The sequence below is a fragment of the Streptomyces sp. NPDC050085 genome, from assembly GCF_044460595.1.
Classification (GTDB): domain Bacteria; phylum Actinomycetota; class Actinomycetes; order Streptomycetales; family Streptomycetaceae; genus Streptomyces.
In genome coordinates this window covers 1-113,721 of the sequence record NZ_JBITJZ010000015.1, presented here as the reverse complement: position 1 = coordinate 113,721, position 113,721 = coordinate 1, and the positions used below count along the sequence as shown (strand labels likewise).

The 113,721-nt window shown below is 70.8% G+C and carries 105 protein-coding genes and 2 pseudogenes (1 of these 107 only partly in view); 36 read left to right on the top strand and 71 right to left on the bottom strand.

Features of this window, described 5'->3' with window-relative positions; all coding sequences use genetic code 11:
• Both ACIBUY_RS36015 and ACIBUY_RS36010 read right to left on the bottom strand, forming a co-directional pair.
• Positions 1-797, bottom strand: partial view of an MFS transporter gene (locus ACIBUY_RS36015; protein WP_365573654.1) — the 5' portion only. The gene continues 733 nt to the left of window position 1, outside the view; only the first 797 of its 1,530 coding nucleotides appear in the window; the start codon lies at positions 795-797; the stop codon falls past the left edge of the window.
• The gene (locus tag ACIBUY_RS36010) at positions 794-1,345 is read right to left on the bottom strand and encodes a TetR/AcrR family transcriptional regulator (protein WP_399154891.1); all 552 of its coding nucleotides are present in this window, start codon (positions 1,343-1,345) and stop codon (positions 794-796) included. The genes ACIBUY_RS36015 and ACIBUY_RS36010 overlap by 4 nt, the downstream gene beginning before the upstream one ends.
• 154 nt (positions 1,346-1,499) lie before the next feature.
• Here ACIBUY_RS36010 and ACIBUY_RS36005 point away from each other — a divergent pair, with 154 nt between their 5' ends.
• The gene (locus tag ACIBUY_RS36005; protein ID WP_365573660.1) at positions 1,500-1,769 is read left to right on the top strand and encodes a hypothetical protein; all 270 of its coding nucleotides are present in this window, start codon (positions 1,500-1,502) and stop codon (positions 1,767-1,769) included.
• Positions 1,770-1,857: 88 nt separating this feature from the next.
• Here the strand turns inward: ACIBUY_RS36005 and argH are convergent, their stop codons facing one another.
• Positions 1,858-3,285, bottom strand: a complete 1,428-nt coding sequence (gene argH, locus ACIBUY_RS36000; RefSeq protein WP_399154890.1) for an argininosuccinate lyase — start codon at positions 3,283-3,285, stop codon at positions 1,858-1,860.
• 217 nt (positions 3,286-3,502) lie between these two features.
• On the opposite strand from argH, the gene ACIBUY_RS35995 reads away from it, so the two are divergent.
• The 5 genes from ACIBUY_RS35995 to ACIBUY_RS35975 all read left to right on the top strand — a co-directional run bounded on the left by ACIBUY_RS35995 (position 3,503) and on the right by ACIBUY_RS35975 (position 8,716).
• Positions 3,503-3,772, top strand: coding sequence for a hypothetical protein (locus ACIBUY_RS35995; RefSeq protein WP_399154889.1), 270 nt, complete (start codon positions 3,503-3,505; stop codon positions 3,770-3,772).
• Positions 3,769-6,153, top strand: a complete 2,385-nt coding sequence (locus ACIBUY_RS35990) for a hypothetical protein (RefSeq protein ID WP_399154888.1) — start codon at positions 3,769-3,771, stop codon at positions 6,151-6,153. The genes ACIBUY_RS35995 and ACIBUY_RS35990 overlap by 4 nt, the downstream gene beginning before the upstream one ends.
• A gap of 59 nt (positions 6,154-6,212) precedes the next feature.
• A complete protein-coding gene (locus ACIBUY_RS35985) occupies positions 6,213-6,800 on the top strand; it encodes a pyridoxamine 5'-phosphate oxidase family protein (protein WP_365573672.1) in 588 nt (195 codons plus the stop codon).
• Between the two features lie 3 nt (positions 6,801-6,803).
• Entirely contained in the window at positions 6,804-7,577 is a 774-nt protein-coding gene (locus tag ACIBUY_RS35980) for a L,D-transpeptidase (RefSeq protein WP_399154887.1), read from the top strand.
• A 68-nt stretch (positions 7,578-7,645) separates the two neighbouring features.
• Entirely contained in the window at positions 7,646-8,716 is a 1,071-nt protein-coding gene (locus ACIBUY_RS35975) for a bile acid:sodium symporter family protein (protein ID WP_365573678.1), read from the top strand.
• 226 nt (positions 8,717-8,942) lie between these two features.
• On the opposite strand, the gene ACIBUY_RS35970 is transcribed toward ACIBUY_RS35975, so the two are convergent.
• The 5 genes from ACIBUY_RS35970 to argC are packed head-to-tail and all read right to left on the bottom strand — an operon-like array spanning position 8,943 to position 13,891.
• Positions 8,943-9,524, bottom strand: coding sequence for an arginine repressor (locus ACIBUY_RS35970; RefSeq protein WP_365573681.1), 582 nt, complete (start codon positions 9,522-9,524; stop codon positions 8,943-8,945).
• 26 nt (positions 9,525-9,550) lie between these two features.
• Positions 9,551-10,780: an acetylornithine transaminase gene (locus ACIBUY_RS35965; protein ID WP_365573684.1), complete on the bottom strand. Its 1,230-nt coding sequence runs from the start codon at positions 10,778-10,780 to the stop codon at positions 9,551-9,553.
• Positions 10,777-11,709, bottom strand: a complete 933-nt coding sequence (gene argB / locus ACIBUY_RS35960) for an acetylglutamate kinase (RefSeq protein WP_365573687.1) — start codon at positions 11,707-11,709, stop codon at positions 10,777-10,779. The genes ACIBUY_RS35965 and argB overlap by 4 nt, the downstream gene beginning before the upstream one ends.
• Positions 11,706-12,857 (bottom strand): bifunctional glutamate N-acetyltransferase/amino-acid acetyltransferase ArgJ, encoded by a 1,152-nt coding sequence (argJ, locus tag ACIBUY_RS35955; protein WP_399154886.1) that lies wholly within the window; start codon positions 12,855-12,857, stop codon positions 11,706-11,708. Before argJ ends, argB begins: the two co-directional genes overlap by 4 nt.
• Entirely contained in the window at positions 12,854-13,891 is a 1,038-nt protein-coding gene (gene argC / locus ACIBUY_RS35950; RefSeq protein WP_399154885.1) for an N-acetyl-gamma-glutamyl-phosphate reductase, read from the bottom strand. The genes argJ and argC overlap by 4 nt, the downstream gene beginning before the upstream one ends.
• A gap of 164 nt (positions 13,892-14,055) precedes the next feature.
• Between argC and ACIBUY_RS35945 the strand changes: the two genes are divergently transcribed.
• The 3 genes from ACIBUY_RS35945 (at position 14,056) to ACIBUY_RS35935 (ending at position 16,561) form a co-directional block, all read left to right on the top strand.
• The gene (locus tag ACIBUY_RS35945; protein WP_399154884.1) at positions 14,056-14,799 is read left to right on the top strand and encodes a VOC family protein; all 744 of its coding nucleotides are present in this window, start codon (positions 14,056-14,058) and stop codon (positions 14,797-14,799) included.
• 133 nt (positions 14,800-14,932) lie between these two features.
• Positions 14,933-15,526 (top strand): XRE family transcriptional regulator, encoded by a 594-nt coding sequence (locus tag ACIBUY_RS35940; protein ID WP_365573696.1) that lies wholly within the window; start codon positions 14,933-14,935, stop codon positions 15,524-15,526.
• Positions 15,527-15,637: 111 nt separating this feature from the next.
• Positions 15,638-16,561, top strand: coding sequence for a class I SAM-dependent methyltransferase (locus ACIBUY_RS35935; protein WP_399154883.1), 924 nt, complete (start codon positions 15,638-15,640; stop codon positions 16,559-16,561).
• A gap of 83 nt (positions 16,562-16,644) precedes the next feature.
• Here ACIBUY_RS35935 and ACIBUY_RS35930 read toward each other — a convergent pair whose 3' ends face one another.
• Positions 16,645-19,131, bottom strand: coding sequence for an alpha-L-arabinofuranosidase C-terminal domain-containing protein (locus tag ACIBUY_RS35930; RefSeq protein WP_399154882.1), 2,487 nt, complete (start codon positions 19,129-19,131; stop codon positions 16,645-16,647).
• A 121-nt stretch (positions 19,132-19,252) separates the two neighbouring features.
• On the opposite strand from ACIBUY_RS35930, the gene ACIBUY_RS35925 reads away from it, so the two are divergent.
• Entirely contained in the window at positions 19,253-19,696 is a 444-nt protein-coding gene (locus tag ACIBUY_RS35925; protein WP_399154881.1) for a DUF6314 family protein, read from the top strand.
• On the opposite strand, the gene ACIBUY_RS35920 is transcribed toward ACIBUY_RS35925, so the two are convergent.
• The 3 genes from ACIBUY_RS35920 to ACIBUY_RS35910 all read right to left on the bottom strand — a co-directional run bounded on the left by ACIBUY_RS35920 (position 19,671) and on the right by ACIBUY_RS35910 (position 22,265).
• Positions 19,671-20,249 carry a histidine phosphatase family protein gene (locus ACIBUY_RS35920; protein ID WP_399154880.1) on the bottom strand — a complete coding sequence of 193 codons (579 nt, stop codon included), beginning with the start codon at positions 20,247-20,249 and terminating at the stop codon, positions 19,671-19,673. The two genes, ACIBUY_RS35925 and ACIBUY_RS35920, sit on opposite strands and share 26 nt — an antisense overlap.
• Before the next feature lie 83 nt (positions 20,250-20,332).
• Positions 20,333-20,800, bottom strand: coding sequence for a GNAT family N-acetyltransferase (locus ACIBUY_RS35915; RefSeq protein ID WP_399154879.1), 468 nt, complete (start codon positions 20,798-20,800; stop codon positions 20,333-20,335).
• A gap of 10 nt (positions 20,801-20,810) precedes the next feature.
• Positions 20,811-22,265 (bottom strand): PLP-dependent aminotransferase family protein, encoded by a 1,455-nt coding sequence (locus ACIBUY_RS35910; protein ID WP_399154878.1) that lies wholly within the window; start codon positions 22,263-22,265, stop codon positions 20,811-20,813.
• Between ACIBUY_RS35910 and ACIBUY_RS35905 the strand changes: the two genes are divergently transcribed.
• Positions 22,264-23,220, top strand: a complete 957-nt coding sequence (locus ACIBUY_RS35905) for a DMT family transporter (protein WP_399154877.1) — start codon at positions 22,264-22,266, stop codon at positions 23,218-23,220. The two genes, ACIBUY_RS35910 and ACIBUY_RS35905, sit on opposite strands and share 2 nt — an antisense overlap.
• A gap of 76 nt (positions 23,221-23,296) precedes the next feature.
• The gene (locus ACIBUY_RS35900) at positions 23,297-23,494 is read left to right on the top strand and encodes a DUF1918 domain-containing protein (RefSeq protein ID WP_365573719.1); all 198 of its coding nucleotides are present in this window, start codon (positions 23,297-23,299) and stop codon (positions 23,492-23,494) included.
• A gap of 22 nt (positions 23,495-23,516) precedes the next feature.
• On the opposite strand, the gene ACIBUY_RS35895 is transcribed toward ACIBUY_RS35900, so the two are convergent.
• Positions 23,517-24,746 (bottom strand): glycoside hydrolase family 10 protein, encoded by a 1,230-nt coding sequence (locus tag ACIBUY_RS35895; RefSeq protein WP_399154876.1) that lies wholly within the window; start codon positions 24,744-24,746, stop codon positions 23,517-23,519.
• A 186-nt stretch (positions 24,747-24,932) separates the two neighbouring features.
• Here ACIBUY_RS35895 and ACIBUY_RS35890 point away from each other — a divergent pair, with 186 nt between their 5' ends.
• Both ACIBUY_RS35890 and ACIBUY_RS35885 read left to right on the top strand, forming a co-directional pair.
• Positions 24,933-25,793, top strand: coding sequence for a 3-hydroxybutyryl-CoA dehydrogenase (locus tag ACIBUY_RS35890; RefSeq protein WP_365573725.1), 861 nt, complete (start codon positions 24,933-24,935; stop codon positions 25,791-25,793).
• 222 nt (positions 25,794-26,015) lie between these two features.
• Entirely contained in the window at positions 26,016-26,273 is a 258-nt protein-coding gene (locus ACIBUY_RS35885) for a hypothetical protein (RefSeq protein ID WP_365573728.1), read from the top strand.
• Between the two features lie 17 nt (positions 26,274-26,290).
• Here the strand turns inward: ACIBUY_RS35885 and ACIBUY_RS35880 are convergent, their stop codons facing one another.
• The 10 genes from ACIBUY_RS35880 to infC form a co-directional block, all read right to left on the bottom strand.
• Positions 26,291-26,821 (bottom strand): NUDIX hydrolase, encoded by a 531-nt coding sequence (locus ACIBUY_RS35880; RefSeq protein WP_365573730.1) that lies wholly within the window; start codon positions 26,819-26,821, stop codon positions 26,291-26,293.
• 80 nt (positions 26,822-26,901) lie between these two features.
• Positions 26,902-28,251 carry a transcriptional regulator gene (locus tag ACIBUY_RS35875; RefSeq protein ID WP_365573733.1) on the bottom strand — a complete coding sequence of 450 codons (1,350 nt, stop codon included), beginning with the start codon at positions 28,249-28,251 and terminating at the stop codon, positions 26,902-26,904.
• 264 nt (positions 28,252-28,515) lie between these two features.
• A complete protein-coding gene (locus ACIBUY_RS35870; RefSeq protein ID WP_365573762.1) occupies positions 28,516-29,538 on the bottom strand; it encodes a PP2C family protein-serine/threonine phosphatase in 1,023 nt (340 codons plus the stop codon).
• A 326-nt stretch (positions 29,539-29,864) separates the two neighbouring features.
• Positions 29,865-32,387 carry a phenylalanine--tRNA ligase subunit beta gene (pheT, locus tag ACIBUY_RS35865; protein ID WP_399154875.1) on the bottom strand — a complete coding sequence of 841 codons (2,523 nt, stop codon included), beginning with the start codon at positions 32,385-32,387 and terminating at the stop codon, positions 29,865-29,867.
• Positions 32,387-33,523, bottom strand: a complete 1,137-nt coding sequence (gene pheS / locus ACIBUY_RS35860; protein ID WP_399154874.1) for a phenylalanine--tRNA ligase subunit alpha — start codon at positions 33,521-33,523, stop codon at positions 32,387-32,389. Before pheS ends, pheT begins: the two co-directional genes overlap by 1 nt.
• 142 nt (positions 33,524-33,665) lie before the next feature.
• A complete protein-coding gene (locus tag ACIBUY_RS35855; protein ID WP_365573742.1) occupies positions 33,666-34,802 on the bottom strand; it encodes an ATP-binding protein in 1,137 nt (378 codons plus the stop codon).
• A 48-nt stretch (positions 34,803-34,850) separates the two neighbouring features.
• Positions 34,851-35,693 (bottom strand): RNA methyltransferase, encoded by an 843-nt coding sequence (locus tag ACIBUY_RS35850; RefSeq protein ID WP_365573745.1) that lies wholly within the window; start codon positions 35,691-35,693, stop codon positions 34,851-34,853.
• Positions 35,694-35,842: 149 nt separating this feature from the next.
• Entirely contained in the window at positions 35,843-36,229 is a 387-nt protein-coding gene (rplT, locus tag ACIBUY_RS35845) for a 50S ribosomal protein L20 (RefSeq protein ID WP_006350245.1), read from the bottom strand.
• A gap of 98 nt (positions 36,230-36,327) precedes the next feature.
• Entirely contained in the window at positions 36,328-36,522 is a 195-nt protein-coding gene (gene rpmI / locus ACIBUY_RS35840) for a 50S ribosomal protein L35 (protein WP_003947156.1), read from the bottom strand.
• Between the two features lie 124 nt (positions 36,523-36,646).
• Positions 36,647-37,354 carry a translation initiation factor IF-3 gene (gene infC, locus ACIBUY_RS35835; RefSeq protein WP_365573765.1) on the bottom strand — a complete coding sequence of 236 codons (708 nt, stop codon included), beginning with the start codon at positions 37,352-37,354 and terminating at the stop codon, positions 36,647-36,649.
• 346 nt (positions 37,355-37,700) lie between these two features.
• Here infC and ACIBUY_RS35830 point away from each other — a divergent pair, with 346 nt between their 5' ends.
• Entirely contained in the window at positions 37,701-38,063 is a 363-nt protein-coding gene (locus ACIBUY_RS35830; RefSeq protein ID WP_365573750.1) for a DUF1844 domain-containing protein, read from the top strand.
• A gap of 46 nt (positions 38,064-38,109) precedes the next feature.
• Here ACIBUY_RS35830 and ACIBUY_RS35825 read toward each other — a convergent pair whose 3' ends face one another.
• A complete protein-coding gene (locus ACIBUY_RS35825) occupies positions 38,110-38,841 on the bottom strand; it encodes an SseB family protein (RefSeq protein WP_365573753.1) in 732 nt (243 codons plus the stop codon).
• Positions 38,842-38,936: 95 nt separating this feature from the next.
• Between ACIBUY_RS35825 and ACIBUY_RS35820 the strand changes: the two genes are divergently transcribed.
• Entirely contained in the window at positions 38,937-39,881 is a 945-nt protein-coding gene (locus tag ACIBUY_RS35820) for a serine hydrolase (protein ID WP_399154873.1), read from the top strand.
• On the opposite strand, the gene mycP is transcribed toward ACIBUY_RS35820, so the two are convergent.
• Positions 39,865-41,034 (bottom strand): type VII secretion-associated serine protease mycosin, encoded by a 1,170-nt coding sequence (mycP, locus tag ACIBUY_RS35815; protein WP_399154872.1) that lies wholly within the window; start codon positions 41,032-41,034, stop codon positions 39,865-39,867. The two genes, ACIBUY_RS35820 and mycP, sit on opposite strands and share 17 nt — an antisense overlap.
• Positions 41,031-41,852 (bottom strand): hypothetical protein, encoded by an 822-nt coding sequence (locus ACIBUY_RS35810; RefSeq protein ID WP_365577135.1) that lies wholly within the window; start codon positions 41,850-41,852, stop codon positions 41,031-41,033. The genes mycP and ACIBUY_RS35810 overlap by 4 nt, the downstream gene beginning before the upstream one ends.
• Positions 41,853-42,390: 538 nt before the next feature.
• Between ACIBUY_RS35810 and ACIBUY_RS35805 the strand changes: the two genes are divergently transcribed.
• A complete protein-coding gene (locus ACIBUY_RS35805) occupies positions 42,391-43,593 on the top strand; it encodes an amino acid deaminase/aldolase (protein WP_365577133.1) in 1,203 nt (400 codons plus the stop codon).
• Positions 43,594-43,651: 58 nt separating this feature from the next.
• On the opposite strand, the gene ACIBUY_RS35800 is transcribed toward ACIBUY_RS35805, so the two are convergent.
• From ACIBUY_RS35800 to ACIBUY_RS35780, 5 genes are read right to left on the bottom strand one after another with little or no spacing between them, the layout of a single operon-like run.
• On the bottom strand, positions 43,652-44,605 hold the full coding sequence (locus ACIBUY_RS35800; RefSeq protein ID WP_399154871.1) for a DUF2510 domain-containing protein: 954 nt from the start codon (positions 44,603-44,605) through the stop codon (positions 43,652-43,654).
• Positions 44,606-44,633: 28 nt separating this feature from the next.
• On the bottom strand, positions 44,634-45,914 hold the full coding sequence (locus tag ACIBUY_RS35795; RefSeq protein WP_399154870.1) for a haloacid dehalogenase-like hydrolase: 1,281 nt from the start codon (positions 45,912-45,914) through the stop codon (positions 44,634-44,636).
• A gap of 33 nt (positions 45,915-45,947) precedes the next feature.
• A complete protein-coding gene (locus ACIBUY_RS35790) occupies positions 45,948-46,736 on the bottom strand; it encodes a 3-oxoacyl-ACP reductase (protein ID WP_399154869.1) in 789 nt (262 codons plus the stop codon).
• On the bottom strand, positions 46,733-48,109 hold the full coding sequence (locus ACIBUY_RS35785; RefSeq protein ID WP_399154868.1) for an aldehyde dehydrogenase family protein: 1,377 nt from the start codon (positions 48,107-48,109) through the stop codon (positions 46,733-46,735). The genes ACIBUY_RS35790 and ACIBUY_RS35785 overlap by 4 nt, the downstream gene beginning before the upstream one ends.
• A 10-nt stretch (positions 48,110-48,119) precedes the next feature.
• The gene (locus ACIBUY_RS35780) at positions 48,120-49,478 is read right to left on the bottom strand and encodes a glutamine synthetase family protein (RefSeq protein WP_399154867.1); all 1,359 of its coding nucleotides are present in this window, start codon (positions 49,476-49,478) and stop codon (positions 48,120-48,122) included.
• Positions 49,479-49,564: 86 nt separating this feature from the next.
• Between ACIBUY_RS35780 and ACIBUY_RS35775 the strand changes: the two genes are divergently transcribed.
• Both ACIBUY_RS35775 and ACIBUY_RS35770 read left to right on the top strand, forming a co-directional pair.
• Complete coding sequence (locus ACIBUY_RS35775; protein WP_365577121.1) at positions 49,565-50,302, top strand: FCD domain-containing protein; 738 nt, start codon at positions 49,565-49,567, stop codon at positions 50,300-50,302.
• 187 nt (positions 50,303-50,489) lie between these two features.
• Positions 50,490-51,185, top strand: coding sequence for a gamma-glutamyl-gamma-aminobutyrate hydrolase family protein (locus tag ACIBUY_RS35770; protein WP_365577151.1), 696 nt, complete (start codon positions 50,490-50,492; stop codon positions 51,183-51,185).
• On the opposite strand, the gene ACIBUY_RS35765 is transcribed toward ACIBUY_RS35770, so the two are convergent.
• Both ACIBUY_RS35765 and ACIBUY_RS35760 read right to left on the bottom strand, forming a co-directional pair.
• Entirely contained in the window at positions 51,139-52,128 is a 990-nt protein-coding gene (locus tag ACIBUY_RS35765) for a phosphotransferase family protein (RefSeq protein WP_399154918.1), read from the bottom strand. The genes ACIBUY_RS35770 and ACIBUY_RS35765 overlap by 47 nt on opposite strands.
• A gap of 110 nt (positions 52,129-52,238) precedes the next feature.
• Positions 52,239-53,195, bottom strand: a complete 957-nt coding sequence (locus tag ACIBUY_RS35760) for a LysR family transcriptional regulator (RefSeq protein ID WP_399154866.1) — start codon at positions 53,193-53,195, stop codon at positions 52,239-52,241.
• 70 nt (positions 53,196-53,265) lie between these two features.
• Here ACIBUY_RS35760 and ACIBUY_RS35755 point away from each other — a divergent pair, with 70 nt between their 5' ends.
• On the top strand, positions 53,266-54,378 hold the full coding sequence (locus ACIBUY_RS35755; protein ID WP_399154865.1) for a TDT family transporter: 1,113 nt from the start codon (positions 53,266-53,268) through the stop codon (positions 54,376-54,378).
• Positions 54,379-54,411: 33 nt separating this feature from the next.
• Here the strand turns inward: ACIBUY_RS35755 and ACIBUY_RS35750 are convergent, their stop codons facing one another.
• The 5 genes from ACIBUY_RS35750 to ACIBUY_RS35730 all read right to left on the bottom strand — a co-directional run bounded on the left by ACIBUY_RS35750 (position 54,412) and on the right by ACIBUY_RS35730 (position 60,667).
• Positions 54,412-55,119, bottom strand: coding sequence for a helical backbone metal receptor (locus tag ACIBUY_RS35750; RefSeq protein WP_399154864.1), 708 nt, complete (start codon positions 55,117-55,119; stop codon positions 54,412-54,414).
• 10 nt (positions 55,120-55,129) lie between these two features.
• The gene (locus ACIBUY_RS35745; RefSeq protein WP_365577114.1) at positions 55,130-55,717 is read right to left on the bottom strand and encodes an XRE family transcriptional regulator; all 588 of its coding nucleotides are present in this window, start codon (positions 55,715-55,717) and stop codon (positions 55,130-55,132) included.
• A gap of 111 nt (positions 55,718-55,828) precedes the next feature.
• Entirely contained in the window at positions 55,829-56,812 is a 984-nt protein-coding gene (locus ACIBUY_RS35740; protein WP_399154863.1) for a hypothetical protein, read from the bottom strand.
• Between the two features lie 110 nt (positions 56,813-56,922).
• Complete coding sequence (locus tag ACIBUY_RS35735) at positions 56,923-59,535, bottom strand: ABC transporter permease/substrate binding protein (protein ID WP_399154862.1); 2,613 nt, start codon at positions 59,533-59,535, stop codon at positions 56,923-56,925.
• Positions 59,528-60,667, bottom strand: a complete 1,140-nt coding sequence (locus ACIBUY_RS35730) for a glycine betaine/L-proline ABC transporter ATP-binding protein (protein ID WP_365577108.1) — start codon at positions 60,665-60,667, stop codon at positions 59,528-59,530. Before ACIBUY_RS35730 ends, ACIBUY_RS35735 begins: the two co-directional genes overlap by 8 nt.
• 243 nt (positions 60,668-60,910) lie before the next feature.
• Here ACIBUY_RS35730 and ACIBUY_RS35725 point away from each other — a divergent pair, with 243 nt between their 5' ends.
• From ACIBUY_RS35725 to ACIBUY_RS35710, 4 genes and pseudogenes are all read left to right on the top strand, one after another.
• Positions 60,911-61,870 carry a 5'-3' exonuclease H3TH domain-containing protein gene (locus ACIBUY_RS35725; protein WP_399154917.1) on the top strand — a complete coding sequence of 320 codons (960 nt, stop codon included), beginning with the start codon at positions 60,911-60,913 and terminating at the stop codon, positions 61,868-61,870.
• Between the two features lie 54 nt (positions 61,871-61,924).
• Positions 61,925-62,764, top strand: a complete 840-nt coding sequence (locus ACIBUY_RS35720; protein WP_399154861.1) for a siderophore-interacting protein — start codon at positions 61,925-61,927, stop codon at positions 62,762-62,764.
• A gap of 47 nt (positions 62,765-62,811) precedes the next feature.
• Positions 62,812-63,048 carry a transposase gene (locus ACIBUY_RS35715; protein WP_399154916.1) on the top strand — a complete coding sequence of 79 codons (237 nt, stop codon included), beginning with the start codon at positions 62,812-62,814 and terminating at the stop codon, positions 63,046-63,048.
• An 11-nt stretch (positions 63,049-63,059) separates the two neighbouring features.
• Positions 63,060-63,233: pseudogene (locus ACIBUY_RS35710) on the top strand (transposase); the annotation flags it as partial.
• Positions 63,234-63,260: 27 nt separating this feature from the next.
• Here the strand turns inward: ACIBUY_RS35710 and ACIBUY_RS35705 are convergent.
• The 3 genes and pseudogenes from ACIBUY_RS35705 to ACIBUY_RS35695 form a co-directional block, all read right to left on the bottom strand.
• Positions 63,261-63,581 (bottom strand): DUF6191 domain-containing protein, encoded by a 321-nt coding sequence (locus ACIBUY_RS35705; RefSeq protein ID WP_365577104.1) that lies wholly within the window; start codon positions 63,579-63,581, stop codon positions 63,261-63,263.
• A gap of 173 nt (positions 63,582-63,754) precedes the next feature.
• Positions 63,755-64,005, bottom strand: a pseudogene (locus ACIBUY_RS35700) (ABC transporter permease); the annotation flags it as partial.
• A complete protein-coding gene (locus ACIBUY_RS35695; RefSeq protein WP_399154860.1) occupies positions 63,981-65,996 on the bottom strand; it encodes a recombinase family protein in 2,016 nt (671 codons plus the stop codon). The gene ACIBUY_RS35695 and the pseudogene ACIBUY_RS35700, both read right to left, overlap by 25 nt.
• Before the next feature lie 474 nt (positions 65,997-66,470).
• Between ACIBUY_RS35695 and ACIBUY_RS35690 the strand changes: the two genes are divergently transcribed.
• The 3 genes from ACIBUY_RS35690 to ACIBUY_RS35680 are packed head-to-tail and all read left to right on the top strand — an operon-like array spanning position 66,471 to position 69,215.
• Positions 66,471-68,036 carry an amino acid permease gene (locus ACIBUY_RS35690; RefSeq protein ID WP_399154859.1) on the top strand — a complete coding sequence of 522 codons (1,566 nt, stop codon included), beginning with the start codon at positions 66,471-66,473 and terminating at the stop codon, positions 68,034-68,036.
• 47 nt (positions 68,037-68,083) lie between these two features.
• The gene (locus ACIBUY_RS35685) at positions 68,084-68,230 is read left to right on the top strand and encodes a hypothetical protein (protein ID WP_365577097.1); all 147 of its coding nucleotides are present in this window, start codon (positions 68,084-68,086) and stop codon (positions 68,228-68,230) included.
• Positions 68,231-68,270: 40 nt separating this feature from the next.
• Positions 68,271-69,215 (top strand): RluA family pseudouridine synthase, encoded by a 945-nt coding sequence (locus tag ACIBUY_RS35680; RefSeq protein WP_399154858.1) that lies wholly within the window; start codon positions 68,271-68,273, stop codon positions 69,213-69,215.
• Positions 69,216-69,239: 24 nt separating this feature from the next.
• Here the strand turns inward: ACIBUY_RS35680 and ACIBUY_RS35675 are convergent, their stop codons facing one another.
• The 6 genes from ACIBUY_RS35675 to ACIBUY_RS35650 all read right to left on the bottom strand — a co-directional run bounded on the left by ACIBUY_RS35675 (position 69,240) and on the right by ACIBUY_RS35650 (position 74,794).
• Positions 69,240-70,748: a cytochrome P450 gene (locus ACIBUY_RS35675; protein ID WP_399154857.1), complete on the bottom strand. Its 1,509-nt coding sequence runs from the start codon at positions 70,746-70,748 to the stop codon at positions 69,240-69,242.
• A 54-nt stretch (positions 70,749-70,802) separates the two neighbouring features.
• Positions 70,803-71,453: a GTP-binding protein gene (locus ACIBUY_RS35670; protein WP_399154856.1), complete on the bottom strand. Its 651-nt coding sequence runs from the start codon at positions 71,451-71,453 to the stop codon at positions 70,803-70,805.
• Positions 71,434-71,835 (bottom strand): DUF742 domain-containing protein, encoded by a 402-nt coding sequence (locus ACIBUY_RS35665; RefSeq protein WP_399154855.1) that lies wholly within the window; start codon positions 71,833-71,835, stop codon positions 71,434-71,436. Before ACIBUY_RS35665 ends, ACIBUY_RS35670 begins: the two co-directional genes overlap by 20 nt.
• Complete coding sequence (locus tag ACIBUY_RS35660) at positions 71,832-72,239, bottom strand: roadblock/LC7 domain-containing protein (protein ID WP_365577091.1); 408 nt, start codon at positions 72,237-72,239, stop codon at positions 71,832-71,834. The genes ACIBUY_RS35665 and ACIBUY_RS35660 overlap by 4 nt, the downstream gene beginning before the upstream one ends.
• Positions 72,236-73,873: an ATP-binding protein gene (locus tag ACIBUY_RS35655; protein WP_365577089.1), complete on the bottom strand. Its 1,638-nt coding sequence runs from the start codon at positions 73,871-73,873 to the stop codon at positions 72,236-72,238. The genes ACIBUY_RS35660 and ACIBUY_RS35655 overlap by 4 nt, the downstream gene beginning before the upstream one ends.
• Positions 73,874-74,167: 294 nt before the next feature.
• On the bottom strand, positions 74,168-74,794 hold the full coding sequence (locus ACIBUY_RS35650) for a helix-turn-helix domain-containing protein (RefSeq protein ID WP_365577087.1): 627 nt from the start codon (positions 74,792-74,794) through the stop codon (positions 74,168-74,170).
• A 185-nt stretch (positions 74,795-74,979) separates the two neighbouring features.
• Between ACIBUY_RS35650 and ACIBUY_RS35645 the strand changes: the two genes are divergently transcribed.
• From ACIBUY_RS35645 to ACIBUY_RS35625, 5 genes are all read left to right on the top strand, one after another.
• Entirely contained in the window at positions 74,980-75,807 is an 828-nt protein-coding gene (locus ACIBUY_RS35645; protein WP_399154854.1) for an urea amidolyase associated protein UAAP1, read from the top strand.
• The gene (locus ACIBUY_RS35640; RefSeq protein ID WP_365577083.1) at positions 75,804-76,442 is read left to right on the top strand and encodes an urea amidolyase associated protein UAAP2; all 639 of its coding nucleotides are present in this window, start codon (positions 75,804-75,806) and stop codon (positions 76,440-76,442) included. Before ACIBUY_RS35645 ends, ACIBUY_RS35640 begins: the two co-directional genes overlap by 4 nt.
• On the top strand, positions 76,439-79,948 hold the full coding sequence (locus ACIBUY_RS35635; protein ID WP_399154853.1) for a 5-oxoprolinase/urea amidolyase family protein: 3,510 nt from the start codon (positions 76,439-76,441) through the stop codon (positions 79,946-79,948). The genes ACIBUY_RS35640 and ACIBUY_RS35635 overlap by 4 nt, the downstream gene beginning before the upstream one ends.
• A gap of 27 nt (positions 79,949-79,975) precedes the next feature.
• Positions 79,976-81,646, top strand: coding sequence for an allophanate hydrolase (locus ACIBUY_RS35630; RefSeq protein ID WP_399154852.1), 1,671 nt, complete (start codon positions 79,976-79,978; stop codon positions 81,644-81,646).
• A 171-nt stretch (positions 81,647-81,817) separates the two neighbouring features.
• Positions 81,818-82,918 (top strand): LLM class flavin-dependent oxidoreductase, encoded by a 1,101-nt coding sequence (locus ACIBUY_RS35625; RefSeq protein WP_365577077.1) that lies wholly within the window; start codon positions 81,818-81,820, stop codon positions 82,916-82,918.
• Between the two features lie 93 nt (positions 82,919-83,011).
• Here ACIBUY_RS35625 and ACIBUY_RS35620 read toward each other — a convergent pair whose 3' ends face one another.
• The 12 genes from ACIBUY_RS35620 to ACIBUY_RS35565 all read right to left on the bottom strand — a co-directional run bounded on the left by ACIBUY_RS35620 (position 83,012) and on the right by ACIBUY_RS35565 (position 95,264).
• Positions 83,012-85,816 carry a DEAD/DEAH box helicase gene (locus ACIBUY_RS35620; protein ID WP_399154851.1) on the bottom strand — a complete coding sequence of 935 codons (2,805 nt, stop codon included), beginning with the start codon at positions 85,814-85,816 and terminating at the stop codon, positions 83,012-83,014.
• A 43-nt stretch (positions 85,817-85,859) separates the two neighbouring features.
• Positions 85,860-86,765, bottom strand: coding sequence for a diacylglycerol kinase (locus tag ACIBUY_RS35615; RefSeq protein ID WP_399154850.1), 906 nt, complete (start codon positions 86,763-86,765; stop codon positions 85,860-85,862).
• A 43-nt stretch (positions 86,766-86,808) separates the two neighbouring features.
• A complete protein-coding gene (gene tatC / locus ACIBUY_RS35610) occupies positions 86,809-87,711 on the bottom strand; it encodes a twin-arginine translocase subunit TatC (RefSeq protein WP_399154915.1) in 903 nt (300 codons plus the stop codon).
• 109 nt (positions 87,712-87,820) lie between these two features.
• The gene (gene tatA, locus ACIBUY_RS35605) at positions 87,821-88,108 is read right to left on the bottom strand and encodes a Sec-independent protein translocase subunit TatA (RefSeq protein ID WP_365577071.1); all 288 of its coding nucleotides are present in this window, start codon (positions 88,106-88,108) and stop codon (positions 87,821-87,823) included.
• A gap of 259 nt (positions 88,109-88,367) precedes the next feature.
• Positions 88,368-88,565 (bottom strand): hypothetical protein, encoded by a 198-nt coding sequence (locus tag ACIBUY_RS35600; RefSeq protein ID WP_365577069.1) that lies wholly within the window; start codon positions 88,563-88,565, stop codon positions 88,368-88,370.
• A gap of 9 nt (positions 88,566-88,574) precedes the next feature.
• On the bottom strand, positions 88,575-88,856 hold the full coding sequence (locus ACIBUY_RS35595; RefSeq protein WP_365577067.1) for a hypothetical protein: 282 nt from the start codon (positions 88,854-88,856) through the stop codon (positions 88,575-88,577).
• Between the two features lie 73 nt (positions 88,857-88,929).
• Entirely contained in the window at positions 88,930-89,886 is a 957-nt protein-coding gene (locus ACIBUY_RS35590) for a WYL domain-containing protein (RefSeq protein ID WP_365577065.1), read from the bottom strand.
• A gap of 16 nt (positions 89,887-89,902) precedes the next feature.
• Complete coding sequence (locus ACIBUY_RS35585) at positions 89,903-90,856, bottom strand: WYL domain-containing protein (protein WP_365577063.1); 954 nt, start codon at positions 90,854-90,856, stop codon at positions 89,903-89,905.
• Between the two features lie 141 nt (positions 90,857-90,997).
• Positions 90,998-91,372 carry an FKBP-type peptidyl-prolyl cis-trans isomerase gene (locus ACIBUY_RS35580; protein WP_365577061.1) on the bottom strand — a complete coding sequence of 125 codons (375 nt, stop codon included), beginning with the start codon at positions 91,370-91,372 and terminating at the stop codon, positions 90,998-91,000.
• Between the two features lie 88 nt (positions 91,373-91,460).
• On the bottom strand, positions 91,461-92,486 hold the full coding sequence (locus tag ACIBUY_RS35575) for an FKBP-type peptidyl-prolyl cis-trans isomerase (RefSeq protein ID WP_399154849.1): 1,026 nt from the start codon (positions 92,484-92,486) through the stop codon (positions 91,461-91,463).
• Between the two features lie 138 nt (positions 92,487-92,624).
• Positions 92,625-93,986, bottom strand: a complete 1,362-nt coding sequence (gene pafA, locus ACIBUY_RS35570; RefSeq protein ID WP_365577057.1) for a Pup--protein ligase — start codon at positions 93,984-93,986, stop codon at positions 92,625-92,627.
• Between the two features lie 9 nt (positions 93,987-93,995).
• Positions 93,996-95,264: an MFS transporter gene (locus ACIBUY_RS35565; protein ID WP_365577055.1), complete on the bottom strand. Its 1,269-nt coding sequence runs from the start codon at positions 95,262-95,264 to the stop codon at positions 93,996-93,998.
• A 129-nt stretch (positions 95,265-95,393) separates the two neighbouring features.
• On the opposite strand from ACIBUY_RS35565, the gene ACIBUY_RS35560 reads away from it, so the two are divergent.
• Positions 95,394-96,434 (top strand): LacI family DNA-binding transcriptional regulator, encoded by a 1,041-nt coding sequence (locus ACIBUY_RS35560; RefSeq protein ID WP_365577053.1) that lies wholly within the window; start codon positions 95,394-95,396, stop codon positions 96,432-96,434.
• Between the two features lie 76 nt (positions 96,435-96,510).
• On the opposite strand, the gene prcA is transcribed toward ACIBUY_RS35560, so the two are convergent.
• The 5 genes from prcA to arc all read right to left on the bottom strand — a co-directional run bounded on the left by prcA (position 96,511) and on the right by arc (position 102,323).
• Positions 96,511-97,278 (bottom strand): proteasome subunit alpha, encoded by a 768-nt coding sequence (gene prcA / locus ACIBUY_RS35555; protein WP_365577051.1) that lies wholly within the window; start codon positions 97,276-97,278, stop codon positions 96,511-96,513.
• A 65-nt stretch (positions 97,279-97,343) separates the two neighbouring features.
• Positions 97,344-98,189, bottom strand: coding sequence for a proteasome subunit beta (gene prcB / locus ACIBUY_RS35550; RefSeq protein ID WP_365577049.1), 846 nt, complete (start codon positions 98,187-98,189; stop codon positions 97,344-97,346).
• A 215-nt stretch (positions 98,190-98,404) separates the two neighbouring features.
• The gene (locus ACIBUY_RS35545; RefSeq protein ID WP_365577047.1) at positions 98,405-98,623 is read right to left on the bottom strand and encodes a ubiquitin-like protein Pup; all 219 of its coding nucleotides are present in this window, start codon (positions 98,621-98,623) and stop codon (positions 98,405-98,407) included.
• 152 nt (positions 98,624-98,775) lie between these two features.
• A complete protein-coding gene (gene dop / locus ACIBUY_RS35540; RefSeq protein WP_365577046.1) occupies positions 98,776-100,287 on the bottom strand; it encodes a depupylase/deamidase Dop in 1,512 nt (503 codons plus the stop codon).
• Between the two features lie 269 nt (positions 100,288-100,556).
• Positions 100,557-102,323 carry a proteasome ATPase gene (arc, locus tag ACIBUY_RS35535; RefSeq protein WP_365577044.1) on the bottom strand — a complete coding sequence of 589 codons (1,767 nt, stop codon included), beginning with the start codon at positions 102,321-102,323 and terminating at the stop codon, positions 100,557-100,559.
• 265 nt (positions 102,324-102,588) lie between these two features.
• Between arc and ACIBUY_RS35530 the strand changes: the two genes are divergently transcribed.
• The gene (locus ACIBUY_RS35530; RefSeq protein ID WP_365577042.1) at positions 102,589-102,903 is read left to right on the top strand and encodes a ferredoxin; all 315 of its coding nucleotides are present in this window, start codon (positions 102,589-102,591) and stop codon (positions 102,901-102,903) included.
• An 80-nt stretch (positions 102,904-102,983) separates the two neighbouring features.
• Here ACIBUY_RS35530 and ACIBUY_RS35525 read toward each other — a convergent pair whose 3' ends face one another.
• From ACIBUY_RS35525 to ACIBUY_RS35515, 3 genes are all read right to left on the bottom strand, one after another.
• Positions 102,984-103,568: a hypothetical protein gene (locus tag ACIBUY_RS35525; protein ID WP_365577040.1), complete on the bottom strand. Its 585-nt coding sequence runs from the start codon at positions 103,566-103,568 to the stop codon at positions 102,984-102,986.
• Positions 103,569-103,840: 272 nt separating this feature from the next.
• The gene (locus tag ACIBUY_RS35520) at positions 103,841-104,746 is read right to left on the bottom strand and encodes a tRNA (adenine-N1)-methyltransferase (protein ID WP_018535043.1); all 906 of its coding nucleotides are present in this window, start codon (positions 104,744-104,746) and stop codon (positions 103,841-103,843) included.
• Positions 104,747-105,135: 389 nt separating this feature from the next.
• Positions 105,136-106,644 carry a site-2 protease family protein gene (locus ACIBUY_RS35515; RefSeq protein WP_399154848.1) on the bottom strand — a complete coding sequence of 503 codons (1,509 nt, stop codon included), beginning with the start codon at positions 106,642-106,644 and terminating at the stop codon, positions 105,136-105,138.
• Positions 106,645-106,823: 179 nt separating this feature from the next.
• On the opposite strand from ACIBUY_RS35515, the gene ACIBUY_RS35510 reads away from it, so the two are divergent.
• Together ACIBUY_RS35510 and ACIBUY_RS35505 are read left to right on the top strand one after the other, a co-directional pair.
• Positions 106,824-107,720 (top strand): RecB family exonuclease, encoded by an 897-nt coding sequence (locus tag ACIBUY_RS35510; RefSeq protein ID WP_365577036.1) that lies wholly within the window; start codon positions 106,824-106,826, stop codon positions 107,718-107,720.
• Positions 107,721-107,758: 38 nt separating this feature from the next.
• The gene (locus tag ACIBUY_RS35505) at positions 107,759-108,430 is read left to right on the top strand and encodes a response regulator transcription factor (RefSeq protein WP_365577034.1); all 672 of its coding nucleotides are present in this window, start codon (positions 107,759-107,761) and stop codon (positions 108,428-108,430) included.
• Between the two features lie 83 nt (positions 108,431-108,513).
• On the opposite strand, the gene ACIBUY_RS35500 is transcribed toward ACIBUY_RS35505, so the two are convergent.
• From ACIBUY_RS35500 to ACIBUY_RS35485, 4 genes are all read right to left on the bottom strand, one after another.
• Complete coding sequence (locus ACIBUY_RS35500) at positions 108,514-110,091, bottom strand: ABC transporter substrate-binding protein (protein WP_399154847.1); 1,578 nt, start codon at positions 110,089-110,091, stop codon at positions 108,514-108,516.
• Positions 110,092-110,149: 58 nt separating this feature from the next.
• Entirely contained in the window at positions 110,150-111,757 is a 1,608-nt protein-coding gene (locus ACIBUY_RS35495) for an ABC transporter substrate-binding protein (protein ID WP_399154846.1), read from the bottom strand.
• Positions 111,758-112,114: 357 nt separating this feature from the next.
• Positions 112,115-112,810 carry an HAD family phosphatase gene (locus ACIBUY_RS35490; protein ID WP_365577028.1) on the bottom strand — a complete coding sequence of 232 codons (696 nt, stop codon included), beginning with the start codon at positions 112,808-112,810 and terminating at the stop codon, positions 112,115-112,117.
• 99 nt (positions 112,811-112,909) lie between these two features.
• The coding region (locus ACIBUY_RS35485; RefSeq protein ID WP_365577026.1) for a vitamin B12 dependent-methionine synthase activation domain-containing protein at positions 112,910-113,721 on the bottom strand (812 nt) is incomplete at its 5' end.

Below are 113,721 nucleotides of genomic sequence, written 5' to 3'. Positions count from 1 at the left end.
TCCAACAGCGGGGACTTCAGGGTGAGTTGTCGGCGTACGAACCAGGTCAGGGCCGCGATGCCGATCACCGCCGAGGCCGCCACGTCCCAGCGGAAGCCGTGCGCCGCCGCCTCCTTGACCGCGTAGACCACGGCGATCATGCCGACGAGGGACAGCACGACACTGATCATGTCCCAGGGTCCGGGGACCGGGTTCTTCGACTCGGGGATGAGCTTGATGCCGACGACGACGAGGATCGCCATCACGGGCAGGTTGATCAGGAAGACCGAGCCCCACCAGAAGTGTTCGAGCAGGAATCCACCGACGACCGGACCGACCGCGGCGCCCGCCGACGCCATGGCGCCCCAGATGCCGACGGCCAGCGAACGCTCGCGCGGGTCGTGGAAGAGGTTCCGGATCAGCGCCAGCGTGGAGGGCATCAGCGTGGCACCCGCGACACCCAGCAGGGCGCGCGCCAGGATCATCAACTCCGGTGTCGTGGCATAGGAGTTGAGGACCGACACGGCACCGAAGGCGGTCGCGCCGATCAGCAGCAGCTTCTTGCGGCCGATGCGGTCGCCGAGGCTGCCCATCGAGACGAGGAGTCCGGCGATCACGAAGGAGTAGACGTCGCCGATCCACAGGAGCTGGGTGCCCGAGGGCTTCAGGTCCTCACTGATGTACGGGGTCGCGAGACCCAGGACCGTCGCGTCCACGGCGACGAGCAGCACCGCGAGCACGAGGACGGAGAGGGCGAGCCACCGTCCGGGGCGCGACACCACCTCCGCCGCGGGAGTGCGCTGTTGTGTGCTGGTCATGGTTCCACGCTCCGTCTGGCGCCGCCGAGCAGCAGCTCGGCGATCATGAATTGGAAGTCCTTCGCCGCCACGCGGCCGTCCTGTACGGCCCAGGCGCCGCTGCCGATGAGGCCGTACAGCGCCTCGGTCAGCCACGCGGGAGTCAGATCGATCCGGAACTCACCGGTCTCCTGGCCGCGCCGGAACAGCGCGACCATGCGGGCGTCGAGCCGCGCCCAGCCCTCGTTCTGCCCGTCTCCCTCGAAGAGCTGGTTCTCCGTGGTGAGGAAGGCGAGCAGGGGGGCCGACGGCTCTATCTCGCCGATGAGCCGGCGCAGCGCGTCCTCGGACCGGCCCTCGCCGAGACGGGCCCGGTCGAGCGCCGCCTCGCACTCCTGCAGCCCCAGGTCCTCCAGGGCGCGGACGAGTGCGTCACGGCCCGCGAAGTGCCGGTGCAGGGTGGCGCGGCTGATGCCCGCGGCCCGCGCGACCTCGTCCATCGTGGCCGTGGACTTGCGGGTGAGCAGGGCGGCGGCGCTGCGCAGCACCTGTTCGCGATCGACTGACATGAGACAAGAGTAACCCAGATGAGACATCTGTGTCTCATCGAAGGGTCGCCGATGCCCCGCCGAGCGACTCGTGGCCACTCCGGTGGTCCGGGCGCTCACCCAGTGTTACGACTGTGTCGGTACGTTCGGTTCAGGCTTCCGGGAGGTACGGGGCATGGGGTGCTGCATCTTCGCGGCGATGGCGGCGATCGGGCCGCGGGTCGCGCTCGTGATCACCTGGCTGTTCACGAATCTGGTGAACCGCGCCTTCGACGGGGTGCTGCTCCCGCTGCTCGGCCTGATCCTGCTGCCGTGGACGACCTTGGGGTACGTCCTCGCGTACGCGCCCGTCGTGGGAGTGCGCGGGATCGGCTGGATCGTGGTGCTGTTCGGGCTGCTGCTCGATCTGTCCAGCTACGGGAGCGGGGCGCGGGCGCGCCGCTGAACCCGGGGACTTCACACAACGCAGGGCCCGGCCCGTCCACGGATGGACGAACCGGGCCCTGCACCTTGCCTGTTGGAGCTGCCGCTCGCTACTTCTTCGCGTCGGCCCAGGCCCGCTGGACCGAGAGGTCCTGCTTGACCTCGGCGAGCTGGACGGCGACCGCGCTCGGCGCCGTGCCACCGCGGCCGGAGCGGGAGGCCAGCGCGCCCGGCACGTTGAGCACGGTGCGGACCTCGGGCTTGAGGTGCTCCGAGATCTTCGCGAACTGCTCGTCGGTGAGCTCGTCGAGCTCGATGCCGTGCGCCTCGCACTCCTTGACGCAGGCGCCGGCCACCTCGTGCGCGACCCGGAACGGCACGCCCTGCTTCACCAGCCACTCGGCGATGTCGGTGGCGAGCGAGAACCCGGCCGGGGCCAGCTCCTCCATGCGCTCCTTGTTGACCGTGAGCGTGGCCATCATCCCGGTGAACGCGGGGAGCAGGACCTCGAGCTGGTCGCAGGCGTCGAAGATCGGCTCCTTGTCCTCCTGCAGGTCACGGTTGTACGCGAGGGGCATCGCCTTGAGCGTCGCGAGCAGGCCCGTGAGGTTGCCGATGAGGCGTCCCGACTTGCCGCGCGCCAGCTCGGCGATGTCCGGGTTCTTCTTCTGCGGCATGATCGACGAGCCGGTGGAGAACGCGTCGTGGAGCGTGACGAAGGAGAACTCCTTCGTGTTCCAGATGATGATCTCCTCGGCGATCCGCGAGATGTTCACCCCGATCATCGCCGTGATGAACAGGAACTCCGCGACGTAGTCACGCGAGGCCGTGCCGTCGATCGAGTTCGGCGCGGAGCCGCGCTCGAAGCCGAGGTCCTGCGCCACCGCCTCCGGGTCGAGGCCGAGGGAGGAACCGCCGAGCGCGCCCGAGCCGTACGGCGAGACGGCCGTCCGCTCGTCCCACTGCCGCAGCCGCTCCGCGTCCCGGGACAGGGACTGGACGTGGGCCAGGACGTGGTGCGCGAAGAGGACCGGCTGGGCGTGCTGCAGATGCGTACGGCCGGGCATCGCGACGTCCGGGTGCGCCTCGGCGAGGCCGACCAGGGCCTCCTGGAGGTCCGTGATCAGGCCGCCGATGATGCGGGCGTGGTCGCGGATGTACATCCGGAAGAGCGTCGTCACCTGGTCGTTGCGCGAGCGGCCCGCGCGGAGCTTGCCGCCGAGGTCGGGGCCGATGCGCTCGAGGAGACCGCGCTCCAGGGCGGAGTGCACGTCCTCGTCCTCGATCATGCCGACGAACGAGCCGTCCGCGACGTCGGCCTCGAGCCGGTCGAGCCCCGCGATCATGCGGGTCAGCTCGTCCTCGGTGAGCAGGCCCGCCTTGTTCAGCACGCGTGCGTGGGCTCGCGAGCCCGCGATGTCGTACGGCGCCAGGCACCAGTCGAACTGGACGGAGGCGGAGAGTTTCACCAGGGCCTCGGCGGGGCCGTCGGCGAACCGGGCGCCCCAGAGGCGGACATCGCCGGTGCTGCTGCTCACGTGCTCTGCTCCTCAAGCCGGTGGACCGGCCGATCGATGTGCGGCCGTCTTCCTGTGCATGAGTATGCAGGACTCTGCATGATTCGTCAATCGTTGCCGGTGCGTCAGGCCCAGCGACCCGGCCCGAGGGCCGACCGGCCCCGCTCGCCCGCGCCCCATACGCGGTACGAAAGACACCCCTGGCTCCGGTCCCATCGTGCCCCTTTGGGAGGCCGCCGTGAACGAGCTGTTCCCCTTCGCCTGCGGGCTCGGACTCGGCGTGCTGCTCGGGGTCCTCGCGCCGCGCATGCGCTGGTTCTTCGCCGCCGCGGCCTCCCTCGTGCTGGGCGCCGCGGCCACCGTGGTCAGCGGCGAGTGGGCGATCAGCCCCGCGTTCCTGCTGATCGACGTGCCGCTGGTGGCGTGCTCCGCCTTCCTGTCGTACGCGGTGGCCCGCCGACTGCGCACCCGCGCCGTGGGGCGCCGGGGCACGGCGGCCCGGCCGTGACCGCGATCCAGAACGTCAGCCTGGTGCGCGAGGAATCCACCGCCGACGTCCATCTCGTGGTCGGCGACGTGAAGTTCAAGGTCGCGGACGACGCGGACTTCACCGCCCTCGGGCTGCGCCGCTCCCAATGCCGCACGGTGACGCCCGGTTCGCTGCAGCGGTTCCAGGAGCGTCCACTGCGCCCGGGGCCCGCGACGCTCCCCTCCGACGTGTACACCTACGAGTCCGGCTGCCGCGCCACGTACGACGCGGCCGACGGCCGCTACTACAGCAACTGCGTCAGCCTCGCGTTCACCGCACGCCGCCACGTCCTGGTCGCGGGCTGGCTCCGCGAGGGCCATCCGTACGCCAACCGGTTGCCGCACGGCCTGGAGGACGTGCACTACGACATCGATCTCGACCCGGTCTTCCTGGAGCGCATGTACGGCTACGACGGGGTGAGCGAGGCGCTCGTGGACGCGTACTGGCCGGGGCACCTGCTGGAGAACGACAAGGACCGCCCCGCCCCGGTCCCCCTGCGGATCGCCACGCTGCGGCCGCCCACGGGCAGCGCGCAGCAGCGGCGCGTGCCCTTCTCGTCGTGGATCATGCCGGGCGTGAACGTGCCGTGGATCCATCCGGAGCTGGAGGCCTGGCACGTAAACGATCAACCACCCTTCGAATTCGGCCAGTTGAGGGCCCACTCGCAGGGGCGCGGCCCCGCTCCCGCGGGTTGGCGGCCCCTCGCGAACGACGACAACTCCTGGTTCCCCTTCCCGCCGGTCAACCCGGAGGGTGCTGCCCGGTCGTTGCAGGCCGGTGACTACGTGGTGCTGCGCGGCTCGCTCTGGCAGGACCACCACCACGGCATGCCGGGGCCGTGGGCCCGCGGCAACACCCTGGGCCACAGCGACTGGACCCTGGAGATGCATCCGCCGGACTGGATCTGCCGCACCCGGTCGCCGGGGTCCGACGCCCGGGTCAGCGTGGGCACCCTGGACATCTGCACGCCGGAGACGACGGGCCCCGAGATGGCCGCCACGGTCACGGTGACACCGGAGTTCGCCCCGTCCTCGTCGCAGCGCACCCTGCGGCTGCGGCGCGGCTGGGCCGAGATCGACGTGAACTGTACGGATGGCTCGACCATCCTCAGGTACGGCCTGACGACCTCTCCGGAGGGCGTGGTCGGGCGCTTCTCGGTGGAGCCGACCGCGGGCCGGCAGGGCCGGATGAAGGGTGCCGTCTTCGCGGCGTGGGCGGAGACGGACGTTCGGGACGAGGTGTGGATCGAGGACGCGCTGCCGGCCGGGGCGACTGCGGCGGCCGACGGCGGGGACACGTGGGAGTGGACGGACGCCGCTCCGTTCCCGTTCACCGGCGCCCTGGCGCACCGGTCGGCGTTCGCCTCGGGCGAGCACCAGCACTACTTCTCCAACGCCGCCCCGGCGATGGCCGTGGCCGCGGGAGACCAGTTGTTCACGATGGTCCAGCTGGATCCGGAACGACCGCCGGACGAGGTGATGGTGCAGTTCTACGCGGACGGCTGGGAGCACCGCGCCTTCTGGGGCGACGACCTCATCCCCTGGGGCACCCCCGACACCCCGGGCCGCGCCAGGATCGGAGACCTGCCGACGAGCGGCGAGTGGGTGCGCCTCGAGGCGGACGCGGGGGCGCTCGGCCTCGTCGGCGCCGCCGTGACCGGGGCGGCCTTCACTCTGTACGGCGGCTCCGCCCTGTGGGACCGCACCGGCGTGCGGCGGGGCGTGCCGTGGCAGGACATGGGCCCGGCCCCGCAGCTCCGGGGGCTCGCCCACCTGGGCGGCAGGCTGTACGGCGTCACCGCGCAGGACGAGTTGGCGACCAAGGACCTGACGGGCGTCGGCACCCCGGCCGGGTGGTGGACGGTCGGCCCGGGCGGCGGCTGCACCACGCTGGCCGCCACCACGCTCGGCCCCGCGCACCGCCGCGTCCTGTTCGGCACCCGCCCCGACCAGTCCCTCTGGTTCCGCAAGACCGCCCCCTGGCCCGACGACGACGAGCAGCCGGAGTGGACGAGGGCCGGGCACGCCAACGACGTGACCGCGCTCGCCGCCCGCGGCGACCGCCTCTACTGCACCGACCGCGGCAACCGGCTGTGGTGGCGCACCGCGTCCCTCACCGACCGGGAGTGGACGCCGGTCGGCCACGCCGACGCGGTGGTCGCGCTCACGGTCACCGCCACGCACCTGTACGGCGTGACGGGCGACGGGCGGCTGTGGCGGCGCCTCCAGACGGACGCGGACCGGACCTGGGACCTGGTGGGCTCGTCGCCACCGGGCGGCACCGCTATCGGGCTCGCCGCCGACGGGACGTGGCTGTGGGCGACGAACGCCACCAACCGCCTGTACCGGCTGCCCCTATGACTTCCCCTCGCGTATCGGCGACGCATCGGCACGGACGGCGCTCCCTCATAATCACCGGCATGGGAAAGACGTACGAACGCATAGACGGCCGGCTGCGCACCTTCATCGAGGCGCAGCCGATGTTCTTCACGGCGACGGCTCCGCTCGCGGGCGACGGCACGGTCAATCTGTCGCCCAAGGGGCTCAAGGGATCCTTCGTGGTCATCGACGAAGTGACCGTCGCCTACCTGGACTTCGCGGGGTCCAACGCGGAGACCGTCGCGCACCTGCGGGAGAACGGCCGGATCACGCTCATGTGGTGTGCCTTCCAGGGGCCACCGAGCATCGTGCGGGTGCACGGCCGCGGCGAGCCCGTCTTCCGCGACGACCCGCGCTTCGCCGAGCTGCTCGCACACTTCGACGACATCGATCCGAGCCGCAACGGGCTGCGCGCCATCATCGTCGTGCACGCCGAACTCGTCCGTGACACCTGCGGATACGCGGTGCCCTTCATGACGTACGACGAGGACCGCACCCTGCACGGGGACTTCTTCGCCCGCAAGGACGACGACGCGCTCGACGCGTACTTCCAGAAGAAGGAGCACATCGGGCAGAGCCTGGACGGGCTACCGGGGCTGCCTCTGCCGCTGCCGCCCGCTACGTTTTGACCCATGCGTCCTTTACGAGCAGGCCGAGCAAGTCGAGCAGGTCGAGCAGGTCGAGCAGGTCGAGCCGGTATCGCCAGTGCTGTTGCCGTGTGTGCCGTGCTCGGCGCCGCGGCGCCCGGTTCGGCCGGGTCAGCCGGTTCGACCGCCGTCCCGCTGCCCGCGCGGATGGCGGACACGGGTGGCGGGAGCCAGTTGATCACCGCGGAGGCGCCCAGGGCGTCCTCGACGAGCGGCACCGTGACCTGGTGGGACCGGCGGGCCGACGGCCGCTGGGTGAAGGCCGGTTCGGCTCCGGCCAGGTTCGGGGCGAAGGGCCTGGTCGAGGGGGCGAAGCGGAAGCAGAGCACGAACACCACGCCCGCCGGCCTGTACGACCTGCCGTTCGCGTTCGGCAACGCGGCGGCGCCGCGCGGCACTTCGGTGCCGTACCGCACCGTGCACCGCACGTCCTGGTGGTGCCAGGACAACGACTCCCGCGCCTACAACCGCTGGACCGAGCCGCGCCCGCGCGACTGCCGCGCCTCCGAGTCCGAGCACCTCGCCGACTACGCCACGCAGTACGCGCACGCGCTCGTGGTCGGCTTCAACTACCACCGGCCCGTGCACGGCCGCGGCGCCGGGATCTTCCTGCACGTGAACGGGCGGGCGGCGACGGCCGGTTGCGTGTCCGTGCCGAAGGACGCGATGCGGCGGATCGTGCAGTGGGTCCGGCCGCAGCGGGCGCCGCACATCGCGATCGGGACGTCGGGCGGGGCCACGGCCATCACCCGGTACTGACATCCATGTAGCGACCACATACCGAGACGGGGTTGCATGCCCCTTCCACGGCGGCGTTGCATCGCCCGGTGCGAAGCGAAACCGAACAGACGACCAAGCCCACCCCCGATGCGGGCGCGACGAGCGGGACGAGCGGAACGAGCGGGACGAGCGCCACGGACAAGGACACCGACCGGGCGGCCCGGCTCGCGGTCACCGTGTTTCCCGTACTCGTGCTCGCCGCGGGCGCGTTGGGGCTGCTGCTGCCGGACACGTTCTCGGACTTCAAGACCGATGTGCCCTACCTCTTGGGCATCGTCATGTTCTGCATGGGTCTCACCATGACTGTGCAGGACTTCAAGGGCGTCGCCCAGCGACCGTGGGCCGTCGGGCTCGGGCTCGTCGCGCACTACGTGATCATGCCGGGGCTCGGCTGGCTGATCGCCAACGCCCTTGATCTGTCGCCCCAGTTGGCGGCCGGTGTGATCCTCGTCGGGTGCGCGCCCAGCGGCACGGCGTCGAACGTCGTCACCTTCCTCGCGCGCGGCGACGTGGCCCTGTCCGTCTCCGTCGCGACCGTGTCCACGGTGCTCGCGCCGCTCGTGACCCCGCCGCTGACGCTGCTGCTCGCCGGGGAGTACCTGCCCGTCGACGCGGCCTCGATGATGACCGACATCCTGAAGACCGTGCTCCTTCCTGTGATCGGCGGGCTCGTGGTCCGGCTGTTCTTCGGGCGCTACGTGGACCGGGTGCTCAGCGTCCTGCCGTGGCTGTCGGCGCTGACCGTCGCCGTCATCGTGGCCGTCGTGGTGGCGGGCAGCGCCGCCGCGATCAAGTCGGCGGCCGCTCTGGTGCTGCTCGCCGTCGTCCTGCACAACGGGCTCGGGCTCGCCCTCGGCTACGGCGCCGGAAAGGTCGCCCGGCTCGGCCCGCCCGCCTCCCGCGCCATGGCGTTCGAGGTCGGCATGCAGAACTCCGGACTCGCCGCCTCCCTCGCCACCGCCCATTTCAGCCCGCTGGCCGCCCTGCCCGCCGCCGTCTTCTCGGTGTGGCACAACGTGTCGGGCGCGATCGTCGCCGCATGGATGTCGTACCGGGCCCGGGCCACGGCCTCTGCCTCCGCCGTCACCTCCGCCTCCGCCACGGCCGCCCAGGACTGACGCACCTCGGCGTGAACGGTCCCGGCCGGCTCGTCGCGATCGTCGTGGGCGGTGGGCTCTACGCCCGCCGATGGCCATGGACAGGACCGCCGACTCCCGAGTCCTGCTTGCCGGGAACGTCATCGCCGCCCCGTACCGGAACGTGCGGGTCTGCTTCGATCCGGCACCCCTGGTCGCGGACATTCCTGGAGGGGCGGAACTTCTCGCGGACCGGCGGAACAAGCACTCAGTGCTCGTTCTGCGCCAGCCTCAGCAGATGTTCCGCCAGCGCCTGGCCCCCCGCCGGGTCCCTGCTGATCAGCATCAGGGTGTCGTCGCCGGCGATCGTGCCGAGGATGACGTGCAGTTCGGCCTGGTCGATGGCCGAGGCGAGGAACTGGGCCGCGCCCGGGGGCGTACGGAGCACGACGAGGTTCGCCGAGGCCTCGGCGGAGATGAGCAGTTCACCGGCGAGGCGGCGCATGCGCTCCTCCTTCGCCGATTCGCCGAGCGGGGCCTGCGGGGTGCGGAAACCGCCCTCGCTGGGCACGGCGTAGATCAGCTCGCCGCCGGTGTTGCGGATCTTGACCGCGCCCAGCTCGTCCAGGTCACGGGAGAGCGTGGCCTGGGTGACGGTGAGGCCGTCGTCGGAGAGCAGCTTCGCCAACTGGCTCTGCGAGCGCACCGGTTGCCGGTTGAGGATGTCCACGATCCGGCGGTGGCGGGCGGTGCGCGTCTGCGGCACGGCGGGGCCGTGCGGGTGGTGGGCGAGTGCCGCGTTCCTCGCGGCCCGCTCGTCTCTCTCCGCCTTCTCCGCGTTGCTGCTCATCGTCGTCGTCCCATTTCCTCAGGTCCTTAAGGTCGTGCTTCCCCGTCGGCCGCGGCCGCGTCCAGTACGGCGGGCAGCGCCGCGAGGAACGCGTCCGCCTCTTCGTCGGTCAGGTTCAGCGGGGGCATGAGCCGGACGACGTCGGGTGCGGGCGCGTTCACCAGGAAGCCCGCGTCCTGGGCCGCCTGCTGCACCTGGGGTGCGCGCGGCCCGGTGAGCACGATACCCAGCAGAAGGCCCGCGCCCCGGACATGGCCGATCAGCGGGTGGCTGCCAATCCCTTCGGGGTCTTCGATTCCGGCCGTGAGCTTCTCGCCGATGCGCTTGGTGTTCTCCAGGAGGCCCTCGCCGGCGATGGTGTCGAGGACGGCGAGTCCGGCGGCGCAGACGACCGGGTTGCCGCCGAACGTCGTACCGTGCTGGCCGGGCCGCAGCAGCTTCGCCGCCTCGCCGAACGCGACGGTCGCGCCGAGCGGCAGGCCGCCGCCGAGGCCCTTGGCGAGCGTGACGACGTCGGGCTCGATGCCGTCGTCCGCCTGGTACGCGAACCAGTGTCCGGTCCGGCCGATGCCGGTCTGCACCTCGTCCAGGACCAGCAGGGTGCCGGTGGCGCGGGTGATCTCCCGGGCGGCCTTGAGGTAGCCGGGGTAGCCGGAGGGCGGCACCACCACACCGTTCTCGCCCTGGATGGGCTCGATGATGACGAACGCCGTGTCCTCGGTGACGGCCGCCCGCAGCGCGTCCACGTCTCCGTACGGGACGTGCGTGACGTCGCCGGGCAGCGGCGTGAAGCCGTCCTGCTTGCCGGGCTGGCCGGTCAGGGCGAGGGCGCCCATGGTCCGGCCGTGGAAGCCGCCGGTCGTGGCGACCATGTGGCGCCGCCCGGTGAGCCGGCCGATCTTGAAGGCGCCTTCGTTGGCCTCGGCGCCCGAGTTGCAGAAGTAGACGGAGCCGTCCCGGCCGAAGAGCTGGAGCAGCCGCTCGGCGAGGGCGACGGGCGGCTCGGCGATGAACAGGTTCGAGACGTGACCGAGGGCGCCGATCTGCGCGGAGACGGCCTCGACGATTGCCGGGTGGGCATGGCCGAGCGCGTTGACCGCGATGCCGCCGACGAAGTCCAGGTACTCCTTGCCGTCGGCGTCCCACAGCTTGGCGCCGGCGCCCTTGGCGAGGGCCAGTCGCGGGGTGCCGTAGTTGTTCATGAGGGCGCCCTGCCAGCGCGTCGTCAACTCTGCGTTCGTGGCGTGCTCGCTCATGAGTTGGTGTCCCCCTCCGCGTCGGGCACGACCATCGTGCCGATGCCTTCGTCCGTGAAGATCTCCAGCAGGATCGAGTGCTGGACCCGCCCGTCGATGACGCGGGCGGTGTGCACTCCGTTGCGCACAGCGTGCAGGCAGCCCTCCATCTTCGGGACCATGCCGCTCGCCAGCTCGGGGAGCAGCTTTTCGAGTTCGGTGGCGGTGAGCCGGCTGATGACCTCGTCCGAGTTCGGCCAGTCCTCGTAGAGGCCTTCGACGTCGGTCAGCACCATCAGCGTCTCGGCGTCCAGCGCAGCAGCGAGTGCCGCAGCCGCCGTATCAGCATTGACGTTGTAGACATGCGCATCGTCCTGGGAACGGGCGATCGAGGAGACGACCGGGATCCGGCCGTCGGCGAGCAGGGCCTCGATGGCGCCGGTGTCGATCGCGGTGATCTCGCCGACGCGGCCGATGTCGACCAACTCGCCCTCGATGCGGGGCTGGTGCTTGGTGGCGGTGATGGTGTGCGCGTCCTCACCGGTGAGGCCGACGGCGAGCGGGCCGTGCTGGTTGAGCAGGCCGACGAGCTCGCGCTGCACCTGTCCGGCGAGCACCATCCGTACGACGTCCATGGCGTCCTCGGTGGTGACCCTGAGGCCCGCCTTGAACTCGCTGACGATGCCGTGCCGGTCGAGGGCCTTGCTGATCTGCGGGCCGCCGCCGTGCACGACGACCGGCTTGAGTCCGGCGTGGTGCAGGAAGACGACGTCCTGCGCGAACGCGGCCTTCAACTCCTCGTCGATCATGGCGTTTCCGCCGAACTTGATGACGACGGTCTTGCCGTGGTGCCGGGTCAGCCAGGGCAGCGCCTCGATGAGGATCTGGGCCTTGGGGAGCGCGGTGTGCTTGCGCGCGGTGGGCTGCTGGGACTCTGCCGTCTCGCTCATGAGGAGTACGCGCTGTTCTCGTGGACGTAGTCGGCGGTCAGGTCGTTGGTCCAGATCGTCGCGGTCTCGGCGCCCGCGGCGAGGTCGGCGACGATGTGGACCTCCCGGTAGCGCATGTCGACCTTGTCGCGGTCCTCGCCCACTCCCCCGTTCTTACAGACCCATACGCCGTTGATCGCGACGTTCAGCCGGTCCGGCTCGAAGGCGGCGGACGTCGTGCCGATGGCGGAGAGCACCCGGCCCCAGTTGGGGTCCTCGCCGTGCAGGGCGCACTTGAGGAGGTTGTTCCGGGCGATGGAGCGGCCGACCTCGACGGCGTCGGCCTCGGTCTCCGCGTTGACGACCTCGACCTTGATGTCCTTGCTGGCGCCCTCGGCGTCACCGATGAGCTGCCGGCCGAGGTCGTCGCACACGACCCGTACGGCGTTCGCGAACTCGGCGTATTCGGGCGTCACTTGGGAGGCGCCCGACGCGAGGAGGAGCACCGTGTCGTTCGTCGACATGCAGCCGTCGGAGTCGACCCGGTCGAAGGTGACGCGGGTGGCGTCGCGCAGGGCCTTGTCCAGGACGTCGCTGTCGAGGTCGGCGTCGGTGGTGAGGACGACGAGCATGGTGGCGAGGCCGGGCGCGAGCATGCCGGCCCCCTTGGCCATGCCGCCGACCGTCCATCCGTCGCCCTCGTACACCGCGGTCTTGTGCACGGTGTCGGTGGTCTTGATGGCGATGGCGGCCTTCTCGCCCCCGTGGTCGGACAGCTGGGCGGCGGCGGTCTCGACGCCGGGCAGCAGCTTGTCCATCGGAAGCAGGACGCCGATGAGGCCGGTGGACGCGACGGCGACCTCGCCGGCGCTCAGGTCGAGGACCTCGGCGACCTTCTCGGCGGTGGCGTGCGCGTCCTGGAAGCCCTTGGGTCCCGTGCAGGCGTTGGCCCCACCGGAGTTGAGGACGACCGCGGAGACGAGCCCGCCCTTGAGGACCTGCTCGGACCACAGGACCGGGGCGGCCTTGACGCGGTTCGAGGTGAAGACGCCCGCGGCTGCCTGACGGGGGCCGCGGTTGACCACGAGGGCCAGGTCCGCGTTCCCGCTCTCCTTGATTCCGGCGGCGATGCCCGCGGCCTGGAATCCCTTGGCTGCCGTCACACTCACGGCGCGACTCCGATCGTCGAGAGCCCGGTGGTCTCGTCGAGACCCAGGGCGATGTTCATGGACTGCAGGGCGCCGCCGGCGGTGCCCTTGGTGAGGTTGTCGATGGCGCTGATGACGATGACGCGGCCCGTGTCGGACGCGGACTCGTCGTACGCGACCTGGATCTGCACCGCGTTCGACCCGTACACGGAGGCGGTGGCGGGCCACTGGCCCTCGGGCAGGAGGTGCACGAACGGCTCGTCGGCGAACGCCTTCTCGTACGCGGCCCGCACGGACTCGGCCGTGGTGCCGGGCTTCGCCTTGGCGCTGCACGTGGCGAGGATGCCGCGCGGCATGGGGGCGAGGGTCGGCGTGAAGGAGACGGAGACCCGCTCGCCTGCCGCCGCGCTGAGGTTCTGGATCATCTCGGGGGTGTGCCGGTGGCCGCCGCCCACGCCGTACGGCGACATGTTCCCCATCACCTCGCTGCCGAGGAGGTGGGGCTTGGCGGCCTTGCCCGCGCCGGAGGTGCCGGACGCGGCGACGATCACGGCTTCGCTGTCCACGAGCCCGGCCACGTACGCCGGGAAGAGGGCGAGCGAGACCGCCGTCGGGTAGCAACCGGGCACCGCGATGCGCTTGGACCCCTCCAACGCGGCGCGACCACCCGGCAGTTCGGGCAGGCCGTACGGCCAGGTGCCCGCGTGCGCGCTCCCGTAGAACGCCTCCCAGTCGGCGGCGTCCTTCAGCCGGAAGTCCGCCCCCATGTCGACCACGAGCACGTCGGGACCGAGCTGCTCGGCGACCGCGGCGGACTGGCCGTGGGGCAGGGCGAGAAAGACGACGTCGTGCCCCGCGAGCACGTCCGCGGTGGTCTCCTGCAGGACGCGGTCGGCGAGCGGAAGCAGATGCGGCTGCAGCGCACCGAGCGGCTGTCCCGCGTTCGCATGGCCCGTCAGGGCACCGATCTCCACCTCGGGGTGGGCGAGCAACAGGCGCAGCAGCTCGCCGCCCGCATACCCACTCGCTCCCGCCACTGCTGCGCGTACCGCCATGGAACCCTCCTCCTGGATGGCATGACTATACGTCGTGCTGCACGTTTATGCAATCGGTTGGATCAGGCGGCCGGGTCGTGGCCGGTGGCCACGGTCCGGCCCTGCCAGGCTATGCAGCGGAACTCGACGCCCAGCAGTGCCGCCCCCGACATAGGGTCGCGGGCATGGCACTGCGACCTGTCAGCGTGAACATCAAGGCCCTGGACGACGCGCTGGTCGGTGGGTTCTGGGCGGCGGCGCTCGGGTGGGGCGCGTCCAGCGAGCGCCCCGGAGTGACCAACGTCGAACCCGGTGTCGGATTCGTCAGGCCCGACGCGGCCGCCGTCGTCATCGACGTCGTCAGCGTCCCGGAGCCGAAGACCGCGGCGAAGAACCGTGTGCACCTCGATCTCGCGACCACCTCCGAGACCCACCAGGCGGAGTTGGCCGAGCGGCTGCGGGCGCTCGGTGCGACGCCCGTCGACATCGGTCAGGGCGGGGTGCCGTGGACGGTGCTCGCCGACCCGGAGGGCAACGAGTTCTGCGTGCTGGAGCCGCGGGACAGGTACCGGGACACCGGGCCGGTCGCCGCGATCGTGGTCGACTGCCTCGACCCGCGGGACATGGCCCGCTTCTGGGGCGGAGCCACGGACTGGATCGTCCACGAAGTGGACGACGACTACGCGGTGTTGCGCTCCTCCAAGAAAATCGGCCCCTATCTCGAGTTCCTCCGGCGGTCCGAGGGCAGAACCGTGCCGGACCGGGTGCACGTCGACCTGATGCCGTACGCCGGTGACGACCGGGCGGCCGAGGTGGACCGGCTGCGGGCCCTCGGCGCCACCTGTCTCGACCTCGGCCAGGGCGATACCGCGTGGACGTGCCTGTCCGACCCGGAGGGCCACGAGTTCTGCGTCCTCGCCCCGCGCTGACCGTCACACAGACTCAGGCGGCCTTCTCGGCCAACTGGTTCGTGGACAGATTCGTGGACAGATTCGTGGACAGATTCATGGACATGGGGACGACCGCAGGCACGCCTTGCGGCTCGGGCATACAATGTTGCGTATGACGCAAGACAATGGCGACCTCGACAGCCTCGTGCGTAAACGCGTCCGCGCCCTGCGGGTGGCCCAGGGCTGGTCACTGGAGGAGCTGGCCTCCCGCGCGCAGGTCAGCCAGTCCACGCTCAGCCGGATCGAGAACGGGCAGCGGCGCCTGGCCCTGGACCAGCTCGTCACGCTGGCCCGCGCACTCGACACGTCCCTCGACCAGCTCGTGGAGACGGACACGGACGACGTCATCTCGAACCCGATCATCGACAGCGCCCACGGTCTGATGCGCTGGCCGCTCAAGGCGGATCCGGGCATGACCGTCGTACGGCAGCGCATGACCAACCCGCCGCCCGACAACCCCTCGCGGATGCGCGCCCACCCGGGCCGCGAATGGCTCGTCGTGCTGTCCGGCACGGCGGTCCTGCTCCTCGGGAACCGGCGGCTGCGGATCGAGACCAACCAGGCGGCGGAGTTCCCCACGATGCTCCCGCACGCGATCGGCGCCGAGGGCGGGCCGTGCGAGATCCTCGGCATCTTCGACCGGGACGCACGCCGCGGGCACCAGCGCGCCGAGGCCGCCGAGAAGGCAGCCCGCGGCAACGCCTGAGCCCGCCGCCACCTGGTGTTCCTTGCGCGCGGCGCCACCCGGGCGGCCATCGTCTTGCGCTTCCCGGAAGACACCGGGACCGGCGCCCCCGGCCCGCCTAGCTTGGAACGCATGAACCACCCTCACGCACCCCAAGAGCAGCACGAGCACCACCGGCACAACCACGGCCACAGCAACAACCACAACCCCAGCCACAGCCACAGCCACAGCCACGATCACGACCAGGCCGACATCCTCGACCTCGACGCCGACGTCCTCGCCGGGCACCTCGCCTCGCTCACCGCACGGCTCCCCGTCGAGGCCGACCCCCGCCGGATCGTGGACCTGGGCTGCGGAACCGGCGCCGGCACGCTCGCCCTGCTCGAGCGCTTCCCCGGGGCGCAGGTCACGGCCGTCGACTCCTCCCCCGCCCATCTGGAGCGGCTGCGGGAGAAGGCCGCCGCGGCCGGGGTCGCCGACCGGGTGCGGCTCGTGGAGGCCGACCTCGACGCCGCGCAGTGGCCCGCGCTCGGCACCCCGGAGCTCGTCTGGGCCTCGGCCTCCCTGCACCACATGGCCGACCCGGAGCGCACGCTGCGCCAGGTCCACGAACTCCTCGCCCCGGGCGGCCTGTTCACCGTCGTCGAGCTGGCCGGGTTCCCGCGGTTCCTGCCCGTGGACGCCCCCGAGTCGGCCCCCGGTCTCGAGGAGCGCTGCCATGCCGCCCTCGACGGGAGCAACGCCGGGCGGCTCCCCCACCGCGGCGCCGACTGGGGTCCCCTGCTGACCCGGGCGGGCTTCACCGTCGAGGCCGAGCGCACCCTCCCCGTCGACATCGCCGCGGACCACGACAACGCGGTGGGCCGCTACGCGCTGAGCAGCCTGCGGCGGATCCGTGCGGGTGTCTCGGACGTCCTGTCGGCCACCGATCTGGCGGCCCTGGACGCACTGCTCGACACCGAGGGGCCGCAGAGCGTCCTGCGCCGCGGCGATGTGGGCGTACGGACCGAACGCACGGTGTGGACCGCCCGGCGCGACCGGCCGGATTCCGTCTGAGCGGGGCATCAGCCCGGTCAGCCGCGCCGATTCCCGCCGCGAGCGACGCGCCCCGTACCTGCGGACTCACTTCCCGGGCTCGTTCACCTCTTCTTGATCCTGAGGAACGTCACCGAGTTCGGCGGGAACGTGTACGTGAAGGTGTCAGCGACCCCGGTGAACGTCGAGGTCACCGGCTTCACGGGCGTCGCGTCCGCGGTGTTCTCGGCGCCGGGCGCCGCCGTGAGCGTGGTCACGGCCGCGGTCTTCGCGACCTTGGCGCCGCCGAGGTTCACGGTCGTACGGGCCTGCGCGTCCTGGGCGTTGACGACCTTGAGGATCGTGTCGCCGGTCTTCTTGTCGCGGGTGACGACCTGGCGGAACGGCTCGGCGGGCTTGTCGTCCGTGAAAGAACCCCATTCCTGGCCGTCGAGCAGGAGCGTTACCTGGCGGCCGCGCACCTTGATGTCGATGTCGTAGGCGCGGCCGGTCTCGATCGTCCCGGGCTTGGTGACGAGCGTCGACTTGCCGCCGTTCACGGCCTGTTCGACGGCGGACTGCGTGTTGTTCCAGCCGCCCAGGTTCCACCAGTAGTAGTTCCCGGTGTCCTTGACGCCGAAGGCGACGAGGAAGCCCTCCTTGCCGGACTTCTTGGTGGCCTTCACGTGCAGGTCGTAGTCGTGCCAGCTCGGGTCGCCCGCGGTGACCAGGGTGTTCTCGGCGGCCGCGTCGGACTGGACGTAACTCCCGTCCTGGACGGCCCAGTTGCCGCTGCCCGTGCCGGTCCACTGCGCGGCGTCACCGCTGAAGTCGTCGCTCAGCAGGGCGGTGCCGTCGGCGCCGGTCACCCTGACGTCGTCGTACGCGGCACTCGTCGCCCACGTCGACAGGCCCACGGCGCCGGTGATCGGCTGCAGCGTGGACGGGGTGGCGCCGGCGGTCGACGGGACGACCTGGTCGCCGACGTTGCGCATGAACAGTTTCTGCACCTCGTAGTCGGCGGAGCCCCACGACTTCTGATCGTCGAACCAGATCATGTCGGGGCGCCACTGCACGGTGTCGGTGCGGGCGAACAGGGGCGCGTAGGAGGCGAGTTTCACGACGTCCGCATTGCGTTCGAGTCCTGTCATGTAGGAGGCCTCGGACAGGGCGTTGGCCCAGGTGTTGCCGCCGGATGCGTACTCGCCGAGGAACACCTTCGGGCCGCTGCGGTCGTAGGAGTCGTAGCGGTCGTTGTTCTGCAGGAACCACTGCGGGCTGTTGTAGTAGTGCTCGTCGACCATGTCGACGTTCGCGTCCTTGTTGAGCTTCCAGGCCTCGTCGAAGGTCGAACCGCTGTCGTCGGGACCGGAGTTGGAGATGACGGTGACGTCCGGGTACTTGGCGGCGATGGCGGTGCGGAACTGCGTGAAGCGGGCGAAGAAGTCCGCGGGCAGGTTCTCCTCGTTGCCGACTTCGAGGTGCGTGAGGTGGAACGGCTTCGGGTGGCCCATCCGTGCGCGGACCTTGCCCCACGTGCTGGTCACGGGCCCGTTCGCGAACTCGATGAGGTCGAGCGTGTCCTGGATGTGCCGCTTCAGGAGCGCGTCGTCGTCGGTGGCCCTGTTCTGGCCGCAGCCGGTGACGAGCGCCGGGACGACGGGCAGCGGCATCGCTCCGATGTCCTCGGCGAACTGGAAGTACTCGTAGTAGCCGAGGCCGTAACTCTGGTTGTAGCCCCAGAAGTTGGCGTTCGTGGCGCGCTGCTCGACCGGGCCGACCGTGTCCTTCCACTGGTAGGAGCGCTTGCGCTGGTAGCCGGACGCCTCGTCGTAGCCCTCCATGGAGCCGGTGTTGACGAGGCAGCCGCCGGGGAAGCGCACGAAGCCGGGGTGCAGGTCGGCGACCTTCTGGGCGAGGTCCTTGCGCAGGCCGTTCGGACGCCCCTTATAGGTGTCACGGGGGAACAGGGACACCATGTCGAGCGCGGCGTCCCGGGTGGTGGCGACGGAGAGGCGGCCCGTGGCGCTGGCACGGGTCGCGGTGAAAGTCGCGGAGTACTTGGCCCAACCCCCCTTGACCGCCACCTTCTTGGGGGCGGCGAGCGCACCGTCCGCGTCGGCCAGCGTGACGGTGAGGTCGGTGTCGGCGCGCGCCCACACCGAGAAGTCGTACCGCTCGCCCTTCTCGATGTTGATGCCGGTGCCGTACGACGAGTTGCTGACCGATGAACCGGCGCCCAGGGAAAGGTAGTTGCGGTTGCGCGCGTTCAGCCGGCCGGCGTCGTCGACGACCTGGGCCGTGCCGGTCGTCGTCCACGCCGTGAGCGGCGTGTACGCCTTGTTGTCCGCGGTCGAGTACTCGAAGGAGCGGTTCTGGACGAGCTCGGCGTACAGCCCTCCGTCGGCGGCCCGGTTGATGTCCTCGAAGAAGACGCCGTACATCGAGTCGTCGATGGTCGCACCCGTGCGGCTCGGGTCGACGGTGACGGTGTAGTCGGTGACGTCGGCCGCCTCCGCGGCCGACGACGGGAGGACCGCGGTCCCGGCGAGCAAGGACCCCACCGCGGCCCCGAGCCCGATTCTCCAGCGCCTGCGTCGTCCACGCGTCATACGCTTGCCTCCACCTTGCCTGTTCGGTATTTCGTACGTCGTCCTAAACTGCGAACGGCAAGATAGGAAGCAGCGGTACGCGCGTCAACGGTTCGCGCAGAGGTGTACGGGAGTGATGTGCGTGACGGGTGAACTCTGGCCGGTTTCCGACGTGTTGGCGTTCCTGACCGGGAGCTGGCGGGTGGACCGGACCGTGCGCGATCTCGCCGCCGACGCGACCGGCACGTTCACGGGCACGACGGCGTTCACGCCGCGCGAGGACGGCGGGCTGCTGCACGTCGAGTCGGGGACGTTCACCTGGCACAAAGTGACCCGCCCCGCCGAGCGCACCCTGCACTACCTGCCGGGCGAGGAGCCGGGCACGGCCGAGGTCCGCTTCGCCGACGGCCGCTTCTTCCACGGCCTCGACCTGCGCACCGGGCGGCACATCGCCGACCACCCCTGCTCGGCTGACCTCTACCGGGGCGAGTTCGAGGTGGCCGACGCCGGGCGCTGGCGGACGGTGTGGCGGGTGAAGGGGCCCGCGAAGGACCTGGTCCTCACGACGGAGTACCGCCGAGCCTGAGGTTCCAGCGGCCGGGATGCCCGGTGACGGTGGCCGTCGACAGCGGGCGCACGTCGAGGTTCCAGTACGTCGACGGCGGCGCCTTCAGGGCGTAGACGACGGCGGCCCGCACCACGGACGGCTCGGCGATCGCGACCATCCGCGTGCCGTCGTCGGCGGGCCGGGTGTCCAGCCAGGCGCCGATCCGCGAGATGAAGGCGAGCAGCGACTCACCGCCGTGCGGCGCCGAGCGCGGGTCGCCCAGCCAGTGGTCGACGGCGCGCGGTTCGACGGCCGTGACCTCGGCGAGCGTACGTCCGCGCCAGCGGCCCATGTCGCAGTCGCGCAGGGCGGGCTGGGCCAGCGGGGCGAGCCCGAGGGCATCGCCGGTGGCGCGGCTGCGCGGGGTCGGTGAGCAGTAACGCAGCTCGGCGGCGGCCAGCGGGCCGAGGCCCGGCGCCGCGCGCTGCACCTCGTACCAGCCCGCGTCGTCGAGCGGCCGGTCGTCGTCGAAGCGCTCGGCGAGCAGGGAGGAGCTGCGCGCGGCGGCGAGGAGCGTGACGCTGAGCTGCATGGCGGTGATCGTGTAACTCACCGGTAGCCCAGGTCAAGGGTTTGCCCTCAGTGAGAATCCCCGTGAGAATCCCGGCAGGAACCTCAGCGGGAATCCGCGGGGACTCCGGGCCGCAGGGACTGGTCGAAGTACAGGACCATCCACTGGTCGGGGCCGGGCAGCGGCTCGAAGCCGACCTGCGCGTACACGCCGTGCGCGTCCCGGGTCGCCAGCAGGATCCGGCGGATGCCGAGCGGCTCCAGGTGGTCGCGGACCGCGGCGACGAGGCGGGTGCCGAGCCCCTTGCCGCGCACGGCCGGATCCACATAGACGTCGCACAGCCAGGCGAACGTCGCGTGGTCCGTCACCACGCGCGCGTACGCCACCTGCTCGCCCGAAGTCCCGTCGTACACACCGAAGTTGAGCGATCCGTCGATCGCCACGTCCTGCTTTTCGCGGGGTCGCCCGCGGGCCCAGTAGGCGTCGTCCGAGAGCCAGCGGTGGACGCGTGCGGCGTCGATCCGGGCGCGGTCGTGGGAGATCTCGTAGCCGTCGTCAAGGGTGTCGGTCATCCCGTGATCGTTACAGGCCGGGGGCGGCGGCGTCGAACCCATATCCGCGCGACGCCGTCGCGAGGCGGCGCACCCCTTCGGCGATCTCCGACGTCCCCGCGACCGCGACGAAGCTCAGCCGGACGTACGGGGCGGGCGGCTCGGCCGCGAAGTACGGGCGGCCCGGTGCCACGGCCACGCCCTCGCGCAGGGCGCCCGCGACGAGGCCGCGCTCGTCCGTGCCGTCGGGCAGCCGGGCCCACAGGTGGTAGCCGCCGACCGGGACGTACGGCACGGAGAGCGCGGGCAGGTGCAGGGCCAGGGCGGCGGCCAGGGCGTCCCTGCGGTTCCGCAACTCGCCCGCCACCGTGCGCAGATGGCGCGGCCAGGCCGGGGAACCGACGAGTTCGAGCGTGGCCTCCTGCAAGGGGCGGGGCACGAAGAGCTGGTCGACGACCTGGATGGCGCGCAGCCGCTCCAGGACGGGGCCGCGGGCGGCGAGGCAGCCGATGCGCAGGCTCGGCGAGGTCGCCTTGGTCAGCGAACAGACGTGGACGACCACGCCGTCCGCGTCGTCGGTGGCCAGGGGCCTGGGCAGCGGGCCCGCGTCGTCGTGCACGAGGCGCCGCACGAAGTCGTCCTCGATGACGAAGGCGCCGGCCTCGCGGGCGATGCGCAGCACCTCGGGGCGCCGCTCGGCGCTGAGCACGGCGCCGGTCGGGTTCTGGAACAGCGGCTGGCACACGAAGAGGCGGGCGCCGGTCGCGCGGAAGGCCTGCGCGAGGAGTTCAGGGCGCACGCCGTCCCGGTCGACGGGCACCGGCACGGGACGCAGGCCCGCGGCGCGCGCGATCGCCAACATGCCCGGATAGGTGGGCGATTCGACGAGGACGGGCGCGCCGGGCGGGGCGAGCGCGCGCAGCGCCGTGGCGAGCGCCGACTGGCCGCCGGAGGTGATCAGCACCTCGGCGTCGGTGACGGCGCCGCCGATGCCGCGGGCGAACCAGGCGCGCAGCTCGGGCAGTCCCTCGACGGGCGGCCGGTCCCAGGCGCCGGGGCGGCGGCCCGCGCGGGCGAGGGCGGCGGCCAACGCGGCGGTGGGCTGCAGGACTTGGTGCAGATAGCCGCCGTTGAACTCGATCACCCCGGGCGGCGACGCGGCGAGCGTCACGAGGACCCCGGAGGCGTCGACGGCGCGGGGCACGAGATCGGTGGCGGCGTCGGCGCTGAGCGCGACCTCCTGCCAGGAGGTGTCGCCGACGGGCGCGGCCGTACGCGGTGCGGCCTTGAAGGCGCCCGCGCCCGGCCGGGTCACGACGAGGCCCTCCGAAGCGAGCTGCGCAAGCGCCCGCGACACGGTGACCGGGCTGACCCGGAACCGGTCGACGAGCGCCCGGCTCGACGGCAGCTTCTCACCTTCCGAGTAGCGGTCCAGCTCACTCTTCAACTGTTTCGCCAAGTCACCTACGCTGCTACGCTCTTGCATGAGAACAGAGAATAGCGCTACCGACCAGACCGCGATAGCGGTTGCCGGGCCCACCGCGGACCCGAGGCACCCGGCGGACCTCGCGACCCGTCCGCCGGGCACCGCGTCCGGGACCCTGCTCGCCGCGCTCGGCGTCACCGCCTTCTCGCTCACCTTCCCCTCCACCGCCTGGGGTCTCGAAGGCTTCGGCCCGTGGTCCCTGGTGAGCGTGCGCAGCGTGCTCGCGGCCGTGATCGCGGGTGCCTGTCTACTGACCCTGCGCGTGCCCGTCCCGCAGCGCCGCCACTGGGCGGGCCTCGCGGTCGTCGCGGCCGGTGTGGTGCTCGGCTTCCCGATGCTCACCACGCTCGCGCTGCAGACGGCGACGACCGCGCACTCGGCGGTGGTCGTGGGCCTGCTGCCGCTGACCACGGCCGTGTTCGCGTCGCTGCGCACCGGGGCCCGCCCCTCGCGCACCTTCTGGATCGCGGCGTGCGCGGGCGCCGCGGCCGTCATCGGCTTCACGGTGCAGCAGAGCGGCGGCGCCCTCACCCGCGCCGACCTCTACCTCTTCGGCGCGCTGCTGATCTGCGCCGCCGGTTACACCGAGGGCGGCCGGCTCGCCAAGGTCATGCCGGGCTGGCAGGTCATCGCCTGGGCGCTGGTGCTGTGTCTGCCGATCGCCGTCGTGGGGGCGGGTGTCGCGCTCTCGTACGAGCCCGTGCACCTCACCGGGCACGCGGTGACGGGCCTGCTGTGGGTGTCGGTGGTGTCGCAGTTCCTCGGCCTGGTCGTCTGGTACAAGGGCATGGGCCTGATCGGCGTACCGAAGGCCAGCCAACTCCAGCTCGCCCAGCCGCTGTTGACCCTGGTCTGGTCCGTGTTCCTGCTGGGCGAGACGCTGCCGGTCGCGGCGCCGCTCACCGCCGTGGCGGTCCTGGTGTGCATCGCGGTCACCCAGCGCGCCCGCAGCTAGGGTCAACTCCCGTGGTGAGCCGTAGACTTGGCGCAATTCACGGGCACGTAGAGGTACGACTGGGGGGTCACACCCGATGCGCGCAACCGTAGGCGACCAGCTCCTGGTGCACGGCCGGATCGTCGGGCAGCACGACCGGGTCGCGCAGATCATCGAAGTGCTCGGTGCGGACGGCGGTCCGCCGTACCGGGTCCGCTTCGAGGACGGCCACGAGGCGATCATGTCGCCGGGGCCCGACTCGGTCGTACGCCACGGCGAGGTCCCTCAGGAGTAGGGCCACTCAGGCGCAGGGTCCCTCAGGGGTAGTGGTCCGCGACGACGCGGGCCATCGCCCCGATCCGGTCCTGCCCGACCTCCCTGGCCGAGAAGAAGACGTGCCCGCCGACCTCGCGGAAGGCGGCCGCGTAGGTGAGGTGCCGGGACAGTTCGGCGGGGTCCTGCCAGGCGGCGGGCTGCGCCGGATCGCCCGCCTTGTAGAGGGCCTCGCCGACGTACAGGCGTACGTCCGTGCCGTGCACCGCGTCGGCCCACCACGGCACGAGCTTCGCGTAGTCGGCGGCGGCGAACCCGATGTTCCAGTACACCTGCGGGCAGATGTAGTCGATCCATCCCTCGCGCACCCACTTCCGGGTGTCCGCGTGCAGGTCGTCGTAGGTCTGCACCCCGGCCGTGGTGTCGGACCCCTCGGGGTCGGTCGCCCTGTTGCGCCACACCCCGAACGGGCTGATCCCGAACCGCACGCGAGGCCTGGTCCGGCGGATCCCGCGCGCCGTCTCCCGTACCAGACGGTCGATGTTGTCGCGCCGCCAGGCGGCCCGGTCGGGGAAGCCGCCGCCGTACGTGACGTACGCGGCGTCGTCGTCGAAGGTCTGGCCCGCGACCGGATACGGGTAGAAGTAGTCGTCGAAGTGCACGGCGTCGACGGCGTACTTCTCCACCGCGTCGAGCATCGCGCCCTCGACGAAGCGCCTGACCTCCGGCAGACCGGGGTTGTAGTAGAGCTTCCCGCCGTACGGGACGACCCAGTCGGGGTGCAGCCGCGCCGGGTGCGTGGGGATCAGCCGGCTCGGGTCGGTGTGGTTCGCGACGCGGTAGGGGTTGAACCAGGCGTGCAGCTCGAGGCCGCGCCGGTGCGCCTCCCGCACCGCGGTGCCGAGCGGGTCCCAGCCCGGGTCCTCGCCCTGGGTCCCGGTGAGCACCGCGGACCACGGCTCGTACGGGGACGGCCACAGGGCGTCGGCGGTGGGCCGCACCTGGAAGATCACCGCGGTCAGCCGGCGGCGCACCGCCGTGTCGAGGTGGGCGATCAGCTCCGCCCGCTGTTCGGCGGCGGTCAGGCCCGCGCGCGAGGGCCAGTCACGATTCGCGACGGTGGCCAGCCACATGCCCCGCATCTCGCGCCTTTTGCCCGACATGCTCCGATTGTCCTGTGCCGACTCAGGTGTGGCGACGGCGTCCCCGGCCGTCAGTCCGGCCAGCGCCACCGCGGCGCCCGCCGCGAAGGCACGGCGTGAGATACGTCCCATGGTTCCCCCCGTTTTCCTGTGCCACGGTATTGCCCGGATGAACAGGCGTTAACCCGGGCTCCACCCCTCCTCTGTCCACGGGGTAACGTGCAGATCCGAAAGACCCTGCTGGACCCGCAACAAATCTGAGAATCCTGCTGCCGGTGACCCCGGGCGATCAGCGAAAGGCACGAGGTGACGGACCCCTTGACTGACATCACACGCGTCGGAGTGGTGGGCTGTGGCCAGATGGGCGCCGGCATCGCGGAGGTCTGCGCCCGCAGCGGTCTCGACGTGATGGTGGCCGAGACCACCGGGGAGGCCCTGGAGATCGGGCGCACCCGACTGCTCAACTCCCTCGCGAAGGCCGCCGCGCGCGGCAAGATCAGCGAGGAGGAGCTGGCGGAGACGCAGTCGCGCCTCACCTTCACCACGGACCTCGGCGAGTTCGCCGACCGTGACCTCGTCATCGAGGCCGTCGTGGAGAACGAGCAGGTCAAGACGGAGATCTTCCAGGTCCTCGACCAGGTCGTGACCCGCTCCGACGCGATCCTCGCCTCGAACACGTCGTCCATCCCGCTGGTGAAGCTGGCCGTGGCGACGTCCCGCCCGGACCACGTCATCGGCATCCACTTCTTCAACCCGGCCCCGGTGCAGAAGCTCGTCGAGCTGATCCCGGCGCTCACCACCTCCGAGGGCACCATCAGCCGTGCCCAGGCCCTGGTGGAGAAGATCCTCGGCAAGCACGCGATCCGCGCCCAGGACCGCTCGGGCTTCGTGGTCAACGCGCTGCTCGTGCCCTACCTGCTCTCCTCCATCCGGATGTTCGAGTCGGGCATCGCCAGCCGCGAGGACATCGACAACGGCATGGAGCTGGGCTGCGCCCACCCGATGGGCCCGCTCAAGCTCTCGGACCTGATCGGCCTCGACACGATCGCCTCCATCGCGGACTCGATGTACGCCGAGTACAAGGAGCCGCTGTACGCCGCTCCGCCGCTGCTGCAGCGGATGGTCGACGCGGGCCGGCTCGGCCGCAAGTCGGGCTCGGGCTTCTACACGTACGTCTGACGATGAGGACGTGCGCCTGATCAAGGGCACGTACACCTGATCACACTCCGTGCTCGACGACGGGCCCGGTGTTCTTCGGAACACCGGGCCCGTTTCGTTCGCACGGGGCACGCGCGAGTGACCCGCATATGCCCTCCGCACACGCTCCCGCCGTGTCCACCAGGCGAGTTGACTTCCGGTGCGCACAACAGGGATGTGACGACTACGGAAAGGAGCGGACTCGTGACCACCGACCCGGAGCATCCCGTGGTCCCTGAAGAACTCGCAGAGTTACGCCGCGTCTTCGAGGTAGGACTGACCCGTATCGACGGCCAACTGGCTTTGCTCGCTCACCGCGACGACCAGACCGCCAAGGATCACGACGACCTGAGCGCGCGGATCGCCGCGCTGGAGCACACGCGCTGGCCCCTGCCCGCGGTCGCGGCACTGACCGCGGTCGGGGCACTGGCCATCGCCGTGTGGCAGGCGCTCGGCCGTTAGCGCGTGCGGGAGGCGTGCTAACCCAGCCGGAGATGGTGCAGCAACAGCAGCGCGGCCGCCATGTTGGCGGCCGGGACCTCTCCGCGAGCGATCATGTCGGGGACGAGTTTGAGGTGGACCCATTCCCTGCGGTCCGACTCGAAGTCGTCCTGGGGGTGGCCGATGTACGTTGCTTCGTCGGTCCAGTAGATGTGGTGTCGGGCGTCCGTGAGGCCGTTGGACGGTTCGACGCTCAACAGATGCCGCAGTGGTCCCGGCCGCCAGCCGGTCTCCTCCTCCAGTTCTCGGGCGGCCGCGCACGCGATGTCCTCGCCGTCCTCGACGACGCCTGCCGCCAGCTCCCAGCCCCAGCTGTCGGTGATGAAGCGGTGCCGCCACAGCAGCAGCACCTCGTTCGCCTCATTCACGACCGTGGCCACCGCCACGGGCCGCATGCGTATCAGGAAGTGGTCGAGGTGTCGGCCGTCAGGCAGTTCGACGTCGGCCAGATTGACGCTGAACCACCTGTTTTCATACACAGTTTGTTCGTTCTGTTTCGTCCACTGCACGGTTCTGCCACCTTCCGCCGAGTTGATGGCAATATCGCAGCAGTGGCGTCTCCGGTCGCCCTTCGAAAGGGCTCAAGGGCTCAGAGCGGTACGCGCAGCGCCCCGTCGATCAGTTCGGCGGCTTCCGCCGTGCCGGCACAGCCGCTGCGCACCAGGTGTTCGCGTACCGCCCGGAGTCTGTCGCGCAGGCGCTGGGACTCCATCCCCCGCGCCGTCTCCGCCATCTCGACGGCGCTGGCCACGGCCGCCTCGGCGTTGCCCTGTCTGAGCTGGATCTGGCTCAGCACGGCGAGCCGGTGCACCCGGCCGCGGTCGTGCGCCGGGGTGTGCACGGCCTCCTGCGCGTGCTCCTTCGCCGCCGCGTAGTCGCCGAGGCTCAACAGGGCCTCCGCCACCTGGACGTTGACGAACCCGGGCTGCACATAGCCCGTCTCGTCCGGTTCGTGTCCGCGCCGGATGCGGTCGGCGGCGGACTCGGCACGCCGGATGCACTCGAGCGCGCTCGTACCGTCGCCGAGGTGCGCGTACGCCTTCGCCTGCATCGCGTACAGGTCGGAGGCGAGCGCCGGAGTGATGTGCCGGCCCGCGGCGCGCAGCGCGGCCTCCGCGAAGGCGACGGCCTGCCGGAACTCGCGCATGTGCAGCGACTGATTGACCAGGAGCGCTATCACGTACGCCCCGAGTCCCCTGTCCCCACTGGCCTTTGCGAGCCGGAGGGCCTGATGGAAGTAGCGCTGGGCGAGACCGTGGGCGTCCGAGTCGTAAGCGCAGATGCCGGCGATGGCCACCAACCCGCCGGTGGCCCGGTGCAGTTGACGGCCCGTCGCGTCGGTGTAGCTGCCGCGAAGGAGCGGCGCCGCCTCGGTGTTGAGGAACCCGACGATCCGGCTGCGCGTCGCGATGCCGCCCGCCTTGCGGTACATCTGCTCGTAGTGCGCGCGGGCCGAACGCATCATCTCGATGTCGGCGAGCGACACCAGGACGCGTCCGCCGCGCGAGACGTCGGTGTCCTCCGGCGGGTTCTCCCACTCCCACACGGGCATCACGGCGGGGGTGCCGGTGACGGCCGGGGCGTCGAGGATGTGCCGCCGCTGCTGCTCGTCGGAGCGCCACAGCGCGGTGGCCCGCTCCACGAACCCGGACAGGCCCGAGGCGGTCGGACCGTGCGCGCCCGACGGTTCGCCGGGGATGCCGAGGCCGATGTCGTCGAGCGTGACGTGGCGCTGCAGCCGGCCGGCGAGGACCTCGCAGATGAGATCGGGGACCTGGCCGCGCGGGCGCTGGCCCTTCAACCACCGTGCCACGGCGGTGTGTTCGTAGCGCAGGGCGAGGCCGCGCGCCTTGCCCGCGTGGTTCACGTGGGCGGCGAGACCCGCGTGGGAGATCCCGGCTTCGTCGAGGATCGCGTCGAGCAGGGTGTTGGGCTGCATGGTGCCCTCCGTTGGCTCGGTCCTGGCAGCCTAGTCCGGCTGCCTTCACACGGGGTGTGATCGGAATGCCCAACTCCGGGAGGTGTGCACTCTGTTGCGGCCGATTTCCACCCGCTTGACTGAACTGCCTCGCAAGAGGCCGGCCGGGCCGTCGGCTCCCCCTCGTACAGATCGACGGCCCGATCCCGCGTCGTCCGCCCGCTCGCCTGCCCGACAACTCCGCGGCGGGCGGACGACGCCCCCTGGAGGGACATGACTGCGGGGTCAGAGAACCTTGTGGACCGGGCGGACGACGGGCTCGCCGTGCTGGACGGGCACCCGCCTGCGGTCGTTGCGCAGCACCAGCAGGGCCGCGTCGTCGCTGGGCGGTCCCCCGATGTGGGCGAGCAGCCTGGTGTACACGGCGTGGATCACGGCCTTCGGCACGACCGTGGGGCAGCGCAGGGTCTCGGCGAGAGCGGCCTGCAGGGGAAAGAACCGGCCATGAGCGTCGCGGGCGTCCTCGATGCCGTCGGTGTGCAGCAGGAGCCCCTCCCCCGGCAGGATCCGCCCGCACCGCACGGGCTCGAGCTCGGCGGGCAGCGGGAACGGGCCGAGCGGCGGCATCGGATCGCCCCCGCTCATCGTCTCGACGCGGCGCGCCGATCCCGGCCGCAGCAGATACGGCCAGGGGTGACCGCAGTTGAGCGCGTACACCGCGCCGTCCTGCCGGATCTCCAGGAGCAGCACCGTGACGAACTCCTCGGCGAGCGGGGCCTCGGGCTCGCCGCCCCCGAAGGCGGGATGTTCGTCGCGGGAGCGCTGGCGCAGGTGCCGGGCGTGCGCGCGCTCCAGCCTCCGCAGGACGCGGCCGAGTTCGTCCTCGTCGTGGGCGGCCTCTCGGAAGCTGCCGAGGACGGCGCCGACGGTGGCGAGCGCGCCGAGCCCGTGTCCGCGGACGTCTCCCATGACGAGCCGTACGCCGTGGTCGGTGGCGACGACGTCGTACAGGTCGCCGCCGATGCTGGCGCCCCGGTCGGCGGAGAGCTGTCCCGCGGCGAGGGCGAGCCCGTCCAGGCGCGGCGGCAGCGGCCGCAGGAGCACGGACTGGGCGGCGCCGGCGACGGCGCGGACGTCGCGCAACTCCCGCATCAGGCCGTGGCGTACGTGGAGTATCAACCCGGTCCCCACGACGAAGAACACGGCACTGCTGACGATCCGCGCACCCAGGCCGTTCTGCTGGGCGAGCGGGCAGATCAGCTTGTACGTGATGGCGACCGCTCCCCAGACCGTGGGCAGCCCCAGCATCAACGCCCGCCGGATTCCCTGGGGTTCGACGCGGACTGCCTTGATCAGGCGGGTGCGGAGCGAGGTGCGGAGGGAGGTGCGGACGGTACGGGTGGGCGCCCTGGTCTTGGTACGAAACATGCCGCCGGCCCCCTAGGCCCTGTTCAGCGCGCTCGCCGGTCGGCCCGGCGGCCGGATCGATTCTTACGATCGGCTGCCCCGATCGGGCCAGATCAACAGGAATCCTCACCCGAACGAGTGAGTGGGGGCACCTCCCACGCCCTTGAGGCAGTGAGGGGCGCATCCGGTGGTCCGGATGCGCCCCTCACGTGGGACTCTCTGCGCCGTTACGCGCCGCGCAGCACCGCGCCCGCGCTCTCGGCGGCCTGGGCGACCGCGGCGTCGCGGGCGGCGCTGGCCTCCTCGACCGTCAGGGTGCGGTCGGCGGCACGGAACCGGAGCGCGTACGCGAGGGACTTCTTGTCCTCGCCGAGCTGCTCCGCGTTCTCGTACACGTCGAACAGCCGGATGGACTCGAGGAGTTCACCGGCGCCGAGGCGCAGGTAGTGCTCCACGGCCGCGGCCGGGACGCTCTTGTCGACGACGAGGGCGACGTCCTGGGTGGCCACGGGGAACGTCGAGATCCGCGGCGCCCGCAGGGCACCCTCGCTCGCCTGCTCCACGAGGTCCAGGTTCAGCTCCATGGCGCAGGTGCGGGCCGGCAGGCCGAGCGCCTTGACGACGCGCGGGTGCAGCTCACCGGCGTGCCCGACGAGGGTCTTGACGCCGTCGATCGCGACGTACAGCGCGGCGCACCGGCCGGGGTGCCACGGCCCGTACTGGCCCTGGTCCACGGCGAGTTCGGTGCCCGCCTCGTGCGCGACGACCCGCGCGGCCTCCACCGCGTCGGCCCAGGTCGCCGGGTGGCCCTTGCCCCACCAGCCGGCCTGCTCGCGGGCGCCCGCGAGGACGACCGCGACGTGCCGGGGCTGGTTCGGGAGCGCGGCCGTCAGGGTCGCGAGCTCCTCGTCGGTGGGCCGCCGGTCGACGGGCAGCCGCGTCGCGATGCGCGCCTCGTCCTGCGCCAGGAAGACCAGGCCGGTCTCGAACAGCGCCAGGTCGTGGCTGCCGCGCCCGTCGTTGCGGCGCAGCGCGGACAGCAGGCCCGGCAGCAGCGTCGTACGGAGGGCGGGCTCCTCGTCGGAGAGCGGGTTGACGAGGGTGACGACGCGGCGGGCCGGGTCGTCCTGCTCCAGGCCGAGCTGGTCGAAGACGCCTTCGCCGATGAACGGGTAGCTCAGCGACTCGACGTATCCGGCGCCGGCGAGGGCGCGGCCGACGCGGCGGTGCGTGCGCTGCCGCTCGGTCAGGCCACGTCCGGCCGGGGGCTTCGGCAGGGTCGAGGGCAGGTTCTCGTAGCCCTCGAGCCGGATGACCTCTTCGGCCAGGTCGTTCGGGTCCGTCAGGTCGGGCCGCCACGACGGCACGGTGACGGTCAGGTCGTCCTGCCCGTAGACGTCACAGCCGACTTCCTGCAGCCGGCGTACGACGGTCTCGCGGCCGTACGCCACGCCCGCGACCTTGTCCGGGTGGTCGGCCGGGATCGTGATGGTGCGCGGGGCGCCCGGGGCGATGACCTCGGTGACGCCCTCCTCCGCCGTGCCACCGGCGAGCAGCACGAGGAGGTCGACGACGCGCTGGGCGGCGGCGGACGCGGCCTGCGGGTCGACGCCGCGCTCGTAGCGCTTGGCCGCCTCGGAGGACAGCTTGTGGCGGCGCGAGGTGCGGGCGATGGTGATCGCGTCGAAGTGCGCGGCCTCGATGACGACGTCGGTGGTACCGGCGCCCTCGGCGTCGTCGGGGTGATCCGCGATCTCCGTGTTGGCGCCACCCATGACACCGGCGAGGCCGATCGGGCCGCGCTCGTCGGTGATGACGAGGTCCTCGGCGTCGAGCGTGCGCTCGGTGCCGTCGAGGGTCTTGAGCTTCTCGCCCTGCTGCGCGCGGCGGACGCCGATGGCGCCCTGGACCGAGGAGCGGTCGTAGGCGTGCAGCGGCTGGCCGAGCTCCAGCATCACGTAGTTCGTGACGTCGACGGCGAGCGAGATCGGGCGCATGCCGGCCTTCTGCAGACGGCGCTGCAGCCAGATCGGCGAGCGGGCCTCGGGGCTCAGCCCGGTGACGGTGCGCGCGGTGAAGCGGTCGCAGCCGATCGGGTCGGAGACCTGGACCGGGTAACCGAACGCGTTCGGCGCCGGGACGTCGAGGAGCGCCGGGTCGCGCAGCGGAAGCCCGTACGCGATGGCGGTCTCGCGGGCGATGCCGCGCATCGACAGGCAGTAGCCGCGGTCGGGCGTGACGGCGATGTCGAGGACCTCGTCGACGAGTTCGAGCAGCTCGATCGCGTCCGTGCCCGCCTCGTGCTCGGGCGGCAGCACGATGATGCCGTGCGTGCCGTCGTCGCCCATGCCGAGTTCGTCGGTGGAGCAGATCATGCCGTGCGAGGTCTTGCCGTACGTCTTGCGCGCGGCGATCGCGAAGCCGCCGGGCAGCTCGGCGCCGGGCAGCACGACGACGACCTTGTCGCCCACCGCGAAGTTCCGGGCGCCGCAGACGATCTCCTGCGGCGCGCCTGAGCCGTTGGCGGTGCCGACGTCGACGGTGCAGAAGCGGATCGGCTTCTTGAAGCCCTCGAGCTCCTCGATGGTCAGCACCTTGCCGACGACGAGGGGGCCCTTGAGGTCGGCGCCGAGCTGCTCGACGGTCTCGACCTCAAGTCCTACGCCGACGAGCTTGGCCTGCACGTCGCGGCCGGTCTCAGTGGCGGGGAGGTCGACGTACTCCCGCAGCCAGGAAAGCGGGACCCGCATCAGATCTCCATCCCGAAGGGCCGGGTGAACCGGACGTCACCCTCGACCATGTCTCGCATGTCTTCGACGTTGTGGCGGAACATCAGCATCCGCTCGATGCCGAACCCGAAGGCGAATCCGCTGTACTTCTCGGGGTCCACACCGCACGCGGTCAGCACGCGCGGGTTGACCATGCCGCAGCCGCCGAGCTCGATCCAGCCCTCGCTGCCGCAGGTGCGGCAGGGACGGTCCGGGTTGCCGACGGACTCGCCGCGGCACACGTAGCAGACCATGTCCATCTCGGCGGACGGCTCGGTGAACGGGAAGTAGTTGGGGCGCAGGCGCGTCTTCATGTCGTCGCCGAAGAGCGCCTTGACCATGTGGTCAAGGGTGCCCTTCAGGTCGGCCATGGTGAGGCCCTCGTCCACGGCGAGCAGCTCGATCTGGTGGAAGACCGGGGTGTGCGTGGCGTCGAGCTCGTCGGTGCGGAAGACGCGGCCGGGGCAGACGACGTACACGGGCGGCTCGCGGTCGAGCAGCGTGCGGGCCTGCACGGGAGAGGTGTGCGTGCGCAGCACGACACCGGATTCGTCGCCCGCCCCCTTCTTTTCGCCCTTCGGGCCCTGGACGAAGAAGGTGTCCTGCATCTGCCGGGCCGGGTGGTCGGGCGTGAAGTTCAGGGCGTCGAAGTTGAACCACTCCGCCTCGACCTCGGGGCCCTCCGCGATCTCGTATCCCATCGATACGAAGACGTCGGCGACGCGCTCCATCATGGTCGTCAGCGGGTGGCGGGCACCGGCCGGCGTGCGGTCGTAGGGCAGCGTGACGTCCACGGCCTCCTCGACCAGGACGCGGGTGTCGCGCTCGGCCTCCAGCTCGGCCTGGCGGGCGGCGAGGCCCCGGCCGACGGCGGCGCGGGCCTGCCCGACGAGCTTGCCCGCGGCGGCCTTGGCCTGCGGCGGCAGCGCGCCGATCTCGCGGTTGGCGAGCGACAGCGGCGAGGTGCCGCCGGTGTGCGCGACCTTGGCTGCCTGAAGCGCTTCGAGCGAGTCCGCGGCGGCGAAGGCGGCGAGCGCCTCGTCCCGCACGCGCTCGATCTCTTCCGGTTTCAGTGCCTCGACCTCAACAGGGTCGTACGACTTGTTCGGTGCCGACATCTCTTCCCGTGCTTCCGATTGGCTGGCGGATGGCCCCGTCCACGACTCGTTGACGAACCGTCCCGGACATGGAGACGCAATGTGCCAAAGGACGAGTCTAACGGGGGTGAGGTGTGCGAATGCGCCCGTGGGGCCCGGTCACTCAGCTGGTGAGATACGCCGGTGCCGCCACGGGCAACGTAAATCGGAACTCGGCGCCGCCACCGGGCGCCCGTCCGACCGTGATCGTGCCGCCGTGGGCTTCGACGATGCCCTTGACGATGTACAGGCCGAGCCCGGTGCCGCCGCGCTTGCTGCCCCGCCAGAAGCGGGTGAAGACGCGGTTCATGGACTCCTCCGGGATGCCGGGGCCCTCGTCGCTGACGGTGACCGAGGTCGATTCCTTGGCCGTCGTGGAGGGCTCGACGTCAATGGTGACGGTTCCCTCGCCGTGCCGCACCGCGTTTTCCAGGAGGTTGCTCAGGACCTGGTCGACCTTGTCGGGGTCGGCCCACAGGTCGGGCAGCGGCTGCTGGACGCGGAGCAGGAACCGCTCGGCCAACTGGCCGGAGGCGACGTGGGCCTGGATGTGCCGGGAGACGGCGGCGGCGATGTCGACGGGCTGGCGGCGCACTTCGAGGCGCCCGGAGTCGATGCGGGAGATGTCGAGGAGCTCGGCGATCAGCCGCGTGACCCGGTTCGCGTCGGCGTCGACGGTCTCCAGCATCAGCCGCTTCTGCTCGTCGGTGAACCGCTCCCACTTGGCCAGCAGGGTCGCGGTGAAGCCCTTCACCGAGGTCAGCGGGGAGCGCAGTTCGTGGGCGACGGTGGCGATCAGCTCGGCATGGCTGCGCTCGGTGCGGCGCCTGGCCTCGGTGTCGCGGATCGAGACGACGACGCGGCGCACGGGCCCGGTCGGCCGGGTGCGCACGTAGCGGGCGGTCACCAGGACCTCGCGCCCGCCCGGCAGCAGCAGGTTGCGCTCGGGCTGTCCGACGCGGGTGGCGAGTCCGCCGTAGGGATCGGTCAGCTGCCACCAGCGGCGGCCTTCGAGGTCCTCCAACGGCAGGGCGCGCTCCAGCGCGGTGCCGAGGGCGCTGGTGGCGGGGACGGCGGTGATGCGCTCCGCCGCGGCGTTGAAACAGACGACGCGGCCGCTCTCGTCGGCGACGACGAGTCCGTCGGGCAGGTCGTCGGGGTGCACGCCGAGCGCGGTGGGATCGCCCTGGCCACGGCGGGGCGCGGCCGGGCCGAGCCGACCCTGCGCACCTCGCGAGCTGCTCGTGCCGACGACGCTCATCTCCCCGTATCCCACCTCTCGGTCCGCTGGTCCGAGGTGGTCACCCTACTAGCTGGGGGTGACGGAGCGGCACCCTCCGGGGGCGCGCTGTGCACGAGCGGAGGCGTACAGGCACACGGCGGCGGCCGTCGCGAGATTGAGGCTCTCGGCCTTGCCGTGGATGGGCACGCGCACGACGGCGTCCGCGAGCGCGCGGGTCTCCTCCGGGAGCCCCCACGCCTCGTTGCCGAACACCCAGGCGCTCGGGGTGCCCATGGTGCCCTTGTCGAGTTCGTCGTCGAGGTCGTCGTCGCCCGCCCCGTCGGCGGCGAGGATCCGTACGCCCGCGGCCTTCAGCCCGGCGACGGCCTCCTCGACGGGTACGCCCACGGCGACCGGCAGGTGGAACAGGGACCCGACGGAGGCGCGCACGGCCTTCGGGTTGTACAGGTCGACGGACGCGTCGGTCAGCACGACGGCCTCGGCCCCGGCGGCGTCCGCGCACCGCAGCACGGTCCCGGCGTTCCCGGGGTCCCGCACGTGCGCCAGGACGGCGACCAGCTTGGGCCGCGCCGCGAGGATCTCCTCGAAGGGCGTGTCCAGGAACCGGCAGACGCCGACAAGTCCCTGCGGCGTCACGGTGGTGGAGATGTCGGCGATGACGCTCTCGTCGGCGAGGTGCACCCGGGCTCCGGCCGCACGGGCCTCGCCCACGATGTCGGCGTACCGCTCCGCGGCCTCCACGGTCGCGAACATCTCCACGAGTCCCCCGTGTGCGGCGGCCTCCCGCACGGCCTGCGGCCCCTCGGCGAGGAACAGCCGCTCCTTGCTCCGAAAGCTCCGCTTGCCGAGCCGCCGGGCGGCGGAGACGCGGGAGGACTTGGGAGAGATCAGCTCCGGGGCGGCAACCATCACAACTCACCTTGGTACATAGGGGGCGCGGGGAACTGCGCGAGCAACCCGCCACTACGGGTCGGACCGGAAACAACAGAAGACGGCAGACGCAGTCGGACCCGCAGGCCAACAGGCCCGCGGGTCCGAAACACGGCTCAACGCACGTTTCAGGCGGCAGCCTTGGGGGCGTTGACGTCAGCCGGAAGCGCCTTCTGCGCAACCTCGACCAGCGCGGCGAACGCGTTGGCGTCGTTGACGGCCAGCTCGGCGAGGATCTTGCGGTCCACCTCGATGTTGGCGGCCTTCAGACCCTGGATGAGGCGGTTGTACGTCATGCCGTTCTGGCGGGCAGCGGCGTTGATGCGCTGGATCCACAGCTGACGGAAGTCGCCCTTGCGCTTCTTGCGGTCGTTGTAGTTGTAGACCAGGGAGTGGGTGACCTGCTCCTTGGCCTTGCGGTACAGACGCGAACGCTGACCGCGGTAACCGCTGGCCTGCTCGAGGATCGCCCGACGCTTCTTGTGCGCGTTCACCGCGCGCTTGACGCGTGCCACTTTGTAACTCCTTGTAGCGGGGCCGGGGTTGTGTTCACCCGACCCGAATTCGAATAGGTCCCGGTCAGTCGATGCTCAGGGTGCGGGGCACCCGAGCATCACTTGCCGAGAAGCTTCTTGATCTTCTTGGCGTCGCCCGGGGCCATCTCGGCGTTGCCGGTGAGGCGACGCGTCAGGCGCGACGACTTGTGCTCGAGCAGGTGGCGCTTGCCGGCACGCTCACGGAGCACCTTGCCGGAGCCGGTGATCTTGAAGCGCTTGCTGGCACCGCTGTGCGACTTGTTCTTCGGCATAGCGCCGTTCTCTCCTCGTCAGTGGCGTTCCCGGCCGGTCCGTGCACGAGGCGCGAACCGGCCGCGGGGGAACGTCAGTTGTGTCAGTTGGTATCCGTGGGCGCACAGGCTGTGCGCCGCTGGATCATGCCTCGGCCGGAGCCTCGGCGGGGGCCTCGGCCGGAGCCTCGGCAATTTCCTCGGCAACGTCCTCGGAAGACTGGTCCTCGGCGGCGTTCTGCGACTTGCCGGGGTTGGCCTTCGCGTCGGCCTTGCGGGCGGCCTGCGCCTCGCGGGCCTCGGCCATGGCCTCGGTCTTCTTCTTGTGCGGGCCGAGAACCATGATCATGTTCCGGCCGTCCTGCTTCGGGTTCGACTCGACGAAACCGAGGTCCTCGACGTCGTTCGCAAGGCGCTGGAGCAGTCGGTAGCCGAGCTCCGGCCGGGACTGCTCACGACCACGGAACATGATCGTGATCTTGACCTTGTCACCCTGCTTGAGGAACCGGACGACGTGACCCTTCTTGGTGTCATAGTCGTGCGGGTCGATCTTCGGCCGGAGCTTCATCTCCTTGATGACCGTGTGCGCCTGGTTCTTGCGCGCCTCACGGGCCTTCATGGCCGACTCGTACTTGAACTTCCCGTAGTCCATGAGCTTGCAGACGGGCGGACGGGCTGTCGCCGCCACCTCGACCAGGTCGAGGTCGTACTCCTGAGCAAGCTCAAGGGCCTTGGCAAGCGGAACAATCCCGACCTGCTCGCCGCTGGGACCGACAAGTCGCACTTCGGGAACGCGAATCCGGTCGTTGATGCGGGGCTCGGCGCTGATGGATCCTCCTCGGTAGCACCACACGACGGTCTGGCGGACCGCCGCGTATGTCTGTTTCCTAAGTACCAACCGCGCCGAAGCACAAAAAATGCCCCGGACGGTACACATGGGGGGCTCCAAGAACTACCGGAGCACCACCACGGGAACCGCGGGGCGCATCTCGGACGGTTCCATCGTCCGTACGGAACGATGGGGACCGTCTGACCGGTGACCCGCCGCCCCGGAAGGCGGTCAGGTGGGAGATCGGAGCCTCCACTTGTGGGCCGGTCACTCAGTCTGGGACGTGCGTGTCCGGCCGGTCGTTACACAAGGTTAGCAGCACTTGGGGGGTGCGCCCAACCGGGTGTGAGGGCGGCCTATCGTATGGGGCATGAGTGACGCCACCCCTTCTGTTGAAACCCCCGACTACGACGCGCTGACCCGCGACATCGCCGAGGTCCCCGCCGTCGAGGTCATCGTGACGGTCGCCGTGAACCTGATGAGCGCCGCCGCGGTCAAGCTGGGCCTGACCGAGGAGGGTGACGCCCACAAGGACCTCGACGAGGCGCGGAAGCTGATCCACGCCCTCGCCGGTCTGCTCGACGGCAGCGCGACCGAGATCAGCTCCTTCCACGCGGCGCCGCTGCGTGACGGCCTGAAGTCGCTGCAGCTCGCGTTCCGCGAGGCCTCGATCGTGCCGGACGAGCCGGGCCAGGGCCCGGGCGAGAAGTACACGGGCGCGATCTACGGCTGACGCGATCTACGGCTGATCAGTCGCGTCCGCATCAGTCGCGTACGTATCAGTCGCGTACGTAGAAGGGCTCGCCCGGAAGCGTGGCGTCGGCCGGCATCAGTGCCAGGTCGAGGCCGTGCGCCAGGCGGGCCCTCAGTGTTTCGTCGGCGGCCAGCCGCCGGGCGACCGCGTGCACGCCGGCCTCCGGAGGCATCCCCTGGTCGAGCACCAGCGCCAGCGTGCCGTCCCCCTGACCAGGGCCGAGGTACGCGCGCCGTACCGCACCCACACCGGCGACCGCGGCACGCACCGCGTCGGTGACGGCCGGGTCCGCGAGCGGGTCGGTCGTGGTGCGCCCCTCCGCGAGGGCATAGAGCGCGGCGCCCGTGATCTCGTACGGGACCGGGCCCGCGAGGTCGAGGACGACGGTGTCGGCCTTCTCGTGGGCGGCGGCCTGGAGCGCCTGGTGGAGCGGGACGGCGACCGGCCGGGCCTCGGGGTCCCACAGGGCCAGGGACGCGGTGGACGTGAAGGCGGGGAGCGCGGTGCGGCTGCCCGCCTTCAGCGTCGGGACCGCCATGTCCGAGGTCTTCTCGCGGCGCAGGCCGTTCTCGTCCGTCTCCACCTCGCCGAGTACCGCGACGACGGGGACCAGGAGACGGGCCCCCTTCAGGGCCTCCAGGACCGGGGCGTGCGCCGTGCGGTCCGTCGACCAGGCCGTCAGGGCCTCGGTCAGGCGGGGGTCCGCGGTGCCGTCGTCGTCGGAGAAGCCGGGGTCGGGAATGTTCTTGTTCGCCACGTTCACCGACCCTACCGAGCGCGCGGGCCCGGTTTCTCAGCGGACCCTGGGCCTGGGCTCATGGTCCGCACAGGGCGGCGGCGAAGCATCGCCGCATGGCCTCTGGTTCCCGTCGCCGGCGCTCCCGCAGACGTCCCGTCCTGTACGCGGCCGTGGCCTCTGTGGTGCTTGTCACCGGCACTGCCGCCACTACCGTCTACGTCAAGGCGCAGGCGCACGACGCGACTGCCCTCGTGTCGAAGGCCGCCGAGACGAAAGGGGGCGCCGTGTCCGCCGCGTCGCCTTCTCCCTCTCCCTCTCCCTCTCCCGGTGTGGACCGGGACGCCCTGCTCGCGAAGGCCGTGCGGGCTGTCGCCGACGGGCACGACGGACGGGTCTCGGTGGCCGTGCTCGACGTGACGGGCGGGACGGGTGCGGCGTATGCGAGCGGCGAGGGGACGTACGACACCGCGAGCATCGTGAAGGTCGACGTCCTGGCCGCGTTGCTGCTGCAGGCGCAGGACGACGGGCGGGCGCTGACCGCACAGGAGAAGACGTACGCCACCGCGATGATCGAGAACAGCGACAACGCCGCGACGACCGCACTGTGGGACGCCATCGGCCGGGCGGACGGGCTCGGCGCGGCGAACGAGCGGCTCGGGCTGAGCGGCACGACGGGCGGCGACGGGCCGCTGTGGGGGCTCACGCAGACGACGGCGGCCGACCAACTCACCCTGCTGCGGCAGGTGTTCGGGGTCGGGGACAGTGAATTGAGCGCGGCCTCGCGGGCGTACGTCCAGGAGTTGATGGGGAACGTCGAGAGCGATCAGGCGTGGGGGGTGTCGGCCGCCGGGTCGCCGGGGGCCGCGCTCAAGAACGGGTGGCTGCAGCGGAGCACCACCGGCCTGTGGGACATCAACAGCGTCGGCCGGGTGACCGCCGACGGCAGGCAGTACCTGGTGGCCGTGGTGTCCGACGGGAGCGCGACCAAGGACGCCGGGATCTCGCTCGTGGAGGCCGTGGCGAACGCCGCGGTGGCGGTGGTCAGCGACGCCGGCTGAGGCGGTGGCCGCGCCAGAGCCAGCCGGCCGCGACGATCAGCAGGGCGCCGAGCGTGTAGGAGACGGGGGCGACCCAGGCGGCCTGACCGTCGTCGTCGGGGTCGTCGGGGCCCGTGCCGAAGTACTTCTCGCCGTACGCCGTCGAGGTCAGGCCCTGCGGCTTGAGGTCCTTCGCCGCTTCGATGGCGGCCGCCGGATCGACCAGGCCGTAGCCGCGCGAGTCGTCGTGGCCGCCGGCCGGCGGGTCCTGCGCGGTCTGCTCGAGGAGCTGCTTGATCTGGGCGGGGCTCAGGCCCGGGTGGGCGGCGCGGACCAGGGCGACGGCGCCGGAGACGAACGCGGAGGCCGCGCTGGTGCCCCACGCCGAGTAGTACGTGCCGTCGGGGTCGGGGGTGACGATGCCGCGGCCGGGGGCGGCGACGGTGGCGTACCAGCGGCGGGTGGAGAAGTAGGAGCGGCTGCCGTTGGCGTCGACGGCGGTGGCCGTGATGACGCCGGGGTAGGCCGCCGGGTAGGAGATGTGGTCGCCCTTCTTGCCGCCGTTGCCCGCGGAGGCGACGACGGAGACGCCCTTCTTCAGCGCGTACTGGACGGCCTCGTCCTCGCTCGCCTCGGCGTGCGCGGTCGGGGAGTCGTCACCCAGGGAGAGGTTGATGACGTCGGCGCCGTGGTCGGCGGCCCAGCGGATACCGTCCGCCAGCGCGTTCCCCCGGGTCTCGCGGGCCTTGGCGCGGGCCGGGTCGCCGTCCTCCAGGATCACGCGGACCGGCAGGATCCTGGCCTCGGGTGCGATGCCGATGACGCCGTCGGCGCCGCCCGTGCCGTGTCCGTGGCCCGCGATGATGCCGGCGATGGCGGTGCCGTGGTGGGCCCAGGAGGCGTCGCCGCGCCGCGCGCCGAAGCCGATGAGGTCCTTGCCCGGCAGGATGTTGCCCTTGAGGTCGCGGTGCCGGTCGTCGACGCCGGTGTCCAGGACGGCGACCGTGATGCCCTTGCCCTTCGTGGTGCGCCAGGCCTCCTGCGTGTGGATCGCGGCGAGGCCCCACTGCTGGGCGCGGACCGAGTCGGCGTGCGCGGCGGCCGACGGGAGCAGGGCGAGCGACGCGGCGGCGGTGCAGGCGGCGAGCGCCCGGCGGATGTGGCGACGGTTCACGAGGGCTGCTCCGTGGACTTCTGTACGGCTTTGCGCAGGCCCCGTTCGACGCGGTCGGCGATGCCCTGGGCCTCGTGGCCGAGGCCCGCCTGGGCGGGGGCCGTGGTGGCGCCCGCCTTCATGGCGTCGGCGGCGGGCTGCGGCTCGGTGACGGTGCGGCCGTCGGCGAAGCCGCTGACGGCGTAGACGACGACCGGGGCGTCGGTCAGGACGTCGATCGTCCACGACGCGCGCTGCGGGTCGTCGAAGTCCGCGGCGGCGGTGCCCTTGACCGCGTACGGCCGTGGCATCAGGTCGCTGCGCCGGTCGAGGCCCTCTTCGGTGAAGCGGGTGCGCAGGGACTTGGTCGCCTCGGCGTCGGCGCGCGTGAACAGCAGGCCGACGGTGGTGACGCTGCTCTGCGTGGCGTCGGTGTACGTGGCCCGCAGCAGGCGCAGGCAGCCCGCTGGGCGCAGCGCCTTGTCCAGGAGCGGGTCGAAGGCGTCCTTGCAGCCGCTGTCGGGGGCGACGGCGACCCGGGTCCAGGTGCGGTCGGCGCCGCCGGGCCCCGCGCCCTCGCCCTTGAGGGTGGGCGGGAAGAGCGTGTCGACGGGGATGCCGTGCCAGAGTTCGGCGGCGTCGCGGTAGGCGCTCTGCGCGGAGACGGTGCCCTCGCTGCCGTCGCTGGTCAGCAGGGTGCCGGTGGCTGCGCCGCCGATGACGCCGAGGCCGAGCACGAGGCAGGCCGCCGCCGCGGCCGCGCGGGGCTTCAGGCGGGCGCCGATGGGGCGCAGGCGGGTCGTGCTGTCGTCGTAGTGCTCGGGGCGGGCGAACCGCACGAACGGCCTGCCGGCCGTACCCGGGATCGGGGTGAGGTCGACCGTGCCTACTGCCCTTCGGGGGGCGGGAGTTCTCGGTGGGGCCGGGGGGATGGGGCGTAGGCGGGTCGTCGTCTCGGTGGGGCGCTCGGGGTTTGTGTTGGGGTGCGCCTGTTCGCCATGGGGCTTCCGATTCGATGCGACTGCCGCGCCGTCGTGGTTGCTCGCGCCGTTCCCCGCGCCCCTTACGGGGCCCGTCGGCGGCGGGGTGTCCGGGAAGCGGGCCGATGCCACCGGTGGGGGCGGCGTCTTGGGCAACGGGGGCGCGTCGGCCGGGAGTTCGGGGGTGGGGCGGGGCGGGACCGCGGGCGGGGGTGGGGTCGTGGGACGTGGAGGGACACGTCGGGCTTCCGTGCTCATGCCTCCCCGTTTCCTCAGCCTGCGTCCGCGTCACTCTAACGGGCCCGCCCGTGCGGAGGGTGAATCAGTACGCGGCCGTGGCCGATGTGCCCGGATCGTCCCTCTACCCAGGGGTAATGCGGTCTGGCAGGCTTCGGTCATGACACCGCGCGCCGCCGACCGGGCCCGCTACGACCGGGCCACCGCACATCTCGACGCCCCTGTGGCGATCGTCGACCTGGAGGCCTTCGACGCCAACGCCGACGATCTCGTCCGGCGGGCGGGCGGCAAGCCGATCCGCGTCGCCAGCAAGTCCGTGCGGTGCCGGGCCCTGTTGGAGCGGGTGCTCGCGCGGGACGGGTTCGCCGGGATCATGTCGTTCACGCTGGCGGAGTCGGTGTGGCTCGCGCGGTCCGGGTTCGAGGACGTGCTGCTCGCCTATCCGTCCGCCGACCGGGCCGGTTTCGCCGAGCTCGCCCACGACCCCAAGCTGGCCGCGGCCGTGACCGTGATGGTCGACGACCCGGCCCAGTTGCGCCTCATCGACGAAGCGCGCGACGGCGGGCAGGAGGAGATCCGGGTCTGCCTCGAACTCGACACCTCGTGGCAGGTGCTCGGCGGGCGCGTCAGGATCGGCGCCCTGCGCTCTCCGCTGCGTACGCCGTCCCAATTGGCGGACATGGCACGGGCGGTGGCCCGGCGTCCCGGGTTCCGGCTCGTCGGGATCATGGCGTACGAGGGTCATGTGGCGGGCGTGGGCGACGCCGTCGCGGGGCGGCCCGTGCGGTCGCGGGCGATCCGGCTGATGCAGGCGGCCGCGCGCAAGGAGCTGGCGGTGCGCCGCGCCGAAGTGGTGCGCGCGGTGCGGGCGGTGGCGCCGGACCTGGAGTTCGTGAACGGGGGCGGCACGGGCAGCGTGCAGCACACCGCCGCGGAGGACGCCGTGACCGAGATCGCCGCCGGTTCGGGCCTTTACGTGCCGCGGCTCTTCGACAACTACACGTCCTTCACCGGGCGCCCGGCCGCGCTGTTCGCCCAGCCGGTGGTGCGCCGCCCGGGCGTGGGTGTGGTGACCGTGCTCGGTGGCGGGTACCCGGCGTCCGGCGCCGCGGGACCCGACCGGCTGCCGGTGCCGCATCTGCCGGAGGGGCTGCGCTACGACCCGCAGGAGGGGCCGGGCGAGGTGCAGACGCCGCTGCTCGGTGCGGCCGCCGACGATCTGCTCATCGGGGACAAGGTGTGGTTCCGGCACGCGAAGGCCGGTGAACTGTGCGAGCGGTTCGAGGTGTTGCACCTCGTGTCCGGGGACGCCGTGACGGAGACGGTGCCCACGTATCGCGGCGAGGGCTACACGTTCCTGTAGCCCTTCACGGACTTCACGGACTTCACGGGCTCCACGGGCTTCACGGGCTTCACGGGCTTCACGGAGTCGGGCCTACGCTGCTGCCCACTCCCCCGTCGCCACCCTCGGCGCCCACCGGCCTGATCCCCTTCACGATCGTGTCGAAGTCGGTGAGCGGCGGCGACGCGTCGACGGCGTCGAGCGTGAGCCGGACCGCGACGGGCGCCTCGGAGCCGACGCTGGAGGGGAACACCACGGACTGCACATAGCCGCCCGGGCCCTCGGCCGTCGTGACCTGCCAGCGCACGAGGTAACCCGCGCGTCCGGCGACCGCGACCTGCCGCGAGGCGACGACCTTGTGGGAGGTCATCCCGCCGAAGGGGCGCTGCCCGACGGCATTGGTGTCGTAGGCGCGGTCGGCGGCGTCGGAGACGTCCTTCTCGGCGAGGGTCCGCGGGCTGGTGCCCGCGGCGACGTTGGTCACGGTGTGCGTGGCGACGGTGCCGTGGCGGCACAGGCCGTCGTCGTAGGGGCAGATGTAGGTGCCAGGGGTGGTGAGCAGGACGTCCTCGTCGGCGACGTTCTCGGCCTTCTGCCAGCCGTCGATCACGGGCAGCGTGATGCCGTTGAGCTGGTCGGTGACGCGGGAGGCGTCCTCGCTCGGGGAGGGCGGTGCCGGGGCCGCGCTGCCGGTGGCCGGGGAGGCCGAAGTGGCCTGCTCCGTCGGCCCGTTGTCCGCGGTGGAGCCGGTGGAGCCGTCGTCGTCCTCGAGGACCACGACGGCTCCGACGGCGATCGCGGCGACGAGCGCGATGCCCACCGCGACCACGGCGACGACCTTGCCGCGGCCGCCGCCGCCCGGCTTCTGCACCACGGGGGCGACCGGCATCGGTACCGGACCCGGTACCTGCACCGGCACCGGTACCGGCTGTCTGCGGACCTGCGTCCACGCCGCGCCGTCCCACCAGCGTTCGACGGACGGGTCGCGCGGGTCCGGGTACCAGCCGGGCGGAGGGGCCGATGGACTGCTCATCCCGGCACTGTAGGCCGGGCCCGGAAGCTCAGTACACCGAGTCCCGCTGATCGGGCACGAGGGAGCCGTCGTCCCTGAGCAGCGGCCCGAAACCGCCTTCGGGCTTGTTGTACGCAGCCGTCGAGCAGGGGTACGTCCCGGTCTTCCGCGGCAGCGGCTCGATGAACATGGGGTTGGCGACCCAGCGCCCGTCGGCGTTGTCGTAGGCGCGGCACATGAGCTCGTTCTTGTTCCGGTTGAGCACGAGGTGCGCGCCGGTCGCGTCGCCGACGAACGTCACGTCGGTGTCGGCGTCGCCGCCGCCGAGCGCGATGCGCTTGCCCCAACGCTGCTTGTGCCAGGCCGACTTGCCGTGCACGCCGTAGATCTCCTGGTTGATCCAGCAGCGCTTGCCGTCGATGTAGGGGATGGCCTCGCCCTGGGTGCGGCCGACGCCGCCGCAGCCTTCGTTGTACGTGGTGATGCGGCCCCGGGAGTCCAGGACGGACCGGATGGCGACCGTGTGCGCGCGGTCGATGCCCACTCCCTTCGACCACACCTCGGTGACCGGTTCGGAGCCCGCCGACACGATGTAGACGTCGAACCCGGCCCTCTGCAACGTACGGATCAGATCGCGCTGTTGGTCGTAGTAGCGGACGTAGCCGGGGATGGTGTGCGTGCCCAGCGTCCGGGTCGAGCCGACGGGTGCGGCGAGGGCCTCCTTGCGGGCGGCGGCCGCGTACGACTGGAGCTCGGGGACGGTGTGGCCCGCGAACAGCTGGGGCACCCAGGCGTACTGGGGCACGGTCCGGCGGTGGTTCCAGTCGCCCGCGAAGGCCGCGGCGCCGCTCATGGTCCTGCCGGACTCGCGGATGTTGAAGATCTCGTCCGTGCAGTCGGTGTCGGTGGAGGTGGGCAGCGGGGCGCCGACGGGGACGGCGGTGCCGCAGGCGGCGGTGAGCGCCTTGTCGGCGTCGTCGGTCAGCCACTTGCTGGTCTTCTTCCAGCTCGCGGGCCGCAGGATCTTGTCGTGCTCGAGCGACCAGGCGATGGTGGCGTCGGTGACGTCGTTCTTGGAGACGGTGTTGTCCCAGTCGAACGCGGCGACGGGGCGCGGGCCGTGGTGGCCGTCGCAGGTGCCTCGTTCGTCGATCATCCGCTGGAGCCGATCCCGGTTCTGTCCGTACCAGGGCAGCTTCTTCGACAGCTGCGGGCACTTCTCCGAACCGGTGGGCGCGGACGTGGCGGCGGCCGCAGGAGAGACGAGAGCCGTGGCCACCAGAGCGGTGACCACGGCTGAAGTCCACGCGGCAACATGACTGTTACGCATGTGAGGGGACCGTACACCTACCGGGCGCGCTCCCTACAGAGGCGTGACGTACGCGCCGGAAATCCCGCCGTCCACAAGGAAGTCGGTGGCGTTGACGAAGGACGAGTCGTCGCTGGCGAGGAAGGCGACGGCGGCCGCGATCTCGTCGGCCTCGGCGAAGCGGCCCACCGGGATGTGCACGAGGCGGCGTGCCGCGCGCTCCGGGTCCTTGGCGAACAGCTCCTGCAGGAGCGGGGTGTTGACCGGGCCGGGACACAGGGCGTTGACGCGGATGCCCTCGCGGGCGAACTGCACGCCGAGCTCGCGGGACATGGCGAGGACGCCGCCCTTGGACGCGGTGTACGAGATCTGGGAGGTGGCGGCGCCCATGCGGGCCACGAACGACGCCGTGTTGATGATGGAGCCCCTGCCCTGCTGCCGCATGTACGGGATGGCGGCCTTGCAACACAGGTACACGGACGTGAGGTTGACCTCCTGGACGCGCTTCCAGGCCTCGAGGCCGGTGTCCAGGATGGAGTCGTCGTCGGGCGGCGAGATGCCCGCGTTGTTGAAGGCGATGTCGACCGAGCCGTAGGTGTCGTACGCCGTCTTGAACAGCGCCTCGACCTGCTCGGCGTCGGTGACGTCGACCTTCACGAAGGTCCCGCCGACGGCGTCGGCCGCCTTCTTGCCCGCGGTCTCGTCGATGTCGCCGCAGACGACGTGCGCGCCCTCGGAGGCGAGCCGGTGCGCGGTGGCGAGGCCGATGCCGCTGCCGGCGCCGGTGATGACGGCGGTGCGGCCGACGAGCCGGCGGCAGGTGTTCTCTTGAGCCTGGGTCACTGGGAAGGGCCCTCCGTGCTTTCTGCGCTGATGAAGACGTTCTTGGTCTCGGTGAAGGCGGTGAGGGCGTCGGGGCCGAGTTCGCGGCCGACGCCGGACTGCTTGTAGCCGCCGAACGGGGTCCAATAGCGCACGCTGGAGTGCGAGTTGACGGACAGGTTCCCGGCGCGGACGGCTCCCGACACGCGCAGGGCGCGGCCGAGGTCCCGGGTCCAGATCGAGCCGGAGAGGCCGTACGGGGTGGCGTTGGCGAGGCGGATCGCGTCCTGCTCGTCGGTGAACGGCAGGAGCACGGCGACGGGTCCGAAGATCTCCTCGGTGGCCGCGGTGGAGTCGGCGGCCTCGCCCGTCAGGACGGTCGGCGGGAACCAGAAGCCGGGCCCGGTCGGCGCGCCGCCCCGGATGCCGGGAGCGTCGGAGGGCACCAAGTGCCTTACACGATCGAGTTGTTGACGGGAGATCAGCGGGCCCATCTGCGTCTTCTCGTCGAGCGGGTCGCCGACCACGACCGCTTGCAGGGCCTGCGTGAGCAGCGCCGCGCACTCCTCGTACACGGACTCCTGGACGAGGATGCGGGTGCGGGCACAGCAGTCCTGCCCGGAGTTGTCGAGGAACGAGAAGGGGTCGAGGGCCTTCGCCAGGTCCGCGTCGGCGAACACGACGTTGGGGCTCTTGCCGCCGAGTTCGAGGGTGACCGGCTTGACCTGGGCGGCGCAGCGCTCCATGACCTCGCGGCCGGTGCGGGTCGAGCCGGTGAAGACGATCTTCGCGACGCCGGGGTGGTCGACGAGGGCGCGGCCCGCGACGCCGCCGTGTCCGGGCAGGACCTGGAACAGGTCCTCGGGAAGGCCTGCCTCCAGGGCGAGTTCGGCCAGCCGCAGGGCGGTCAGCGGGGTCGTCTCCGCGGGCTTGAGGACGACCGCGTTGCCGGCCGCGAGCGCGGGGGCCGAGCCCCAGGCGGCGATCGGCATCGGGAAGTTCCAGGGGGCGATGACGCCGACGACGCCGAGCGGCTCGTGGAAGGTGACGTTCCAGCCGCCGGGTGCGGGGATCTGTGCCCCGTTGAGCCGCTCGGCGCCGCCTGCCGCGTACAGCAGCAGGTCGCGTACGTTGCCCGCTTCCCAGCGGGCGTTGCCGAGGAGGTGTCCGGCCTCGCGGACCTCCAACCGGGCGAGTTCTTCGAGGTGTTGGTCGACGGTGTCGGCGAAGCGGCGCAGCAGCCGCGCGCGGTCGGCGGGGGCGGCGGCCGCCCATCCCCGCTGGGCGCGTGCGGCGCGTACGACAGCCGTGTCGACGTCCTCGGCCGTGGCGGCGGGGACGGTGGCGACGAGCTCTTCGGTCGCCGGGTTCAGTACGTGGAGTTCTGCCAGCAAGTCCGGTCCCTCACATGCGTTCGAAGGAGCGGCGCAGCTCCCAGTCGGTGACCGCGGCGTCGAACGCGTCGAGTTCGACCCGCGCCATGTTGCGGTAGTGGGCGACGACCTCGTCCCCGAAGGCGGCCTTGGCGATGGGGCTGTTCTCCCAGAGCTCGGCGGCCTCGCGCAGGGTGGTGGGGACGTGCTCGTACTCGGCGCTGTAGGCGTTTCCCGCGCAGGCGTCGGGGAGTTCGAGCTTGTGCTCGACGCCGTACAGTCCGGCCGCGACCAGGCCCGCGACGGCGAGGTGCGGGTTGACGTCGCCGCCGGGGAGCCGGTTCTCGAAGCGCAGCGAGCGTCCGTGGCCGACGACGCGCAGGGCGCAGGTGCGGTTGTCGTGGCCCCAGGCGACGGCGGTCGGGGCGAAGGAGCCGGGCTGGAAGCGCTTGTACGAGTTGATGTTCGGCGCGTAGAGGAGCGAGAAGTCGCGCAGGGCGGCGAGCTGTCCGGCGAGGAAGTGGCGCATGAGCTCGGACATTCCGTCGGGCCCTGCCATCACGTTCGTACCGTCGGGGTCGGTGAGCGAGAGGTGGATGTGACAGGAGTTGCCCTCGCGTTCGTTGTACTTCGCCATGAAGGTGAGGGCGCTGCCCTCCTGTGCGGCGATCTCCTTGGCGCCCGTCTTGTAGATCGCGTGCTGGTCGCAGGTGACGAGGGCCTCGTCGTAGCGGAACACGATCTCGTGCTGCCCGGGGTTGCACTCGCCCTTGGCGGACTCGACGGTGAGGCCCGCGCCCGCCATCTCGTTGCGGATGCGGCGCAGCAGGGGCTCGATGCGGCCCGTGCCGAGGACGGAGTAGTCGATGTTGTACTGGTTGGCGGGGGTCAGGCCGCGGTAGTTCGCGTCCCAGGCCTGCTCGTAGGTGTCCTTGAAGACGATGAATTCGAGCTCCGTGCCGACCTGGGCGGTGAGGCCGCGCGCGGCGAGGCGCTCCAGCTGGCGGCGCAGGATCTGCCGGGGCGCGGCGACGACGGGCGAGCCGTCCTCCCAGGCGAGGTCGGCGACGAGCATCGCCGTGCCCTCGTTCCAGGGGACGCGGCGCAGGGTGGACAGGTCGGGGTGCATGGCGAAGTCGCCGTAGCCGCGGTCCCAGGACGACATCGCGTAGCCGTCGACAGTGTTCATCTCCGTGTCGACCGCGAGCAGGTAGTTGCAGCCCTCGGTGCCGTGGTGGAGGACCTCGTCGAGGAAGAACCGGGCGGCGAACCGCTTGCCCTGGAGCCGCCCCTGCATGTCGGGGAAGGCCAGGACGACCGTGTCGATCTCTCCGCCCGCCACGAGGGCGTGCAGTTCCTCCACGGCGAGCGGGGGTGTGCGGTCTGCCACGGGAAAGCCTCCTGGGGATGCTTCTGGTCGGCCGAGAGCCATAAGGTATTGCTCAGAACCATTGCTTGGGAAGGGGGTCGGGCCTCATGTCGCGCACGGATGCGGACAGGTATCACGGGGGTGGCCTCGCGACGGTGCTGCGCCCGGTGCGGGCGGGCAACGGGTTCGAGGAGGCGCTGGAGCAGATCCTCCAGGTGGTCCGGCTCGGCCTGGTCCCGGGGGGCGAACGGCTGCCGTCGGAGCGGGAGTTGGCGGACCGGCTCGGCATCAGCCGGGTGACGCTGCGCGAGGTCCTGAAGGTGCTGCAGGACCAGGGGCTCGTCGAGTCCCGGCGCGGGCGCTACGGCGGGACGTTCGTGCTGCCGCGCCCCGAGGCGGCGGGCGAGGACGAGCTGCGGCGCCGGATCAGGGGCGTGGACGTGGAGGACGTCCTGCGCTTCCGGGAGGTCCTGGAGACGGGGGCGGCCGGTCTCTGCGCGGGGCACGGCCTCGACGAGGCGCGGGCGGGGCGGCTGCGCACGGCCCTCGCCGGCACCCATGACGCGCCGCTCGCCGACTACCGCCGCCGGGACACCCTGTTCCACCTCACGCTCGCCGAACTGTCCGGCTCCGCCTCGCTCGCCGCGCAGTACGCGGCCGTGCGCGCGACGGTGAACGAGCTGCTCGACTGCATTCCGCTCCTGGTACGGAACCTGGAGCATTCGCAGCGCCAGCACACCGCACTGGTGGAGGCGGTGCTCGACGGGGACGCGGACGGTGCGCGGGAGATGATGCGCGAGCACTGCGGCGGCACGGCGGCGCTGCTGCGGGGCTTTCTCACGTGACGCCCCACGCGTAAAGGTCTGGGTTCACGCCATTGCCCCATGGCGCCGTTCCCACATGCTGAACGGCACGGTGGGCGGCGCAACGATCTCGTACGCTCCGGTCTTCGAGCGATGTCCGACCTGAACGACCGACCGACCTGAACGTCCGACCTGAACGTCCGACCTGAACGGGGAGCACGGCACCATGGTGAGCAGGCCGCTGATCGGCATCAGCACCTACCTGGAGAAGAAGGCCGCCTGGGGCGTGTGGGAGCTGCCCGCCGCCCTGCTCCCGGTCGGCTATCCGCGGCTCGTTCAGGCCTCCGGCGGGTTCGCCACGATGCTGCCGCCGGACGACCCGCGGCACGCGCCGTCGATGGTGGCCCGACTCGACGGCGTGATCGTCGCGGGCGGCCCCGACGTGGACCCCCAGCGGTACGGGGCCGAGCGCGATCCCCGTACGGGACCCGCCGCGACCGAGCGGGACGCGTGGGAACTCGCCCTGATCCGGGCCGCGTTGACGTCCGGGACGCCACTGCTCGGCATCTGCCGGGGCATGCAGCTGCTGAACGTGGCGCTCGGCGGCACGCTGACGCAGCACCTCGACGGCCACGTGACGGAGGTCGGGGTGTTCGGGCGGCACACGGTGAGCCCGGTGCCCGGGACCCGCTACGGCGACCTGGTCCCGGGCGACACGGACGTACCGACGTACCACCACCAGGCCGTGGACCGGCTCGGCAAGGGGCTCGTGGCGTCGGCGCACGCCGCGGACGGCACCGTCGAGGCGGTCGAACTGCCGGGCATGTCCTGGGTGATGGGCGTGCAGTGGCACCCCGAGATGGGCGAGGACACGCGCGTCACCGAAGGTCTCGTACGAGCCGCTGCGGCACCGCACGGTTTCTGAGCCGCCGCCGCAGCCAGGCCAACGCCGCGTCCCCCTGGGCCCGTTGGAACGGGCGCAGGGTCGGCAGGCCCGGCGGGGCCGGGCGCGCCGCGTGCTCCAGGAAGTACCCGGCGAGGGCCGTCAGCGCCCGGGTCACGCCCTCCGGGTCGGCGGCGCGGCCGAGGGGGTGGGCGGTGAACACGTCCTCGGGGTCGGGGCCGCCCTGCGCGTACACGCACGGCAGCATGATCAGCAGGTCGAGCCAGGGTGCACCCCGCAGGACGTGCGGCCAGTCGACGAAGACGACGCGTTCCGGGGTGAGCAGGATGTTGTCGGCGCGGAGGTCGCCGTGGGCCAGGGTGTCGCCGTCGACGAAGTCGGCCCAGGGGGCGGCGAGTTCGGCGAGGGCGGCGGCGTTGCGGGTGGCCCAGTCGTCGAGGCCTGCGTGGTGCAGCCGGTCGCCCTCCCCGAGCCTGCGCCAGCCGTCGAAGGTCCGGGCGAGGGCCTCGCTCGCGCGGGGTGCCGCGAGCGGCGCGGGGGTGAGCGTGCGGGCCAGTTCCTCGACGGCGTCGAGCACCCGGGTCAACTCGCCCTGGTTCCACGGCACTTCGGGCTGCTTCCCGGCGACGTCCTCGAACGCCAGGGCCACCCAGGTGCCGTCGTCGTAGGCGGCGAGGAGGCGTGGGGCGGGGACGTCCGACGGCAGGGCGGCGGCGTTCTTCGCCTCGGCGCGGTGCAGCGCGGGGCTGTGCGGGTTGGTCTCCGCGCTGACGGCCTTGACGAAGGCGCGGCGGCCGTCGGCGAGCCGGACGCGGGCGGCGACACCGGGCGAGAAGCCGCCGGGCTGGGTGACGGCCTCCTCGACGGGTGCGCCGAGGGCGTCGGCCAGGGCGCTCTTGACCCGGTCGGGGAGGGCGGTCCACAGGGTGCGGGCGCCGGTGGCGGGCGGGGCGGTTCTGGACACCGGGGGCATGGCTCGATCCTGGGGGACGGCGACAGGGGGAGGCCAGCGAATTTCAGGGCCTGGCGTTTGGGGCGGCGCTCGGGTCCCTGAGGCCTGGGGCCTGGGGCCTGTCAGTCGGTCGACCGGGTCAGGCCCAGGAGGTCCCGCGCCGGGCCCACCGGGCGGTGCCCCGTGGGCCAGACCGCCTTGAGGTCCCGGGTGAGGGTGGCGCCCTCCAGCGGGATCCGGATCAGGCGACGGGCGGAGAGTTCCTCGCCCAGGGCCAGTTCGCTGAGGACCGCGGGGCCCGCGCCGCTCACCGCCGCCGCCTTCACGGCGGTCGTGGAGGACAGCTCGATCAGGGGGCGGGCGAGGCCGCCGAGGGCCGCGTCCAGGACCTGGCGGGTGCCCGAGCCCTGTTCGCGCAGGATGAGCGGCGTGGCCGCCAGTTCCTGTGCCGCGAGCGGGCGGCGCCTGCGGGACCAGGGGTGGCCAGGCGCCGTCACCACGATCAGGCGGTCGTGCGCGATGACCGTCGAGTCCAGGCCCGCGGGGACCGAGAGTCCCTCGACGAAACCCAGGTCCGCCTCACCGGACAGCAGCCGCTCGGCGACCGACGTGGAGTTGCCCGCGAGGAGCGACACCGCCGTGTCGGGGCGCGCGGCCCGCAGCGCGATGAGCCAGCGCGGCAGCAGGTACTCGGCGATCGTCATGCTGGCCGCCACCCGCAGCCGCGAGTCCCGCCGGTCGCGCAGCGCCGACGCCCCCGCGTCGAACTCCTCCGCCGCCTCCACGACCCGCCGCGCCCAGTCCGTGACCAGGGCGCCGGTGTCGGTCAGGCGCGAGCCGCGCGGGGAGCGGTCGACCAGGGCCAGACCCAGCTGCCGCTCCATCGACCGGATCCGGCTGCTGGCCGCGGGCTGCGTGATGCCGAGCTCCCGTGCGGCCGCGCCGAGACTGCCGAGGCGGGCCACGGCGAGCAGCAGCTCGAGCGCGCCGAGGTCGGGGACGCGGTGCGCGAGCATGCCGGGCGGTGCCGCGTCGGGGCCGTCCGCCGGGTTCGTGTGCTCTGTGCGCTCCCTGCTCATAAAGCAAGCTTATGTCCCCATAGCGACAACATCGCTGGTGGGGGCCCCGCAGGCGCGAGACCTTGGAGTCATGGTCACCGTCGTCCACCCCAGCACCGTCCCCGGCACCCGTGTCGCCGCCGTCCGCCACCTCGGCCCCAACTGGTACGCCTCCGTCATGGGCACCGCGATCATCGCGAACGCCGGAGCGACGCTGCCGGTGCAGTTCACCGGGTTGCGTACGGCCTGCACGGCGATGTGGGCGCTCTCGTTCGCGGCGCTCCTCGTGCTGCTCACCGCGCGGGCCCTGCACTGGACGCACCACCGTGACCAGGCCCGTGCCCATCTCCTCGACCCGGCGGTGGCCCCCTTCTACGGCTGCCTGTCGATGGCGCTGCTCGCGGTCGGCGGCGGCACCCTCCTGGTGGGCCGGGACTGGATCGGCCTGAACGCCGCGATCGCCGTCGACGCGGTGCTGTTCGTCGCGGGTACGGCCATCGGGCTCGCCGCGGCCGTCGCGGTCCCGTACCTGATGGTGGCCCGGCACCGCATCGAGCCGGGCCAGGCCTCCCCCGTGTGGCTGCTGCCCGTCGTCGCGCCGATGGTGTCCGCGGCCCTCGGCCCGCTGCTCGTACTGCACCTGCCCGCCGGGCAGTGGCAGGAGACCTTCCTCCTGGCCTGTTACGGCATGTTCGGCCTGAGCCTGCTGGCGACCCTCGTCATGCTCCCGGTGATCTTCGCGCGCCTCGTCACCGCGGGGCCCCTCCCCCTGGCGCTGACGCCCACCCTGTTCCTGGTCCTCGGCCCGCTGGGCCAGTCGACCACCGCGGCCAACAAGTTCGCCGACGTCGCGCCCGGCGTGCTCCCCGCCTCGTACGCCCAGGGCTTCACGGCGTTCGCGATCCTCTACGGCGTCCCCGTGATGGGCTTCGCCCTGATGTGGCTGGCGCTCGCCGTGGCGCTGGTGGTGCGGGCCCGCCGCAAGGGCATGGGGTTCGCGATGACGTGGTGGGCGTTCACCTTCCCCGTGGGCACCTGCGTCACGGGCGCGGAGGGCCTGGGCAAGCACACGGGCCTGGCCGCGTTCGACGCCCTGGCCGTCGTGCTCTACGTCGCCCTGGTCGCGGCGTGGGCGGTCGCCGCGGTCCACACGACCCGCGGCCTGCTCGACGGACGCCTGCTGGCACCCCCCGCACGCGGCTGACCACCGGGCCGCCGATCCGTCCCCGGTCCCCGCTCACCGCCCCAGCGCCGTCGCCAGCACCCCTGCCGCTTCCCCCAACGACGGCCCGTACCAGGTGAGATGGCGCCCGCTGACCAGCACCGCGGGCGCCTCGAACGCCTCCGGGCCGTCGTCGGGCGTGAAGCGGTACGGCTCGTCGGGCAGCACCACCAGATCCGGTCGGGTCCCTCTCAACTCGTCGAGGGGGACCCTCGGGTAGCGCTCGGCGTGGTCCGCGTACACGTTGTCCACGCCGAGGCGGGCCAGCAGGTCGCCGGCGAACGTGGCGCGGCCGAGGACCATCCACGGGCGCCGCCAGATCGGTACGACGGCCCGCAACCGGCCCTGAAGGGGCGGCAACCGCAGCCACGCCGTCTCGGCCTCGTCGAGCCAGCGGGGCCGCGCCGACGCCCCGCACGCGCGCAGGGCGCGGTCCAACTCCCTTATGGCCTGCGGCAGTTCGCGTACTTCGGTGACGAGGACCTCGATGCCCGCGGCGCGCAGGGCCGCCAGGTCGGGGGCGCGGTTCTCCTCCTCGTTGGCGAGGACGAGGTCGGGGCGCAGCGCGACGATCGCGGGCACGTCGGGGTTCTTCGTGCCGCCGATGCGGGCCACGTCCAGGCCCGCGGGGTGGGTGCACCACTCCGTCGCGCCGACCAGGACGCCCGGCAGCGTGACGGCGACGGCCTCCGTGAGGGACGGGACCAGGGACACGACCCGCACGGCGGTGGGCCTACTTCGGTCCGGGCTCGTCGACCGCGTCGATGTGCTCGGCGACCGCCACCACGAGGACCCGCGCCTCGGGCACGGTGGCCCGCCACCGGTGCCGTACGCCACCGGTCAGATACAGCGTGTCGCCGCGCACCAGGCGGTACGCGCGGCCCTCCGCCTCCACCTCGACGGCGCCCTCGGTGACGTGCATCAGCACGTCGTTGCGCAGCTGGAACTCGCGGCCCGGGTCGTGGTCGCCCACGAACTCCTGGGCGTGCATCTGGTGGTGCCCGCGCACCAGGGACCGTACGACGAAGCCCTCGCCGCCAGGGCCCGGGGTGTCCTCGACGTCGGTGTCGTCGGCGCGGACGAGGTCCACGGTGCGGGCGGGGTCGGCGGCGGCCAGCAGTTCGACGGCGGTGGTGCCGAGCGCGTCGGCGACCTTCTCCAGGGAGCGGTGGCTGGGCCGGGCCCGCTCGTTCTCCACCTGGCTGAGGAACGGCACCGACAGGCCGCTGCGCGCGGCGACGGCGGAGAGGGTCAGCTCCAGGGAGCGGCGCCGGCGCCGCACGGCCGCGCCCACGCGCAGTGTGTCCTTGTGTTCGTCCACGACTTCCGCTCCCTCCCGCCGTTTGCCTGTTCGTTTGAATGCACCCTACGCATGTTCGCCGGACAGTTTCCTGCGAGCGCGAGAAGCCGTGCGCCCGGATCGGGTCGTGCGCTACAGCTCCCGCCAGTACACGAGCTGCCCCGCCTCCCCCCGCGCCGCGCCCTCCGCGGGGATGAACAGGCTTACCAGCAGTGCGCGGTGACCGCCAGGGTCCGTGAGGACGGTCGCCGAGGGGTTCGCGAAGGACGTCGAGCCGCCCCGGGTGCGCAAGGCCACCCGGTCCGCTCGGCCGGACGCGGGATCGTAAGCGTAGGTGGACCAACTCGAGAAGTCCTCGCGCAGGCGCTGCCCCTCGATGAGCACGAGCGGCCGCCCGGCGAGCCGCAGCGGGGCGCGGTCCCCTATGTTGCCGGTGTTGCCGTACGCCTCTATCGCCCGGTCGAGCCGGTGGTCGGGCGTGGCGTGCCAGGTGGTGAAGTCCCGCAGGGTGGCGGTGAGTTGGCGGTCGGTGTCGCAGTCCGCGCGGTAGTGGCCGGTCAGCTCGACGGTGTCGCCGTGCACGGCGGTGATCGCGGGGGTGCCCTCGGCGCACCTCGACAGGGTGCGGGGCGCGTCGAAGGAGCGGGCGGCCCGCCCCGCGAGCAGGGCACGCAGACCGGCGTATCCGCGTACCGCGATGTGGTTGTCCGGATCCTTCTCGTACGCGAGGACGTAGCCGCCGCGGCCGTCGGCGGCGAGGGCGGGCTGGCTCGACCCGGGGCCGAAGTCGTGGCGGCGCTGCCAGTGCACGAGGTCGGCCGAGGTGGCGACGGCCGCGTGGAAGCGGCCGTCGGGGAGCATCGTGTGGTACACGGCCAGATACGTTCCGTGGCCGCCCTCGGCCGACTGCACGATCTGCGCGGCGTCCATGGTGCGGCCGGTGTCGTCCGTGACTCCGTAGCGGTGCCCGTCCGCCTCGGTGACACTCGCGGCAAGTGCCGCAAAACGGGCAGTCGCCGTCGAGGCCGGGTCGGCGTCGGCGGCGATCAGCTGCGTCAGGGGCAGCAGGGCGGCGAGCGCGGTGGCGGCGAGGGCGCGGAGCCGGGCGGCGGTCACGGTGCCCCCGAGCGTACGAACGCGGGGCCCGCGGACGGAACGGCACGAGGGGTGGGTTCGCTCACAGCCGTGGCTGCGAGCGGACCCACCCCTCGTTCAGGACGCGTCGGTCAGGAAGCAGTCATCCGCTTCTCGACCTCCGGGTGCGTCTCGAGCCAGGAGGCGACTGCGTCCTCCTCGTGGCCCTGACCGCCCTTCTTGATCTCGGCCTCCAGGGTGCCCAGCTCGTCCTCGCTCATCTTGAAGTCCTTGAACCACTTCGTGAGCTGCGGGTACTTGGCCGGGAAGTCCTTGTTGGTGATGGTCCGGATCGTGTTGCCCTCGCCGAACTTCTTCTTCGGGTCGGCCAGCTTGGTCAGGTCGTACTCGCTGTACGCCCAGTGCGGCGACCAGAGCACGACCGCGATCGGCTCCTTCTTCGCATAGGCGCGCTTCAGCTCGGCCAGCATCGCCGGCGTGGAACCGTCGACGACCTTGTACTCCTTGTCCAGGCCGTAGCCGGGCAGGACGTCCTTCTTCAGGAGGTTCATCTCGCCGGTGCCCGGCTCGATGCCGATGATCTTCCCGTCGAAGGTCTTGCCCTTGCCCTTCAGGTCCGCGAGGGACTTGACGTCCTTCACGTAGGACGGAACGGCGATCTCCAGCGAGGTCGGGCTGTACCAACTGCCCAGGTCCTTCAGGTTCGCCTTGTTCGCGTTCCAGTAGTTGCTCTGCGCGTACGGCAGCCAGGCGTCGAAGTTGACGTCGAGGTCACCGCTGCCGAGGCCGGTGTAGACCGGGCCGACGTCCATCTGCTTGAGGTTCAGCTTGTAGCCGCGCTTCTCCAGCACGTTCTTCCACAGGTACGTGACCGCGATGTCCTCGTCCCAGGCGAACCAGGCGACGTTCACGGGGTCCTTGGAGTCGGACCCGGTGCCCTGCTTCTTCTGCACCGGCGCCAGCTTGTCGACGACGCCCGGGTTCTTCTTCAGCCACGCCTTGACGGCGTCCTGCTGCTTGCCCTTGGCCGCCTTGTTGATCTCGGCCTCGAGACTCGTGAGCTGCGACTCGCTCATCTTGAAGTCCTTGAGCCACTTGGCGACCTCGGGGTTGTCGTCGCCGAAGCCCTTGCGGGACAGCGTGTGCACGCCGTCGCCCTTGCCCCAGACGCCCTTCGGGTCCTTGAGCTTCTTCAGGTCGTAGTCGTTGTACGCCCAGTGCGGCGACCAGAGCGGGACGACGATCGGCTGCTTCTTGGCGTACGCGCGCTTCAGCTCGGCCAGCATCGCCGGCGTGGAGCTGTCGACGACCTTGTACTCCTTGTCGAGGCCGTACGCCTTGAGGACCTTGCTCTTGAGCAGCGACGTCTCACCGGCGCTCGCCTCGATGCCGGTGATCTTGCCGCCGAACTTGGCGCCCTGGCCCTTGAGGTCCTCGAGCGAGTCGATGCCCTTCATGTAGGCGGGCACCGTCAGCTCGAGGGACGTCTCGCCGTACCAGGCGCCGAGGTCGTCGAGGTCCTTGCCGTACTTCTTCCAGTACTGCGCGTGCGTGGTCGGCAGCCAGGAGTCGGTCTCGAAGTCGACGCTGCCCTGGGCGAGCGACGTGTACAGCGGGCCCGCGTCGAACTGCTTCGCCTCGACCTGGAATCCGCGCTGTTCGAGGATCTCCTTCCACAGGAAGGTGGAGGCGACGCCCTCGTCCCACGGGATGTAGCCGATGGTGACCTTCTTGCCCTGGCCGACGTTCGTGGCGTCGTCCGCTGCGCTCGTCGACGACGAACCGCCGAAGACGCCCATGCCGCCCGCGACGAGCGCGAGGACCACGACACCGACCACGGCGACGGCCGGACGGGGACGGTACGACCAGATCTTCAGGCCCTGCGTGGCGCGCAGCTTGTGCAGCGCGCGGCGGCCGAGCGGCGAGACCTGCTGACCCAGCGAGCTGGTCATCCGGTCCAGGTAGATCGCCAGGATGACGATCGCGATGCCGGACTCGGCGCCGAGGCCGACGTTCAGCTGGCCGATCGCCTGGTTGACGTCGGCACCGAGGCCCTCGGTGCCGACCATGCCCGCGATGGCGGCCATGGACAGACCGAGCATGATGACCTGGTTGACACCGGCCATGATCGTCGGCAGGGCGAGCGGCAGCTGTACGCGCAGCAGGGTGTTGCCCGGCGTCGTGCCGAACGCGGCGGCCGCCTCGACCAGTTCCTCGTCGACCTGCCGGATGCCCAGCTCGGTCATGCGGACGCCCGGGGGCACCGCGAAGATCAGGGTCGCGACGATGCCCGCGGGGGCGCCGGAGCCGAAGAACAGGATGGCCGGGATCAGGTAGACCATCGCCGGCAGCGTCTGCATCAGGTCGAGCACCGGCTTGAACAGGCCGCTGACCCGGTCCGAGCGGGCCGCCCAGATGCCGAGCGGGACACCGATGACGAGCGCGATCAGCGTCGAGACGAGGACCAGCGCCAGCGTCTGCATCGCGTGGTCCCACAGTTCCAGGTTCTCGATGAACCAGAAACCGACGAAGGTGAGGACACCCGCGACCGTGCCGCGCAGCCAGAAGGCGATGACGGCGAAGATGCCCGCGAGGAGCAGGGGTTCGGGGGCCTGCAGCACGTCGACGATGGTGTTGTAGATGCCGTCGAAGCAGGTCTTGAGGAAGTCGAAGAGCCAGCCCATGTGGTCGAGCATCCAGTCGACCACGCTGTTGACCCAGTCACCGAAGGGAATCCTAGGCACCGGCGTTCACCTTCTCGACCGGTCCGTCGCCCTCGCCGCGAGGCGTCGGGACGGCGTCCTTCGGTCCGTTCTTGACGAGACTCCTGGCCTCGCCGTCGCTCTCCACGGTCTTCATGGGCTCGCCGAGCACGGCGAGCAGGCGGGCCCGCGGGACGACCCCGACGAGCTCGCCCTGCTCGTCGACCACGGACACCGCGACACCGCTGGTGGAGCACGGCGTGAACAGGTCGATGATCGGGGTGTCCGTGGTGACCGTCGCCGGTGCCGCGGACTTGTCGTAACCCTTCTCGGGCGCGCCCATGATCGCGCCCGCGGTCAGCACGCGGGAGCGGTCGACGTCCTGGGTGAAGGACGCGACGTAGTCGTTGGCGGGGGTGACGAGGATGTCCTCGGCGGTGCCGATCTGGACGATGCGGCCGTCGCGCATGACGGCAATGTTGTCGCCCAGGCGCATGGCCTCGTTCAGGTCGTGGGTGATGAAGACGATGGTCTTCTTCAGGGTCTTCTGCAGTTCGAGCAGCTGGTCCTGCATGTCGCGCCGGATCAGCGGGTCGAGCGCGCTGAACGACTCGTCCATCAGCAGCAGGTCGGCGTCGGTGGCGAGCGCCCGGGCCAGGCCCACGCGCTGCTGCATACCGCCGGACAGCTCGTCGGGGAAGGACTTCTCCCAGCCCTCGAGCCCGGCGAGGCGCAGCGCCTCCGTGGCCCGTTCGTTGCGCTCGGCGCGCGGCACGCCCTGGACCTCGAGGCCGTACGCCGCGTTCTCCAGGACGGAGCGGTGCGGGAACAGCGCGAAGTGCTGGAAGACCATGCTGATCTTCGTCGAGCGGACCTCGCGCAGCTCACGGGGCGACAGCTGCGTCAGGTCCTGGCCGTCGAAGCGGACGTGTCCCGCGGTGGGCTCCAACAGTCCGTTCAGCATGCGCAGAAGGGTGGACTTGCCGGATCCCGACAGACCCATGACGACGAAGATCTGGCCGGGCTCGACGGTGAAGGACGCGTCGATCACGGCGGCAGTGGTGCCGTCGGCGCGCAGTTCCTCACGGTCGGCTCCGCGGCGGAGCTTCTCCACCGCCTCATCGGGTCGTCTGCCGAACACCTTGTACAGGTCTTCGGCTTCAAGCCTGGACACATACACCTCTCGGGTCGAACCAAGACGGCCCGCCTCCCCCGCCGGCGGGCCGTGGAGCAACGCGGGGTCGGCCCGCCTGGACCCGATCGGCCGTTCAATAGTTGAACGTGCGACCGGGTTCGCTCCGGGTCGGCGCCTGCCCGGGCTTATGCCGATCAAACAGAAGAGTGGTCCAGTTCACACGGCGTTCACGGTTGCACACGAGTCCCGCACAGCCCGTGACTGTCAGTGCCGTGCGGCATGATGCGGGGCGTGACCCAGGAAACCTCGGCCCAGCAGCGCCTGATGCTGCTCGACACCGCGTCCCTGTACTTCCGGGCCTACTTCGGGGTGCCGGACTCCGTGAAGGCCCCTGACGGCACCCCGGTCAACGCGGTGCGCGGGCTGCTCGAATTCATCACCCGGCTCGTCCACGACCACCACCCCACGCACCTGGTGGCGTGCATGGACGCGGACTGGCGTCCGCAGTGGCGCGTCGACCTCATCCCCTCGTACAAGGCGCACCGCGTCGCCGAGGAGACGGCGGACGGGACGCCGGACGGTTCCAGTACCGAGGAGATCCCCGACACGCTCTCCCCGCAGGTGCCGGTCATCGAGGCCGTGCTCGACGCGGTGGGCATCGCACGCGTGGGCGTGGCGGGGTACGAGGCGGACGACGTGATCGGCACGTTCACCGGCCGGGCGAGCGGCCCGGTCGACATCGTCACCGGCGACCGCGACCTGTTCCAGCTCGTCGACGACAAACTGGAGCGCCGCGTCCTCTATCCGGTCAAGGGCGTCGGCACGCTGCAGATCACGGACGAGGACCTGCTGCGCGAGAAGTACGGGGTGGACGGCTCCGGTTACGCGGACATGGCGCTGCTGCGCGGCGACCCGAGCGACGGCCTGCCGGGCGTGCCCGGCATCGGCGAGAAGACGGCCGCGAAGCTGCTCGCGCAGTACGGCGACCTCGCCGGGATCATGGCCGCCGTCGACGACCCGAAGTCCAAGCTGACGCCGACGCAGCGCAAGCGGCTCGACGAGTCGCGGCCGTATCTGGCGGTGGCGCCGAAGGTGGTCCAGGTCGCGGGCGACGTACCGCTGCCGGACGTCGACACGGCACTGCCGCGGGCGCCTCACGACCCGGCCGCGGTCGAGGAGTTGGGCGCCCGCTGGGGCTTGGGCGGATCTTTGCACCGGCTCCTCGCCACGCTCGCGGAGTGAGGTGTTAACTTAGGTTTACCTAAGTAGCCAGTGTTGGATCGAGGGAGACCGCCCATGGCCGAGCGCCCCGCACGCAAGCCCCGCAAGGCCCGCTCCGCGCAGGTCGTGCGCACCGAGCGGCTCACCCCGCACATGCAGCGGGTGGTGCTCGGCGGGGACGGGCTCGCGGACTTCCCCGAGCTCGAACACACCGACCACTATGTGAAGTTGCTCTTCGCCCCGGCCGGGGTGACCTACGCCGAGCCGTTCGACGTGGAGCGGATCCGGGAGGAGCTGCCGCGCGAGCAGTGGCCCGTGACGCGTACGTACACGGTGCGCGCCTGGGACCCGGCCGCGCGGGAGCTGACCCTCGACTTCGTGATCCACGGGGACGAGGGCCTGGCCGGACCGTGGGCGGCGTCCGTCGCGCCGGGCGAGACGGTGCACTTCATGGGCCCGGGCGGCGCGTACAGCCCCGATGCCTCGGCGGACTGGCACCTGCTCGTCGGCGACGAGAGCGCGCTGCCGGCCGTGGCCGCGGCCGTGGAGGCGCTGCCCGAGGGCGCGCGGGCCCATGTCTTCCTGGAGGTCGAGGGCCCCGAGGAGGAGCAGAAGATCGACTCCTCCGTCGAGGTCACCTGGCTGCACCGCTCGGGCCGCCCGTCCGGCCAGGCCCTGATCGCTGCGGTCACCCAACTCGACTTCCCCGAGGGCCGGTTGCACGCGTTCGTACACGGCGAGGCGGGCTTCGTGAAGGAGCTGCGCCGCCATCTGCGGATCGACCGCGGTGTCGCCCGGGAGGACCTGTCGATCTCCGGGTACTGGCGGCTCGGTCACAACGAGGACGGCTGGCAGGCCTCGAAGCGGGACTGGAACGCACAGGTGGAGGCCGAGCAGGAGCCTCCGGCGGCATAGAGGCTGTCTCAACTGGCCTGATCGTTAGGGTGGCGGTCGTGATCGCGATGGGGGAACGTCTGGTGCCGGACGGCGTGTGGGAGCTGTTCCACCAAGTGGTGCCAGCCGCCCCGATACGTCCTCAAGGCGGAGGCCGACGCTGGCATGGAGACCGGCAGGTACTGACGGCCATCGTGTTCGTGGCCACGACGGGTTGCACATGGCGCCAACTGCCGTCTGGCTTCGGCCCTTCTGGGTCGACCGCACACCGACGATTCACCGAGTGGAGCAAGGCCCGGGTCTGAGGAAAGCTCCACCCCGCATCGCCCGCAGAGGAGTTGATAGGTCCGAACGACTGGGCCGTCATCGTTGGACCGTGGAACGGACGGTGGCGTGGCTGGCGGGCTGTCGGCGTCTTCACCGTCGGTACGAGCGCGAAGCCGAACACTTCCTGGCCTTCGTCGGGATCGCGGCCACCTTGATCTGCTAACGCAGGCTCAGCCTGTCATCTGGTCTTTCATTGGCGCTTACGGACCACGGCTGTTCCCGCGTCCAGGTCGATCCCCATCTTCGGCGGAGCGCCGTCGAGTGTGTCGTCTCGCAGGACAAGTTGCTCCTGTCGTCGCTCAAGCTGCACACGTTTGTTGGCGTTCAAGAACGCATGTAGTTCATCGGTGACTGTGGCGCCGACACCCAACCCGCTGGCGGGTGTTCGGGCCCTCAAAAGGCGACACAGCCACTTGGGGCGCCCGATCCGCACCAGTACATGCCGGATCGACGCCAGCATGAACGGGACAAGCACTAACACCGCCATGGTCAGTAGCCCCGACATCATCATGCTGATTCAACGTCTTGATCATGCGCCCGGTTCCAACGAGCGCAGCTGCCTCTCTGCATATACGGCTGCCCAAAAGCCGGGCCAGATGCACCAGTTGAGATGACCTCTTAGCCGTTTCGGGTGGCGCCCCGCGGCGGGGCCGCGTATCGACACGACCCCGCGCCCCTGCCGGGTCACACCTTCCGCTGGTACGACCTGAACGTCCGGGTCGACGCCCGCACCGCCACGGTCGCGAGAGCGAGCGGCGCGCCGCCCCGCGACCACACGTCCCCCAGACGGGATCCGCCGCCATCGCCGAACGGACCGCCATCATCGCCCAGTTGAGCGGGTTGAAGTCGGCGACGTCCCGCATCCAGTCCAGCATCTGCGAGGGCGCCATGAACGCCGAGGACAGGATGATCAGCGGCAACAGGAACGTGTTGACGACTGTGTGCCAACACAGTCCCTCTCACACGTGTCGCCGGCCTCCTCCTGCACCTCATCCAGACGCGAATCGAGGTCGACGGACACGTCCATCGAGGGAAGCTGGTACGCAGGCGCCAACAGGGTTCCTGTGTAGGCCCCCAGACTCAGGATCGCCTGCGCCCAGATGCCGTTCTTCAGCCAAGCAGTCGCGTTGTTGTAGACGGTCTGCCAGCGTCCGAACTGCTCTGATGGAAGCTCGTTCCAGCAGATCCCATTACGGAGCTTGTAAAGCGTGGCATCCATCACCAAGCGACGATCCACTGCACGCCCACGAGCCTTCCGAGGAGGGAAGAATTCTTCCATCTGCTCCCACTGCCCGTCTGTAATGGCGTCTGGGATGGTCAGGCTCTGCTCCTCAAACCAGGCCTCGAACGGACAACCGCCAGGACGCACTTGTCCAGGCACATCGCTGATGATATCGATTCGGACATCGAGCATTTCGAAGAGTTCAAGTTTGTCAGCGAAGGGGAAGTCTTCATCCTGGAGGTTCATCTTCTTCGCCAGGCTGATGATGTCGCGCACGCGAGCCTCTTGGCGCTCCGTCTCCACCAACCGCTTCAGCGTGTCCTCTCGGAGGGACTGGAGCTGGTTCTCCTTTTCTTCGAGTGCATTCCTCAGGTCTTCGACAGCCCTCCCGTCAACTTCGCCATCTCCGTCCTCTTCGAGGGCGTCGACAAGGAGCACGAGCCTGGTCTGGCGCGACTTACGCTTTTTCTCGATTTGCGCATCGAGTTCAGCGAGCCTCTCACGGTAGACAGTGGCGTGGGCGGGAAGAGCGCCAAGCCACGCTTCTGCAAGCGCCTGAAAATTTTTGTGATTTCCCACTCGTGCGGCAACTGCTGCCCATACAGCCTTGTCGAGAATCGGGGCGTCGATCTCCTTGCAGTTGCACTTGCCTTCAGCGTCGTCGTCGTAGATGCGACCGGTGCACTGGTAGCGAACGAGGTCCCGGTTCTTCCGATACGAACCAACGTAGTGATGCCCACAGACTCCATACAGGGAGCCGCTCACGAGGTACTCGCGACTGTCCGACTTCGAGAAGGATCTGCGGGCGAGAGCGGCACGAACGGCTTTTGCTCGTTCCGGCGTGAGTCCACATGGCACGGGGATCCGCACTGTCTCGCCGTAGAGGGGGTTTCCTTTCTCATCGAGGCGGACACCTCTCTTTCCGCCTCGCTCGGTGTTGCGGTAGATGACGTACCCGTCGAGCGCTGTTGCGTAGTACTTCTGAATCAGGTTGCCGCCCGTCCAGGGCTTGCCGCTCCGTGTAAACATTCTTCGCGCGTTGAGCTTTTCGGCTGCCTCATCTCCGCTGCATTTTTCATCGACGATGAACACAGCACCCTGTTCCAGGATGCCTGCCTCGACGTCACAGACCACGGGAAACTTCTCGCCTGGCTTTCCTTCGAGCTTCGTACCGTAGGGTGCGGGGCCTCCAGGCCATCCTCCGTCTCCCAGCCTCCGCTCGCGGCCACCCATGGTTCGTTCGAGGATGAGTGTGTGCTCGGTCTCTGCCATGTAGGCGAGCAGGCCGAGTTGGATCCCGAACATGTCGTCTTCGGAGTCAATCCGGCCGTCCGCAGTGGCTACGCGTACGCCCGACTTGGTGGTGTGGTAGACCCAGAGGTGGATGTCGCTCATCGCGCGGCCGATGCGGTCAAGTTTGCCGAAGACCACGAGGTCGTACTGACCGTCGTTGATTGCCTCGTTGAGGATGTCGAAGTTCGGGCGCGACGCCAGCTTCCCGCTTACGCCACCGTCGCTGTAGACCTTGATGACGGTGTACCAGCCCTTGCCAATCTTGTAGTCCAGCCAGGCGTGGCACTGCTCTTCCTGCGCCCGAAGTCCGTACCCCTTGACCTGTTTTGCGGTTGAGACTCGCAGGTAAATCGCAACCCTGAGCGGGCCGATGGGCCTGCTACGTCCAGGCGCGACGGTACGCTTACCCATGTCAGTCCCTCCAGACTGGCCAGACCCCGGGGTTATGCCGACCGCCGGGGTCACCCATGCGCATACCGGGCATCGTATGCCAACCCCCTCTCGTTCACAGTGAGTTGCGGTTAAGCCGCCTCGCCTGCGTCAAGCTGCGACTCAAGGGAGCGGAGCAGGATCTCGGCAAGACTGCTCCGCTCGTCTGAAGTCCAGCCTCTCGAGCATCGAGTACTCCTGGGTGGGCACGGCCAGCAGGTCGGACAGCCACTCGACGACCTCCTCGCGACCCACCTCCGTGATGCCCTGCGGGTCGGTCAATACGCGATGCATCGCGAGAAGGCCCTGCGGGCCGGAGTGAGGACTTGGGCGCCGCCTCGACATGGCCGCGTCATGCGGAGGAAACGGGCCGCCCCTAATTTCTGTCGCCCGACAGGAACTCTTTCGGCTCCTCCTGCTCCTCCTGCTCCCCCGGCCCTGAAGGCAGGTGCACCCGTGACCACCCTCGCCCCGTCCGACGACCACCCTTCGCCCCCAACCTCCGACGACCCCCTGCTCACGGAGTTCGGCTACCGGCAGGAGCTGCACCGCAGCCTCGGCCGGTACGCCTCCTTCGCCGCGGGCTTCTCCTTCATCTCCGTCCTGACGACCGTCTTCCAGTTCTTCGCCGTGGGCTTCGGGTTCGGCGGCCCCGTCTTCTTCTGGACCTGGCCCGCCGTACTCGTCGGGCAGCTCCTGGTCGCGGCCTGCTTCGCCGAGCTCGCCGCGCGCTACCCGCTCTCGGGGGCGATCTACCAGTGGTCGTCCCGTCTCGCGACCCCGGCGTTCGGCTGGTTCGCGGGCTGGATCATGGTGATCGGGCAGATCGTGGTCGTCGCCGCGGCCGCGCTCGCGCTGCAGATGGTGCTGCCGCCGCTGTGGTCCGGCTTCCAGCTGCTCGGCGGCGACCCGGCGCCCACCTCACCGAGCGGCGCGGCGAACGCGGCGGTCCTCGGCGTGCTCCTGCTGGCGCTGACGACCCTGGTGAACCTCCTCGACAACCGGGTGATGTCGCTGATCAACCGGGTCGGCGTCACCGCCGAGATCATCGGCGCCGTCCTCATCGTCGTGCTGCTCCTGACCCATGCCGAGCGCTCCCCCGGCATCACGCTGCACACGGGCTCCGCGGGCCAATCCGGGCTCCTGGCCGCGCTGTTGACGGGTTCGCTCACCGCCGCGTACGTCCTGATCGGCTTCGACAGCGCGGGCGAGATGAGCGAGGAGACGCGCGATCCGCGCCGCACGTCGCCGCGCACGATCCTCACCGCGCTCGGTGCCGCAGGCCTGCTCGGCGGGCTCCTGGTGCTCGGCGGCATCCTCGCCGCGCCGAGCCTGACCGACGGGCGCCTCGCGACGGACGGCCTGAGTTACGTCCTGACCAGCAGCCTCGGCGACGGCATCGGCCGCGCGCTGCTCGCGGACGTCGCGATCGCCATCGCCGTGGCGACCCTCGCGATCCAGACGGCGGCGTGCCGCATGCTGTTCTCGATGGCGCGCGACGGGGTGCTGCCGGGGTCCCGGCAGCTGTCCCGGGTCAGCCCCCGCACCGGCATGCCGACCGGCCCCGCCCTGGTCGTCGGCGCGCTCGCGGCGCTGCTGCTCCTGCTCAACTTCGCCTCACCCGACGCGTTCCTGGCGATCGGCACGACGTGCATCGTGCTGCTGTACCTGGCGTACGCGATGGTGACCGGCCCGATGCTGCTGCGCCGGCTGCGCGGCCAGTACGCCGGCGCCGGGGCGGACGGCACCGACGAGGCGGGCCGCCCCCTGTTCTCCCTGGGCCGCTGGGGACTGCCGGTCAACGCGCTCGCCCTGCTCTACGGCCTGGTCATGACGGTCAACCTCGCCTGGCCGCGCGCCACGGTGTACGACCCGGCGGGCGGGCACTGGTACTTCCAGTGGTTCACGGTGTTGTTCCTGGCCGGGACGGTGGCGGCGGGCGCCGGGTACCGCCGGTGGCGGCAGCCGCGCGGGACTTCCGCGGCGGAACAGGTGACGAAGGCCCCTTCCCCGGCCGCGTGAAAGCGCGATGAAGTGGACGGCACCGCCCTCGACCCGAAAGAAGCACTGTGGACGACATCGGCGCCTCCGTGGTGCTGCGCCTCCTGGGCACGCTCACGTCGTGGGTGCAGACCGTCATCGAACTGCTCGACTTCCGCGACTGGCTCAGGAAGCGGCGCAAGCGATCCCGGCGCGGCACACGCCGTACCACCTGACGCCCCTCCCCGGACCGCGGCGCCCGTACTGTGGCACTCGATGAGACGCAAGCCCCGCACCCCGCCCTCCCCCCTCCCCCAGCGCGACGGGGTCGATCCCGTGCGGGTGCGGATGCCCGTCGACGGGGAGTGGGCGACCGTGCGGGACCACCTGGTGGGGCGCATGTCGGCGGGGGACGGGGTGATCGACGCCATGATCGCCGCGGAGCGCATCGTGCGGGCGGACGGCGGCCCCGTGCGCGCCGACACCCCGTACGAGCCGGGCGGGTACGTGTGGTTCCACCGGGACCTCCCGGCGGAGACGCGGGTCCCCTTCGTGGTGGACGTCGTGTACCGCGACGAGCACATCGTCGTCGCCGACAAGCCGCACTTCCTGGCGACGACGCCGCGCGGCAGCCACGTCACCGAGACCGTCCTGGCGCGGCTGCGCCGGGAGTTGGACCTGCCGGCCATCGGGCCCGCCCACCGGCTCGACCGGCTCACAGCCGGGCTCGTGCTGTTCGTCGTACGCCCCGAGGAGCGCGGCCGGTACCAGACCCTGTTCCGGGACCGGCTCGTGGCCAAGGAGTACGAGGCCGTCGCCGCCCATGACCCGGGGGTCCCGCTGCCGGTCACGGTGCGCAGCAGGATCGAGAAGGAGCGCGGGGTGCTCACCGCCCAGGAGATCCCGGGCGGCGAGCCCAACGCCGAAAGCCATGTCCAACTGGCCGGGACGAAGGGCGAGTTGGGGCTCTATCGGCTGACACCGCACACCGGGCGGACCCATCAGTTGCGGGTCCACATGAACCGCATCGGGCTGCCGATCCTGGGCGATCCGCTCTATCCGGTCGTCGCGGACCCCGTCGCACCCGACGACTTCCGCAGGCCCCTGCAACTCCTCGCCCGCTCCCTGGAGTTCAGGGATCCGGTGACCGGTCGCGAGCACCGGTTCGTGAGCGGGCGGGAGCTGGGGGCCTGGGTGTCGTACGCGACCTGGGACCAGTAGACGAGTAGAGCGGCAGAGGCGCTGTCAGTACCCGCGCCACCAGCGCAGGAACCGCTGCCAGGCGCCGAGCCGCGGCTGCACCGGGGCGGCCGGGGCGGCGGCAGGTGCCGGAGCCGGGGTTTCGGCCACAGGAGCCGGCGTCTGCACCGGTGCGCCGGACGAGACCTGCCAGTCGGGGCGCGGCGGCGGCACGATGCTCGGCTTGGAGATGACGTCCTGCGGCGGGCGCGGCGTGAACGACACCGGAAGCGCCACGAGGTGCTTGGACAGGATCGTCGAGCGCCACCGCAACTCGCTCTCCGGGATGGAGAGTTCAGCGTCGGGCAACCGCATCAGGAACGCGTCGACCCCGATGTCGGCGATGGCGCGCCCGACGTCCTGGCCCGGGCACTCGTGCGGACCGCCGCCGAACGCGAGGTGCGAGCGGTTGCCGAGCATGTGGGCGGTCGGGTCGGGGCGGACCGCCGGGTCGACGTTGCCCGGCTGGATGCCGAAGATCAGGCCGTCCCCGGCGCGGATGCGCTGCCCGCCGAGTTCGGTGTCGACCTTGGCGAAGTAGCCGACCATGGCGCTGAACGGCGGCTCGTCCCACAGCGACTGCTCGACCGCCTCGGGCACGGTCATCTGCCCGCCGTTGAGCTGGGCGCGGAAGCGCGGGTCGGTGAGCACGACGCGCAGCACGTTGGCGATGAGGTTGGCCGTGCCCTCGTAGGCCGCGATGAGGATGAGCCGCAGGTGCTGGCCGACCTCGTCGTCGGTCAGGCCCGCCGGGTCGGCGATGAGGCCGCTGGTGAAGTCGTCGTCGAGGGGGTTGGCCCGGCGCCGCGCCGTGAGCTCCATGAGGACGCCCATGATGAACTCGTTGCTGGCGATGGCCGTTTCGGTGCCCTTGATCATGTCGCGGGCCGCCTGCACGAAGCGCTCGCTGTACGCCTCGGGGGCGCCGAGGATCGACAGCATCACCATCATCGGCAGGTGCTCGGCGAACTCGCTGACGATGTCGCACTCGCCGCGCTGCGAGAACCGGTTGATGATCTCCTGCGTCGCCTTGTTGATCGTCCGGCGCAGGGTGCGGTGCTCGATGGTCTCCATGGCCGCGGTGACCGCGCCGCGCAGCCGCCGGTGCTCCGTGCCCTCCGTCATGGAGCAGATCGGCTGGTAGCTGAAGACGGGGACGAGCGGGTGGGTCGGCTTGACCGTGCCGTTCTTCAGGGCGGTCCAGCCCCGCGCGTCGCGGTTGTACTGGGAGGTGCTGCGCACCATGTGCAGGTTCTCGCTGTGGCCGAGCACCGCCCACATGCGGACGTCGTCGTGGATCAACACCGGGGCCACCGTGCCGTGTTCGGCGCGCAGCTTCTCGTAGACGGCCGCGATGTCCGTGTCGGCCTCGGGTCCGTAGAGCCGGCGCAGGCCGTCCGGGCCCAGGGCGTGCGCGGGGCAGCCGGGCGGCGGGGCGAGCGAGGGGTCGGCGAGGCCGTCGAGGGCGTCGTATCCGGCGGATGACTGGGAGGGCTGCTGGGAGGGAGGCGCCACGGTGATCGCTCCGGTGGTGTGGTCAACTGGTGTTAGAAGGTGGGGAGTTGAGGGTCAGGCGCGGTGCAGCGCCATCTCGTGCAGATAGCGCATCAGGGTCATCAGGACGTCGCGGCTGGAGGCCCGGCGGCGCGCGTCGCACTCGATGATCGGGACCTGCGGGTCCAGGTCGAGGGCGTTGCGCAGCTCCTCGGTGGGATAGCGCGGGCCGTCCGGGAAGGCGTTGTTGGCGATGACGAACGGCACGCCGCGCTCCTCCAGGCGTCCGATCACGTCGAAGCTGACCTCGAGGCGGCGGCTGTCGATGAGCACGACCGCGCCGAGGGCGCCCTCGAACAGCCCGTTCCACAGGAACCAGAAGCGCTCCTGGCCCGGGGTGCCGAACAGGTAGAGGACGAGTTCCTCGGTGATGCTGATGCGGCCGAAGTCCATGGCCACGGTGGTGGCGGTCTTCGTCTCGGAGCCGTAGTTGTCGTCGACGCCGATGCCCGCCTGCGTCATCGTCTCCTCGGTGGTGAGCGGGCGGATCTCGCTCACGGAGCCGACCATGGTGGTCTTGCCGACGCCGAAGCCGCCGACGATGACGATCTTCACGGCCGAGGTGACCGTCTCGGGCATCCGGTCCTCGGCCCGCGGTCCCGGGATGTGCACACTGCCGAGGGCGACCTCGGTGGCGGCCGTGTTCTCAGAGCTTCTGTAGTCCATGCATCACCGCTTCGAGGAGGGAACGGTCGGCGACGGCGCTCCGGATGACGGGGGCCCGCGCCTGGACCAGTTCGGCCGCGAGGAGTTCGCCGAGCAGCACGGTGACCACGCTGAACGGCAGGTTGAGGTAGGCCGAGATCTCGGCCGTGGACAGCGGCGTGCGGCACATGCGCAACACGGCGCCCTGTTCGGGCGGCACCGCGGGCGGCGGGTCGGCGTGCGCCACGATCAGGGTGACCAGATCGAGGGGTGCGCGGTCGGCGCCGTCGGTGCCGCCGGTGATGACGTAGAGCCGCTCGGGATCCCTGGGACCCTGCTGCGGGCGTCGCTCGCGCTGCGGTGGCGGTTCTCGGAACGGTGGTTCGGGAGGGCGGGGGCTCATACAGTCTGGCCGTTGCGTCGGGGCGGGCTGGTCAGGTGGGCGCCGATGCGGATCACGAGGTCGCGCATCTGGTGGCTGATGAGGCCCGCGTCGACGTACGGGTCGGCGAGGACGGCGAGATACGCGCCCTTGCCCGCGGCCATCAGATAGAAGAAGCCGCCGTCGACCTCGATGATGACCATGTTCATCTTGCCGTTGCTCTCCGGGATCTCGGAGGCGACCGCGGAGGCGAGGGACTGGAGTCCCGCACAGGCGGCGGCGATCCGGTCGGCCCCGTCGGGGTCGCCGCCGTAGCGTGCGATGCGCAGACCGTCCGCGGAGAGCACCACCACCTGGCGCACATTGGGCACGCCGTCGGCGAGCTCCTTGAGCATCCAGTCGAAATTGGCGCGTTGCTGGATCACTGGCGGTCTCCCTCGTCGACCTGCTGGTTGTACGCGTCGTCGTGCGGCTTGTCGGCGCCCTCCGGCGCCTCGAAGCCCTCACCCGGGTCCGACCCGTCGGGCTTCAGCCCGTTCATGAACGCCTCGACCCACAGGCCGGGTTCGGGCTGCGCGGGCCTGTCGTGCTCCGGCTCCACGGAGGGCGCGGGGACGCCGGGTGCCGCAGCCGCGGGCGGCGGCGCGGACAGGTCGGGGTTGCGGGGCGTGACGATGATCTGGTTCTCGATGATCTTCGTGTCGTGCTTCCTGCGGCGCTGCGGCAGCCCGTTGGCCCGCCACTCGGTGACCACGGGGACGTCGTCCTCCATCGCGGCGACGAGCGGGGCGGAGGGGCGCGGGCCCGTGGTGGGGCGGCGCGTCTTCTTCAGCCGCGGCTCTTCCTTGATCGGTACGCCGTTGTGGTCGACGCGGGGCACTGCGGTGGCGCCGATGCCGTGGGCGAGTCCCGGAGCGGGCTCGGAACTCATCATCTCGCGCGGCACGACGAGGACCGCGCGGACGCCGCCGTACGCGGACTGGCGCAGGGAGATCTGCATGTTGTACATCGAGCAGAGCCGGCCGACGATGGCGAGGCCCAGGCGCGGGTTCTCGCCCAGGTCGTTGAGGTCGACGCCCGCCTTGGCCTTGTCGAGCATCCGCTCGGCCTTGAGGCGCTGTTCCTCGCCGAGGCTGACGCCGCCGTCCTCGATCTCGATGGCGATGCCGGTCTGCACCTCGACGGCGGTGACGTGGACGCGGGTCTGCGGCGGCGAGTAGCGCGTGGCGTTGTCGAGGAGTTCGGCGCAGGCGTGGATGAGGGGCTCGACGGAGATGCCCGTGATGGCCACGTCACAGATGGCATGCAGGTCGATGCGCGGGTATTCGAGGATGCGCGACATGGCGCCGCGCAGCACGCTGTAGAGCTTGACGGGCCGCGGCCACTGGCGTCCGGGGCGTGCGCCGCCGAGGACGGTGACGGAGTCGGCGAGGCGGCCGATCAGCGCGGTGCCGTGGTCGATGCGCAGGAGGTCGTCGAAGACCTCGGGGTTGCGGCCGTGGTCCTCCTCCATCTCGCGCAGTTCCTGGGCCTGTTTGTGCACGATGGCCTGGACGCGGCGGGCGATGGAGACGAAGGCGCGCTGGGCCGCGTCGCTCTCGGCGTCCCCGCGGTCGATCTCCCTGAGGCAGCGGCGCAGCAGTTCGCGCTCGCCCTGGCTGATGTCGCGGAAGGCGGGGTCGGAGTCGCAGGTGTTCTGGACGGCGTCCTTGGGGTTGTCGCCGGTGCGCATCCGGTAGAGGGCGTGCGGCAGCACTTCCTTGGCGACTCGCATCGTGCGGTGTTCCTGGGCGCCGATGCGGCCTTCCAACTCGGCGACGTGGTGCGCGTATTGGGTGCGCTGGCCCTTGATGACGCGGCCGCGCCGGACGGCCTCGGCCGCGACGGCGACCACCAGGACCGTGCCGAGTGCGCCGCACAGGGCGACGGCGAGACGTGCGGGCTGCGTGACCAGTGCGACGGCCGCTCCGGTGGCGGCGGCCATGACCATGGCGGGCAGCAACAGGACACGTGTGTAGGGGACTTCTCGGCCACCGGGAGGCGATTGAACACTCACCATGTATGCCCTCTGAACGGTCGGGTCGGGGAAGTTTGCGATGGTTCGCCACACTTGGCTACGGGGATCAACGCGAACCATCGCCGCATAGGGGAACAAGCGCCCGAATCCATCTCAACTCGGTGCGCTGCGGGCGAGCTTAGTCCGACCGGATCATCGCCGAGTCATATTCGGCAAGGCCCTGAAATGCCCCGCCGAGAGGAATACACTCGCTCCCATTTGCACGCTCAGCTCTTGTTCGCACACATGGAGTGAGGGCGTCCGGCTGTCCGAGCCCGCGCGGGGTCGCCGATCGGCTCAGATGCCGGCGATGCGCAGCGCGGCGTCCGCCGTGGCCTCGGCAAACGCCGTGACGGGCCGCTCGGGGTCGGACCGGTGGACGAGGATCACGCCTTCGATGAGGCCGAACAACAGGTCGGTCCGCAGAGCGAGTTCACCCTTGCCGAGGGTGGATCCGGCGCTCGTGTCGGCGAGCAACTGCCGGTACGCGTCCTTCAGTTCGGCGCGCACGGCATGGAACCCGGCGAAGCGTTCGGCGCGCACCTCGGGCAGCAGATACAGGCCGCCGAGGTTGTGCGGGCCGCCGCAGAGCAGCTCGACGTCGCTGCGGCACAGCTCCCACAGCCGGTCCTTCGCCGGGCGCTCCGCCTCGGCGAGCAGCGCGCGGGCCAGCGCGAGCGAGGGTGTGACGGTCGACTCCAGGAGGGCGGCGAGCAGCTCCTCCTTGCCGGAGACGTAGTGGTACATCGTCGCCTGCCGCATCCCGGCACGCTCGGCGACGGCCCGGGTGGTGGTGGCCGCGTACCCCTTCGTCGTGAACAACTCGGCGGCGGCCTCCAGGAGTTCGGCGCGCGGAGCGAGTCCGCTGTCCGGCCGGGCGGCGGCCCGCGGGCGACCGACGCGGCGCGCTCCTGAAGTGCTCATGCGCCCGATCGTCGCACATCGGCCCGGTTCGGCCCGGACGGGCCTGACGCGTCGAGCGCGGTGAGATCCAGGTAACGCCACCGACACGGCCGGGCAACGCGGCAGAAGCGACCGCTGCCTAATTTCTGTCGCACGACAGAAACATGAGTCCCCAGCAACCCGACGCCGAGCCGGAAGGTCCCGCCATGGCGACAGCGACCACCCACGGAGCCCGCGACCACGCCCGCGCCCAACAGGGCACCCGCACCGACGCCATGCCGGTGGTCCCCGCCCGCGACTGGCCCCAACCCCCGTGCGAGGCGGGCCACTTGGTGTGGGCGGAGACGGTGGCGGGCGGCAACTACACGCACCGCGTCCTGGCCCGCGGCACCGAGCTGCGCCTGACCGACCGCACGGGCGACGCCTGCGCGCACCTCCTCCTTTACGTCGACGGCCGCCCCTGGGAGCGGCTGAACGTCGCCGACACGGTGAAGGTGCAGTGGAACGCCTACCTCGGCGAGGGCCGTCTCCTCCTGTCCGACCAGGGCCGCGTCCTCGCGTCCGTCGTCGCGGACACCACGGGCGGCCGGCACGACGCGCTGTGCGGCACCTCCACCCGCGTACGGAACGAACGGCGCTACGGCGCCGGTACCCCCGAGTCGCCCTCGCCCGCCGGGCGGGAGCTGTTCAAACTGGCCGCCGCGAAGAACGGCCTCACGCCGCGCGACATCCCGCCGTCCCTCTCCTTCTTCCAGGGCGTCGAGTTCGCGGAGGACGGGGCCGTCCGGTTCACCGGTTCGGCGGGGCCCGGCGCGAGCGTGACGCTCCGCGCCGAGCAGGACGTCACGGTGCTGCTCGTGAACGTGCCGCATCCGTCGGACCCGCGCGAGACCTACGTGACCGGCCCGCTGGAGGTCCTGGCGTGGCGGGCCGAACCGACGTCCGCGGGCGACCCCTTGTGGGACGCCACGCCCGAGGGCCGCCGCGCCTTCCTCAACACCGCCGACTTCCTCGCCTCCAGGGGGCTCAAGTGACCACCGCCTCCACCGACACGGCCGTCTCCACCGTGGCCGCCCGCGCCGCCTGGTCCGCCCTCCTGCGCGGGGGCGACACCCTCACCCTCACCGACCTGCGCGGCAACCAGGCCGTCGACTTCCTCGTGTACGCCGCCGATGACACGGCCGTGCGCTACAGCGCGCCCGACACGATCCACGCGCAGGGCAACCTCTTCCTGACGACGGGCAGCGTGCTGCTCAGCAACGAACACACGCCGCTGATGACGGTCGTCTCCGACGACGTGGGCCGGCACGACACGGTCGGCGGCGCCTGCTCGAAGGAGTCCAACACCCTGCGCTACGGCCACCACACCTGGGCCCAGCACGCCTGCGTCGACAACTTCCTTGCAGAGGGCGCCCGTTGGGGTCTCGGCAAGCGGGACCTCGTCTCGAACGTCAACTGGTACATGAACGTGCCCGTGGAGAAGGACGGCACCCTCGGCATCGTCGACGGCCTGTCCGCACCCGGCCTCGAGGTGACCCTGCGCGCGGAGTGCGACGTGATCGTCCTCGTCTCCAACTGCCCGCAGATCAACAACCCGTGCAACGGCTTCGAACCGACCCCGGTGGCGCTGACGATCGGGGCGGGCGTGACGATCGGGGCGGGCGCATGACCTTCGACACCCTGCTCGTCGCCAACCGCGGCGAGATCGCCGCCCGCATCATCCGCAGCGCACGGGAACTGGGCCTGCGCACCGTGGCCGTGTACTCCGACGCGGACCGCGGCGCCCCGCACGTCCGCCTCGCCGACGAGGCCGTCCGCCTCGGCCCGGCGCCCGCGAAGGAGTCGTACCTCGACGCCGACCTGGTCCTGAAGGCGGCGAAGGACACCGGGTCCCGGGCGATCCACCCGGGCTACGGATTCCTGTCCGAGGACGCCGCGTTCGCGCGCCGCTGCGAGGACGCGGGCATCGTGTTCGTCGGCCCGACCCCGCACCAGCTGGAGCTGTTCGGCGCCAAGCACACGGCACGCGCGGCAGCCGAGGCCGCGAGCGTCCCGCTGGCCCCCGGCACCGGACTGCTCCCCGACGCCGACGCGGCTCTGGCCGCGGCGGACCGCATCGGCTACCCGGTGATGCTCAAGGCCACCGGCGGCGGAGGCGGCATCGGCATGGCGGCCTGCCGCACCCCGGACGCCCTGCGCGAGGCCTGGGACCGCGTCCAGCGCACGGCGGCGGCCTCCTTCACGTCGGCGGGCGTCTTCCTGGAGCGCCTCGTCGAGCACGCCCGGCACGTGGAGGTCCAGGTCTTCGGCGACGGACGGGGCAGGGTCGTCACGTTCGGCGACCGCGACTGCTCGCTGCAGCGCCGCAACCAGAAGGTGGTGGAGGAGGCCCCGGCACCGAACCTTCCCGAGCACGTACGCGACCAACTGGCCATCGCGGCAAGAGACTTGTGCGCATCGGTCGACTACCGTTCCGCCGGCACGGTCGAGTTCGTGTACGACGCCGCGCGCGAGGAGGCGTACTTCCTCGAGGTCAACACCCGCCTCCAGGTGGAGCATCCGGTCACCGAGGAGGTCTACGGCGTCGACCTCGTCGCCTGGATGCTGCGCCTGGCACGCGGCGAGACCACGGTCGTACGCGACCCGGGGCCACCCCGCGGCCACGCCGTCGAGGCACGCCTGTACGCGGAGGACCCGAGCCGTGAACATCGCCCGAGCGCGGGCCTGTTGACCCGGGTCCAGTTCCCCGATGGAGTGCGCGTCGACGGCTGGATCGAGACCGGCAGCGAGGTCTCCACGGCGTACGACCCGATGCTGGCGAAGGTGATCGCGTACGGCAGCGACCGCGCCGAGGCCCTGGACCGCCTCGACGCGGCTCTCGCCGCCACCCGCGTGGACGGCATCGAGACCAATCTGGGTCTGGTCCGCTCGGCCCTGACCGCGCCGGACTTCCGCTCGGCCACCCACTCGACGGCGACCCTCGCGCACGTCACCGACCCGACGCCGCGCATCGAGGTGACCGCGGGCGGCACGCTCACCACCGTGCAGGACTGGCCGGGCCGCATCGGGCACTGGCAGGTCGGCGTGCCGCCGTGCGGCCCGATGGACGACCGCTCGTTCCGCCTCGGCAACCTCGCCCTCGGCAACGGCGAGGGCGCTCCCGGACTGGAATGCACGCTCCAAGGACCGGAGTTGAGGTTCACGCACCCGACGACGGTGTGCGTGACCGGCGCCCCGGCCCCCGTCACGGTGGACGGCGTACCGGTCCCGCAGTGGGAGCCGGTGACGGTCCCCGCGGGCGGCACCCTCACCGTGGGCGCACCGAGCGAGCACGGCCTGCGGACGTACGTCCTCTTCGCGGGCGGCGGCCTGGACGTCCCGCCGTTCCTGGGCAGCGCGGCCACGTTCACGCTCGGCGGGTTCGGCGGCCACGGCGGCCGGGCGCTGCGCACGGGCGACGTCCTGCACGGCGGCGCCACGGCGACCGGCGAGACGGTGCCCGGGACCGACCGGCCCGCGTTCACCGCCACCTGGCACATCGGCGCGCTCGAAGGCCCGCACGCCGCACCGGAGTTCTTCACCGAGCAGGACGTCCACGACTTCTACGCGGCCGACTGGAAGGTCCACTTCAACTCGGCCCGCACCGGCGTCCGGCTCGTCGGCCCGAAGCCGCGCTGGTCCCGCACGGACGGCGGCGAGGCGGGCCTGCACCCGTCCAACATCCACGACACCCCGTACTCGGTCGGCGCCGTCGACTACACGGGCGACATGCCGGTCCTGCTCGGCCCGGACGGCCCGTCCCTCGGCGGCTTCGTCTGCCCGGCCACGGTGGTCACGACCGAACGCTGGAAGCTGGGCCAGCTCCGCCCCGGCGACACGGTCCGCTTCGCGCCGGTCGCGGCGGACGGCACGCCGCGCCCCGCGATCGTCGACGGCGGCGTCCTGGCCCGCGACGGCGACATCACGTACCGCCGCAGCGGCGACGACAACCTCCTCGTGGAGTTCGGCCCGATGCAGCTCGACCTGGCGCTGCGGATGCGGGTGCACGCGCTGATGGAGGCGGTGGCGGGCGCCGCCCTGACGGGCGTACGTGACCTGACGCCCGGCATCCGGTCGCTGCAGATCCAGGTGGACCCTCGGGTGCTCGCGCAGGACGAACTCCTGGTATCAGTAAGGCGATTGGCGACCGCGTTGCCTCCGTCGGACGCACTCACGGTCCCCTCCCGCACGGTCCACCTCCCCCTGTCCTGGGACGACCCGGCGACCCGCGAGGCCATCGCCCGGTACATGGCGGGCGTACGCGACGACGCGCCCTGGTGCCCGTGGAACATCGAGTTCATCCGCCGCGTCAACGGCCTCGGCTCCGTCGACGACGTGTACGCGACGGTCTTCGACGCGGAGTACCTGGTGCTCGGCCTCGGCGACGTCTACCTCGGCGCCCCGGTCGCCACCCCGCTCGACCCGCGCCACCGCCTGGTGACGACGAAGTACAACCCGGCCCGCACCTGGACCGCGGAGAACTCGGTCGGCATCGGCGGCGCGTACCTGTGCGTCTACGGGATGGAGGGACCCGGCGGCTATCAGTTCGTGGGGCGTACGACCCAGGTCTGGTCGGGCTGGCAGCAGCGCGGCGCGTTCGAGGCGGGGTCCCCGTGGCTGCTGCGCTTCTTCGACCGGATCAAGTGGTACCCGGTGTCGCCGGAGGAACTCCTCGAGCTGCGGGCGGACATCACCTCGGGCCGCTTCGTGCCGCGCATCGAGGAGGGCGAGTTCTCGCTCGCCGCGCATCAGGAGTTCCTGGATCGGAACGCCACGTCGATCGAGACGTTCCGGGCCGGTCAGAGTGCCGCGTTCACCGCGGAGCGGGACGCGTGGGAGGCGGCCGGCGAGTTCGCGCGCGCCGAGGCCGCGAGCGCCCCGGCACCGCCCGCCGACGATCTGAGCCTGCCCACGGGCGGCATTGTGGTCGAGGCCGAATTCGCCGCCTGCGTCTGGCAGTTGAACGTCTCGGAGGGCGATGTGGTGGAACCCGGACAGCAGCTCGTGGCCCTGGAGGCGATGAAGATGGAGTCCCCGGTACGGGCCGCGTCGCCGGCCCGCGTCCACCAGATCCTCACCGAGCCGGGCGCCCAGGTGGACCCGGGCACACCTCTGCTGATCCTCGTCCCGGCCTGACCCCGCCGAGCAACCACTGGAGCCCTCATGCCCTCAGCCGTGACCCGCGTCCGTGCCGCCCACGCCCGGATCGCCGCGGTGGACCGCCCCGAGATCTGGATCGATCTGCGCCCCGAGGCGGACGTCGCGGCGGAGGCGGCCGCCCTCGACGCCCGCACGGCGAGGGGCGAACAACTCCCCCTGGCGGGACGCCTGTTGGCGGTCAAGGGCAATATCGACGTCGCGGGCCTGCCCACCACCGCGGGCTGCCCCGCGTACGCGTACACGCCCGTCGAGGACTCCCCCGCGGTGGCCCGGCTGCGCGCGGCGGGCGCGCTCGTCCTCGGCACCACGAACCTGGACCAGTTCGCCACCGGCCTGGTCGGCACCCGCTCCCCCTACGGCGCGGTCCGCGGCGCCGTCGACCCCACCCGGATCAGCGGCGGCTCCAGCTCGGGCTCCGCCGTGGCGGTGGCCCTGGGCATCGCCGATCTCGCCCTCGGTACCGACACGGCGGGCTCGGGCCGCGTCCCGGCCGCCCTCAACGGCATCGTCGGCCTGAAACCCACCTACGGCCTGGTCCCCACCGCGGGTGTCGTCCCGGCCTGCGCCTCGCTCGACTGCGTCACCGTCTTCGCCCGTACGCTGCCGGAGGCGGAGCGCGCCCTGTCCTTCATGACGGACCCCGCGCCCGCGCCCCCGGCCCGCGCTCCCGGGCCGTGGCGCGTGGCGGTCCCGCACACGGGGCACCTGGGCGGACTGGCGCCCGGCTGGGCCGCGGCGTACGAGTCTGCCGCTCGCCAACTGGCGGACGCGGGAGCCGAGTTGAGAGAGATCGACCTGACGCCGTTCACCGCGGCGGCGGCCCTGCTGTACGAGGGCGCGTTCGTCGCCGAGCGGTACACGGCGGTCGGCGCCTTCATCGACAAAACCCTTATCGACAAGACGACGGCCGACCCGGCCCTCGACCCCACCGTGCGGGACATCATCACCCGGGCCCGCGACATCCCCGCCCACCGCCTCTTCGCCGACCAGGCCCGCCTGGCAGCCCTGCGCACCGCGGCGTTCGCCCAACTGGCCGACGCGGACGCCCTGTTGCTGCCCACCACCACCGAGCACCCCACCCTCGACGAGGTCGCCGCCGACCCCCTCGGGGTCAACGCCCGCCTCGGCCGCTTCACCAACTCCACGAACCTGTTCGGCCTGTGCGCCACCGCCGTCCCCGCGGGCACGGCCGACGGGCTCCCGTTCGGGGTGATGCTGATCGGCCGGGCCCACACGGACGACCGGGTGTCCCGCATCGCCGGGCTGCTGACGACGCCGCCCGCCCGGATCGCGGTGGTCGGGGCCCACCTCACAGGACAGCCACTGAACGGCCAACTCCTCGCCCTGGGCGCTGAGTTCGAGTGCTCGACGACCACGGCTGCCACGTACCGGCTGCATGCTCTGCCCACCCGTCCTGCCAAGCCGGGCCTGGTGCGCGTGGGTCCGGCCGAGGGCGCGGCGATCGAGGCGGAGGTGTGGCGCATCCCGGCGGCGGGCCTGGGGCAACTCCTCACGACGCTCCCCCGTCCCATGACCCTGGGCAGCGTCACCCTCGCCGACGGCACCGAGGTCCCCGGCTTCCTCTGCGAACCCTCGGCCCTGGCCGCCGACGCCCCCGACATCACCCACCACGGCGGCTGGCGCGCCTACTTGGCGGCACGAGGACGTGGTTGACGTTTCACGCGTCCGCCTGTTCAACTGACGGCATGCGCCCTCAGCTGCGGCTGGTCACCCGCGACCACATCGACTTCGGTCGAGTGTGGTCGGCGGCGTGTTGCGCCTGACGACGATCCGACGTCCAGGCCCAGCACATCCGACCCCGCACCGCGAAAGAGGCGTACCACCATGCCCGTAGAGTTCCTCGGCATCGCCGCGACCAACGAAGGCTCCGAAGTGACGGCCCGCTCGGGCCCCTCCTTCGACAAGGACTACACGCTCCGTCTCGCCCGCGCCCACGAGGAGTACGGCTGGGACCGCATCCTCTTCGCGTACGGCTCCGGCTCCCCGGACCCGTCCCCGGCCGCCGCCTACATCGCGGCCCGCACGGAGAAGATCCAGATCCTGGTCGCGCACCGCCCGAACGTCTCGTACCCGACCTTCGCGGCCAAGACCTTCGCGACGCTCGACCGCATCAGCGACGGCCGCCTCGCCGTGCACTTCATCACCGGTGGCAACGACCACGAGCAGCAGCGCGAGGGCGACTTCCTCACCAAGGACGAGCGGTACGCCCGTACCCGCGAGGCCATCCAGATCATCAAGAAGGCCTGGACGTCGCACGACCCGTTCGACCACGAGGGCACGCACTACCGCTTCAAGGACTTCGTGAGCGACACCTTCCCCGTCCAACTGCCGCACCCGCCGGTCTCGTTCGGCGGCTCGTCCCCCGCGGCGTACGCGGCGGGCGGCGCCGAGGCAGACATCTACTGCCTGTGGGGCGAGCCGCTGGCGCAGACCGCCGAGCAGATCGAGTCGGTCAAGGCGGCGGCGAAGGCGGCGGGCCGCACGGACGTGCCCCGCATCCAGGTGGCGTTCCGCCCGATCATCGCGCCGACCGAGGAACTGGCCTGGGAGAAGGCCCACGCGACGCTGGCCCGCATCCGGGCCCGTAAGGCGGGCACCCCGCTCTCCCGCCGCCACCCGTCGACGAACCCGGAGAACGCGGGCTCCCAGCGCCTCCTCGCGGCGGCGGCCCGGGGCGAGCGCCACGACCGCGCGCTGTGGACCCCGACGGCGGCGGAGACGGGCGGCGCGGGCAACTCGACGGCCCTGGTCGGCACCCCCGAGACGGTCGCCCAAGCCCTCCTGGACTACTACGACTTGGGCGTCGACATCCTCTCGGCCCGCGGCTACGACCTGCTCGACGACGCGATCGACTTCGGCCGCCACGTGATCCCGATCGTCCGCGAGGAGGTTGCGAAGAGGGACGCGGCTCGCACGGCGGCCTGACCACCCGCCCCCCACACGCACACAGCAGAGGAGCCCCTGCCGGCAAAGCAGGGGCTCCTCACTCACACAGGCTGCACAGGGCAGCGGCCGGGTCTAGCCCACCGACGAGTAGGCGACGACCCCGCGCAACACCGCATCCACGGCCTTGCGCGCGTTCCGGCCCACGGTGGAACCGGAGGGCGCCGCGGCCGCGATCTGCCCGAGCACGTCGATGACCTGCTTGCACCACCGCACGAAGTCCCCGGCCGGCATGTCCGCCTCCCGCAGCACCTCGTCGAGCCCCTTGCCGGAGGCCCACTCGTACGCGGCCCAGGCGAAGCCGAGATCCGGTTCGCGCTGGCCCACGCCCTCGGCCTGGTTGATCCGGAACTCCTCCTCGAGGGCGTCGAGCCGCCCCCAGATCCGCACCATCTCGCCGAGCGCGGCCTTCGCCTTGCCGGAGGGCACCTTCGGCGCGAGCGCGTCGTCGGCCTGCCTGGCCTCGAACACCAACGCCGAGACGCACGCGGCCAGTTCGGCCGGGTTCAGGTCCTCCCAGACCCCGTCGCGCAGGCACTCGCTGGCCAGCAGATCGAGCTCGCCGTACAGCCGGGCGAGGCGCTTGCCGTGCTCGGTGACCTCGTCGCCGCGCAGATAGTCCATCTCGGTCAGCAGCTTGACGATGCGGTCGAAGGTGCGCGCGATGGTGTTCGTGCGGCCCTCGATGCGCCGCTCCAGCTGCACGGTGTCACGCCGCAGCCGGTAGTAGCGCTCGGCCCAGCGGGCGTGGTCCTCGCGCTCGTCGCAGCCATGGCAGGGGTGCGCCCGCAGCGCGGCCCGCAGCCGCGTGATCTCCCGGTCGTCGGCGGCCTGGGAGCGGCCCTTCCTGTGCCGGTCGGGCACGATGTGCCCGGCCTTGGTCCGCAGGGCGGACGCGAGGTCCCGCCGCGACTGCGGCGACCGGGGGTTGAAGGACTTGGGGATCCGCATCCGCTCCAGCGCCTCGACCGGCACGGGGAAGTCGATGGACGCGAGCCGCTTGACCTGCCGCTCGGCGGTCAGCACCAACGGCCTTGGCCCGTCGTGGTGTTCGAACCCCCGGTGCCCGTTGGACCGCCCCGCCGGCAGCCCTGGATCGAGGACCAGGGCGAGACCCGCGAACTTGCCCGTCGGCACGTGGATGACGTCGCCCGGCTTGAGCTTCTCCAGTGCGGCGGCGGCCTGCACCCGGCGCTGGGCCGCGCCCTGCTTGGCCAGCTCGGTCTCGCGGTCCTTCAGGTCACGGCGCAGTCGCGCGTACTCCTCGAAGTCCCCGAGGTGGCAGGTCATGGACTCCTTGTAGCCCTCGAGCCCCTCCTCGTTCTTCTGGACCTGCCGCGAGATCCCGACGACGGACTTGTCGGCCTGGAACTGCGCGAAGGACGTCTCGAGCAGCTCCCTGGACCGGTGCCGCCCGAACTGCTCGACCAGATTGACCGCCATGTTGTACGACGGCTTGAAGCTGGACTTGAGCGGGTACGTGCGCGTGCCCGCGAGTCCGGCCAGGTGCTCGGGGCTGAAGCCGCGCTGCCACAGCACGACCGCATGCCCCTCGACATCGATGCCACGGCGGCCGGCGCGCCCGGTCAGCTGGGTGTACTCGCCCGGGGTGATGTCGGCGTGCTGCTCCCCGTTCCACTTGACCAGCTTCTCCAACACCACTGATCTGGCAGGCATGTTGATACCGAGGGCGAGTGTCTCCGTGGCGAACACGGCCTTCACCAGGCCCCGTACGAACAGCTCCTCCACGACCTCCTTGAAGGTCGGCAGCATGCCCGCGTGGTGCGCGGCGATGCCCCGCTCGAGACCCTCGAGCCACTCGTAGTACCCCAGGACGTGCAGGTCCTCGTCCGGGATCGAGGCGGTCCGCTCCTCGACGATCTCCCGCACCCTGGCCCGCGCCGCGTCGTCGTTCAGCCGCAGCCCGGCGAACAGGCACTGCTGGACGGCCGCCTCGCAGGCGGCGCGGCTGAAGATGAAGGTGATGGCGGGCAGCAGGCCCTCGGAGTCGAGCCGCTCGATGACCTCGGGACGGCCGGGCGTCCAGATCCGGGACCGCTGTCTGCGCTCGCGCTCCCGGTCCGCCTCGCGCATGTGCCGCCCGCGCCGCCGGTCCTGGTACGAGGGACGGCTCGCCTCCATGCGCGCCATCCGCGTGAGGTCGGGGTTGACGGCCTTCTTCTGGCCCTCGCCCTCCTCGAAGAGGTCGTACATCCGGCGCCCGGCGAGCACGTGCTGGAACAGCGGCACGGGACGGTGCTCGGAGACGATCACCTCGGTGTCGCCGCGCACGGTGTCGAGCCAGTCGCCGAACTCCTCCGCGTTCGACACCGTGGCCGACAGCGATACGAGCGTCACGGACTCCTGGAGGTGGATGATCACCTCTTCCCAGACGGCGCCCCGGAAGCGGTCGGAGAGGTAGTGCACCTCGTCCATGACCACGTAGCCGAGATTGATCAGCGACTGCGAGCCCGCATACAGCATGTTCCGCAGCACCTCGGTGGTCATGACGACCACCGGCGCATCACTGTTCACACTGTTGTCGCCGGTCAGCAGGCCGACCTTGTCGGAGCCGTAACGCTTGGCGAGGTCCTGGTACTTCTGGTTCGACAGCGCCTTGATGGGTGTCGTGTAGAAGCACTTCTTGCCCTGCTGGAGGGCGAGGTGCACGGCGAATTCGCCGACGATCGTCTTGCCGGAGCCGGTGGGCGCGGCCACCAGAACGCCCTTGCCCGCCTCGAGTGCCTGACACGCCTCGATCTGGAAGGGGTCGAGGCCGAAGTCGTACATCTCGCGGAAGGAAGCGAGCGCGGTGGCCTGCTCGGCGGCCCGCTGACGGGCTGCCGCGTACCGCTCGGCCGGTGAGAGGTCCTCTGTCATCGTGCTTTCGAGCCTACCGGCCCCCACTGACATCGGACGATCATTATCCGGTAAGGCCCTCCCCGGTGAGGACCCGCACGGCCCCCGGCACACACTCCGCGACCAGCGGCAGCGGCCCCACCGGCTCCCCGTCCGCGTATCCCGTGATGTCCTCGGCCATGAGCTCGACGCGCGCCGCCCGGTACACGCTCACCTTCGGATGGGTGAGATGCGTGCCCTTGTAGACGCGCGGGAACACCCGCAGCAGCGTCGTACGCGAGCAGTCCCCCACCACGGTCACGTCGAAGAGGCCGTCGCTCATGTCGGCGTCGGCGCAGATCCGCATCCCGCCCCCGTACGACGTGCCGTTGCCGACGGCGACGAGGGTCGCGGCGATCTCGCGTACGGAACCGTCGTCGAGCGTCAGCCGGAACGGCACCGGCTTGAAGGCGGCCAGTTCGGCCACGATCGCCAGGTCGTACTTGAACCGGCCGAGCGGCAGCCGCATCCGGTTGCCCCGGTCGTTGACCCGCGAGTCGAACCCGGAGGCGAGCACCGTGCCGAACCAGTGGTCGCCGATCCGCCCCAGGTCGATGTCCCGGATCAGCGAGCCCTTGAGCGCCTCGGCGACCAGCGCGCCCGCGACAGCCGGCTCGCGCACGGGAAGCCCCAGGGAGCGCGCGAAGTCGTTGCCCGTGCCGACCGCGACCACCCCGAGCGGGGTGCGGGTCCCGGCGACGGCCTGCAGCGCGAGGTTCACCAGGCCGTCCCCGCCGACGGCCACCAGGGCACCGGTTCCCTCGGACACCGCGGCACGCGCGCGTACCAGGGCGTCGGCGGCGTCCTCGCCGATGACGGTCCGCACGGAGAAGCCGGCCGCCCGCAACGCAGAAGCGGCCGGCTGCGCAGCACCTGCGCCCCGGCCGCGTCCCGCGGTGGGATTGACGAAGAGGGTGATCTCACTGCTCACGGGCCGGACCCTAACAAGTGGCCTGTCGCGAACAGGAGTTGCCTCAGGTCACATCGTCGTAACCGTTGATCCGGTCGCTCTCGCCGGTCGACTGCTCGGGCACCCGCCCGGCCGACACCGACTCGACGTCGCCGATGTCCTCGGGCGTGAGGTCGAGGTCGGAGGCCTCGTCGTCGGCGGGACCCTCGGCGTCACGGCGCTTCCTGCGGCGGTCGTTCAGCAGGGAGAAGGCCGTCGCCGCGAAGTACAGGACCCAGATGGGGGCAGCGAGGGCCAGCATGGTCAGCGGGTCGGTGCTGGGCGTGGCGACGGCCGCGAACACCGTGATGCCCATGATCATCGCGCGCCACCAGCCGAGCATCCGCTTACCGGTGATGGCCCCGATGAGGTTCAGGAAGACCAGCAGGAGCGGCAGCTCGAAGGAGAGGCCGAAGACCAGCACCATGCGCAGGACGAGGTCGAGCAGGTCGTCCAGCGGCAACAGGTTGGAGGTGTTGTCCGGGGTGAACCCTATGAGGACCTTCGCCGTGGTCGGCAGCACCGTGTAGGCGAAGTAGGCACCGCACAGGAAGAGCGGCACGCCCGTACCCACGAAGGAGTAGGCGTACTTCTTCTCGTGCTTGTGCAGGCCCGGCGCGATGAAGCCCCACAGCTGGTACAGCCACACCGGCGAGGCGAACACCACACCGGCCATCAACGACACCTTCAGGGCCAGCGTGAAGGGCGTCAGCAGACCGTTGACCGTGATCTGCGCGCAGTGCGCGTCCTTGACCTTCGCCAGCTCCGAGAAGTTGTGCTCGCAGCCGATCGAGTCGAGGATCGGCCGCGTGATCAAGTTGATGATGTCGTTGTAGTAGAAGGCGGCGACGACCGTGATGGCGACGATGGCCAGCAGCGCCTTCGCGAGCCGGTTGCGCAACTCACGCAGGTGATCCGCGAGCGGCATCCGCCCCTCGGGGTCCTTCTCCTGCTTGCGGGCAGACTTGGGCAACCCACGTCCTCATCTCGTGCGGCAGGCCGCCGCGACGGGGGACGGCCTTAGAGTCAGCGCTTGATCAGCTCTTCGTGGTGTTGGTCGGCTCGGTCACCGGACGCGAGCTCGACACGTCGCCGGGGGCGGCCTGGATGGTGCGCTGGGCCGGGGGCGTGGTGTTGTCCTGCGGCTCTGCCGGGGCGGCCGAGGTGTCGTTGCCCTCGTTCTTCATCGCCTTGGCCTCGCTCTTGAGGATGCGGGCGGACTTGCCCAGCGAGCGCGCCATGTCCGGAAGCTTCTTCGCGCCGAACAGCAGGATGATCACGACGAGGATCAGGATGATCTCGGGTGCGCCGAGCTTTCCGAACATATCCGTTTACCTTCTCACTGAGGCGGCAGGGGCGGGACTGCCGGTACCGGTCGAACTTCGGACTGTTGTCCGACCACCGTGCTGGCAGCGATCGTATCCCGTGGGGGTAAACACGGGGCAATCCCTGTGCGTACTCCCAGTTGCGGCCCGCGCCTCACTCCCAGGCCGCACACAGGAGCGTACCCGGCGAACCTGGCACACCGACAGGCCACAGCGGTAAAGCGCTTTCCATCAAGTCCCGGAAAACACAGGTCAGAGGTCAGCGGACCTCGCCACCGGCCTTCGCCACGCTCACTGCGGCCTGCTCCAGCTCCTCGGCCGCGCGGTTGATCTGCCGTGTGGTGTCGGCGACTTGGCGCCCGAGGCGCTGCGCCTCCACGAACACCTTGATCGCGAGGACGGCCAGCACAGCAAGTCCTACGAAACCCACAGCCACGGCCAGCATCGCCCAGAACATGCGCCGAGCCTAGACGGTCTGGTGGAGGCGGAGCGTACGCACCCCGCCACCGGTGAGGAGTTCGACGATGCGCTCGCCGGCGGGCTTGCGGACCGCGGCCTCGCACTCGGGGCAGGTGAACGAGTAGAAGGTGGTGCGGCTGCTGGCCCCGATCACCAACCGGAGCGCGGACGCGCCCAGTTCGAAGCGGGCACGGCAGTCCGGGCAGGCGGCCTTGAAGACGACGGGCGCCGGTGCGGCGACCGTGGCGGACAGTCCGGCGGCATCAGCGAAACCGGTGGCACCAGTCATTTCGAGCACCTTGTACCTTTCGTCCGTTCTGCGCCATACGTTCCCGGGGCCGGCCGGGGCGTGCCCAACTGCCTCACGCCGCCCCGTCGTACGCGGCCAGTGCCTCCCGCGCCGCGTCCCGCGCGCTCGTGGCGAGCGCGGCCGGGGCGACGATGTGCCCGTCCCGGCCCAGGCGCAGCGCGAGCCGCCGCAGGGAGGAGGGGTCGGGCGTACGCAACGTGATCCGCAGACCACCGTCCGCCAACTCCTCGGCGCTGTCGTGCGGGTAGTACTCGGCGACCCAGCGCCCGCCGGGTCCGACCTCGACGACGACCTCGGGGTCCTCGGCGGCGGGCTGCACAAGTCCCTCGGAAAGATCACGCAGTTCGATCTCGGGAGGCGCGGACGACTCCTCCAGGACCTTGATCTCGGCGACCCGGTCGAGCCGGAACGTACGCCGCGCCTCGGACCTGCGACACCACGCCTCTACGTAGGTGTGGCCGACGGAGACGAGCCGGATCGGGTCGATCTCCCGCTCGGTGACCTCGTCGCGTGCGGGCGAGTAGTAGCGGATCCACAGCCGGCGCCGCTCGGAGATCGCCCGGTCGACGTCGGCGAAGACACCGCCCTCGGACTCGAACGTGACGTTCAGGCGTGCACTCGCCCCGGCCACCTCGCCGGCCGCCGCCTCCAGCTTCGCGGTCGCCCGCAGCAGCGCGAGCCGGTCGCTCTCGCGCAGCCCGGGCAGGGTGGCCACGGCACGCGCCGCGACCAGCAGCGCGGTCGCCTCGTCGGCGGCGATCCGCAGCGGCTCGGCGACGTCGTCCGGGTTGTGCCACCAGATGCGGTCGCCGTCGGTGTCGATGTCGAGGAGGTCACCGCCGCGGAAGCTCGTCCCGCACAGCGGCAGCACGTCCAGGTCGGAGATCAGCTCGTCCTGGGTGATCCCGAAGGCCCGGGCCACGTCCTCCACGCGCGCGCCGGGGCGCTCGCGCAGGTACGTGACCAGGGACAGCATCCGCCGGGTCTGGTCGATGGCGTTCGAGGCCATGTCTGTCGGTGTCCCCTCAGCCCTTGGCCACGGCACGCAGCCGGTCCACGACGTCGGCCCGCAGCTCCGCGGGCTCGAGCACGACCACGTCGGGGCCGAACTCCACGAGCCAGGCGTCGAGCCCGTGCCCGTACGGAATCTCCAACTCGTCCCAGCCGTCGCCCAGTTCACGTACGGAAACGGCCTTGGCGCGCAGCGGATACCCGGAGCCCGTCCGCAGCCGGATCAACGCGGAGCGCGTGGCCATCTCCCCCGCCCAGCTCGCGACGGTCTCCCGCACGGTCACCACGTCCGGCACCTGTGCCTTGAACTGCCCGGCGCGCGAGCGCACCTTCCCGGTGATCCGCGACAGCCGGAAGACGCGCTCGGCCTCCCGGTCGCGGTCCCAGCCCGCCAGGTACCAGTGGCCGCGCCAGCACTCCAGGGCCCACGGCTCGACGTGCCGGGGTTCGGGCCTGGCGGCCGTCGCCTTGCGGTAGTCGAAGACGACGGGGCGCCGGTCGCGACAGGCCAGCATCAGCGGTTCGAAGGACGCCTCGTGCACGGGGATCCGGGGTTCGAGCGCACCGTGGCTCTCGTACGGGTCCACGTCCTCGGGCATCCCGGCGGCGCGCAGCTTCTGCAGGGCGCCGCTCGCGGCACCGGCGAGCCGGGCCTGCTGCCACACCTTCGCCGCGAGGCCGAGGGCCGCGGCCTCCTCCCCGTCGAGCGTGACGGGCGGCAGGCGGTTGCTGTCCCGGCGGGCCAGATAGCCGACCTCGCCGTCCAGGTTCTCCACGGTCTCGATGACCAGGCCGAGCTCGCGCAGGTCGTCCTTGTCGCGCTCGAACATCCGGTTGAAGGAGTCGTCGCTGCCCGCTTCCAGGTAGGCCTCGATGGACCCCCGCAGCTCGCGCTTGCTGAGCGGACGCCGCGTCCCGAGCAGACACAGCGCCAGATTCATCAGCCGCTCGGCCTTGGCAATCGCCATCGACACCCTTCCCCTACAAAGCTCCCGACGGATGACCGTACCGCCCCGGCGTGTACGGGCAAAAGCCAGGGGCAAGGCGAAGGGCCCATGCCAGCAGGCATGGGCCCTCGTGCGACCGCTTGTGGTCGCGGCGCGACCGAATCAGACAGCGACCAGGTCACACACGAAGATCAGCGTCTCGCCGGGGGCGATGACACCGCCGCCGGCGCCGCGCTCACCGTACGCGAGGTGCGAGGGGATGATCAGCTGGCGACGGCCGCCGACCTTCATGCCCTGCACGCCCTTGTCCCAGCCCTGGATGACCTGGCCGGCGCCGAGCTGGAACTCCAGCGGGTTGCCGCGGTTCCAGGAAGCGTCGAACTCCTCGCCGGTGGAGAAGGCCACACCCACGTAGTGGACCTTGACGTAGTCGCCGGCCTTGGCCTCGGCGCCGTCGCCGACCCAGATGTCCTTGATCTCGAGGTCCGCCGGGGGCTCGCCGCCCGGGAAGTCGATCTCGGGCTTGTCGATGCTCACGTGAATTGCTCCTGCTTGTTGGCTGTTGGACAACCGGGACAGTCTGCCATCTCCTGGACGGCGTACCGAAGGACCCTCGGCAGGACGCTCAGTGCGCGGAGAGGATGTCGACCACGAACACCAGCGTCGAGTTCGCCGGCAGGGAGTCGCCCTGAGCCTGCTTGCCGTAGCCCTGGTCCGGCGGGATCACCAGCAGGACCCGGTCGCCGACGTGCTTGCCGACGATGCCCTTGTCCCAGCCCGGGATGACCTGGCCCTGGCCGATGGCCGTCGTGAACGGCTGGCCGCCGCGCTTCCAGGAGGAGTCGAACAGCTCGGCCTTCGCCTTGCCCGCGTTCTCCTTCCACACCGCACCGCTGTACTGCATGCTGACCGTCTGGCCGCTCTTGATCTCGGCGCCCTTGCCCTTGATCAGGACCTGGTCGACGAGCTTCGTCGGCGCGGCGCCCTTCGGCACGGAGATCGTGGCCGCCTCTTCCTTGTCGGCCTTGATCTGCGGCAGGTTCGAGGGGATCGCGGCCTGCGTGCCCTCGACCTTCTTCGGGACGACCTTGCCGACGTCGACGGCGAAGACGAGCGTGTCCGTGCCGGAGATGCCGACCTGCGGATTGCCCTGGCTGCCGTAGGCCGCGGCCGGCGGCGCCACGACGAGGACGCGGCTGCCCTCCTTCTGCCCGAGCACCGCCTGCGAGAACGCCGGAAGCTGGCCCTCCGCACCCGCGGTCACCATCTGGGGGCTGCCCTTCCCGTCGTACGTGGACCCGAGGTCCTTGGCACCCTTCCAGAGCTTGGCCGTGAAGTTCATCGTCACCAGGTCGTTCTTCTTGACCTCGGCGCCGTCGCCCTTGGACAGGGTGTGCACGACGAACTTGTCGCTCGGGTCGCCCTTGGGCAGCGTGATCGTGGCCTTCTTGCCGTACGCGCCCCCGGCCGTCGGCATCGGATCGGCACTGTCCACGGACTTGGGCACCGAGGCCGCCTGCGGCGACGCGGACGACGAGGAGGACGAGTCCGCCTTGTCCGCCGAATCCTTCTTGCCGTCGTCGCTGCCGCAGGCCGCCGCGGTCAGCGCCAGTGCCGGCACGATCAGTAGAGCTGCAAGTCGGCGTCGCACAGGAATCCTCAAGTCGCTCGAATACGGTCCGGCCACTCTAGGCCCTCGCACAGCTTTTCCAAGGGCGCGGATAGGGCCCCGTACGAATGATTCGTACGGGGCCCTTGGCCGGATTGGTCGAGCTCGCGCCCGTGTGACCTACATCCCGGCGATCAGCTTCTCCACCCGGTCGTCCACGCTCCGGAACGGGTCCTTGCACAGCACCGTGCGCTGCGCCTGGTCGTTCAGCTTCAGGTGCACCCAGTCGACCGTGAAATCACGGCGCTGCTCCTGGGCGCGGCGGATGAAGTCACCGCGCAGGCGCGCGCGCGTGGTCTGCGGCGGCACGGACTTGCCCTCGAAGATCTTCAGGTCGTTGCAGATCCTCGTCGCCTGGCCCTTCTTCTCCAGGAGGTAGTAGAGGCCACGACGGCGGTGGATGTCGTGGTACGCGAGGTCTATCTGCGCGACCCGCGGGTGCGACATGGTCATGTTGTGCTTGGCCCGGTACCGCTCGATGAGCTTGTACTTCATGACCCAGTCGATCTCTGTGCCGATGGCGTCGAGGTCCTCGGACTCGATCGAGTCGAGCGTGCGGCCCCACAGCTCGAGGACCTGGTCGACGGTGCCGGTGCGGATGCCCCGGCGCTCCACGAAGTCCACGGCCTTCTCGTAGTACTCGCGCTGCACCTCGAGGGCGGAGGCCTCGCGGCCGCTGGCCAGGCGCACCTTGCGCCGGCCCGTGATGTCGTGGCTGACCTCGCGGATCGCCCGGATCGGGTTCTCCAGGGTCAGGTCGCGCATCACCGTGCCCGCCTCGATCATGCGCAGCACGAGGTCGGTGGCACCGACCTTCAGGAGCATGGTCGTCTCGGACATGTTCGAGTCGCCGACGATGACGTGCAGCCTGCGGTAGCGCTCGGCGTCCGCGTGCGGCTCGTCGCGGGTGTTGATGATCGGCCGGGAGCGCGTCGTCGCGGAGCTGACGCCCTCCCAGATGTGCTCGGCGCGCTGGCTCACGCAGTACACGGCACCGCGCGGAGTCTGCAGCACCTTGCCCGCGCCGCACAGCAGCTGACGCGTGACCAGGAAGGGGATGAGGATGTCCGCGAGCCGCGAGAACTCCCCGTGCCGCGCCACCAGGTAATTCTCATGGCAGCCGTAGGAGTTTCCAGCCGAGTCGGTGTTGTTCTTGAACAGGTATACGTCGCCTGCGATTCCCTCCTCGTGCAGGCGGCGTTCGGCGTCGACGAGCAGGCCTTCCAGAATGCGCTCGCCCGCTTTGTCGTGGGTGACCAGCTCGGTCACGTTGTCACATTCCGGTGTTGCGTATTCCGGATGCGAACCCACGTCCAGATAGAGGCGGGCGCCGTTCCGCAGAAAGACATTGCTGCTGCGGCCCCATGACACGACACGGCGGAAGAGGTACCGCGCCACCTCGTCAGGTGACAGGCGGCGCTGTCCCCTAAACGTACATGTGACGCCGTACTCGTTCTCCAGCCCGAAAATGCGGCGGTCCATGACTGAACATTACGCCCGATCCCCCGAGCTGAAACGGGGTTCGACAGCACGGTTTGGATCATTTTCCGATGAGAGCGCGACACGCCCGGAGGTGCGAGGCTCCGTCAGCACCCGGCCCGTGGCCAGCAGCACGAGCAGCGCGACGGCGCCCGTGACGGCCGGCACGGCGAAGCCCCAGCGCGTGCCGCCCCACTCGACGACCGGGCCCGCCACGGCCGTTCCGACGCTCGCCCCGACCGTGAACGTGGTCACGAGCCACGAGAACGCCTCGGTCACGGTGCCCTGCGGCGCGTGCCGGTCGACGACGATGAACGCGCAGGCGATGCACGGCGCGAGGAACACCCCGGCGACCGCCGTGAGCGCCACCATCGCCACCGGCCCCGGCATGAGCGTCAACGGCACGTAGAACAGCGCCAGTAGAGCCACCAGCCACCGAAGTCGCGCCTCCGGAGGCCCACTCCACTGCCGCGCCCCGTACACCGTGCCGCCCACGAGGGCGCCGAGCCCGAGCGCCGCCATCATCCAGCCGTACACCGCGTTCGTCTCGGAGCCGCCGTTCCCGTCCGCGTACGACACCCCGGCCACCGTGATCGAACCGAGCGCGAGCCCGATGAACAGGAAGGCACCGAGCAGCACGAGCAGCCCCGGCGAGCGCAGCGCACCCAGCCAGTGCGCCTCGCGCGGCGCGGAACGCCACTCCCGCGACGGCTTCGACACCACGACCGACAGCGCGCCGAGGACACCGACCACGTTCAGAACGACGAGCGCGGCCTGCGCCGACCACAGCGACACGCACACCGTCACCAGCAACGGGCCGACGGTGAACATGACTTCCTGCGCGATCGCGTCCATCGCGTACGCCGTGTGCACCTGCTCCTCGCGCGGCAGCACGTTCGGCCACAGCGCACGCAGGCCGCCCTCGAGCGGCGGCGTGAACAGCCCGGCCGCGGCCACGGCCACGTACGACAGGGCGAGCGCGTCCGTGCCCGCGAACGCGAAGCCGGTCATCGCGAGCGCCGAGGCGATCGCCGCGGGCAGCTGCACCTTCGGCTGGCCCCGCAGGTCGACGAGGCGGCCGAGGACCGGCTGTCCGATCGCGTTCGCCACGCCGTACACCGCGGCGAGCGCACCCGCCAGGCTGTACGTGCCGCCCTGGTCCCGGATGAACAGCACGATGGCGATCGCCGCCGTGGCATTGGGCAGCCTGCCCACCAGCGTCCCCGTGAGCAGCCGCATCGCGTGCCGCGCCCTGAGGATCTCCGCATACCCCGCGGCCATCGCCCCACCCTGTCCATGGAAGTTTTACGTATAACGTCGCGGGGTTATACGTACCACGTACGCTGCAGTCAGGGCCACCCGATAACGTCGACCACCCCGGGCCCCGGGACGAAACACACGGAGGCAGCAGTGACCAGCGGTACGGACGGGACGGCGACCGGCCGCCCCACCAGCCGGGACGTGGCCCGTGCCGCGGGCGTCTCCCAGGCCGCCGTCTCCCTCGTCATGGGCGACAAGTGGCGTGGCCGCGTCTCCCCCGCCACCGCCGAACGCGTCCGCACCGCAGCACGCCGCCTCGGCTACCGCCCCAACCTCGCCGCTCGCAACCTCCGCCTCGGCCGCACCCGCACCGCGCTCCTCGTCGTCCCCGAACTCACCAACGAGTTCTTCGCAGGCGTCTACACGGGGGCCGCCCGCGTCGCCGCGCAGCACGACTTCGGCGTCGTCCTCTACCCCTCCCCCGCAGGCATCGGCCCCGCCCGCGACCCCTTCCCCTCCGCCCGCGCCGCGCTCGACGGCATCCTCGCCTCCTCGATGGCCGCCGACGCCCTCACGGCGCTGCGCGGCGACGACCTGCCCCTCGTCATGCTCGACAGCGACCCGGCCGGCAGCCACGGCGCCACCACGGTCAACCTCGACCTCACCGACGGCACCCGCCAGCTCACCGACCACCTGCTGGGCCTCGGCCACCGCCACTTCCTGCACCTCGCCTCGGCCGTCGACTCCTGGACCTTCGACGTACGCGCCGCCGAACTGGCCGCCCGCACCGCCCAGGTGCCCGGCACCACCGTCCGCACCGTGCGCTCCGCCCTCACCGTCGAAGCCGCCCTCGCCGCCACCGAACGAGCCCTCTACACCTCCGGCCTCACCCCGCCCACCGTCCTCGTCTGCGACGACGACAAGCTCGCCACCGGCGCCTACAAGGCCGCCCGCCGCATGGGCCTGCGCATCCCCGAGCAGCTCTCCGTGACCGGCTTCGACGACCTCTCCCTGGCCACCGCCGTCGAACCCGAACTCACCACCGTGCGCCTGCCCGCCGAGGAATTCGGCGAACGCGGCATGGCCGCCCTCATCGCCGTCCTCGAAGGCCGCGAGCCCGAAACCGCCCCGCTCCCCGTCAAGTTGATCGTCCGCGGCTCCACGGCACCACCACCGCGCACCGAGTCCTGACATGCGTGTGCCCCGGCCGGTTCGCGAACCGGCCGGGGCACACGCACAAGGACGACGAACGCTCCGCGGACTACCGCTAGTCGTCCTCGGACGAACTCTCGTCGGACACGGCCTCCGAAGCGGCCTTCGAGACCTCGGCCGCCCCCTCCGCCGTCAGCAGACGCGACAACTGCCGCCCCGCGATCCGCTTGAACTTCCGCTGCTGCGGCCGCGTACGGTCGAGCACCGCCACTTCGAGACGCTCCGCGGGGATCTCCCGCTCCGTCCCGTTCGTATCCCTCGACAGCGCCTGGACCGCCAGCTTCAGCGCCTCCGACAGCGACATGCCGTCCTGGTGCCGCTGGTCCAGGTAACCGCTGATCTGCTCCGCGTTGCCACCGACCGCCACCGAGCCGTGCTCGTCGACGATCGACCCGTCGTGCGGCAGCCGGTAGATCTGGTCGCCCTCGGGCGACTCACCGACCTCCGCCACGACGAGCTCCACCTCGTACGGCTTCTCACCGGCGCTGGAGAAGATCGTGCCCAGCGTCTGCGCGTACACGTTCGCCAGACCACGCGCGGTCACGTCGTCACGGTCGTACGTGTAGCCCCGCAGATCCGCGTAACGGACGCCGCCGATACGGAGGTTCTCGTACTCGTTGTACTTGCCGGCGGCCGCGAAGCCGATCCGGTCGTAGATCTCGCTGAACTTGTGAAGAGCACGGGACGGGTTCTCGCCGACGAACACGATGCCGTCGGCGTACTGCAGCACAACCAGGCTGCGACCGCGGGCGATGCCCTTGCGCGCGTACTCCGCGCGGTCGGCCATGGCCTGCTGGGGTGAGACATAGAACGGCGTCGACACCGGCTATCCGTCCCTTTCTGTCAGTAACAACTCAGTGGGGAACCAGAGGCTGAGGAGCAGTCAACTCACAGCAGTGCGGCCCGCGGGCCGTCCGGCTGCTCCATACGCCGATCCAGGATCGAGCGGGCGATCGCCGACGACTCGTCGTCCGTGAGCCGCCGGAAGCCCTCGTCCGTGATCACGGTGACGATCGGGAAGATCCGGCGCGCCATGTCCGGACCGCCCGTCGCCGAGTCGTCGTCCGCCGCGTCGTACAGCGCCTGCACGACCAGCGTCGTCGCCTCCTCCTCCGACAGATCCGCACGGTAGAGCTTCTTCATCGCCCCCCGCGCGAACACCGAACCGGAACCGGTGGCGGCGTACCCCGTCTCCTCGCTGCGCCCGCCCGTGACGTCGTACGAGAAGATCCGCCCCTTCTCGCGATCGACGTCGTACCCGGCGAACAACGGCACAACGGCCAGGCCCTGCATGGCCATGCCCAGGTTCGACCGGATCATCGTCGAGAGCCGGTTCGCCTTGCCCTCCAGCGACAGCTGGGCGCCTTCGACCTTCTCGAAGTGCTCGAGCTCCAGCTGGAAGAGCTTGACCATCTCGACGGCCAGACCGGCGGTGCCGGCGATGCCGACGGCCGAGTACTCGTCCGCCGGGAAGACCTTCTCGATGTCGCGCTGCGCGATGACATTGCCCATCGTGGCCCGACGGTCACCGGCGAGCACGACGCCGCCGGGGAACGTGACGGAGACGATGGTCGTGCCGTGCGGGGCCTCGATGACGCCCTGCGTGGGCGGCAACTGCCGCTTGCCGGGCAGCATTTCGGGCTGGTGCTCGGACAAGAAGTCCATGAAGGACGACGATCCAGGCGTCAGGAAGGCTGCCGGCAGACGCCCGGTGCTACGAGGGTTGGCTTCCACGCGTTTCCTTCCACGTAAATGCAGTTGAAGCTCGGTACGCCACGGACCCTACCCGTCTCGCGGCTGTGATCCACATGAGCTGCCGGAACCTTGAAGGCTTCTGCGGTGCTGCTGCGTGACCGAGCGGGAAGCGCCCTCTGGCGGGCACTCCTCGATCACGCAGCACACACCGACTTCCTCCGCCGGCTCACCTTCAGTTCAAAGAAGCAAGCGCCTTACTGGCCACCCTTTTGAACGAAGGAACGCACGAAGTCCTCGGCGTTCTCCTCGAGGACGTCGTCGATCTCGTCCAGAACCGAGTCGACATCGTCACTCAGCTTCTCCTGGCGCTCCTTGAGGTCGTCGGTCGCCTGCGCGTCCTGCGCCTGCTCCTCGACCTCCTCGGTGTTGCGCGTCGCCTTCTGCTGTCCGCCGCCGGTGTCCTTGGTTGCCATGTCCAGCTCACCCCGCTCGGTTCGACATTCACGTCGTTCAGGCCGTTCGTGATCAGAACCCTACAAGTCGGGTCTGACATCGGCCCCGCACTTTGTGCAACGTGCGGGGCCCACCTCTGTGATTCCCCTGCCGCCGACTTTTCAGCCGCCGATCAGCCGCCGGACAGGACCCGGACCAGATCTTCGGCCGTGCGGCACCGGTCAAGGAGCTCTTTCACGTGATTTCGCGTTCCGCGAAGGGGCTCGAGGGTTGGGACGCGCTGGAGCGAGTCCCGGCCGGGCAGGTCGAAGATCACCGAGTCCCAGGAGGCCGCGGCGACGTCGTCCGCGTACTGCTCGAGGCAGCGGCCGCGGAAGTAGGCGCGGGTGTCCTCCGGAGGCTTCGTACGGGCCCTTTCGACCTCGGACTCGTCCAGGAGGCGCTTCATCTTGCCGCGTGCCGCCAGACGGTTGTACAGGCCCTTCTCGGCCCGTACGTCGGCGTACTGGAGGTCGACGAGGTGCAGCCGCGCGGCGTCCCAGTCCAGGTCGTCACGGCGGCGGTAGCCCTCCATGAGCTCCCGCTTGGCGACCCAGTCCAGCTCGCCGGACAGGCTCATGGGGTCGGACTCCAGACGCCCGAGGACGTCCTCCCAGCGGGTGAGCACGTCCCTGGTCTGGTCGTCCGCGTCGGCGCCGAAGCGCTCCTCGACGTACTTCCTGGCGAGTTCGTAGTACTCCATCTGGAGCTGGACCGCGGTCAGTGTGCGGCCGCTGCGCAGCGTGATCAGGTGCTGGAGGGTCGGGTCGTGGGAGACCTGGTGGAGGGTGCGGACGGGCTGGTCCACGGCCAGGTCGACCGCGATGAAGCCGTCCTCGATCATGGAGAGGACCAGCGCCGTCGTGCCGAGTTTCAGGTAGGTCGAGATCTCGGAGAGGTTGGCGTCGCCGATGATCACGTGGAGCCTGCGGTACTTCTCCGCGTCGGAGTGCGGCTCGTCCCGCGTGTTGATGATCGGGCGCTTGAGCGTGGTCTCGAGGCCGACCTCGACCTCGAAGTAGTCCGCGCGCTGGCTGAGCTGGAAGCCGTGCTCGTGTCCGTCCTGGCCGATGCCGACGCGGCCCGCTCCGGTGACGACCTGACGGGACACGAAGAAGGGCGTGAGGTGGCGCACGATGTCCGAGAAGGGGGTCTCCCGCTTCATCAGGTAGTTCTCGTGCGTCCCGTAGGAGGCGCCCTTGTTGTCGGTGTTGTTCTTGTAGAGGTGGATCGGCTGGGCACCGGGGAGCTGGGCGGCCCGCTCGGCGGCCTCGGCCATGATGCGCTCGCCGGCCTTGTCCCACAGGACGGCGTCCCAGGGGTTGGTGACCTCGGGTGAGCTGTATTCGGGGTGTGCGTGGTCGACGTAGAGGCGCGCGCCGTTGGTGAGGATGACGTTGGCCAGGCCGATGTCCTCGTCGGTGAGCTGGCTGGAGTCGGCGGCCTCCCGGGCGAGGTCGAAGCCTCGCGCGTCGCGCAGCGGGTTCTCCTCCTCGAAGTCCCAGCGGGCGCGGCGGGCCCGGTGCATCGCCGCCGCGTACGCGTTGACGATCTGGGACGAGGTGAGCATGGCATTGGCATTGGGGTGGCCGGGGACGGAGATTCCATACTCCGTCTCGATGCCCATTACTCGCCGTACGGTCATGCGGCCCTCCTTGCCCGGCGGCGCCCTCGGTCGGGGGCGGCGCTCAAGTACCGCTGGTTCTCCGGTGCGTGTGCGGTGCCCGTCCCCGCACGGCGCGACTCGGCGGCATGGAAGAGCCTAGAACGCCTTTGCGCTGGTGGGGAGATCATTTGCGTCATTGCTTCGCTCCGACGTCGAGCAGGTGATCGCGTGGTCGTTCGCGGTTAGTTGCCTGGAAAAACAGTGGGCTGCGGGTACCCGTGTCCGGGCACCCGCAGCCACCCTGTCTTTTACAGGTACTGACCGGTGTTCGCCACCGTGTCGATGGAGCGTCCGGTGTCTGCGCCCTGCTTTCCGGTGACGAGCGTGCGGATGTAGACGATCCGCTCGCCCTTCTTTCCGGAGATCCGGGCCCAGTCGTCCGGGTTCGTGGTGTTGGGCAGGTCCTCGTTCTCCTTGAACTCGTCGATGCAAGCCTGGAGGAGGTGAGCGACCCTGAGGCCCTTCTGGTTCTGGTCGAGGAAGGCCTTGATGGCCATCTTCTTGGCGCGGCCGACGATGTTTTCGATCATTGCGCCGGAGTTGAAGTCCTTGAAGTACAGGACTTCCTTGTCGCCATTGGCGTACGTGACTTCCAGGAAGCGGTTTTCCTCGGATTCCGCGTACATGTGCTCCACGGCCGTCTGGATCATGGCGTGGACCGTGGCGGCCTTGTCGCTGCCGTGCTCGGTGAGGTCGTCACCGTGGAGCGGGAGCCGCTCGGTGAGGTACTTGCCGAAGATGTCCTTGGCCGCTTCGGCGTCCGGGCGCTCGATCTTGATCTTCACGTCGAGTCGGCCGGGTCGCAGGATGGCGGGGTCGATCATGTCCTCGCGGTTCGAGGCACCGATCACCACCACGTTCTGCAGGCCCTCGACGCCGTCGATCTCGGCGAGCAGCTGCGGGACGATGGTGTTCTCCACGTCCGAGCTGACACCGGAGCCACGGGTGCGGAACAGGGACTCCATCTCGTCGAAGAAGACGATGACGGGCGTGCCCTCGCTGGCCTTCTCGCGAGCCCGCTGGAAGACGAGGCGGATCTGCCGCTCGGTCTCACCGACGTACTTGTTGAGAAGCTCGGGACCCTTGATGTTGAGGAAGAAGCTCTTGCCCTGGCCCTGTCCGGTCACTTCCGCGACCTTCTTGGCGAGGGAGTTGGCGACGGCCTTGGCGATCAGGGTCTTGCCGCATCCGGGGGGCCCGTAGAGCAGTACGCCCTTGGGCGGCCGCAGTTCGTGCTCCTTGTAGAGGTCCGGGTAGAGGTAGGGCAGTTCGACCGCGTCGCGGATCAGCTCGATCTGGTTGCCCAGGCCGCCGATCTGCTCGTAGCCGATGTCCGGGACCTCTTCGAGGACCAGCTCTTCCACTTCGCTCTTGGGTACGACTTCGTAGACGTAGCCGGATCGGGGTTCGAGAAGGAGGGCGTCGCCGGGGCGGATGGTGACGTCCAGGAGAGGCTCGGCGAGCCTCACCACCCGCTCCTCGTCGGTGTGCCCGGTCACGAGGGCACGCTCGCCGTCCTCGAGGATCTCCTTGAGGGTGACGATGTCGCCGACGCTCTCGTACTCCATGGCCTCGACCACGTTGAGCGCTTCGTTGAGCATTACTTCCTGGCCGCGCCGGAGCTCTTCGAGCTCGACGCTCGGGCTCACGTTCACACGGAGTTTGCGGCCGCCGGTGAAGATGTCGGCGGTACCGTCCTCATTCGCCGTGAGGAAGACTCCGAAGCCGGCCGGCGGCTGTGCGAGCCGGTCGACTTCTTCCTTGAGGGCCACGATCTGGTCGCGGGCCTCGCGGAGTGTGTTGGCGAGCCGTTCGTTCTGGGCGGACACTCCGGCCAGGTTGGTCTGCAACTCGACGATCCGCTCTTCGAGAATCCTCGTATGACGCGGAGAGTCGGCGAGCTTGCGCCGCAGGACGGCGATTTCCTGCTCGAGATAGGCAATCTGCCCGGCCGGGTCGTCGGACCCTCGTCCCGGGCGGATGCCGCGGTTGATGTCGTCGTCGTGGGCTGCCACGGTCCTCACCTCCTCCAAGGGGAGCTGGACGCTTCCAGACCCTACCTGGGCGGGTGTCGATTGAAACCCCTAGATCACAAAGACAATGGGGGTGTGTCCGATCTTCACCCTTGCGCTCTCCCTCACGCCAGGGGAATACCCACCCAACAACATCGGAAAGCGGGCGGTTGTAGGGTCGAAGTGTTCAACACCCGTCAGGCCTGGCCCGACTTGCTCCTGTGAAGTCGGAATTCCGGGGCCACGACGCAGGAAACGGCAGGAGAGCATGACCGTGCAGCAAGAGGCCGGATCCGGCATCGACACCGGCGTTCCGCTGGAGGTGTGGATCGACCAGGACCTGTGCACCGGCGACGGGATCTGTGCCCAGTACGCGCCCGAGGTGTTCGAGCTGGACATCGACGGGCTCGCATATGTGAAGAGCCCGGACGACGAGCTGTTGCAGGACCCCGGTGCCTCAACGCCCGTACCGCTTCCGCTCCTCACGGATGTGGTGGCGTCCGCGAAGGAGTGCCCGGGCGACTGCATCCACGTACGTCGGGTTTCGGACAGCGTCGAGGTGTTCGGTCCGGACGCGGAGTGAGCGTGAGGTGACCGTCCGTGCGGACGGTGAAGGGCCCCGCCCGCCGGTGTGAACCGGTGGGCGGGGCCCTTCGCGTGAGGTCAGACGCTGCTTGCCGCGGCGGGGGTGGAGCGGACGAACGCCCCGTTCTGCCACTGCCACTTGGCCTTGTCGTGGACGTCGGGGCGGTAGCGCGGCACGTCGGGGCTCGAGTAGCCCTCGAGCGTGGCTGTGACGGCTCCGGCCCGTACGTCGAGCGCGGTGACGGTGAAGTTGTCCTTCGGGGCGATGAGGGTGGCGACGATCCGGGGTCCGGCTCCGTCGGGCCGGGTGAGGACGTACAGCCCGTTGGGCGGGGTGCCTGAGCCTGCGTCGCAGCGGACCGCGGCGACCGTCTCGGGTCTGCCGTCGCCGTCGAGGTCGCCGGAGGCCTTTTTCTGGACGACGACCTTCACGGGCCCGCAGTTGATCGGGAAGTGGACCGCCGCCGGGTCGGGCGGGGCGACGGCGTGCGCCTTGGTGGTGGCCGTCTTGGCGTCGGCCTGGGCCGCGGTGGCGGAGTCCGGCTGGAGGAAGCCGGAGGCCGCGACGACGGCGGCGAGGGCGGCCGCGGTGGCCAGCCAGTGGATGGGGCGGGTGGTGGTGTGCGCCAGTTCCGGGATCGACTGCCGGGGGGGCTGCTGCACTAGGAGCGTCTCCTGTGAGGGCTGTGCCGGTGGGGGTGGCCAGCATCGTGCCATACGTCACAGGGGAGAGGAACGGCGGGGGGTATCGATGATTCCGCTGATTCCGCGTATCCGCGGTGGCGCGTGGGGCGGGGTGCTGCCGGTGTGTCACCCGGGTCAACGGACGGGCGCCGCCGCCGAGTTCCCGTACGAGGTGGGGAACTCGGCGGCGGCGCCGGTGCGTTGTGGAGTTGTACGTGCCCAGGTGTGGCCCTGGTGTTACCCGGTGCGGGTCAGCGGCCTCGGTTGCCGCCGTCGGCGTTCGGGCCGTCGTAGTCCTCGCCGTAGGCACCCTTGGCGGGGCGGCGGCGGCGCATGGGCGGCTCGACGCCGTCCGCGAGGCGGCGGGCGGTGAGCAGGAAGCCGGTGTGGCCGATCATCCGGTGGTCGGGGCGGACGGCGAGGCCCTCCACGTGCCAGTTGCGGATCATCGACTCCCAGGAGGTCGGCTCGTTGAAGCAGCCGATCTCGCGGATGGACTCGACGGTGCGGGCGAGCTGCGTGGTGGTGGCCACGTAGCAGCACAGGATGCCGCCGGGGACGAGCGCCTTCTTGACGACGTCCAGGCACTCCCAGGGGGCGAGCATGTCGAGGATGACGCGGTCGACGTCACCGTCGGACAGGTTGTCCTGGAGGTCGCCGACGGTGAGCTGCCAGGCGGGGTGCGGGCCGCCGAAGTAGCGCTCGACGTTGCCCTTGGCGATCTCGGCGAAGTCCTCGCGGCGCTCGTAGGAGTGCAGCATGCCCTCGTCGCCGATGGCGCGCAGCAGGAAGCTGCTGAGGGAGCCGGAGCCCACGCCCGCCTCGACGACGCGGGCGCCGGGGAAGATGTCGGCGAAGGCCAGGATCTGCCCCGCGTCCTTGGGGTAGACCACGGCGGCGCCGCGGGGCATGGACAGGACGTAGTCGGGGAGCAGGGGGCGCAGCGCGAGGTAGGCGACGTTTCCGGTGGTGCGGACAACGCTGCCCTCGGGTGCGCCGATCAGCTCGTCGTGCGGGAAGGAACCCTTGTGGGTGTGGAAGTTCTTTCCCTCTTCGAGCGTGAACGTGTAGTGGCGGCCCTTGGGGTCGGTCAGCTGAACCTGGTCCCCGACCTTGAAGGGCCCGCGTCGGCGGGCGGCACCGGTCGGTTCGGACATGTGACCAGCCTACCGGCCCTGGCGCGGGGCGCCGACCACGGTGCCGCGCGGTGCCCGTGGGAGTGAACCCGTGCCGGTACGCGCGTACGGGGCCGGGCTGCTGCAGGCTCGCCGCAAGCGCCCGATGACCCGCGCGATCGTCAAGCAGGGTGTCGAGCTGTCGGGACTGCTCCCCCAGGACAGCGATGCGCGGGAGACGCTTGCGCGGCATATCGACGCGATGGTCCGCAGGATCGCGAGGACGAGGACCAACGGTCGCGTGACCACGTCGTGGCGGCGCCTGGTGGTGGCTGCGTCCGCCGGCGGCGTTCGTCGGGCTGCTCGGTGCGGTCGGGCTCGGGCAGGATGCCGTGCCGCGGCGGCGGGACGCCGGGGGCGGCCGCTGCAGGTCAGGAGGGCCGGGCCATCGCCTTCACGAATGCGCGTTCCACGTCGGCCGCGGAGAGGACTCCGTAGATGGCTCCGTTGTCCTCGACCACCAGGTATTCCGTGGCCGGGGTCGCGCGGAGGGTGTCGAGGAGGTCTTCGCCCGCGAGTTCCACGGAGACGCGCATGCCGTCCGTGAGGTCCTGGGCGAGGCCGCTGACGGGGACCCAGGGGCGGCGGTGTTCGGGGACGCCGACGATGGCGGCCTCGCGGACCAGGGAGCGGGGTTCTCCGTCGGCGTCGACGACGACGAGGGCACGGGCGCCCGCTTCGTTGGCGCGGCGCAGGGCTTCGGAGAGCGGGGTCGCGGGTTCCACCGGGACGGCGCGGCGGGTGAGGGTGCGGGCGCGCAGTTCCGGGAGGTGTTCGCGCAGGCGGGCCATGCGCAGGCTGTTGCCGGCGCCGGTCCAGATGATCGCGGCGAGGATGGCGGCCAGGAGCGCGTCCGTGACGGTGTCCATGCCGCTGACGTCCTCGGCGCTCTGGCCGAGTGCGCCGGACTGGGTGAGCAGCGGCAGGCCGATGAGGACCGTGACGGCGAGGGCGCGGCCGACCCAGGCGGCGGCGATGGTGCCGCTCATGGGCTTGCCGGTGATCTTCCAGACGACGGCGCGGAGCATGCGGCCGCCGTCGAGGGGCAGGCCCGGCAGGAGGTTGAACGCGGCGACGATGAGGTTCGAGACCATCAGGCCCGCGAGGAGGACGCCGGGAACGGTGCCGGCTTCCACGGCCATCATGCAGAGGTAGAAGACGCCGGACAGGACGAGGGAGAGCAGCGGTCCGACGAAGGCGAGGACGAATTCGCGGCCCGGGGTCTCGGACTCCTTCTCGATCTCCGAGACGCCGCCGAAGAACTGCAGCTGGATCCGGCGGACCGGCAGCTTGAAGCGCAGGGCGGCGACGGTGTGCGCGAGTTCGTGGACGAGCACGGACGCGTAGAAGGCGACGGCGAAGAAGAGGGCGACCAGGTAGCGGGCCGCGCCGAGTTCGGGCAGGACGCGGTCGAGCTGGCCGCCGAACACCCAGGTGATCAGGGCGGCGACGAGGAACCAGCTGGGCGCGACGTAGACGGGGACGCCGAACGGACGGCCCATGAGGATGCCGCCGCGGGGTTCGGGGGTCTTGGCCGGGCCCTTGCGGTTGCCCGAGGTGGCGGCGGCGCGCTCGGGGTGGCGGTCGTGTGCGTGGTTCTCGCGGGCGGACCGGGCGGGGGGTACGTCCTGCGTCGCGTCCTGCGCCGGGCGCGGGTCCGGTTCGGGCGCGTCCTGCGCGGCCGGGTCCGCGTCGCGGCCGGTCGCGTCCCGGGCCGGTGCGGGATCCTGCTCGCCGGAGGGGCTCGCGGCCTCGGCGGAATCGCGCCCGGTCGAGGAGGTGTCCTCCGGCGGGGTCCGCTCCGCCGTGCCGGGGTTCGGCAAGGCCGTGGGCGGGGTCGCCTCGCCGGTGCCGGACTGCGGCTGGCCGCTCTCGTCCACGGTGATCCCTCGGTCCCCTCGTTCGAAGCGATTCCCGCCGCCGGGCGGGACGTTCTGGCGTCGATGGTATGCGGACGGTGTCCGGTGGCCCCCGGCGACTCCCCCGGGGCCACGCTACGCAAGACGCGGGGAACGCGCAGGTGCCTGACTGTCAGTGGCGGGCCGTATCGTCGTGGGGCATGGAGACCAGTACCGAGACGGGCCCCGAGAGCACGCCCGAGAGCGGCCCCGCGAAGCCCGCCGCCGCGCCGGCGTCGCTCTCGCCGTCGCGCGCGAGCGATTTCATGCAGTGCCCGTTGCTGTACAGGTTCCGGGTGATCGACAAGCTGCCGGAGAAGCCGAGCGAGGCGGCGACGCGGGGCACGCTGGTCCATGCCGTGCTGGAGAGACTGTTCGACGCGCCGGCCGGGGAGCGGACGGCGCCGCGGGCCAAGTCGCTGATCCCCGGGCAGTGGGACCGGCTGCGGGAGGCCAGGCCCGAGCTGGGCGAGCTGTTCGCCGATGCCGACGAGGACGCGGCGGGCGAGCGGATGACCCGGTGGCTCGGCGAGGCGGAGGCGCTGGTCGAGCGGTGGTTCACGCTGGAGGATCCGACGCGGCTGGAGCCGGCGGAGCGGGAGCTGTTCGTCGAGGCCGAGCTGGAGTCGGGGCTCAGGCTGCGCGGGATCATCGACCGGGTCGACGTGGCGCCGACCGGCGAGGTACGGATCGTCGACTACAAGACGGGCAAGGCGCCCCGCCCCGAGTACGCCGAGGGCGCGCTGTTCCAGATGAAGTTCTACGCCCTGGTGGTGTGGCGGCTGAAGGGTGTCGTGCCGCGGCGGCTGCAGCTGGTGTATCTGGGCAGCGGGGACGTGCTGACGTACGACCCGGTGATCGCGGACCTGGAGCGGGTCGAGCGCAAGCTGCACGCGCTGTGGGACGCGATCCGGCAGGCCACGGAGACGGGCGAGTGGCGGCCGCGGCCGACGAAGCTGTGCGGTTGGTGCGACCACCAGGCCGTTTGTCCGGAATTCGGCGGGACTCCCCCGCCGTATCCGTTGCAGGTAAGGGCGCCCGGGTCCGGTGAGGGCTAGCAGGGCAGAATGGGGCCGGACTATCGAAGGAGAGTTTCGTGGCCATCCGCGTCCTACTGGTCGATGACCAGCCGCTGCTGCGTACGGGCTTCCGCATGATCTTGGAGGCCGAGCAGGACCTCGCGGTCGTCGGCGAGGCCGGCGACGGCCTGCAGGCTCTCGATCAGGTGCGGGCGCTGCAGCCCGATGTGGTGCTCATGGACATCCGGATGCCGCGGATGGACGGGGTCGAGGCGACCCGGCAGATCACCGGGCCCGGTCGGGACGGTCCGGCGAAGGTGCTGGTCCTGACGACCTTCGATCTCGACGAGTACGTGGTGGAGGCGTTGAAGGCGGGCGCCAGCGGCTTCCTCCTGAAGGACGCCCCGGCCAATGAGCTGGTGCAGGCGATCCGGGTGGTGGCGGGTGGGGAGGCGATGCTCGCGCCGAGCATCACGCGTCGGCTGCTCGACAAGTACGCGGACCATCTGCCGTCGGGCGACGAGCCGGTGCCGGACACGCTGCACACGCTGACCGAGCGTGAGGTCGAGGTGCTGAAGCTGGTGGCGCGCGGCCTGTCGAACGCGGAGATCGCCGCCGACCTGTTCGTGAGCGAGACGACCGTGAAGACCCATGTCGGCCATGTCCTGACGAAGTTGGGGCTGCGCGACCGGGTGCAGGCGGCCGTGTACGCGTACGAGAGCGGGCTCGTCCGCCCCGGCGCGCAGTAGCCGGACCCGGTCGGACAGGACGACGAAGGCGGCGGTCACCCGGAGGTGGCCGCCGCCTTCGCGTGTGCGCGTGGCGCCGGGGATCAGCCCTTGCTGATCTCCCAGAACCGGAAGACGGTCGATGCGTCGAGGCAGTTCTCCAGGCCGTAGACGCCGTCGCGCACGACCGCGTACTGCTTGGCCTGCCACACGGGCAGGATCGGCAGCTGGTCGGCGACGATGTTCTGCAGCTGGTCGTACTGCTTGGTGGTGGTGGAGCGGTCGCTCTGGGCGCCGGTGTCCGGGATGATCGTGTCGGTGATCGTCTTGTTGGTGTAGCCGTTGCCGAGGACGTTGCCCTCGCCGAAGAACGGCTGGGTGAAGTTGTCCGGGTCCGGGTAGTCGGGCACCCAGCCCTTGACGTAGACGCCGTACTTGCCGGACTTGATGTCCCGCTCGTACTGGGCGAATTCGACGGACTTCACGTCGGCGTCGAACAGGCCGCTCGCGTTGAGCTGCTTGGCGATCGCCTTCAACTCGGCGTCGGTGGCCGGGCCGTAGCGGGACGGCGTGGACCAGAGGGTGAGCTTGACCTTGCCGGTGAGGCCGTCGCCGCGCAGCGCGGCCTCGGCCTTCTCCTTCGAGGGGCGTGCGCCGTACGTGTCGAAGAACGCGGTGTTGTGACCGGTGATGCCCGCCGGGATGATCGAGTACAGCGAGGTCGCGGTGTTGTCGTAGACCTCGTCGATGAGGGCGTCGCGGTCGATCAGGTAGGCCATCGCCTTGCGCACGGCGAGCTTGCCGGCGACCGGGTCCTTCACGTTGAAGACCAGGTGCTGGACCTCGGCGCTGGTGCCCTCGACGACGTCGATGTCCTTGTTGTTCGAGGCCTCGATGTCGGCGACGTCCTTGGCGGCCAGACCGCGGTAGGCGAGGTCGACGTCACCGGCGAGCAGCGACGTCTTCAGGCCTGCCTGGTCGCCGTGGAAGAACTTCATGGTGACGCCGGAGTTCTTCACCTTGGCGGTGCCGCGGTAGCTGCCGTTGACGGAGAAGTCCGCCTCGTCCTTGCCGAACGAGTCGAGCTTGTAGGGGCCCGAGCCGTCGGCCTTGCCGTCGGTGCGCAGCTTGTCCGCGGGGTACGCGGTGTGGTCGACGATCGAGCCGGCACCGGAGGCGATCTTGCTGGGGAAGGTCGCGTCGGCGTACTTGAGCTTGAAGACGACGGTCTTGGCGTCCGGCGTCTCGACCTTGTCCAGCATCGGGAACATGATCGCGGGACCGGCGTCGTCGTTGATCTTCATCATGCGGTCGAAGGAGAACTTGACGTCCTTCGACGTGAGCTCGTTGCCGTTGCTGAACTTCAGGCCCGAGCGCAGCGTGCACGAGTAGACCTTGGTGGCCGAGTCGCTGAAGTGGCACTCGTCGGCGGCCTCCGGCTCCGGCTCGGTGCCTCCGTTGGGGAAGCTGAGCAGGGACTGGAAGACGTTGTTGAACAGCAGCCACGAGCCCGGGTCGTAGCCGGACGCCGGGTCGGTGGCCTGGATGTCGTCGGACATCCCCATGACCACGGAGTCACCGGTGGCGCCGGCGCCGCCCGAGTCCGAGCCACAGCCGGTCAGCAGGGCCGCGGCCAGGCCCACGCCGAGGGGCGGGACGAGCCACTGGTTGCGCATTCTCACGTACGTGCCTTGTCGTCAGTCGTGCGGTAAGTCGTGCGGTGCGTCAGGGGTATGGGGCTCAGCCGCTGACGCCGCGGCCCAGCTCCCACAGCTGGAGGACCGAGGAGGAGGACAGCGCCCACTCCACTCCGGTGATGTCGTCGCGGGCGGCGACGTACTGCTTGCCCTGCCACAGCGGGAGGACGGGCACGTCGTCGGCGACGGTGTTCTGGATCTGCTGGAGGCTCTTGGACGCGGTGAGCCGGTCGGCCTCGCGGCGCTCGGCCGGGATCAGCTCGCCCCGGATGGTGCTGTTGGCGTACGGCGACGCGAGGAAGTTGTCCTTGTCGAGGAACGGCGCGAGGAAGTTGTCGGCGTCCGGGAAGTCGGGGAACCAGCCGAGGCCGTACACGTCGTACTCGCCCTTGAGCTGGGCGTCGCGGTAGGTGTCCCAGACGTCGCCCTTGATGTCGACGTCGAACAGGCCGCTGGCGTTCAACTGCTTCTGCAGGACCTCGAATTCCTTCTTGGTGCCCGAGCCGTAGTGATCGGTCGTGTAGTGCAGGGTGAGCTTGACCGGCGTCGTGATGTTCGCCTTGCTCAGCGTGGACGCGGCCTTGGCCTTGTCCGGGTCGCCGTACTTGTTGAAGAACGAGTTCTGGTGACCGGTGATGCCCGCGGGCACCAGCGAGTACAGCGGTTCGGCGCTGGTGCCGTAGACACTCGAGGCGAGCGCGCCGCGGTCCACGACCTGGGCCATGGCCTGGCGGACGGCCTTGCTCTTGACGCTGGGCGCCACGGTGTTGAAACCGAGGTAGCGGATCTCCATGCCCGGCATCTCGACCAGGTTGATGTTCTCCGGCGGGTTGGTGGAGTACGTGTTGATCTGCTCCGGCGACATGGTGCGCGTCATCATGTCGATGTCGCCCTTCTCCAGCGCCTTGCCCATGGCGTCGGCGCTGTCGAAGGAGACCAGCTCCACCTTGTCGTTCTTCGGCTTCAACTGCCCCTTGTAGTGGGGGTTCTTGGTGAAGACGGTCTTGACGACGGTGTTGCCCTTGACCTCGGCCTTCATCGTGTACGGGCCGGAGCCGTCCACGTCGAAGCCGTCGCGCAGCTTCTTCTTGTCGTAGTCGTCGGGGTTGACGATGCCGGCGGTCGGGGTGGCCAGCTTGTACGGGAAGGTCGCGTCCGGGGTGTTGAGGTGGAAGATCACCTTGCGGTCGCCCTGCGTCTCGATCGTGTCGATCGTGGAGAGCAGACCGTACGAGGCACTGCTGCTGTGGATGGCGCGGACGCGGTCGATGGAGTACTTGACGTCGGCGGCCGTGACGGCGCTGCCGTCGGCGAACGTCAGGTCCTTGCGCAGGGTGCACGCGTACCGCTCGCTGCCGCTGTCCGAGAAGATGCAGCTCTCGGCGGCCTCGGGGACCGGGTCACCACTGCCACTGCGGGGCATCGCCATCAGGGTCTGCACGGTCTGGCGCAGCACGTTCCAGGACCCGGCGTCATAGGCGTACGCGGGGTCGAACGGCGCGGGGACCTTGCCGGAGGCGATGAACCGGTCGGTGGTGCCCACGGCGATCGCGTCGCCGCCCCCGCTCCCGCCGTCGGACCCGCCGCAGGCGGCGAGGACGGGGGCAAGCAGGCCGACGACGGCCGGCAGCACCAAAGTCTTGCGGTTCATGCTCGACGTTCTCCAGAGCTGTTGATCCCGCGGACCGGAGGCGGGGGTGGTGCGCACGGGTCACGGGAGGGGTACGGCGATGTTCTCGCGACGACATTAATGGGCTCGCCGTCACGGTCCGCAGGCACTGGAGGGGGGTGCCCATCACGCAGCGGAACCGGGCGTGGACGCACCGAAAACACCTCAGGAGGAAGGTTCGGCGCAGGGGGCTACCAATCGGGACACAAGGTCACGGCCGAGCGCGCGCGGAACGGGCGCGCAGCACGGCGGGGTGAACCTGTCGACCCCCCGTGGAGTGGGAAAGGTCACACGTTCAACTGCGTTGGTGGAGGCGGTAATTCAGCCACGGCCGGGCCGTCAGGGCGTCATCAGGCCATGCAGGAAAGGCAGGTTGACGTGTTCGAGGGAGGGGACGACGGTGCGCCGGTGTGCGGGCTCGATGGGCGCGACGGACGGCACGGCGACGACGTGGCAGCCCGCGGCCTCGGCGGCGGCGACGCCCGTCGCGGTGTCCTCGATGACGGCGCAGCGCGCGGGTTCGGCGCCGAGCCCCGAGGCGGCGAGCAGATAGGGGTCGGGGTGCGGCTTGGTGCGGGAGACCTCGTCGCCGGCGACGGTGAGCCGGAAGTGGTGGGCGCCGAGCGAGTGCAGGACGCGGTCGATGATGCGCCGGTGGGAGGCGGAGACGAGGGCGGTCGGGACGTCGTGCGTGGCGAGCTCGGCGAGGAGTCTCGCGGCGCCCGGCATCAGCGGCAGTGACTGGCTGATGCGCCGCTCGAAGCCGTCGTTGAGGAGCACGGTCAGCTCGGGCAGCGTGATGTCGGCGCCGGTCGCCTCGATGAGGAATCCGGCGCTGCGGGTCATCGGGCCGCCGACGACGACCTGCCGCCAGGTGTCGTCGAGGGTGTGGCCGAGTGCGGCGAAGACGGCCACTTCGGCGTCCCACCAGAAGCCCTCGGTGTCGACGAGGGTTCCGTCCATGTCGAGGAGCACGGCCTGCAGGGTGGAGCCTTCGGCCGTTCGGGTACCGAGTGCGGGGACCGTACTGGTCATCCGGGCACACCTCCATGAGGGACGAGAAGGCCGGTCCCCCTCCTTGAGCGGGAGGGCGACCGGCCTGCGCTGGACCGACCAGTGTACGACCAGGCGGAATTACCGCGCGTTGAAGTACTTCGCCTCGGGGTGGTGGATGACGATCGCATCGGTGGACTGCTCGGGGTGCAGCTGGAACTCCTCGCTGAGGTGGACGCCGATCCGCTCGGGCTCGAGCAGCTCGGCGATCTTGGCGCGGTCCTCCAGGTTCGGGCAGGCGCCGTAGCCGAGGGAGAAGCGGGCACCCCGGTACTTCAGGGCGAACATGTCCTCCATCGCGGACGGGTCCTCCCCGGAGAAGCCGAGCTCGGCGCGGACGCGCGCGTGCCAGTACTCGGCGAGGGCCTCGGCCAACTGGACGGACAGGCCGTGCAGTTCGAGGTAGTCGCGGTAGGAGTCGGAGGCGAACAGCTCTGCCGTGGCTTCACCGATCTTCGAGCCGACCGTGACCACTTGGAGACCGACGACGTCGATCTCGCCGGACTCCTCGGGGCGGAAGAAGTCCGCCAGGCACAGGTGCCGGCCGCGCCGCTGGCGGGGGAAGGAGAACCGGGTCCGCTCGTTGCCCGCGTCGTCCAGGATGATCAGGTCGTCGCCCTTGGACACGCACGGGAAGTAGCCGTGCACGACGGCCGCCTCGAGCATGTTCTTGGTGTGCAGCTCGTCGAGCCAGCCGCGCAGGCGCGGGCGGCCCTCGCTCTCCACCAGCTCCTCGTACGAGGGTCCGTCGCCGGTCCGCGCCTGCTTCAGGCCCCACTGGCCCTTGAACAGGGCGCCCTCGTCGAGCCAGGAGGCGTACTCCTTGAGCTGGATGCCCTTGATGACGCGGGTGCCCCAGAACGGCGGCGCCGGGATCGGGTTGTCGACGGCGA

Bases quoted from the DNA above. Each gene is read 5' to 3' on its own strand.
- ACIBUY_RS35900 (WP_365573719.1), top strand. From the start codon at position 23,297: ATGCGCGCAACCGTAGGCGACCAGCTCCTGGTGCACGGCCGGATCGTC.
- ACIBUY_RS35760 (WP_399154866.1), bottom strand. From the start codon at position 53,195: ATGAGCAGGGAGCGCACAGAGCACACGAACCCGGCGGACGGCCCCGAC.
- ACIBUY_RS35945 (WP_399154884.1), top strand. From the start codon at position 14,056: ATGGCACTGCGACCTGTCAGCGTGAACATCAAGGCCCTGGACGACGCG.
- ACIBUY_RS35910 (WP_399154878.1), bottom strand. From the start codon at position 22,265: ATGCAAGAGCGTAGCAGCGTAGGTGACTTGGCGAAACAGTTGAAGAGT.
- pafA (WP_365577057.1), bottom strand. From the start codon at position 93,986: ATGGACCGCCGCATTTTCGGGCTGGAGAACGAGTACGGCGTCACATGT.
- ACIBUY_RS35620 (WP_399154851.1), bottom strand. From the start codon at position 85,816: ATGACAGAGGACCTCTCACCGGCCGAGCGGTACGCGGCAGCCCGTCAG.
- ACIBUY_RS35510 (WP_365577036.1), top strand. From the start codon at position 106,824: ATGGAGACCAGTACCGAGACGGGCCCCGAGAGCACGCCCGAGAGCGGC.
- ACIBUY_RS35520 (WP_018535043.1), bottom strand. From the start codon at position 104,746: ATGTCCGAACCGACCGGTGCCGCCCGCCGACGCGGGCCCTTCAAGGTC.
- ACIBUY_RS35870 (WP_365573762.1), bottom strand. From the start codon at position 29,538: ATGCTGGGGCTGCCCACGGTCTGGGGAGCGGTCGCCATCACGTACAAG.
- ACIBUY_RS35595 (WP_365577067.1), bottom strand. From the start codon at position 88,856: ATGACTGGTGCCACCGGTTTCGCTGATGCCGCCGGACTGTCCGCCACG.
- ACIBUY_RS35585 (WP_365577063.1), bottom strand. From the start codon at position 90,856: ATGGCGATTGCCAAGGCCGAGCGGCTGATGAATCTGGCGCTGTGTCTG.
- ACIBUY_RS36005 (WP_365573660.1), top strand. From the start codon at position 1,500: ATGGGGTGCTGCATCTTCGCGGCGATGGCGGCGATCGGGCCGCGGGTC.
- ACIBUY_RS35645 (WP_399154854.1), top strand. From the start codon at position 74,980: ATGGCGACAGCGACCACCCACGGAGCCCGCGACCACGCCCGCGCCCAA.
- ACIBUY_RS35985 (WP_365573672.1), top strand. From the start codon at position 6,213: ATGGGAAAGACGTACGAACGCATAGACGGCCGGCTGCGCACCTTCATC.
- ACIBUY_RS35755 (WP_399154865.1), top strand. From the start codon at position 53,266: ATGGTCACCGTCGTCCACCCCAGCACCGTCCCCGGCACCCGTGTCGCC.
- tatA (WP_365577071.1), bottom strand. From the start codon at position 88,108: ATGTTCGGAAAGCTCGGCGCACCCGAGATCATCCTGATCCTCGTCGTG.
- ACIBUY_RS35565 (WP_365577055.1), bottom strand. From the start codon at position 95,264: ATGGCCGCGGGGTATGCGGAGATCCTCAGGGCGCGGCACGCGATGCGG.
- ACIBUY_RS35715 (WP_399154916.1), top strand. From the start codon at position 62,812: ATGGGGGAACGTCTGGTGCCGGACGGCGTGTGGGAGCTGTTCCACCAA.
- ACIBUY_RS35670 (WP_399154856.1), bottom strand. From the start codon at position 71,453: ATGGACTACAGAAGCTCTGAGAACACGGCCGCCACCGAGGTCGCCCTC.
- ACIBUY_RS35970 (WP_365573681.1), bottom strand. From the start codon at position 9,524: ATGAGCAGCAACGCGGAGAAGGCGGAGAGAGACGAGCGGGCCGCGAGG.
- ACIBUY_RS35625 (WP_365577077.1), top strand. From the start codon at position 81,818: ATGCCCGTAGAGTTCCTCGGCATCGCCGCGACCAACGAAGGCTCCGAA.
- ACIBUY_RS35720 (WP_399154861.1), top strand. From the start codon at position 61,925: ATGGCCGAGCGCCCCGCACGCAAGCCCCGCAAGGCCCGCTCCGCGCAG.
- ACIBUY_RS35965 (WP_365573684.1), bottom strand. From the start codon at position 10,780: ATGAGCGAGCACGCCACGAACGCAGAGTTGACGACGCGCTGGCAGGGC.
- argB (WP_365573687.1), bottom strand. From the start codon at position 11,709: ATGAGCGAGACGGCAGAGTCCCAGCAGCCCACCGCGCGCAAGCACACC.
- ACIBUY_RS35905 (WP_399154877.1), top strand. From the start codon at position 22,264: ATGAGAACAGAGAATAGCGCTACCGACCAGACCGCGATAGCGGTTGCC.
- dop (WP_365577046.1), bottom strand. From the start codon at position 100,287: ATGACCGTACGGCGAGTAATGGGCATCGAGACGGAGTATGGAATCTCC.
- ACIBUY_RS35655 (WP_365577089.1), bottom strand. From the start codon at position 73,873: ATGGTGAGTGTTCAATCGCCTCCCGGTGGCCGAGAAGTCCCCTACACA.
- ACIBUY_RS35725 (WP_399154917.1), top strand. From the start codon at position 60,911: ATGCGGGGCGTGACCCAGGAAACCTCGGCCCAGCAGCGCCTGATGCTG.
- rpmI (WP_003947156.1), bottom strand. From the start codon at position 36,522: ATGCCGAAGAACAAGTCGCACAGCGGTGCCAGCAAGCGCTTCAAGATC.
- ACIBUY_RS35775 (WP_365577121.1), top strand. From the start codon at position 49,565: ATGTCGCGCACGGATGCGGACAGGTATCACGGGGGTGGCCTCGCGACG.
- ACIBUY_RS35855 (WP_365573742.1), bottom strand. From the start codon at position 34,802: ATGAGCGTCGTCGGCACGAGCAGCTCGCGAGGTGCGCAGGGTCGGCTC.
- ACIBUY_RS35980 (WP_399154887.1), top strand. From the start codon at position 6,804: ATGCGTCCTTTACGAGCAGGCCGAGCAAGTCGAGCAGGTCGAGCAGGT.
- ACIBUY_RS36010 (WP_399154891.1), bottom strand. From the start codon at position 1,345: ATGTCAGTCGATCGCGAACAGGTGCTGCGCAGCGCCGCCGCCCTGCTC.
- ACIBUY_RS35530 (WP_365577042.1), top strand. From the start codon at position 102,589: ATGACCGTGCAGCAAGAGGCCGGATCCGGCATCGACACCGGCGTTCCG.
- tatC (WP_399154915.1), bottom strand. From the start codon at position 87,711: ATGCCGCTCGCGGATCACCTGCGTGAGTTGCGCAACCGGCTCGCGAAG.
- ACIBUY_RS35680 (WP_399154858.1), top strand. From the start codon at position 68,271: ATGAGACGCAAGCCCCGCACCCCGCCCTCCCCCCTCCCCCAGCGCGAC.
- ACIBUY_RS35895 (WP_399154876.1), bottom strand. From the start codon at position 24,746: ATGGGACGTATCTCACGCCGTGCCTTCGCGGCGGGCGCCGCGGTGGCG.
- ACIBUY_RS35490 (WP_365577028.1), bottom strand. From the start codon at position 112,810: ATGACCAGTACGGTCCCCGCACTCGGTACCCGAACGGCCGAAGGCTCC.
- ACIBUY_RS35545 (WP_365577047.1), bottom strand. From the start codon at position 98,623: ATGGCAACCAAGGACACCGGCGGCGGACAGCAGAAGGCGACGCGCAAC.
- pheT (WP_399154875.1), bottom strand. From the start codon at position 32,387: ATGCGGGTCCCGCTTTCCTGGCTGCGGGAGTACGTCGACCTCCCCGCC.
- ACIBUY_RS35915 (WP_399154879.1), bottom strand. From the start codon at position 20,800: ATGACCGACACCCTTGACGACGGCTACGAGATCTCCCACGACCGCGCC.
- ACIBUY_RS35650 (WP_365577087.1), bottom strand. From the start codon at position 74,794: ATGAGCACTTCAGGAGCGCGCCGCGTCGGTCGCCCGCGGGCCGCCGCC.
- ACIBUY_RS35940 (WP_365573696.1), top strand. From the start codon at position 14,933: ATGACGCAAGACAATGGCGACCTCGACAGCCTCGTGCGTAAACGCGTC.
- ACIBUY_RS35935 (WP_399154883.1), top strand. From the start codon at position 15,638: ATGAACCACCCTCACGCACCCCAAGAGCAGCACGAGCACCACCGGCAC.
- ACIBUY_RS35830 (WP_365573750.1), top strand. From the start codon at position 37,701: ATGAGTGACGCCACCCCTTCTGTTGAAACCCCCGACTACGACGCGCTG.
- argC (WP_399154885.1), bottom strand. From the start codon at position 13,891: ATGGCGGTACGCGCAGCAGTGGCGGGAGCGAGTGGGTATGCGGGCGGC.
- ACIBUY_RS35850 (WP_365573745.1), bottom strand. From the start codon at position 35,693: ATGGTTGCCGCCCCGGAGCTGATCTCTCCCAAGTCCTCCCGCGTCTCC.
- ACIBUY_RS35920 (WP_399154880.1), bottom strand. From the start codon at position 20,249: ATGCAGCTCAGCGTCACGCTCCTCGCCGCCGCGCGCAGCTCCTCCCTG.
- ACIBUY_RS35630 (WP_399154852.1), top strand. From the start codon at position 79,976: ATGCCCTCAGCCGTGACCCGCGTCCGTGCCGCCCACGCCCGGATCGCC.
- ACIBUY_RS35495 (WP_399154846.1), bottom strand. From the start codon at position 111,757: ATGAACCGCAAGACTTTGGTGCTGCCGGCCGTCGTCGGCCTGCTTGCC.
- ACIBUY_RS35800 (WP_399154871.1), bottom strand. From the start codon at position 44,605: ATGAGCAGTCCATCGGCCCCTCCGCCCGGCTGGTACCCGGACCCGCGC.
- ACIBUY_RS35635 (WP_399154853.1), top strand. From the start codon at position 76,439: ATGACCTTCGACACCCTGCTCGTCGCCAACCGCGGCGAGATCGCCGCC.
- ACIBUY_RS35875 (WP_365573733.1), bottom strand. From the start codon at position 28,251: ATGCAGCCCAACACCCTGCTCGACGCGATCCTCGACGAAGCCGGGATC.
- ACIBUY_RS35695 (WP_399154860.1), bottom strand. From the start codon at position 65,996: ATGGGTAAGCGTACCGTCGCGCCTGGACGTAGCAGGCCCATCGGCCCG.
- pheS (WP_399154874.1), bottom strand. From the start codon at position 33,523: ATGTCGGCACCGAACAAGTCGTACGACCCTGTTGAGGTCGAGGCACTG.
- ACIBUY_RS35805 (WP_365577133.1), top strand. From the start codon at position 42,391: ATGACACCGCGCGCCGCCGACCGGGCCCGCTACGACCGGGCCACCGCA.
- ACIBUY_RS35795 (WP_399154870.1), bottom strand. From the start codon at position 45,914: ATGCGTAACAGTCATGTTGCCGCGTGGACTTCAGCCGTGGTCACCGCT.
- ACIBUY_RS35665 (WP_399154855.1), bottom strand. From the start codon at position 71,835: ATGAGCCCCCGCCCTCCCGAACCACCGTTCCGAGAACCGCCACCGCAG.
- ACIBUY_RS35590 (WP_365577065.1), bottom strand. From the start codon at position 89,886: ATGGCCTCGAACGCCATCGACCAGACCCGGCGGATGCTGTCCCTGGTC.
- ACIBUY_RS35820 (WP_399154873.1), top strand. From the start codon at position 38,937: ATGGCCTCTGGTTCCCGTCGCCGGCGCTCCCGCAGACGTCCCGTCCTG.
- ACIBUY_RS35705 (WP_365577104.1), bottom strand. From the start codon at position 63,581: ATGATGATGTCGGGGCTACTGACCATGGCGGTGTTAGTGCTTGTCCCG.
- ACIBUY_RS35600 (WP_365577069.1), bottom strand. From the start codon at position 88,565: ATGTTCTGGGCGATGCTGGCCGTGGCTGTGGGTTTCGTAGGACTTGCT.
- ACIBUY_RS35930 (WP_399154882.1), bottom strand. From the start codon at position 19,131: ATGACGCGTGGACGACGCAGGCGCTGGAGAATCGGGCTCGGGGCCGCG.